At 67.0% G+C, this 96573-nt stretch carries 82 protein-coding genes, 3 tRNA genes and 1 pseudogene; 57 read left to right on the top strand and 29 right to left on the bottom strand.

All coding sequences use genetic code 11. The features are described 5' to 3' along the window. Nucleotides 1–209: 209 nt before the first annotated feature. From G5A07_RS06225 to G5A07_RS06215, 3 genes are all read right to left on the bottom strand, one after another. Complete coding sequence (locus G5A07_RS06225) at nucleotides 210–1112, bottom strand: sulfurtransferase (RefSeq protein WP_191863031.1); 903 nt, start codon at nucleotides 1110–1112, stop codon at nucleotides 210–212. Continuing rightward, entirely contained in the window at nucleotides 1109–1912 is an 804-nt protein-coding gene (locus G5A07_RS06220; protein WP_043402636.1) for a CoA pyrophosphatase, read from the bottom strand. The genes G5A07_RS06225 and G5A07_RS06220 overlap by 4 nt, the downstream gene beginning before the upstream one ends. A 136-nt stretch (nucleotides 1913–2048) precedes the next feature. Continuing rightward, nucleotides 2049–2750 carry an FKBP-type peptidyl-prolyl cis-trans isomerase N-terminal domain-containing protein gene (locus G5A07_RS06215; RefSeq protein ID WP_010486198.1) on the bottom strand — a complete coding sequence of 234 codons (702 nt, stop codon included), beginning with the start codon at nucleotides 2748–2750 and terminating at the stop codon, nucleotides 2049–2051. Nucleotides 2751–2917: 167 nt separating this feature from the next. Here G5A07_RS06215 and G5A07_RS06210 point away from each other — a divergent pair, with 167 nt between their 5' ends. The 15 genes from G5A07_RS06210 (at nucleotide 2918) to rnt (ending at nucleotide 16024) form a co-directional block, all read left to right on the top strand. Beyond that, nucleotides 2918–3700: an enoyl-CoA hydratase-related protein gene (locus tag G5A07_RS06210; RefSeq protein ID WP_010486201.1), complete on the top strand. Its 783-nt coding sequence runs from the start codon at nucleotides 2918–2920 to the stop codon at nucleotides 3698–3700. Nucleotides 3701–3704: 4 nt separating this feature from the next. Further along, nucleotides 3705–4058, top strand: a complete 354-nt coding sequence (locus G5A07_RS06205; RefSeq protein ID WP_049411489.1) for a hypothetical protein — start codon at nucleotides 3705–3707, stop codon at nucleotides 4056–4058. Then, entirely contained in the window at nucleotides 4058–4747 is a 690-nt protein-coding gene (gene nth, locus G5A07_RS06200; RefSeq protein WP_049482884.1) for an endonuclease III, read from the top strand. The genes G5A07_RS06205 and nth overlap by 1 nt, the downstream gene beginning before the upstream one ends. A gap of 196 nt (nucleotides 4748–4943) precedes the next feature. Beyond that, the gene (locus G5A07_RS06195) at nucleotides 4944–6155 is read left to right on the top strand and encodes an OprO/OprP family phosphate-selective porin (RefSeq protein WP_010486208.1); all 1212 of its coding nucleotides are present in this window, start codon (nucleotides 4944–4946) and stop codon (nucleotides 6153–6155) included. Between the two features lie 222 nt (nucleotides 6156–6377). Then, complete coding sequence (gene pstS, locus G5A07_RS06190) at nucleotides 6378–7394, top strand: phosphate ABC transporter substrate-binding protein PstS (protein WP_010486211.1); 1017 nt, start codon at nucleotides 6378–6380, stop codon at nucleotides 7392–7394. Nucleotides 7395–7805: 411 nt separating this feature from the next. Beyond that, on the top strand, nucleotides 7806–8894 hold the full coding sequence (pstS, locus tag G5A07_RS06185) for a phosphate ABC transporter substrate-binding protein PstS (protein WP_142807619.1): 1089 nt from the start codon (nucleotides 7806–7808) through the stop codon (nucleotides 8892–8894). A gap of 82 nt (nucleotides 8895–8976) precedes the next feature. Further along, the gene (gene pstC / locus G5A07_RS06180; RefSeq protein ID WP_008267250.1) at nucleotides 8977–9945 is read left to right on the top strand and encodes a phosphate ABC transporter permease subunit PstC; all 969 of its coding nucleotides are present in this window, start codon (nucleotides 8977–8979) and stop codon (nucleotides 9943–9945) included. Further along, nucleotides 9945–10808: a phosphate ABC transporter permease PstA gene (gene pstA, locus G5A07_RS06175; protein WP_191863030.1), complete on the top strand. Its 864-nt coding sequence runs from the start codon at nucleotides 9945–9947 to the stop codon at nucleotides 10806–10808. Before pstC ends, pstA begins: the two co-directional genes overlap by 1 nt. 19 nt (nucleotides 10809–10827) lie before the next feature. Beyond that, nucleotides 10828–11658 carry a phosphate ABC transporter ATP-binding protein PstB gene (gene pstB, locus G5A07_RS06170; protein WP_005408788.1) on the top strand — a complete coding sequence of 277 codons (831 nt, stop codon included), beginning with the start codon at nucleotides 10828–10830 and terminating at the stop codon, nucleotides 11656–11658. Nucleotides 11659–11723: 65 nt separating this feature from the next. Further along, nucleotides 11724–12431 (top strand): phosphate signaling complex protein PhoU, encoded by a 708-nt coding sequence (gene phoU / locus G5A07_RS06165; RefSeq protein ID WP_008265615.1) that lies wholly within the window; start codon nucleotides 11724–11726, stop codon nucleotides 12429–12431. Nucleotides 12432–12690: 259 nt separating this feature from the next. Continuing rightward, a complete protein-coding gene (locus tag G5A07_RS06160) occupies nucleotides 12691–13047 on the top strand; it encodes a hypothetical protein (protein ID WP_010486221.1) in 357 nt (118 codons plus the stop codon). Further along, nucleotides 13034–13909, top strand: a complete 876-nt coding sequence (locus G5A07_RS06155; protein ID WP_191863029.1) for a DUF692 domain-containing protein — start codon at nucleotides 13034–13036, stop codon at nucleotides 13907–13909. Before G5A07_RS06160 ends, G5A07_RS06155 begins: the two co-directional genes overlap by 14 nt. After that, complete coding sequence (locus tag G5A07_RS06150; protein WP_010486224.1) at nucleotides 13902–14657, top strand: putative DNA-binding domain-containing protein; 756 nt, start codon at nucleotides 13902–13904, stop codon at nucleotides 14655–14657. Before G5A07_RS06155 ends, G5A07_RS06150 begins: the two co-directional genes overlap by 8 nt. A 26-nt stretch (nucleotides 14658–14683) precedes the next feature. Further along, on the top strand, nucleotides 14684–15205 hold the full coding sequence (locus tag G5A07_RS06145; RefSeq protein ID WP_010486227.1) for a DoxX family protein: 522 nt from the start codon (nucleotides 14684–14686) through the stop codon (nucleotides 15203–15205). 234 nt (nucleotides 15206–15439) lie between these two features. Further along, a complete protein-coding gene (gene rnt, locus G5A07_RS06140; RefSeq protein WP_191863033.1) occupies nucleotides 15440–16024 on the top strand; it encodes a ribonuclease T in 585 nt (194 codons plus the stop codon). A 411-nt stretch (nucleotides 16025–16435) separates the two neighbouring features. Here rnt and G5A07_RS06135 read toward each other — a convergent pair whose 3' ends face one another. The 3 genes from G5A07_RS06135 to G5A07_RS06125 form a co-directional block, all read right to left on the bottom strand. Next, nucleotides 16436–19462, bottom strand: coding sequence for a ligand-binding sensor domain-containing diguanylate cyclase (locus tag G5A07_RS06135; RefSeq protein WP_010486230.1), 3027 nt, complete (start codon nucleotides 19460–19462; stop codon nucleotides 16436–16438). A 177-nt stretch (nucleotides 19463–19639) separates the two neighbouring features. Continuing rightward, nucleotides 19640–21049, bottom strand: a complete 1410-nt coding sequence (locus G5A07_RS06130) for an ATP-binding protein (RefSeq protein ID WP_010486233.1) — start codon at nucleotides 21047–21049, stop codon at nucleotides 19640–19642. 6 nt (nucleotides 21050–21055) lie between these two features. After that, complete coding sequence (locus tag G5A07_RS06125) at nucleotides 21056–21784, bottom strand: response regulator (protein WP_005408779.1); 729 nt, start codon at nucleotides 21782–21784, stop codon at nucleotides 21056–21058. 204 nt (nucleotides 21785–21988) lie between these two features. Here G5A07_RS06125 and G5A07_RS06120 point away from each other — a divergent pair, with 204 nt between their 5' ends. The 3 genes from G5A07_RS06120 to G5A07_RS06110 are packed head-to-tail and all read left to right on the top strand — an operon-like array spanning nucleotide 21989 to nucleotide 26621. Beyond that, a complete protein-coding gene (locus tag G5A07_RS06120; RefSeq protein ID WP_053442754.1) occupies nucleotides 21989–23230 on the top strand; it encodes an efflux RND transporter periplasmic adaptor subunit in 1242 nt (413 codons plus the stop codon). After that, a complete protein-coding gene (locus tag G5A07_RS06115; RefSeq protein WP_010486241.1) occupies nucleotides 23227–25185 on the top strand; it encodes a MacB family efflux pump subunit in 1959 nt (652 codons plus the stop codon). Before G5A07_RS06120 ends, G5A07_RS06115 begins: the two co-directional genes overlap by 4 nt. After that, nucleotides 25182–26621 carry a TolC family protein gene (locus G5A07_RS06110; protein ID WP_191863028.1) on the top strand — a complete coding sequence of 480 codons (1440 nt, stop codon included), beginning with the start codon at nucleotides 25182–25184 and terminating at the stop codon, nucleotides 26619–26621. Before G5A07_RS06115 ends, G5A07_RS06110 begins: the two co-directional genes overlap by 4 nt. Before the next feature lie 144 nt (nucleotides 26622–26765). Here the strand turns inward: G5A07_RS06110 and rlmB are convergent, their stop codons facing one another. The 3 genes from rlmB to rnr all read right to left on the bottom strand — a co-directional run bounded on the left by rlmB (nucleotide 26766) and on the right by rnr (nucleotide 30675). Continuing rightward, nucleotides 26766–27509: a 23S rRNA (guanosine(2251)-2'-O)-methyltransferase RlmB gene (gene rlmB, locus G5A07_RS06105; RefSeq protein ID WP_005408775.1), complete on the bottom strand. Its 744-nt coding sequence runs from the start codon at nucleotides 27507–27509 to the stop codon at nucleotides 26766–26768. Between the two features lie 92 nt (nucleotides 27510–27601). Then, nucleotides 27602–28096: a GFA family protein gene (locus G5A07_RS06100; protein WP_043402597.1), complete on the bottom strand. Its 495-nt coding sequence runs from the start codon at nucleotides 28094–28096 to the stop codon at nucleotides 27602–27604. A 119-nt stretch (nucleotides 28097–28215) separates the two neighbouring features. Next, the gene (gene rnr, locus G5A07_RS06095; protein ID WP_191863027.1) at nucleotides 28216–30675 is read right to left on the bottom strand and encodes a ribonuclease R; all 2460 of its coding nucleotides are present in this window, start codon (nucleotides 30673–30675) and stop codon (nucleotides 28216–28218) included. Nucleotides 30676–30803: 128 nt separating this feature from the next. Here rnr and G5A07_RS06090 point away from each other — a divergent pair. Then, nucleotides 30804–30888, top strand: a tRNA-Leu gene (locus G5A07_RS06090). 162 nt (nucleotides 30889–31050) lie between these two features. Beyond that, nucleotides 31051–31135 (top strand) — tRNA-Leu (locus G5A07_RS06085). Between the two features lie 71 nt (nucleotides 31136–31206). Here the strand turns inward: G5A07_RS06085 and G5A07_RS06080 are convergent. Then, the gene (locus tag G5A07_RS06080) at nucleotides 31207–31953 is read right to left on the bottom strand and encodes a sulfite exporter TauE/SafE family protein (protein WP_191863026.1); all 747 of its coding nucleotides are present in this window, start codon (nucleotides 31951–31953) and stop codon (nucleotides 31207–31209) included. Between the two features lie 99 nt (nucleotides 31954–32052). On the opposite strand from G5A07_RS06080, the gene G5A07_RS06075 reads away from it, so the two are divergent. From G5A07_RS06075 to G5A07_RS06065, 3 genes are all read left to right on the top strand, one after another. Then, complete coding sequence (locus G5A07_RS06075; protein ID WP_191863025.1) at nucleotides 32053–32952, top strand: LysR family transcriptional regulator; 900 nt, start codon at nucleotides 32053–32055, stop codon at nucleotides 32950–32952. Nucleotides 32953–33002: 50 nt separating this feature from the next. After that, nucleotides 33003–33087: transfer RNA gene (locus G5A07_RS06070), tRNA-Leu, on the top strand. A gap of 324 nt (nucleotides 33088–33411) precedes the next feature. After that, nucleotides 33412–33690 (top strand): hypothetical protein, encoded by a 279-nt coding sequence (locus tag G5A07_RS06065; protein WP_191863024.1) that lies wholly within the window; start codon nucleotides 33412–33414, stop codon nucleotides 33688–33690. Between the two features lie 111 nt (nucleotides 33691–33801). On the opposite strand, the gene emrB is transcribed toward G5A07_RS06065, so the two are convergent. The 4 genes from emrB to emrR are packed head-to-tail and all read right to left on the bottom strand — an operon-like array spanning nucleotide 33802 to nucleotide 38522. Then, nucleotides 33802–35388, bottom strand: coding sequence for a multidrug efflux MFS transporter permease subunit EmrB (gene emrB, locus G5A07_RS06060; protein ID WP_054171346.1), 1587 nt, complete (start codon nucleotides 35386–35388; stop codon nucleotides 33802–33804). Nucleotides 35389–35395: 7 nt separating this feature from the next. Next, nucleotides 35396–36577, bottom strand: coding sequence for a multidrug efflux MFS transporter periplasmic adaptor subunit EmrA (emrA, locus tag G5A07_RS06055; RefSeq protein ID WP_053449231.1), 1182 nt, complete (start codon nucleotides 36575–36577; stop codon nucleotides 35396–35398). Between the two features lie 11 nt (nucleotides 36578–36588). Beyond that, entirely contained in the window at nucleotides 36589–38082 is a 1494-nt protein-coding gene (gene emrC / locus G5A07_RS06050; protein ID WP_053442751.1) for a multidrug efflux transporter outer membrane subunit EmrC, read from the bottom strand. Then, nucleotides 38079–38522 (bottom strand): multidrug efflux system transcriptional regulator EmrR, encoded by a 444-nt coding sequence (gene emrR / locus G5A07_RS06045; RefSeq protein WP_005415875.1) that lies wholly within the window; start codon nucleotides 38520–38522, stop codon nucleotides 38079–38081. Before emrR ends, emrC begins: the two co-directional genes overlap by 4 nt. A gap of 172 nt (nucleotides 38523–38694) precedes the next feature. Between emrR and G5A07_RS06040 the strand changes: the two genes are divergently transcribed. Together G5A07_RS06040 and parC are read left to right on the top strand one after the other, a co-directional pair. After that, nucleotides 38695–39576 carry a helix-turn-helix transcriptional regulator gene (locus G5A07_RS06040; protein ID WP_191863023.1) on the top strand — a complete coding sequence of 294 codons (882 nt, stop codon included), beginning with the start codon at nucleotides 38695–38697 and terminating at the stop codon, nucleotides 39574–39576. Between the two features lie 59 nt (nucleotides 39577–39635). Next, entirely contained in the window at nucleotides 39636–41879 is a 2244-nt protein-coding gene (gene parC / locus G5A07_RS06035; protein ID WP_057502320.1) for a DNA topoisomerase IV subunit A, read from the top strand. 244 nt (nucleotides 41880–42123) lie between these two features. Here parC and bfr read toward each other — a convergent pair whose 3' ends face one another. Next, nucleotides 42124–42612, bottom strand: coding sequence for a bacterioferritin (gene bfr, locus G5A07_RS06030; protein WP_005408763.1), 489 nt, complete (start codon nucleotides 42610–42612; stop codon nucleotides 42124–42126). Between the two features lie 123 nt (nucleotides 42613–42735). Here bfr and G5A07_RS06025 point away from each other — a divergent pair, with 123 nt between their 5' ends. Further along, nucleotides 42736–45063 carry a penicillin acylase family protein gene (locus G5A07_RS06025; protein ID WP_191863022.1) on the top strand — a complete coding sequence of 776 codons (2328 nt, stop codon included), beginning with the start codon at nucleotides 42736–42738 and terminating at the stop codon, nucleotides 45061–45063. Between the two features lie 135 nt (nucleotides 45064–45198). Here the strand turns inward: G5A07_RS06025 and G5A07_RS06020 are convergent, their stop codons facing one another. Further along, nucleotides 45199–46578 carry a cation:proton antiporter gene (locus tag G5A07_RS06020; protein ID WP_191863021.1) on the bottom strand — a complete coding sequence of 460 codons (1380 nt, stop codon included), beginning with the start codon at nucleotides 46576–46578 and terminating at the stop codon, nucleotides 45199–45201. Between the two features lie 105 nt (nucleotides 46579–46683). Beyond that, nucleotides 46684–48375, bottom strand: a complete 1692-nt coding sequence (asnB, locus tag G5A07_RS06015; RefSeq protein ID WP_191863020.1) for an asparagine synthase B — start codon at nucleotides 48373–48375, stop codon at nucleotides 46684–46686. Between the two features lie 338 nt (nucleotides 48376–48713). On the opposite strand from asnB, the gene G5A07_RS06010 reads away from it, so the two are divergent. Further along, entirely contained in the window at nucleotides 48714–49592 is an 879-nt protein-coding gene (locus tag G5A07_RS06010) for an SEL1-like repeat protein (protein WP_191863019.1), read from the top strand. 125 nt (nucleotides 49593–49717) lie between these two features. Here the strand turns inward: G5A07_RS06010 and dapE are convergent, their stop codons facing one another. Genes dapE through map form a run of 6 tightly spaced genes read right to left on the bottom strand, consistent with a single transcriptional unit; the run spans nucleotide 49718 to nucleotide 56650 of the window. Beyond that, nucleotides 49718–50845 (bottom strand): succinyl-diaminopimelate desuccinylase, encoded by a 1128-nt coding sequence (gene dapE / locus G5A07_RS06005; protein ID WP_049411538.1) that lies wholly within the window; start codon nucleotides 50843–50845, stop codon nucleotides 49718–49720. Further along, on the bottom strand, nucleotides 50842–51213 hold the full coding sequence (locus tag G5A07_RS06000; RefSeq protein WP_012510522.1) for an arsenate reductase: 372 nt from the start codon (nucleotides 51211–51213) through the stop codon (nucleotides 50842–50844). The genes dapE and G5A07_RS06000 overlap by 4 nt, the downstream gene beginning before the upstream one ends. A 31-nt stretch (nucleotides 51214–51244) precedes the next feature. After that, nucleotides 51245–52111 (bottom strand): hypothetical protein, encoded by an 867-nt coding sequence (locus tag G5A07_RS05995; RefSeq protein WP_191863018.1) that lies wholly within the window; start codon nucleotides 52109–52111, stop codon nucleotides 51245–51247. 2 nt (nucleotides 52112–52113) lie between these two features. Next, entirely contained in the window at nucleotides 52114–53178 is a 1065-nt protein-coding gene (gene dapD, locus G5A07_RS05990; RefSeq protein ID WP_019336948.1) for a 2,3,4,5-tetrahydropyridine-2,6-dicarboxylate N-succinyltransferase, read from the bottom strand. Then, the gene (locus G5A07_RS05985; RefSeq protein ID WP_010486304.1) at nucleotides 53178–55805 is read right to left on the bottom strand and encodes a [protein-PII] uridylyltransferase; all 2628 of its coding nucleotides are present in this window, start codon (nucleotides 55803–55805) and stop codon (nucleotides 53178–53180) included. Before G5A07_RS05985 ends, dapD begins: the two co-directional genes overlap by 1 nt. 2 nt (nucleotides 55806–55807) lie before the next feature. Next, complete coding sequence (gene map, locus G5A07_RS05980; RefSeq protein WP_019336946.1) at nucleotides 55808–56650, bottom strand: type I methionyl aminopeptidase; 843 nt, start codon at nucleotides 56648–56650, stop codon at nucleotides 55808–55810. 173 nt (nucleotides 56651–56823) lie between these two features. Here map and G5A07_RS05975 point away from each other — a divergent pair, with 173 nt between their 5' ends. The 24 genes and pseudogenes from G5A07_RS05975 (at nucleotide 56824) to G5A07_RS05860 (ending at nucleotide 85020) form a co-directional block, all read left to right on the top strand. After that, nucleotides 56824–57354, top strand: a complete 531-nt coding sequence (locus G5A07_RS05975) for a spore coat U domain-containing protein (RefSeq protein ID WP_010486309.1) — start codon at nucleotides 56824–56826, stop codon at nucleotides 57352–57354. Further along, a complete protein-coding gene (locus G5A07_RS05970; RefSeq protein WP_191863017.1) occupies nucleotides 57354–58103 on the top strand; it encodes a molecular chaperone in 750 nt (249 codons plus the stop codon). Before G5A07_RS05975 ends, G5A07_RS05970 begins: the two co-directional genes overlap by 1 nt. Before the next feature lie 7 nt (nucleotides 58104–58110). Then, nucleotides 58111–60489, top strand: coding sequence for a fimbria/pilus outer membrane usher protein (locus G5A07_RS05965; protein ID WP_049455676.1), 2379 nt, complete (start codon nucleotides 58111–58113; stop codon nucleotides 60487–60489). After that, nucleotides 60486–61523, top strand: a complete 1038-nt coding sequence (locus tag G5A07_RS05960) for a spore coat U domain-containing protein (protein WP_010486313.1) — start codon at nucleotides 60486–60488, stop codon at nucleotides 61521–61523. Before G5A07_RS05965 ends, G5A07_RS05960 begins: the two co-directional genes overlap by 4 nt. Nucleotides 61524–61683: 160 nt before the next feature. Then, nucleotides 61684–61902 (top strand): hypothetical protein, encoded by a 219-nt coding sequence (locus tag G5A07_RS05955; RefSeq protein ID WP_010486315.1) that lies wholly within the window; start codon nucleotides 61684–61686, stop codon nucleotides 61900–61902. Then, nucleotides 61902–62600: a molecular chaperone gene (locus G5A07_RS05950; protein WP_191863016.1), complete on the top strand. Its 699-nt coding sequence runs from the start codon at nucleotides 61902–61904 to the stop codon at nucleotides 62598–62600. Before G5A07_RS05955 ends, G5A07_RS05950 begins: the two co-directional genes overlap by 1 nt. A gap of 220 nt (nucleotides 62601–62820) precedes the next feature. Beyond that, nucleotides 62821–63627, top strand: a complete 807-nt coding sequence (gene rpsB, locus G5A07_RS05945) for a 30S ribosomal protein S2 (protein ID WP_005408748.1) — start codon at nucleotides 62821–62823, stop codon at nucleotides 63625–63627. A gap of 124 nt (nucleotides 63628–63751) precedes the next feature. Then, nucleotides 63752–64627 carry a translation elongation factor Ts gene (tsf, locus tag G5A07_RS05940; protein ID WP_010486320.1) on the top strand — a complete coding sequence of 292 codons (876 nt, stop codon included), beginning with the start codon at nucleotides 63752–63754 and terminating at the stop codon, nucleotides 64625–64627. 258 nt (nucleotides 64628–64885) lie between these two features. Then, nucleotides 64886–66424, top strand: a complete 1539-nt coding sequence (locus tag G5A07_RS05935; protein ID WP_191863015.1) for a GGDEF domain-containing protein — start codon at nucleotides 64886–64888, stop codon at nucleotides 66422–66424. 121 nt (nucleotides 66425–66545) lie between these two features. Then, nucleotides 66546–67274 carry a UMP kinase gene (pyrH, locus tag G5A07_RS05930; protein ID WP_010486325.1) on the top strand — a complete coding sequence of 243 codons (729 nt, stop codon included), beginning with the start codon at nucleotides 66546–66548 and terminating at the stop codon, nucleotides 67272–67274. A 96-nt stretch (nucleotides 67275–67370) separates the two neighbouring features. Then, nucleotides 67371–67925, top strand: coding sequence for a ribosome recycling factor (frr, locus tag G5A07_RS05925; RefSeq protein ID WP_010486327.1), 555 nt, complete (start codon nucleotides 67371–67373; stop codon nucleotides 67923–67925). A 5-nt stretch (nucleotides 67926–67930) separates the two neighbouring features. Continuing rightward, nucleotides 67931–68698, top strand: coding sequence for a polyprenyl diphosphate synthase (gene uppS, locus G5A07_RS05920; protein WP_191863014.1), 768 nt, complete (start codon nucleotides 67931–67933; stop codon nucleotides 68696–68698). Next, nucleotides 68695–69531, top strand: coding sequence for a phosphatidate cytidylyltransferase (locus G5A07_RS05915; RefSeq protein ID WP_010486331.1), 837 nt, complete (start codon nucleotides 68695–68697; stop codon nucleotides 69529–69531). Before uppS ends, G5A07_RS05915 begins: the two co-directional genes overlap by 4 nt. Nucleotides 69532–69533: 2 nt before the next feature. Next, entirely contained in the window at nucleotides 69534–70724 is a 1191-nt protein-coding gene (locus G5A07_RS05910; RefSeq protein ID WP_010486332.1) for a 1-deoxy-D-xylulose-5-phosphate reductoisomerase, read from the top strand. Nucleotides 70725–70780: 56 nt separating this feature from the next. Beyond that, nucleotides 70781–72139, top strand: coding sequence for an RIP metalloprotease RseP (gene rseP, locus G5A07_RS05905; RefSeq protein ID WP_010486334.1), 1359 nt, complete (start codon nucleotides 70781–70783; stop codon nucleotides 72137–72139). 74 nt (nucleotides 72140–72213) lie between these two features. Next, the gene (gene bamA / locus G5A07_RS05900; protein ID WP_010486337.1) at nucleotides 72214–74577 is read left to right on the top strand and encodes an outer membrane protein assembly factor BamA; all 2364 of its coding nucleotides are present in this window, start codon (nucleotides 72214–72216) and stop codon (nucleotides 74575–74577) included. A 434-nt stretch (nucleotides 74578–75011) separates the two neighbouring features. Then, a complete protein-coding gene (gene lpxD / locus G5A07_RS05895; RefSeq protein ID WP_010486339.1) occupies nucleotides 75012–76034 on the top strand; it encodes a UDP-3-O-(3-hydroxymyristoyl)glucosamine N-acyltransferase in 1023 nt (340 codons plus the stop codon). Further along, nucleotides 76031–76489: a 3-hydroxyacyl-ACP dehydratase FabZ gene (gene fabZ, locus G5A07_RS05890; protein ID WP_100471751.1), complete on the top strand. Its 459-nt coding sequence runs from the start codon at nucleotides 76031–76033 to the stop codon at nucleotides 76487–76489. The genes lpxD and fabZ overlap by 4 nt, the downstream gene beginning before the upstream one ends. A 16-nt stretch (nucleotides 76490–76505) precedes the next feature. Beyond that, on the top strand, nucleotides 76506–77297 hold the full coding sequence (gene lpxA / locus G5A07_RS05885; protein ID WP_010486342.1) for an acyl-ACP--UDP-N-acetylglucosamine O-acyltransferase: 792 nt from the start codon (nucleotides 76506–76508) through the stop codon (nucleotides 77295–77297). A 92-nt stretch (nucleotides 77298–77389) separates the two neighbouring features. Beyond that, nucleotides 77390–78553, top strand: a pseudogene (gene lpxB / locus G5A07_RS05880) (lipid-A-disaccharide synthase); the annotation flags it as partial. Further along, nucleotides 78550–79218 (top strand): ribonuclease HII, encoded by a 669-nt coding sequence (locus G5A07_RS05875; RefSeq protein WP_010486345.1) that lies wholly within the window; start codon nucleotides 78550–78552, stop codon nucleotides 79216–79218. The pseudogene lpxB and the gene G5A07_RS05875, both read left to right, overlap by 4 nt. 216 nt (nucleotides 79219–79434) lie before the next feature. Further along, nucleotides 79435–83022, top strand: a complete 3588-nt coding sequence (gene dnaE / locus G5A07_RS05870) for a DNA polymerase III subunit alpha (protein WP_191863012.1) — start codon at nucleotides 79435–79437, stop codon at nucleotides 83020–83022. A gap of 55 nt (nucleotides 83023–83077) precedes the next feature. Continuing rightward, nucleotides 83078–83947: a hypothetical protein gene (locus G5A07_RS05865; RefSeq protein WP_191863011.1), complete on the top strand. Its 870-nt coding sequence runs from the start codon at nucleotides 83078–83080 to the stop codon at nucleotides 83945–83947. A gap of 113 nt (nucleotides 83948–84060) precedes the next feature. Next, on the top strand, nucleotides 84061–85020 hold the full coding sequence (locus tag G5A07_RS05860) for an acetyl-CoA carboxylase carboxyltransferase subunit alpha (protein ID WP_043396479.1): 960 nt from the start codon (nucleotides 84061–84063) through the stop codon (nucleotides 85018–85020). A gap of 313 nt (nucleotides 85021–85333) precedes the next feature. Here G5A07_RS05860 and G5A07_RS05855 read toward each other — a convergent pair whose 3' ends face one another. Further along, complete coding sequence (locus G5A07_RS05855; RefSeq protein ID WP_191863032.1) at nucleotides 85334–85789, bottom strand: CopD family protein; 456 nt, start codon at nucleotides 85787–85789, stop codon at nucleotides 85334–85336. A gap of 149 nt (nucleotides 85790–85938) precedes the next feature. On the opposite strand from G5A07_RS05855, the gene G5A07_RS05850 reads away from it, so the two are divergent. Next, nucleotides 85939–86529: a class I SAM-dependent methyltransferase gene (locus G5A07_RS05850; RefSeq protein WP_071305495.1), complete on the top strand. Its 591-nt coding sequence runs from the start codon at nucleotides 85939–85941 to the stop codon at nucleotides 86527–86529. Between the two features lie 93 nt (nucleotides 86530–86622). Further along, the gene (phaZ, locus tag G5A07_RS05845) at nucleotides 86623–87930 is read left to right on the top strand and encodes a polyhydroxyalkanoate depolymerase (protein ID WP_191863010.1); all 1308 of its coding nucleotides are present in this window, start codon (nucleotides 86623–86625) and stop codon (nucleotides 87928–87930) included. 129 nt (nucleotides 87931–88059) lie between these two features. Here the strand turns inward: phaZ and G5A07_RS05840 are convergent, their stop codons facing one another. Both G5A07_RS05840 and G5A07_RS05835 read right to left on the bottom strand, forming a co-directional pair. After that, nucleotides 88060–89049 (bottom strand): sensor domain-containing protein, encoded by a 990-nt coding sequence (locus G5A07_RS05840; protein WP_191863009.1) that lies wholly within the window; start codon nucleotides 89047–89049, stop codon nucleotides 88060–88062. Beyond that, nucleotides 89046–89411 (bottom strand): PadR family transcriptional regulator, encoded by a 366-nt coding sequence (locus tag G5A07_RS05835; protein ID WP_043396488.1) that lies wholly within the window; start codon nucleotides 89409–89411, stop codon nucleotides 89046–89048. Before G5A07_RS05835 ends, G5A07_RS05840 begins: the two co-directional genes overlap by 4 nt. A 136-nt stretch (nucleotides 89412–89547) precedes the next feature. Between G5A07_RS05835 and G5A07_RS05830 the strand changes: the two genes are divergently transcribed. After that, the gene (locus G5A07_RS05830; RefSeq protein ID WP_049455665.1) at nucleotides 89548–90450 is read left to right on the top strand and encodes a peptidylprolyl isomerase; all 903 of its coding nucleotides are present in this window, start codon (nucleotides 89548–89550) and stop codon (nucleotides 90448–90450) included. Between the two features lie 583 nt (nucleotides 90451–91033). Here G5A07_RS05830 and G5A07_RS05825 read toward each other — a convergent pair. After that, on the bottom strand, nucleotides 91034–91906 hold the full coding sequence (locus tag G5A07_RS05825) for a DMT family transporter (protein ID WP_049455664.1): 873 nt from the start codon (nucleotides 91904–91906) through the stop codon (nucleotides 91034–91036). Nucleotides 91907–92021: 115 nt separating this feature from the next. Here G5A07_RS05825 and G5A07_RS05820 point away from each other — a divergent pair, with 115 nt between their 5' ends. Together G5A07_RS05820 and G5A07_RS05815 are read left to right on the top strand one after the other, a co-directional pair. Beyond that, nucleotides 92022–92966: a LysR substrate-binding domain-containing protein gene (locus G5A07_RS05820; RefSeq protein WP_049482813.1), complete on the top strand. Its 945-nt coding sequence runs from the start codon at nucleotides 92022–92024 to the stop codon at nucleotides 92964–92966. A gap of 68 nt (nucleotides 92967–93034) precedes the next feature. Next, complete coding sequence (locus tag G5A07_RS05815) at nucleotides 93035–93328, top strand: hypothetical protein (protein ID WP_005415831.1); 294 nt, start codon at nucleotides 93035–93037, stop codon at nucleotides 93326–93328. 31 nt (nucleotides 93329–93359) lie between these two features. On the opposite strand, the gene G5A07_RS05810 is transcribed toward G5A07_RS05815, so the two are convergent. Together G5A07_RS05810 and G5A07_RS05805 are read right to left on the bottom strand one after the other, a co-directional pair. Further along, complete coding sequence (locus tag G5A07_RS05810; protein ID WP_049482811.1) at nucleotides 93360–94166, bottom strand: DUF4349 domain-containing protein; 807 nt, start codon at nucleotides 94164–94166, stop codon at nucleotides 93360–93362. Nucleotides 94167–94171: 5 nt separating this feature from the next. Next, complete coding sequence (locus G5A07_RS05805) at nucleotides 94172–94528, bottom strand: GFA family protein (protein ID WP_191863008.1); 357 nt, start codon at nucleotides 94526–94528, stop codon at nucleotides 94172–94174. A 112-nt stretch (nucleotides 94529–94640) separates the two neighbouring features. Between G5A07_RS05805 and G5A07_RS05800 the strand changes: the two genes are divergently transcribed. Further along, on the top strand, nucleotides 94641–96449 hold the full coding sequence (locus tag G5A07_RS05800) for a DUF885 domain-containing protein (RefSeq protein ID WP_191863007.1): 1809 nt from the start codon (nucleotides 94641–94643) through the stop codon (nucleotides 96447–96449). Nucleotides 96450–96573: the final 124 nt, after the last annotated feature.

Raw genomic sequence — 96573 nt, 5'->3', positions numbered from 1 at the left:
CACCCCGCCTTCGACAGATTTCTGCTGCTGTTGGTGGGTGCCGACCGTTGGTCGGCACGGAGTCGGATCGATCGGAGGGTGCCTTTGTAGAGTCGAGCCGCGCTCCATGACCTGCGGGCGCCGATGATTTGAACGCATCGCCATGCGCGTGGAGCCGGCCGCTCGGCTCTGGAGAGGCTCCGCGCTCGACTGCTTTTTGCTCGGATCGCTCAGGCGCCGGTCGCCACCGGGCGGCTGCTGTCGCTCACCCAGCCGCTCCAGGAATCGGCATAGATGCGTGCGCCGCTCAGGCCGGCCGTTTCCATCGCCAGCAGCAGGTGGCAGGCGGTCACGCCGGAACCGCACATCAGCACCACCTGCTGCGGATCGCGGTTGCCGATCACGCCCTGCAGTTCGGCGCGCAGTTCCTGTGCGTCGCGCAGGCGGCCGTCGGCAACGTTCAACGCAAACGGGCGGTTGACCGCGCCGGGTACATGGCCGGCAACCGGGTCCAGCGGCTCGACTTCGCCACGAAAGCGTTCGCCCGCGCGTGCGTCGACCAGCCAGCCCGGCGCGTGCTTCAGGCGTGCGCTGATTTCGTCGGCATTGGCAATCTGGGTGGTGTCGAAACGGCCCGGGTAAGCCGGCAGCGCGGTCACCTCATCCTGCCCCGTCGCCAAGGGGTGCCCTGCGGCCTGCCAGGCGGTGATACCACCATCGAGCACGGCCACCTTGCGGTGCCCGATCAGGCGCAGCAGCCACCACAGGCGCGAGGCGGCCATGCTGCCGTCGCTGCCGTCGTAGACCACCACCTGGGTGTCGGGACCAATACCCCACTGGCCGAGCTTCGCGGCGAAGGCATCGCTGTCCGGCAGTGGATGACGGCCGTGGCCGCTGCGGGTCAGATCCGACAGGTCCCGATTGAGGTCGGCATACACCGCGCCCGGAACATGCCCCGCCAGATACTGGCCGCTACCCGCCTGCGGGTCGGCCAGCGAGGACCGCGCATCGACCACGCGTACGGCGGTGCTGGCAGTGGCACGTGCATCGACGACACGTACGTCCTCACCCAATGCTGCCGCCAGGCTGGCGACATCGACAAGCGTGGTCCACGGCGGATCGATCGGCTTCATTGCACTTGCTCCAGGCGGCGACGCAGGTTGTAGAGAATGGCGGCGGTCGCGCCCCAGATACGCTGGCCGGGCCAGCCGTACTCAAGGACGTGGCGGATGCGGCCGCGGTGATTGATTTCGACCTGGCGCAGATTGTCTGCGGCCATCAGGTAGGCCAGCGGCACTTCGAACACTTCGGCCACTTCGCTGGGCTGCGGCACCGGCACGAAGTCCGGATCGACCACCGCCACAACCGGCGTGACCCGGTAGCCAGTGATCGTCACGAAGGGATCGAGATAGCCCAGCGCCTGCACTTGCCCCGGAGCCAGGGCGATTTCTTCCTGGCTCTCGCGCAGCGCGGCCGCCAGTGCGTCGCGGTCATCGGGTTCGGTGCGCCCGCCGGGGAAGCCGACCTGGCCACCATGCTGGCGCAGGGTTTCGGTGCGACGGGTAAGGATGACCTGTGCGCCATTGGCGCGCGGCACGATGCCGGCCAGTACGGCGGCTTCCACAGGTGGCCCCGGCGGCAGCAGGTCACTCAGTTCGCTGCGGTTCCAGCCGTCGCCGGCCGGCGGCTCGGCCAGTGGATGCAGCGCGCGCATCAAGCGTTCGTGATCGGCCAGCGAGCCGCGCAGTGATTGCTGCAGCTGTTCACGCAGGGGTTGCACGCGATGCAGGATGCGGCTGCGCTCCTCGTTGCTCATCGACGACCACCGTGCGATTTCATCGATGTGCCGCCCGCAGCCGGTGCATTGCCGGTCCGGATCCAGCGTGCACACTCCGATGCAGGGACTTGCGACAACACGCGCCGTTTCTTCCATTGTTTGCACCCGACAACAGTAGCGCGATCGGGCTGAATTTGCGCGGGGTGCAGATGCGGTGCGTGGCACCGTCGCGCTCCGCGCAAACAAAAACGCGCCGGTGGAATCACCGGCGCGTTTCGTTTACGGCTTCGATTTACTTGACGCTGACCAGCTTGATCTCGAACTGCACAGCCACGTTCGGCGGGAACGGGGTGCGCGGGTCGGCACCGTAGGCCTGATCCGGCGGCAGGGTGACTTCCCACTTCGAGCCTGCCGGCATCTGCAGCAGGGTCTCGCGCATGGCCTTCATTTCGACGTCGCTGACCTTGATCGACGGAATCTGCTGGGCCGGACGAGCTTCGGTCGGGCGCTGGCCGTACGGGAACGGACCGGCCACTTCCAGCTGCACGGTGCTGGCCTGGGTCGGCTTGGCGCCCTTGCCTGCTTCGATCACGCGGTACTGGACGCCGCTCGGCAGGGACTGCACGCCGGCCTTGGCCTTGTTCGCCGCGATGAACTGATCACTCTTGGTCTTGTTTTCGGCAGCAGCCTTTTCGTACTCGGCCTTGGCAGCCTGGGCACGGCCCTGCTCGCGCTTCTGGAACGCTTCAACGGCCGGCTTCAGCTGGTCGGCGGTGATCGCCGGCTGCTTCTTGGCGTAGGCGTCCTGCAGACCCTTCACCACCGAGTTGATGTCCAGCTGCTCACCACGACCGGTCAGCTCCGCCAGGTTGTTGCCGTAGTCGTAACCGAAGTAGTAGCTCAGCTTGCCCTTTTCGGACGAGACGTCCTGGGCGAAGGCATTGCCCGTCAGGGCCAGGGCCGCGACGGCGACCGCGATAGAACGCAACTTCATCAAACAGTTCTCCAGGGGTGGTAACTCAGGGACGTTCTGCGCCGCCCTGAGGCGACGGGTTAGGATAACGGGCACAACGTGTAACCGCTACTCACGATGCAGGCTAAGACCCGTCTGCGTTGGCGGAGTTCAATCTCACTTTTTTTTAACGTTTCAGGAGTTTTCCCGTGGCCGATGCCCTGATCGCTGTCGCCGACGACGGCGCCATCCGCACCGTGACCGTCCAGCGCCCGGACAAGCTCAACGCCTTGAATGCCGCGACCCTGCAGGCGCTGGCCGAAGCGTTCAGCGCCGCCGCTGCCGACCCGGACGTGCGCGTGGTGGTGCTGACCGGTGCCGGTCCGAAGGCGTTCGTGGCCGGGGCCGACATCGCCGAGATGAACACACTCAGTGCGGTTCAGGGACGTGATTTCTCCCTGCTCGGCCAGGCCCTGATGCGCCAGATCGAGCGCATGCCCAAGCCGGTGATCGCGCGCGTGAACGGCTTCGCCCTGGGCGGCGGGCTGGAGCTGGCCATGGCCTGCCACCTGCGCATCGCTGCCGATACGGCCAAGGTCGGGCAGCCGGAGATCAATCTGGGCCTGATTCCCGGCTTCGGCGGCAGCCAGCGCCTGCTGCGCCTGTGCGGCCGCGCCGCCACCCTGGAGCTGTGCCTGCTGGGTGCACCGATCAACGCCGCGCGTGCGCTGGAACTGGGCATCGTCAACGAGGTGGTACCCGCCGACGCGCTGGACAACCGTGTGCAGGATGTCGCCCGCCAGTTGGCGCGCTCGGCGCCGCTGGCCCTGCGTGGCCTGCTGGATGCCGTGCACGTGGGTGGCGAATGCAGCCTGGAGGCAGGGCTGGAGTACGAAAGCGCGCAGTTCGGCCTGCTGTTCGCCACCGAGGACATGCGCGAAGGCACCGGCGCGTTCCTGCAGCGCCGACCGCCGGCGTTCCAGAACCGCTGACGCCATGGCATCCCGACCCAACCCCGCGCAGCTGTTCGCCCGGGTCCAGGCAGACGATCTCGATGGCGCCCTGCAGGCGGGCCTGATGGACTACATCGCCCGCGCCGGCGACGCGCAGCTGCTGCCCGGCCACCCGGATCTTCCGCAACGCCTGCACCAGGCCCAGCAGCAGCTGCACGCGGCATGGGCCGCACGCGAACGCTATCGCGCGCGCGCGGTGCGCCTGGCGCGCCGTGAGGCCGAGCGCGATGCACGCCGTACGCCGGCCCCGGCGCCGGACATGAAACCCGCCCTGCCCGCCGCAGCCGCCGCCATCCTCGCCCGGGCCAAGGCCCGCGCCAGCGGCAAGGAGCAGTAATGGCCACCCTGAAGAAGACCGCACGCGCCCCGGCGCGGCGTGGCGGCACGATGCCGCGCGCCGACGTGGTGGAAATGTTCACCCGCCTGCGCGAACTCAATCCACACCCGAAGACCGAACTGGAGTACAGCTCGCCGTTCGAGCTGCTGGTGGCGGTCGCGCTGTCGGCGCAGGCCACCGACGTCGGCGTCAACAAGGCCACGCGCCGTCTGTTCCCGGTCGCCAACACGCCGGCGAAGATCCTCGCACTCGGCGAGGACGGGCTGAAGCAGTACATCGCCACCATCGGCCTGTTCAACGCCAAGGCGAAGAACGTGATCGCCACCTGTGCGATCCTGCTGGAGAAGCACGGCGGTGAAGTGCCGCGCGATCGCGATGAACTGGAAGCGCTGCCAGGCGTTGGACGCAAGACCGCCAACGTGGTGCTCAACACTGCATTCGGCGAGCCGGTGATGGCGGTGGACACGCATATCTTCCGCGTATCCAACCGCACCGGCCTGGCGCCAGGCAAGAACGTGCGTGAAGTGGAAGACAAACTGGTGAAGGTGATTCCGGCCGAGTTCCTGCTCGACGCGCATCACTGGCTGATCCTGCACGGGCGTTATGTGTGCAAGGCGCGCAAGCCGGATTGCCCGGGCTGCGTGATCGCCGACCTCTGCCGGTTCAAGGACAAGACCCTCGCAGAGTGACGACAGCATCCACGCATGGCGTGGATCTACTGCAACCGGGGCGCAATCCGGGCGTCATACGCAAGCGGTTTCAATGGCAGGCCATGCCGTGACGGGGCCTGCGGTGGATGTCTGCCGCGCGCGAACTGTCACATTTACGCAATCTTTACCTTCTAGCCTGCGCGCATCTTCCAACCTGCCTGCAAGGCTCCTCTCCATGAAACTGCATCACCAACTCCTGACGGTGGCCGTGGCTGCTGCGCTGTATGTGCCGGCTGCACACGCCGAAGTCGCCATCGACGTGATCGGCGGTTCGGAAATCACCTTCGAAGGCCTGGTCCAGGCCGACGGCAACTGGTTCGACAACGACCTGACCGACCTCAACGGTGGCGACGCCGGCAACGGCAAGAACAGCGAATTCGAACTGCGTCGCGCCGAGCTGGTGCTGAAGGGCAAGGGCCCGGGCAACGTGGAATGGGTGGTCGGCTATGATGCCAAGGCCGATAAGTTCCTCGACACCAACGTGAAGTACAAGCTGCTGGGCAACGCCAACCACTTCCTGCAGCTGGGCCAGTTCAAGCAGCCCAACAGCCTGGAAGAACTGTCCAGCACCAAGAACAACGATTTCATTTCCAAGGCAGCAGTCACCAATACCTATGCCATCGCCCGCCGCCTGGGTGGCGCGTACAGCTACGGCCAGGACAACTGGTCGGTGACCGCCAGCGCCTTCGGACGCGAGCTGACCCGCAACCTGGCCCACGGCAGCGGCTACGGCGCGCGTGGCACCTGGGCCCCGATCAATGAAAAGGGCCAGGTCCTGCACTTCGGTCTGAGCTACGTCAACTACGACGCCGACGCCGACACCCTGCGCGTGCGTGCGCGTCCGAATGCCGACCTCGCCACTGCCCGCCTGATCGACAGCGGAAACCTGACCGACACCGACCGGGTCAGCACCATCGGTGCCGAAGCGATGTACTTCCAGGGCCCATTCAAGGCCCAGGCCGAGTACTACACCAGCAAGGCCAAGCGCTACGACCACGACAACTACACCAGCGACGGCTACTACATCAGCGGCGTGTGGAACGTCACCGGCGAGACCTGGAGCTACAAGGGCGGCACTCCGGGCACCGGCCTGCCGAACAACCCGGCCGGCGGCCAGTGGCAGCTGGGCGTGCGCTACGACCACATGGACCTCAATGACGGCAACCTCGCCGCCAACCCGGTCGCTGGTCGCCCGCCGATCGTCGATGGCGTGCTGGGCGGCAAGATGGACATCTGGACCGTGGGCGCCAACTGGTACCTGCGTTCCAACTTCAAGCTGATGCTCAACTACGTGATGGTCGACAGCAAGAAGTACAGCTCCACGGCGCGCGGTTTCGTCAACGACGATCCCAACATCCTGGAAGCCCGCGCGCAGTTCTTCTGGTAAGTCCAGCCGCCTGCGTTGAACCGCGAAGGCACGGCCCCGTCCGTGCCTTCGTCGTTGCAGCGGTGCCCGTGCCGCCCTGCCGGCGCAGCGGACGTGACACCCCTCATGACGCGTGTCACGTCCGCGTCATATGACAGACGCGGACATGTCACGCAACCGTTATGGAATGTGCACCGAAACGTCGGGCAACCGCCCTTCGACCACCACCCCAGGAGTCTCCCCGTGATCCACGCCTTCAAATCGCGCGCCGCTGTCGCCATCCTGGCTGCATCGTCCGTGTTCGCCGCCAACGCCGCCGACATCACCGGCGCGGGCGCATCGTTCATCTACCCGGTCATGTCCAAGTGGTCGGCCGACTACAGCGCTGCGACCCGCAACAAGGTCAACTACCAGTCGATCGGCTCCGGTGGTGGCATCGCCCAGATCAAGGCCAAGACGGTTGATTTCGGCTCCTCCGATGCTCCGCTGAAGCCGGAAGAACTGGCCGCCTCGGGCCTGGCGCAGTTCCCGTCGGTGATCGGTGGCGTGGTGCCGGTGGTGAACGTGGCCGGCATCGCCCCGGGCGCGCTGAAGCTGGACGGCGCCGTGCTGGCCAACATCTTCCTGGGCAAGATCAAGACCTGGAATGACCCGGCCATCGCCGCGCTGAATCCGGGCGTGACCCTGCCGAGCGCCAAGATCACCGTCGTGCATCGTTCGGACGGTTCGGGCACCACCTTCAACTTCGTCAACTACCTGTCCAAGGTCAGCCCGGAGTGGAAGAGCTCGGTCGGTGAAGGCACCTCGGTGCAGTGGCCGGCCGGCATCGGTGGCAAGGGCAACGAAGGCGTTGCAGCGTACGTGAAGCAGATCAAGGGCGGCATCGGCTATGTCGAACTGTCCTACGCGCTGCAGAACAAGCTGTCGTACACCGCGATGAAGAATGCCGCCGGCAAGTTCGTGCAGCCGAGCGATGCGTCGTTCGCCGCTGCCGCCGCCAGCGCCGACTGGGCCAACGCCAAGGATTTCTACCTGGTCATGACCAATGCGCCGGGCGCTGAATCCTGGCCGATCACCGCCACCAACTTCATCCTGGTGCAGAAGACGCCGAAGAATGCTGCCAATGGCAAGGCCACCCAGGAGTTCTTCCGCTGGGTCTACAAGAACGGCGATGCCCAGGCCCGCCAACTGGACTACGTGCCGCTGCCGGACAGCCTGGTCCGCCAGATCGAAACCTACTGGACCCAGAACCTGAAGTAAGCGCGTTCCCCCGCAGGAACGGGATCGGCGGGTCCTCTCTCCCCCGCCGATCCCAACCCGGGCGCGAGATCCTCGAGATCTCGCGCTCTTCTTGTTTTTGGGGTGCACCAGGCTCTGTAGAGCCGAGCCCATGCTCGGTTGGGTGCTGGAGCGTGCAGACCAACGGTCCGCAGCTACCGAGGACAGGGAGCAGTCGAGTATGGCTCGACTCTACCCAGCGCCCAGGCCGTCATATCGATGCGCAGATCCGGGGTCTCAGGGCTCCTGCCAAGGGCCGGCCAACCCCGTGAAACCCTTGTTAGAACGTGATCCAGGACACCTCTGTCATGGTCGTAATACGGCTGTAACAAAAACATCATTTCATAGCCGCATCCGCCGACGTCGTCGGCTCTACCCCGCTATGGAGTGACCATGAAACTGCACTCGGCCGGCCTTGCCGCCCTTTCCCTGGCCATCGCCCTGGGCCTGTCGGCCTGCGGTGGCGACAAGCAGGCCGCGCAGCAGCCGGCTGCCGACGGTGCCGCGGCCCCGGCCGCTGCCGGTGCCAAGGTGACCGCCGAAGTGTCCGGTGCCGGCGCTTCCTTCATCTTCCCGCTGGTCTCCAAGTGGTCGGCTGACTACAACGCCAGCACCGGTGCCAAGATCAACTACCAGTCGATCGGCTCGGGCGGCGGTATCGCCCAGATCAAGGCCGGCACCGTCGACTTCGGTTCCTCCGACAAGCCGCTGAGCAGCGAAGAGCTGGCCCAGGCCGGCCTTGCGCAGTTCCCGTCCGCCATCGGCGGCGTGGTGCCGGTGGTCAACATCGAAGGCCTGGAAGCCGGCAAGCTGCGCCTGAGCGGCGCCCTGCTTGCCGACATCTTCCTGGGCAAGGTCAAGACCTGGAACGACCCGGCCATCGTCGCCGCCAACCCGGGCGTGAAGCTGCCGGACGGCAAGATCACCCTGGTCCACCGTTCGGACGGTTCGGGTACCACCTTCAACTTCTCCAACTACCTGTCCAAGGTCAGCCCGGAGTGGAAGAGCAAGGTTGGCGAGGGCACCTCGGTGCAGTGGCCGGACGGCGTCGGTGGCAAGGGCAACGAAGGCGTTGCTTCCTACGTGAAGCAGATCAAGGGCTCGATCGGCTACGTCGAACTGGCCTACGCGCTGCAGAACGGCATGCCGTACACCGCCATGCAGAACGCGGCCGGAAACTGGGTCGAGCCCAGCGCGGAAACCTTCGCCGCTGCGGCCGCCAGCGCCGACTGGGCCAGCGCCAAGGACTTCAACCTGGTCATCACCAACGCCCCGGGCGAGCAGGCGTGGCCGATCACCGCCACCAACTTCATGCTGATGCAGAAGCAGCCGAAGGACGCCAAGCGCAACCAGGACACCCTGGCCTTCTTCAAGTGGGCCTTCGAGAACGGCCAGGCCCAGGCCAACGAGCTGCACTACGTGCCGCTGCCGGCCGAACTGGTCAAGCAGATCGAGGCCTACTGGGCGTCCGACCTGAAGTGATGGACACGACGGTGCCCGCCCCGCGCGGGCACCGCCGCTTCCACGCCGTGCCGCCCCGCCCCTTCCTGGCCCTGCCGTCCCCATGAATGCCATCGCCCAGCCTGTAGCCGCCCCGTCCACGCGTGATGCGCGTGATGCCCGCAACGACAAACTGTTCCGATGGGTGCTGGTCGGCACCGTCATCTTCGTCCTGATCGCCCTGGCCTGCGCCGCGCTGTCGATGCTGTGGGGCGGCCGCCATGCCCTGCAGATGCAGGGCCTGAGCTTCTTCTTCTCCGCCGACTGGAATCCGGTCGAAAACAAGTTCGGCGCCCTCGCTCCGATCTACGGCACCCTGGTCACCGCGCTGATCGCGATGGTCATCGCCGTGCCGGTCAGCTTCGGCATCGCCTTCTTCCTCACCGAAGTCGCGCCGCGCTGGCTGCGTGGCCCGGTCGGTACCGCCATCGAACTGCTGGCCGGCATTCCCTCGATCATCTACGGCATGTGGGGCCTGTTCGTGCTGGTGCCGGTGATGACCGAGTACGTCACCCCGTTCCTCAACGAAACCCTGGGCGAATGGCCGATCATCGGCCCGATGTTCCAGGGCCCGCCGCTGGGCATCGGCATGCTTACCGCCGGTTTCGTGCTGGCCATCATGGTCATTCCGTTCATCTCCTCGGTGATGCGCGAAGTGTTCCTGACCGTGCCGACCCGCCTGAAGGAATCGGCCTACGCGCTGGGTTCCACCAAGTGGGAAGTGAGCTGGGACATCGTCCTGCCCTACACCCGCTCGGCGGTGATCGGCGGCATCTTCCTCGGCCTTGGCCGCGCCCTGGGCGAGACGATGGCGGTGGCCTTCGTGATCGGCAACAGCGTGCGCCTGTCGCCGTCGCTGCTGGAACCGGGCACCACCATCGCCGCGCTGATCGCCAACGATTTCGGCGAAGCCACTGAAACCTACCGCTCGGCCCTGCTGCTGCTCGGCTTCGTCCTCTTCATCGTCACCTTCGTGGTGCTGGCCATTGCCCGACTGATGCTGATGCGCCTGTCCCGCAAGGAGGGCAACTGATGTCCACCACCGCTGATTCGCTGTACCTGCGCCGTCGCATCGGCAACGTCGTTGCGATCACTGCCTCCTGCGCCACCGCCCTGTTCGGCCTGTTCTTCCTGGGCTGGATCCTGTTCACCCTGGCCGCCAAGGGCATGGCTGGCATCAACTGGGATCTGTTCACCAGGATGACGCCGCCGCCGATGCAGGAAGGCGGCCTCGCCAACGCCTTCTTCGGCAGCGCGGTGATGTGCGCGCTGGCGATCGGCATCGGCACCCCGCTGGGCGTGCTGGCCGGCACCTGGCTGGCCGAGTACGGCAACGCCCGCAAAGCCGGCACCGTGGTCCGCTTCGTCAACGACATCCTGCTGTCGGCGCCATCGATCGTGCTCGGCCTGTTCGTCTACACCCTGTACGTGATGCAGACCGGCGGCAACTTCTCGGCGTTCGCCGGTGCCCTGTCACTGGCCTTCATCGTGCTGCCGGTGGTGGTGCGTACCACCGACGAGATGCTGCGCCTGGTGCCCTCGCAGATGCGTGAGGCGGCCCTGTCGCTGGGTATCCCGCAGTGGAAGGTGATCGTGCAGGTGCTGTACCGCAGTGCATCGGCCGGCATCATCACCGGCATCCTGCTGGCGCTGGCCCGCATTTCCGGCGAGACCGCTCCGCTGCTGTTCACCGCCTTCGGCAACCAGTACTGGAACAACAACATCTTCCAGCCGATGGCCTCGGTGCCGGTGGTGATGAACCAGTTCGCCGGCAGCCCGTATGAATCCTGGCAGGTGCTGGCCTGGGCCGGTGCCCTGGTGCTGACTGTCTTCGTGTTGCTGGTCAGCCTTGCCGCCCGCGGCATCCTGCTGCGCAACCGTATCTCCCATGACTGACCTTTCCGTGGATAACGCCATGAACGACCTTTCCAACGCCGTGCCGATGCAGCGCATCGCCGTGCCGTCCTCGCACGAGAGCCTGCACACGCCGTCGCCGGTGAAGCTGGCTGCGCGTGGACTGGACTTCTACTACGACAAGTTCCACGCCCTGAAGGGCATCAACCTGGAGATTCCGGAAAAGCGCGTAACCGCGCTGATCGGTCCCTCCGGTTGCGGCAAGTCGACCCTGCTGCGCATCTTCAACCGCATCTACGCGCTGTACCCGAAGCTGGAAGCGCGCGGTGAAGTGCTGCTGGACGGCGAGAACATCCTGTCGCCGAAGTACCCGATGAACCGCCTGCGCAGCAAGGTCGGCATGGTGTTCCAGAAGCCGGTGCCGTTCCCGATGACCATCTTCGAGAACGTGGCCTACGGCATCCGCCACCACGAGAAGCTGAGCAAGGCCGACATGGCCGACCGTGTCGAGCAGGCGCTGCGCCAGGGCGCGCTGTGGGACGAAGTGAAGGACAAGCTGGGGCAGAGCGCGCTGGGCCTGTCCGGTGGCCAGCAGCAGCGTCTGTGCATCGCCCGTGCCGTGGCCCTGCGCCCGTCGGTGCTGCTGCTGGACGAGCCGACCTCGGCGCTGGATCCGATCTCGACCAGCCGCATCGAGCAGCTGGTGGAAGAGCTCAAGCACGAGTACACGATCGTGATCGTCACCCACAACATGCAGCAGGCCGCGCGCGTATCCGACTACACCGCCTTCATGTACCTGGGCGACCTGATCGAGCACGACCGCACCGAAGTGATCTTCTCGCAGCCGTCGCAGCGGCAGACCGAGGACTACATCACCGGTCGCTTCGGCTGATCAACGCTGTTCCTTCGCCACATGTTCCAGCCAGGCATGGCCTGGCTCTACCCGGATTGCAGACCATGAATCTTCCCAACGACCACATCGTCAAGAGCTACGACGAAGAGCAGCAGCGCCTGGTGGCCGAAATCGTGCGCATGGGCGAGATGGCCGTCGCCCAGCTCGAAGCGGCGATGGACGTGATCGAGAAGCGCGACGAGAACGCCGCCCATCGCATCATCGCCAACGACGAAGCGATCGATGCGCTTGAGCAGCAGATCAGCCACGACGTGATGCGCCTGGCGCTGCGTGGCCCGATGGCGCGCGACCTGCGCGAGATCCTCGCCGGCCTGCGCATCCCCGCCGACATCGAACGCATCGGCGACTATGCGGCCAACGTCGCCAAGCGCTCGATCGCACTGGGCAAGGTGCCGCCGCTGCCGCAGATCCAGGGCCTGCGCGCACTGGGCCGCCTGGCCGCGCAGCAGGTGCGCCGCGCCATTGCCGCCTACCGCGACAACGACGCCGACGCCGCACTGGCACTGCGCGAGGACGATGCCCGCCTGGACGCGCAGTACACCGCGCTGTTCCGCGAGCTGCTGACCTACATGATGGAAGACCCGCGCAACATCACCCCGTGCACGCACCTGTTGTTCATGGCCAAGAACCTGGAGCGCGTGGGTGACCACGCCACCAACATCGCCGAGAACGTGTGGTTCCTGGTGCACGGCGAGCAGCCGCTGCCGCCGCGCGAGAAGCGCGACGAGACCTCCAGCACCGGCCAGCCCTGACGCTGCACTGCAACACCGGAGTCGACTCCAAGGTGGCCGCTGTCCTGGTGACAGCGGCCTTCCTGTTTCTGGGCGTTCCACCCGCGTTGTGGGCGCCGGGCCTGCCCGGTGCGAACCTTCCGGATGCTTCTGTAACAAACCTCACGAAAATTTGAGGTCTTGGCGAGGATTCGTTGAGTAGGATCGCTGCACCATCGTTTCCACCGGCATCCCTGCCGGCCACTCGGGCACCCGCCCACACCACCCAGGAGCACGACCGATGAGCAGTTCCAACAAGACCCTGTCCCTGCTGACTGCTACCGCCCTGGCCGCCGGCCTGGGCATGACCGCCAGTGCCTCGGCGCTGAGCATGAGCGACCTGGCCCAGGGCTATCTGGTGGCCGGCCAGGCAGCCAAGGCCAGCACCGATGCCAAGGCAGCAGATACCAGGATGGCCGCCGACGCGACCAAGCACGCCGAAGGCAAATGTGGTGCCGACGGCAAGAGTGCCGAAGGCAAGTGCGGCGCCGACAAGGGCAAGGCCGCCGGTGCTGCGGCAGGCGCCAAGGCCAAGACCGGCGACAAGAAATCGGCCGAGGGCAAGTGCGGCGAAGGCAAGTGCGGTGCCAAGCACTGACGTCCGCGCCAGCGCCGTCCACCTGCGGCCGCCGCTTCATGCGGCGGCCGCAGGGTTGGGGCTGCGCAGGGCGCTGCTGCAGGATCTGCGCGATGCACCGGCGGGTGACTTCGATTTCCTCGAATGCGCGCCGGAGAACTGGATCCATGTCGGTGGTCCCGCTGGGGATGCGCTGGCCGAGCTCGCGCAGCGCCATCCGTTGAGCTGCCACGGTCTGTCGTTGTCACTGGGCGGCAGTGCGCCGTTGGATACGCAGCTGCTGGAACAGGTCGGCCAATTCCTGGAAATGCACCGCGTGCCGCTGTACAGCGAACATCTGAGCTACTGCAGCGACGACGGCCACCTGTACGACCTGCTGCCGATTCCGTTCACCGACGAAGCGGTGTGCCATACCGCCGCACGCATCGCCCGCGTGCAGGACCTGCTGGGTCGCCGCATCGCGGTGGAAAACGTGTCCTACTACCTGGCACCGGAGCCGGCAATGGACGAACTGGCCTTCACCAAGGCCGTGCTCGCCGAGGCCGACTGCGACCTGCTGCTGGACGTCAACAACGTCTATGTCAACGCCTGCAACCATGGTTACGACGCCGACGTCTTCATTGCCGGGCTGCCTGCAGAGCGCATCGTCTGCCTGCATGTGGCCGGGCACCTGGACGAGGCACCGGACCTGAAGATCGATACCCATGGCAGCGCGGTGATCGACCCGGTCTGGGAGCTGCTGGCGCGTACCTACGCGCGCATCGGCCCACGCCCCACCCTGCTCGAACGCGATTTCAATTTCCCGCCCTACGCCGAACTGCAGGGCGAACTGCAGACCATCCGCCGCCTGCAGGCCGCGCACGCCGGGGCTGTACATGGCTGACACCACCGACACCCTGCGCGCGCAGCAGCACGCGTTCACCGCTCACCTGCGCGATCCGCAGGGCGTACCACCACCGGCCGGTCTGGAGCCACGCCGGGTGGCGGTGTACCAACGGCTGCTGTTCGACAATCTGCTCGGCCTGTTGAGCAACGGCTTCCCGGTCTGCGTGCGCCTGCTCGGCGAACCGGCCTGGAGCGGACTGCTGCGCCAGTACTTCGCGACCCATCGCTGCCAGACGCCGCTGTTCACCGAACTGGCCGCCGAATTCGTGCAGTGGCTGCAGGCGCAGCCACAGCTGCCGCATCCGGCGTTGGCCGAACTTGCTCATTACGAGTGGGTGGAAACCGCGCTGTACCAGCTTCCTGCCGAGCCGCTGCCGGTGCCGGGTGACATCGACCCACTACGGGTTCCGCTGCGGCGCTCGCCGCTGGCATGGCCACTGCTGTATCAGTGGCCCGTGCACCGGCTCGGTGCCGAGGACGCACCGTCACAACCGCCAGCCGAACCGACCGGCCTGCTGGTCCGTCGCGAGGCCGATGGCGAGGTGCGCTTTGCCGTACTCAGCCCGCTGGCGGTGTACCTGCTGTCCAGCATCGGCGAACACCCCGGCCTGGATGGCCATGGCTACCTGCGGCACCTGGCCGCCGCGCACGGCCTGGCCGAGGACGCGCTGGCCGGACCCGGTGCTGCGCTGCTGCAGCAGTTCCTGCAGGCCGGCGTGATCGGCCCGCTCGCAGTCCCCGGCTGACGCCCCCTTTCCCCGGAGAACCGCCGATGAACCTCCCGACCCTGGCCACCGTGCGCGGCCAGCTGGACCGTCTCGCCCCCTGGCTGGCCCCGCTCGGCCTGCGCCTGCTGCTGGCCTGGGAATTCTTCGAATCCGGCCGCGAGAAGCTGCACGGCCAGAACTGGTTCGCCGACCTGCAGGATACCTTCCCGTTCCCGTTCGACCAGCTGCCGGCCACCCTGAACTGGCAGCTCGCCACGTGGTTCGAACTGATCGGCGCGGCCTGCCTGCTGGTTGGCTTCGGCACCCGGTTTGCCGCGGCCAGCCTGCTGGTGCTGACCGTTGTAGCGACCTATGCGGTGCATTGGCCGATGGAGTGGAACTCGCTGGCCGACCTCGCCATGGGCTATGCGATCACTGACCAGGGCTTCGGCAACTTCAAGCTGCCGGTGCTGTTCATGGCGATGCTGCTGCCGCTGATCTTCACCGGCGCCGGCAGGCTGAGCGTGGATGCGTGGTTGACGCGGTGGCGGCCATCGGGCACGACGGCACGGCCCGCAGTCCGGTAGATGCCGGCCCTGGTCGGCGCGCACCGTGCCAACCAAGGTTGGCACTTACCGGAAGCCTGAGCGTGCGGTGCCCGGTAGGTGTCGACCTTGGTCGACACACGACCACGCAGGGAACCCAAGCACAGAAGGCTGACCGGTCGCTCAGAGTCGCTCTGCTAGAATTCACGCATGACTGCCCCCACCCCCGCACCTGCCGCCGCTCCCGATTCTGCAGTACCCCAGGCGCAGCGCGCGATGTCACAACGCTTCCGCGGCTTCCTGCCGGTGGTGGTGGACGTGGAAACCGGCGGCTTCGACAGCCAGCGCAATGCGCTGCTGGAGATCGCTGCGGTGCCGATCGAGATGGACGAGACCGGCCTGCTCTACCCCGGCCAGACCGCCAGCGCCCACGTGGTGCCGGCCGAAGGCCTGGAGATCGACCCGAAGTCGCTGGAAGTGACCGGCATCATCCTCGACCACCCGTTCCGGCTGGCCAAGGAAGAGAAAGCCGCGCTGGACCACATCTTCACCCCGGTGCGTGCGGCGATGAAGAAATACGGCTGCCAGCGCGCGATCCTGGTCGGCCACAACGCACATTTCGACCTCGGTTTCGTCAACGCGGCGGTTGCACGTACCGGTCACAAGCGCAATCCGTTCCATCCGTTCAGCGTGTTCGACACGGTGACCCTGGCCGGCATCGCCTACGGGCAGACCGTGCTGGCGCGTGCAGCCACGGCCGCCGGGCTGGGCTGGGACGCCAACGAGGCGCACAGCGCGGTGTATGACACCGAGCAGACCGCGCGGTTGTTCTGCACCATCGCCAACGCCTGGCCGCGGTGAAGCGGCCAACGGCGGAGCCCCTCGTGGCGTGAAGCGAATCATCCGTTGGGCCGGACGGGTGGACTGCGCAGGGGACGCTGCAAGTACGTCCATGTAATCTCGGTCGCCGGCTGCTCGTGTGCGCTGTCCTGCGCACACGGCAAGACCGGGGTTGGGCATCCGGCCCAACCCGCCCGAGGCATGCCTCAGGCCCATGCGGCTCACGCCCCTGCGCAGCCCACCCGTCCGGCCACGGACACGTTGCTGGGTGCCACGGAAAGATCAGAAAAGCAGGAGCAACAGCGGATCGCTGCGCTCGTTGGGGCTGCCGACGACCTCTGTGGTGGGTACTCCTTTGGTGGGTGCCGACCATTGGTCGGCACCGCCGGTTGGTGCGGCACTCCAGTAGATCCACGCCATGCGTGGATGCGATCAACCAATGCTCGTGCGATCGCGGCCGTCGCTCTTGGCGCGGTACAGCGCGCGGTCTGCGCGCTGGTACAGCAGCGCCGGGGTGCGGTCGTCGGCGTCCAGCTCCACCAGCCCCGCGCTGAAGGTCACGCGCAGGCCGTCCACACCGGCCCAGTCGGGGTGGTCATGGAACAGGCCGCGCAGGCGTGCGCACAGCTGTGCGGCTTCCTCCAGGCGGGTGTCGTTGAGCAGCAGCGCGAACTCTTCGCCACCAGTCCGCGCGGGCAGGTCCGAGTCGCGGCTGGCGGCGGCGATCAGCCGCGCCACCTGCACCAGCACGGCATCGCCGATGCTGTGGCTGTGGCGGTCGTTGACGTCCTTGAAGTGGTCGATATCCAGCACCACCAGGCACAGCGGATGACCACTGCGCTGCGAACGCGCAAAGTCGCGGGCCAGCGTTTCATCGAAGGCACGGCGGTTGGCCAGGCCGGTCAGCGCATCTTCGCGGGCCTGCCGTTCGAAGGCCTCGGCCTGGCGTGCCAGGCGCTCGGCCAGTTCGGTCTTTTCCTGGTTCAGCGCCTGCAGGTGCACGGTCTTCGCCTGCAGGTCGAAGGTGGCCTCGTCCACCCGCCGCGCCAGGCGCAGGTTGCTGGCCTTCAGCTGCTGCAGCAGCAGGCGGTACAGCGCCACCAGCCCGGCCAGCAGCAACAGTCCACCCAACCCCTGCACGCTGCGTCGCTGCCACCAGAACGGCTCCACGGTGAAGCTCCATACCGCTTCCTGCTGGCCCCAGCTGCCACTCGGATGGGCAGCGGCCACGTGCAGGGTGTAATCGCCCGGCGGCAGGCCGACGAACTCCACGCTGCGCTGCGGGCCGCGTTCGACCCACCCCGCATCCAGGCCATCCAGCCGCGTGCGGTAGCGGATCCGGTCCGACATCAGGTAGCTCAGGCCGACATAGCTCACCGTCAAGCGACGGCCGCCGGGAATGTAGTTGCGGTCCGGGCCTTCCCAATGCACCGGTGCGCCATCCACCTGCACGCTTTCAATCGCTGCCGGCGGTGAAAGGCGCTCGCGGAAGCGCTGCAGGCGTTGCGGGTCAACGGTGCTCAGGCCTCCGGCGGTGACCACCCAGAACGTGCCGTCCTGGCGCAGGATCGCCGATGGCCCGGAGCTGCCGTTGGCCTGCGCATTGGCCATGCCGTCGATCTCGTTGTAGCGCTCCACCATCACCCGGGGTGCGCGGCCATCGGCCACGGCGTTGAGGGTGGCCATGTCGGTGCGCAGTACACCGCGGTTGCTGCTGATCCACACATTGCCAAGGCGATCCGGCACCAGCTGGAACACCGCATCTACCGGCATGCCCTGCTCCAGCCCCACCCGCGCCAGCGTGCCGTTCCGCCAGCGGTACAGGCCGCGGTCGCTGCTGATCCACATCGCGTCGCCCAACTGATGGAAGCCGAACACGCTGCGGCCACCGCCCAGCGGCGCCAGGTCGATCGACTGCACGTGGTCGCCGCGCAGCACGCGGATTCCCTCGATGGTGCCGATCCACAGGTTGCCCTGATGATCGTGCTCAAGTGCGGTGATCAGGCCGCCGGGCATGCCCGGGACGTTCGATACCTGCACACGGTCACCGTCGATGCGGACCACGCCCTTCTGCGTGCCGGCCCAGACCACACCCTGCGGGTCCACGCTGATCGCGCGGATGTTGCCACCCGGCATGCCATCGGCGGCGGCATAGTTGTGCCGCAGCCGGCCGTCACGACCAAGACGGTAGACGCCATCGCCGAACGTTCCGACCCACAGGTCACCGTCCGGGCCCTGCGCCAGGCTGAGCACCGAAGGTGCCTTGCCGCCGCGGTTATGCAGCGGCATCGCACGGAAGCGGCCATCGGCGGTCTGCAGATCGAGGCCGCTGGCACTGCCGACCCACAGCTGGCGGTCGCGGTCCTCGAACACGGTGCGCACATAATCACCACTGAGGCCATCGCGCTCGGTGTAGCTGCTGAACAGCGTTTCGCGCAGGCGGTACAGGCCGCCGTTGGCACCGACCCAGATGCTGCCCTCGGCATCCTCGCGCAGGCTGACCACGCGTCCACCCGGCAGGTTCAGGCCCGCCGGCAGCCGCTCCAGTCCATGCGAGGAGATCCGTAGCAGGCCCTGGTTCTCGGTGCCCAGCCACAGGTCTCCATGGCGATCCTGCAGCATCGAGGTCAGGTGCAGCTGGCCCGGCAGGCGGTGCATCAGCACCAGCTGATCATCTTCCACGCGGTACAGGCGCTCGCCGGCGACGATCCACAGCGCGCCGTCCGGAGCGCGGTACGGCCACGACAGGCCACTGCCGGCGCCCAGCCCCCACGCCGCGGGCGCCCGCTTGAGCACGCCGTCGTTGTCGCGCAGCACCAGCCCGTCCAACGTACCGGCCCAGACCCGGTCCTGCGCATCGACCACCAGCTTGGTGAAGCTCATCGCCATCGGCAGGTCGGCGGCCGGCGCTTGGTAGACGATGCCGGTGTCCGGCGTCAGATAGCCGATGCCCTTGCCTTCATAGAGCAGCCACAGGCGGCCCTGGCTGTCCATCTGCATGGACTGGATCAGTACCTGCGGGGTATCGGCCTGGTGCTCCCAGACCCGCCACTGGCCATCGTTACCGCGGTGGCTGACGTTGCCGCGCGAATCACTGATCCACAGCCCGCCCTGACGGTCGACGAACAGCGCACCGATGCCGTTGTCGCGCAGGCCCGGGCGGGTGCTGCGGTCGAACACGGTGAAATCGAGGCCGTTGTATCGCACCAGGCCTTCCCAGGTGGCGAACCACAGGTGGCCTTCGGGGGTCTGCGCGATGTCGCGCAGCGAGTTGTGTGGCAGGCCGTTGCGCGACGTCCATACATCGATGGCGTAATCGCGCAGCGGCGGTGCCCCCTCCTGCGCAGCCACCGGCAGTGACAGGGCCAGCAGCAGCCACAGCAGGCCCTGTCGCAGCCATCGACCGATACCTGATCCGCAGCGCTCCGCCCAGCGCCCGATGTCCCCCTGTCCGGCCATCAGTGCAGCGGCGGCGGCCAGGCAGGGCTGCCGGGCCTGGCAGCATGCGGGAGCTGCCAGGCAGCGCTGAACGGCATGCCGGCGGGAACGGGCTGGCTCATCGGGGGGAAACTGGGAAGATGCGCAGATGATAGGCCAAACCCGGCCCACGGCGTCACCATCGCCAGCCGCGAAGACTCAGCCCGCGCGCCCCGGCGGCGTTACCTGTGCACTGGCCGGCCACTGCACTACCGCCTCCAGCCCGCCTTCGGCGCGGTTGCGCAGCCACAGCCTCGCGCCATCCTTCTCGGCCAGAGCGCGGGCGATGGTCAAGCCCAGACCGGCGCCGCCGGTTTCGCGCGAACGCGAGGTCTCCACCCGCACGAACGGGTCGAACACGGCTTCCAGTTGATCTTCGGCCAGGCCGGGGCCGTCGTCGGCCACCACCACGGTGATCGCGCCGCCACTGCGCTCGACCCGTACCCTCACCCGGTAGGCGTACATCACCGCGTTGTCCACCAGGTTGGAAAACAGCCGGTGCATGGCCAGCGGACGCAACATCAACACCGCACCGCTGCCCCCTTCGAAGACGACATCACCGCCACCCTCGGCGGTGTCTTCAACGATGCTCTCCAGCAGCGAATCCAGGTCCAGTGCGGCACGCTGCTCGGCGCTCTCAGCGCTGCGCGCCAGCTCCAGGCCTTCGCGCACCAACGCCTGCATCGCGGCCAGATCGCCGATCAGGCGCTCGCGCAGTACCTCGTCGCTGACGTTCTCCAGGCGCAGGCGCAGGCGGGTCAGCGGGGTCTGCAGGTCATGGGTGATCGCCGCCAGCATCTGCGTGCGCTCGGCCAGGTGCCGCTGCAGGCGATGCTGCATGGCATTGAAGGCTTCGGCAGCACGCTGCACCTCGCGCGGCCCGCGCAGCGGCAGGGGATCGCGCTGCAGGTCGTCGCCCAGGTCTTCGGCGGCGGCCGCCAGCTCCTGCAACGGCGCGCTGGCGATGCGCGCGACGATGTAGGCCAGCACCGCGATCGCCAGCACCAGCAGCGTCAGGAACCACGGATCAACGGCGAGGATGCCGTTGTGCGCCACCGCCGGCGAATCCAGCGCCAGCTTCAGCAACGTGCCGTCGTTGAGGGTCACGTCGACCGCACGGCACTTGGGCGGGATGAATGCCGGATCACGCTCGCGCGGGTGCTTGCGATGCCCGGGCGGCGGCGGCGGCAACAGGTCCTGCAGCTTGGGAATGCAGGAGCGGAACGAAGCGAAGTGCACATGCGCGCGAGCGACCGGCCCCGGCCGGTCATCCAGGACTTCCATCAACGCCGTGTCGGCCCGCCCCAGGCGCGCGCCGGGTTGCAGCGCGCGGACGCTCGGCCCACCGATTTCGAGCAGGCGCTCACGCAGCTCGGGATTGCCGTCGAGCAGGTTGACGTAGCCCTGCAGGCGGTCGGCGATGCGGTTCAGGTTCTGCCGCTCGAACTCCTGCTGGCGCTTGGAGGTGGCCAGCATGGTCGCGCCGATCGCGGCCACGCTCATGCCCAGCAGCAGGATCACGAACAACCGCCCGACCATCGAGGACAGGAAATGGCGCAGGCGCTTCATCGCGGCTTATTCCAGGTTCACCGAGGAGGCCAGTACATAGCCTTCGTTGCGTACGGTCTTGATCAGCCCGTCCGGGCCACCATCGTCGCCCAGCTTGTTGCGCAGGCGGCTGACCTGCAGGTCGATCGCGCGATCCTGTGCCTCGTAGTTGCGGCCACTGCTGAGCGCGACCAGCTGCTCGCGCGACAGCACCTTGTTGGCATGGGCGATGAACACCCGCAGCAGGCGGAACTCGGCGCCGGACAGCACCACCACGCGATCGTCCGGGTCCACCAGGTGGCGATGCTCCAGATCGAACACCCACCGCGAGAAGCGCGCACGGCGCACCGCCAGCGGCTCCAGGTTGGCTGGCAGCGCCTCGGTCCGGCGCAGCACGTTGCGGATGCGCGCCAGCAGCTCGCGCGGTTCGAACGGCTTGGCAAGATAGTCGTCGGCGCCCATTTCCAGGCCCAGCACGCGATCGATCGGCTCGGCGCGTGCGGTCAGCATGATCACCGGCGTGTTCGAGCGTGCGCGCAGGTCGCGGCACAGGGTCAGGCCATCCTCACGCGGCAGGTTGAGGTCGAGCACGATCAGGTCCACGTGCTCGCGGTCCAGCAACTGGCGCATGGCGGTGCCGTCGGCAGCCGTGCTCACCTGGTAGCCGGCACGGCCGAGCTGTTCGGCCAGCAGGGTGCGGATGTCGTTGTCGTCGTCGACGATCAGCAGTCGATGCATCGTGTTTTCAGTCTCCATGTCGCGATCATCCCGTGTCGGCAGCTGAACCGCATCCGGGGCAATGCGTACCAGTGTATCCACCCGTGGGCGGGATACCTGTGGTTACGCGTATTCACCGACAGTGTTACATAGAGACATACCCCGAGGATTGAGCCGCCCATCGCCCGGTCTTCACAATGCCCACCAACGCCGCCGCCGCGGCCCCGAGAGTGAAGCCACGACGTGACGTTCCGCCTGCTGCCCGCGACCCGCCGGGGTCGCCTGATACTGATCGCCCTGCTTGCCCTTGCCGTCGCCGCAGCCGCCTGGTGGCTGCTGCGCAAGCCCGCCGCCCCGGCGGTGGCGACCACGCCCGTCAGCCGTGGTGACATCGAGCAGACGGTGGAGGCCACCGGTGTGATCGACGCCTACAAGCTGGTCAGCGTGGGTGCCCAGGCCTCGGGCCAGATCAAGTCGCTGAAGGTGCAGCTGGGCGACACCGTGAAGGAAGGCGATCTGATCGCCGAGATCGACGCCACCACCCAGCAGAACCAGGTGCTCAACGCGCAGGCCTCGCTGGACCAGGTCACCGCCCAGCGTGCCGTGCAGCAGGCCACCCTGCGCCAGGCCGAACTGGAGTTCGCGCGCCAGCAGCAGATGCTCGCCGCCGAAGCCACCTCGCGCCAGGAATACGATGCCGCCGAGGCACAGCTGAAGACCGCCCGCGCCCAGCTGCAGTCCTACGAGGCGCAGATCAAGGGCCGCGAAACCGAACTGGGCACCGCCCGTGCCAACCTGGCCTACACCCGCATCACCGCGCCGATGGACGGCACCGTGGTGGCGGTGGTGGCCGAGGAAGGCCGCACCGTGAACGCCAACCAGACCGCGCCGACCATCGTCATGCTGGCGCGGCTGGACGTGGTCACCGTCAACGCCGAGATCTCCGAGGCCGACGTGGTCAAGATCAAGGCCGGCATGCCGGTCTACTTCACCACGCTGGGCGACCCGGACCGCAAGTACCACGCCACCCTGCGCCAGATCAATCCGGCGCCGGCCTCGATCGCCAACGAGAATTCGTCCAGCTCCAGCAGTTCGTCCAGCTCCAGTTCCAGCAGCGCGGTCTACTACAACGCGCTGTTCGATGTGGAGAACCCGGACGGCACGCTGCGCATCGACATGACCGCCCAGGTCTCCGTGCTGCTCAAGCAGGCCAAGAATGTGCTGATGGTGCCGGCGGTGGCACTGGGGCCGAAGCGCCGTGGCGACGAGCGCATGGTGCGGGTGCTGGACGACAAGGGCCAGCCGCAGCCGCGCAAGGTCAGCGTGGGCATCAACAACGGCGCCTCGGCCGAGATCCTGTCCGGGCTGAAGGAAGGTGAGCGCGTGGTGGTCGGCGAAGCCGGTACGGCCGGTGCCAGCGCCGGCGGCGGCAACCGCGGCGGCATGCAGATGCGGGTCGGCGGCCCGGGCATGGGGCGCCGATGAGCACGACGGCGCCGCTGCTGCGCCTGCGCGACCTGCGACGCGAATTCCCGGCCGGCGATGATGTGATCGCCGTGCTGCGCGACGTCAATCTCGACATCCACGCCGGTGAGATGGTGGCCATCGTCGGCCAGTCCGGCTCGGGCAAGTCGACGCTGATGAACATCCTCGGCTGCCTCGACCGCCCTACCCGTGGCAGCTACCAGGTGGCCGGCCGCGAAACCGGGAAGATGGAACCGGACGAACTGGCCGAACTGCGCCGCGAACATTTCGGCTTCATCTTCCAGCGCTATCACCTGCTGGGCGACCTGGACGCGCGCGGCAACGTGGAAGTGCCGGCGGTGTATGCCGGCAGCCCCGGCGCAGTGCGCAACGCACGGGCCGAGCAGCTGCTGCAGCGGCTGGGCCTGAGCGACCGCATGCACCACAAGCCGGGGCAGCTGTCCGGTGGCCAACAGCAGCGCGTGTCGATCGCACGTGCCCTGATGAACGGCGGCGAGGTGATCCTGGCCGACGAACCCACCGGCGCGCTCGACACGAAATCCGGCGAGGAAGTCATGGCGATCCTCGGCGAGCTGCACGCCGAAGGCCACACCATCATCATCGTCACCCACGACATGAGCGTGGCCGAACACGCACAGCGCATCATCGAGATCCGCGACGGCGAGATCATCGCCGACCGCGCCAACCCGAACGCACCGACCTACCGTGCGCAGCGCGAGGCCAGCACCGGCGTCGCCCGCGGCAACAGCTGGCGGGCGGCCCGCGACCGCTTCACCGAAGCGTTCCGCATGGCACTGCTGGCGATGAACGCGCATCGGCTGCGCACCTTCCTGACCATGCTCGGCATCATCATCGGCATCGCCTCGGTGGTCTCGGTGGTGGCGCTGGGCAATGGCTCGCAGCAGCAGATCCTGCAGAACATCAGCGCGCTCGGCACCAACACCATCGACGTCTATCCCGGCCGTGGTTTCGGCGACATGCGCTCGGCGCGGGTACAGACGCTCAAGGCCAGCGATGCCGATGCACTGGCAAAGCAGAGCTACGTGGACAGCGCCACGCCCAGCGTGTCGACCTCGGTCACCGCGCGTTACCGCAACCAGTCGTCCACCGCCCAGGTCAGCGGCGTCGGCGAACAGTTCTTCCGGGTCAAGGGCGTGACCCTGCTCAGTGGCAGCTTCTTCGACAGTGATGCAGTGAAGGGCCTCGGCCAGGTGGCGGTGATCGACGAGAACACCCAGACCCAGTTCTTCCCCGATGTCGACCCGGTCGGCCAGGTGATCCTGCTCGGCAACGTGCCAGCACGCGTGGTCGGCGTGGCCAAGCGCCAGAGTTTCGGTTTCGGCGGCAGCACCAGCCTCAGCGTGTGGGTGCCGTACACCACGGTGATGTCGCGCATGCTCGGCCAGAGCCACGTCTCCAGCATCACCGTGCGCGTGGACGACGACACGCCGATGGATGCGGCACAGGAAGCGATCACCCGCTTGCTGACGATGCGCCATGGCACCGAGGATTTCTTCCTCAGCAACAGCGCCGAGATCCGCCAGACCATCGAACAGACCACGCGCACGATGACGCTGCTGATCGGCGCGATCGCCGCCATCGCGCTGCTGGTCGGTGGCATCGGCGTGATGAACATCATGCTGGTGTCGGTCACCGAGCGTACGCGTGAGATCGGCGTGCGCATGGCCGTGGGTGCGCGGCAGAGTGATATCCGCCAACAGTTCCTGATCGAAGCGGTGCTGGTGTGCCTGCTCGGCGGCGTGCTCGGCATCGGCCTGGCCCTGCTGCTGGGCTCGATGATCGGCCGCTTCGCCAGCGACTTCCAGGTGCTGTTCTCCACCGCCTCGATTGTCGCCGCCTTCGCCTGCTCGACCCTGATCGGCGTGGCGTTCGGCTTCCTGCCCGCGCGCAATGCCGCGCAGCTCGACCCGGTGGAGGCCCTGGCCCGCGAATGAAGATGATGACCCGACTGCCCTTCCCTGCTCCCTCGCGCCTGCTGCTGGTGGGCGCTGTTCTGCTCGCCTTCTCAGGCTGTGCATCGGTGGGCCGCTACCCGGTGCAGGCCCCCGACGTGGCGGCCAGCTACGGGCGTGGCGACGCCACCCTCAATGCACCCGCCGACGACCCGCGCAGCAGCCTGGATACACCCGGCCGCGACATCCGCCAGGACACCTGGTGGACCGGCTTCGGCGATGAACGACTGGATCGCCTGGTGGCGCAGGCGCTGGCCGCCAACAGCGATCTGGCCGCCGCCGGCCTGGCCGTGCAGCGTTCGCGCCTGCAGGCTGGCCTGGCCAGCAACGCGCTGTGGCCGCAGCCTTCGTCCTCCGGGGTCAGTGGCAGCGCCAGCCGCACCACCGACCAGGCTGATGACTGGCGCCGCAGCTATTCCACCGGCGTTTCGCTGGGCTGGGAGGTCGATCTGTGGGGCCGCCTGCGCACCCAGCGCGACATCGCCCGCTGGGAAGCCGAGGCCAGCGAGGAAGACCGGCAGAACACCGCGCTGCTGGTGATCGGCGACACCATCACCCAGTACTGGAACCTGGCCTATCTCAACCAGTCGATCACCACCGGCCAGGCCAACCTGGAGCGGCTGGAACGTACCCGCGAACTGGTCCAGGCTCGCTTCGACGCAGGTGCGGTATCGCGCCTGGAAGTACGCCAGGCACTGCAGAACCTGCAGTCGCAGCGCTCCTCGCAGAGCGCGCTGGAACAGCAGCGGGTGGAAGTGCGCAATGCGCTGACCGTGCTGCTGGACGGCACGCCGTGGCCACAGCAGGACGAGCCGCAGGACCTGCTGGCCGCACGCAGCCCCGGGATCAACGAAGGCCTGCCGACCGACCTGCTCGGCCGCCGTCCCGACCTGCGCGCAGCCGAACTGCGCCTGCGCAACAGCCTGAAGACCATCAAGGTGACCGCCACCCAGTACTACCCGGCGCTGAGCCTGACCGGCAGCCTCGGCTCCAGTGCGACCTCGCTGGGTGATGTGCTGCGCAACCCGGTGGCCACCCTGGGTGCGGGCCTGTCATTGCCGTTCCTCAATCTGCAGCGCGCGCAGCTGGATACCGACATCGCCGGCACCGGCTACCAGATCGCCGCGACCAATTTCCGCAAGACGCTGTACACCGCGCTCTCGGAAGTGGACAACGCACTGTCGGCACGCGAGCAGCTGGCGCGCCAGGTGGCGGCCTCGCAGGCTTCGTATGACGAAGCGGTGGAAGTGGAGCGCGCGCAGGAAGTGCGCTACCGCGTGGGTGCCACCGACCTGCGCACCTGGCTGGAAGCGCAGCAGACCCGGCGTGATGCCGAGCTGTCGTTGGCGCGCGTGCGCCAGGGCCAGCTGAACAACGACGTGACCCTGTTCAAGGCGCTGGGCGGCAGCGCGGGCTGAGGCGGCAAGAGCCGCCAACCAAGGTTGGCGACTACCGGCAGGTGTCGACCTTGGTCGACACGCTACTTCTGTAGAGCCGAGCCCATGCTCGGCTGCCTTCTTGATCGGGTATGCGATAGCCGAGCGTGGGCTCGGCTCTACAGATCAACCGCGCTGGCGCACGGCCTCGAACAGGCTGACGCCGGCGGCGACGGAGACGTTCAGGCTCTCGATCTCGCCCGGCATCGGAATCTTGACCAGGCCATCGCAGTTCTCGCGGGTCAGGCGGCGCAGGCCATCGGCCTCGCCACCCAGCACCAGGGCGATGTTGCCCTTCAGGTCCAGCTGGTACAGCGAAGCGGTGGCTTCGCCGGCCAGACCATAGATCCACACGCCCTGCTTCTGCAGGTCCTTCAGGCAGCGCGACAGGTTGGTCACCGCCACTACCGGGATCAGATCGGCGGCACCGGCCGAGGTCTTGCGCACGGTCGCGTTCACCGTGGCCGACTTGTCCTTGGGGATGATTACTGCAGTCGCGCCGGCCGCAGCGGCCGAGCGCAGGCAGGCGCCGAGGTTGTGCGGGTCCTGCACCTCGTCCAGCACCAGCAGCAGGGCCTTGCCTTCGGCTGCAGTGACCAGGCCTTCCAGCTCGTTCTCGCTGTAGGTACGAGCGGCGGCATAGCGCGCGGCCACGCCCTGGTGGCGCACCGAACCACCCACGCCATCCAGCGCCTGGCTGTTCACCTTGCGCACGTCGATGCCCTTGCGGCGGGCGTTTTCCTCGATCTCGGTCAGGCGCGGGTTCTTCGCACCGGCCTCGACCAGCACTTCGCGGACGTTCTCGGCGTCGTTCTCGATGGAGGAGGCGACGGCGTTGACGCCGACAATCCACTGGCTGTTCTTGCTCATGCGGGCGGGGACCGGAAAGGGGGGGCTATGGTAGAGCATCGGCGACGGCCGCGCTTCGCGCTCGCCGGGCATGGCCCGGCGCTACCCGCCGTTCACCCTTCGGCTGAACGGCTGCGCGGCGGCCAGTGTGGGGTGTCGTGGTCGGGATGCTGGTGGGACACGATCGTGGCCAGGAAATCCAGCGCGGCGATGTCTTCCTCGGTACGACGGGCCGGCAGGCTGGCCAACGTATCGACGAACGGCAGCTTGCGCTCGACCCCGTACTGGATCGTCGGCGGCAGGCGCTCGGGTTCGTCAAAGGCACCGGCCGCCACCGCCACGCCGTCCGGCGCCTCGTAGGTCAGCGGCGTACCGCAGTCGGCGCAGAAGCCCCGCCGCACCACGTTGGACGACTGGAAATAGCGCGGCTGGCCGCGGGTCCAGCTGAACTGCACGCCGCGCACCGACACCAGCGGCGCGTAGTAGGCACCGAAGGCCTTCTGGCACATCCGGCAATGGCAGATCGAGCTGTCGGTGAGCGCGCCACGCGCCTGGAAGCGGATCGCGCCGCACTGGCAGCCGCCGCTGTACTCGGGTTGGCCCTGCATCTGCGGTCCTCCGTAACGTCGTGCCAACCAAGGTTGGCACCTACCGGGTGAGGGATGTGCCAACCAACGGCTGGCACCTACCGGGTGAGGCAGGTGCCGACCGTTGGTCGGCACACCTTTCAATACTGCTTCTTCGTCCGCTTGGCCGGCTTGCCGCGCTCCGGCAGTGGCGGCAGGCCCTCGCCTTCGTCCTCGCCCTTGTGCTCGACCAGGCGGAAGTCGATCTTGCGTTCTTCCATGCTGGCCTTCAGCACCAGGATCCGCACGCGATCGCCCAGACGGTAGCTGCTGCCGCGGCGCTCGCCGGTCAGCGTCTTGCGGGTCGCGTCGAACTTGTAATAGTCCTGCGGCAGCTGGGTCACGTGCACCAGGCCCTGCACTTTCGACTCATCCAGCTCGACGAACAGGCCGAAGCTGGTCACGCCGCTGATCACGCCATCGAACTGGCCACCCACGTGCTTTTCCATCCACGCCGCGCGGTAGCGCTCGTCGACCTCGCGCTCGGCTTCATCGGCACGGCGCTCACGCTCGGAGCACTGCAGCGCCAGCGCAGCCATTTCGCGCGCGTTGTAGGTGAACTTGTCCAACGGCTTGCCGGACAGCGCATGCTTGATCGCGCGGTGCACCAGCAGGTCGGGATAGCGACGGATCGGCGAGGTGAAGTGCGCGTACGCCTCCAGCGCCAGGCCGAAGTGGCCGTGGTTCTCCGGGCTGTAGATCGCCAGGCTCTGGCTGCGCAGCAGCACCGATTCCAGCAGCGTGGCATCGGGGCGGTCGCGGATCTTCTTCAGCAGCTTGGTGTAGTCACCCGGGCGCACCTTGGACCACGGCGGCAGGCTCAGCTTGAACTCCTTGAGGAATTCCAGCAGGTCGGCGTACTTGGTCTCCGGCGGCTTCTCGTGGATGCGGTACGGGGCCGGCACGTGGCGCGACAGCAGGTACTTCGCTGCCTCGACGTTGGCCGCGATCATGCATTCCTCGATCAGCTTGTGCGCGTCGTTGCGCACCAGCATGCCGGCCTGGGTCACTTCACCGCGGTTGTCCAGCACGAAGCGTACTTCACTGCTTTCGAACTCGATGGCACCGCGCTTGGCGCGTGCCTTGGACAGCACCTTGTACAGCTGGTGCAGGCGCTGCACCTGCGGCAGCAGGTCAGCCATCCAGGCCTTGGTATCGGCATCGTCCTCGCCCACCGCCTTCCACACCTGGGTATAGGTCAGGCGCGCGTGCGAGTTCATCACCGCCTCGTAGAAGCGCGAATGCGTCACCAGGCCGTCGCGGTCGATCTGCATGTCGCAGACGAAGCACATGCGGTCGACCTTCGGCATCAACGAACAGATGCCGTTGGAGAGCGTCTCCGGCAGCATCGGCACCACGAAGCCGGGGAAGTAGACCGAAGTCGCACGCTTCTGCGCTTCCTCGTCCAGCGGCGTGCCGGGACGGACGTAGTTCGAAACATCGGCAATCGCCACCACCAGGCGGAAACCGTCGGCATTCGGCTCGCAGTACACCGCGTCGTCGAAGTCCTTGGCATCTTCACCGTCGATGGTGACCAGCGGCGTGCTGCGCAGATCGACACGGTCGCCGATCATCGCCGGTTCAACCACCATCGGCACCGAGGCGGCTTCGTCCAGCACCTCCTGCGGGAACTCGAACGGCAGCTCGTGGCCGTGGATGGCGGTCTCCACCACCAGCGATGCGGTCAGCTTGTCGCCGAGCACGGCGATGATGCGGCCGATCGGCGGGCGGCGGCTGTCCGGCGCCTGGGTAAGTTCGCAGACCACCAGCTGGCCATCGCGCGCGCCACCGGTCTGGTCCGGCGGTACCTGCACGTTGCGCTGGATGCGCTTGTCATCGGGCACCACGTAATTGATGCCCATTTCAATGCTGAAGCGACCGATCAGGCGGGTCATGCCGCGTTCGAGCACGCGCGCAATGCTGCCTTCGCGACGGCCACGGTGGTCGATGCCGGTCACGCGGGCCAGCACCTTGTCACCGTGCATGACCTTGCGCATTTCATACGGGGGCAGGAACAGGTCGTCGCCCCCCTCGACCGGGCGCAGGAAGCCGAACCCTTCCGGGTTGGCGATCACCACGCCGGTGACCAGGTTCAGGGTCTGGATCGGGGCGAAGCCGCCACGGCGGTTCTGCACCAGCTGGCCATCACGGACCATGGCACCGAGCCGGCGCGACAGCGCTTCGGCACGATCGGGTGCGGTCAGGCCCAGGCGTGCGCCCAGTTCCTCGGCGGTCTGCGGCCCTTCGCAGCGCTCCAGCAGGGCCAGGATGGCCTCGCGGCTGGCGATGGGCTGTTCGTATTTCTCCGCTTCACGCGCGGCATAGGGATCGTCGATCACCTTGCCGGTCGGCGGCAGCTTGCGGCCCGGGGTCGGGCCTGGCGCGTCGGTATTGCGGACCTTGCGGCCACGCGGTGGTGCGCCGCCTTCATTCAATTCGGGGAACCAGCCCGGCAACGGCTTGCCCGGCTTGGTGGTGCGGGCTGCGCCCGCCTTGGCGCCCTTCTTCGGGCCCTGGCTGCGGGAGGTGCTCCCGCCCTTGCTTGGTTTTTTGGTAGTCATCGCCCTACATGGTAGCCGTTGACGGCGTGCAGAACGGGTCAGTGGCCGTCTTGAAGGCCTTGCGTGAAAAATATTCAGGAAGTCGTTGACAGCCTGCGGATTCATCTTCACAATTGCGCCTCTGGAACGCCCAGGTGGCGGAATTGGTAGACGCACTAGTTTCAGGTACTAGCGGGTAAAACCGTGGAGGTTCGAGTCCTCTCCTGGGCACCAACGAAAAAACTCCTCGCTTCGGCGGGGATTTTTTTTGCCTGTAATCCGGCCCTGAGGCTCGGCCCTGATTCCTCCAGGAAGGAACTCCGACCGGTAATCGCAATGATCTTCACAAGGGTGTTGACACCCCCGTCACAACACCCCATAATCTCGCTCCTCGACGCCCAGGTGGCGGAATTGGTAGACGCACTAGTTTCAGGTACTAGCGGGTAAAACCGTGGAGGTTCGAGTCCTCTCCTGGGCACCACGTCGAGAATGAGAAAAACCCGCGAAAGCGGGTTTTTTCATGCCCGGAATCCGGCACTGCGGCCACCGGCATCAGAACAGCGGCCGCAACACCAGCTCCAGCCCAAGCAGCAGCAGGAACCCGAGGAAACAGGCGCGGAACACCCGTGCGCTGATGCGCTGCCGGATCACCTGCCCCAGCCACATGCCCAGCAATGCCGGCAGCACCGCCAACGCACTCAGCCCCAGCTGCTGGATGCCGAATGCGCCATGCAGCACCAGGCCGGTGGTCAGCGAAATCGTCGACACAGTGAAGGCCAGCCCCAACGCCTGCACCAGCTCCTCGCGCTGCAATCCCAGCGACTGCAGATACGGTACCGCCGGCATCACGAACACGCCGGTGGCGCCGGTCACCACGCCCGACAATGCCCCCACCAGCGGCCCCAGCCAACGCTCGCGCCGCTGCGGCACGCGAAACACCGGTGCAAGCAGGGCATAGACGGCATAGACCACCAGCGCCACTCCCAGCGCAACGCGCGACCAGGTGCGATCGACCCGCACCAGCAGCGCCGCCGAACCCAGTGTCACCGCCACCACCGCCAGCATCATCGGCCACAGGCGCCGCACGATGGGGCCCAGCGACGGCCCGGACAACAGCTGCCACGCGTTGGTGACAAAAGTGGGGATGAACAGCATCGATGCCGCCGCCACCGGCGACAACGCGCCACCGAGCAGCCCCATCGCCACCGTCGGCAACCCCATGCCGGTCACGCCCTTGACCACGCCAGCCAGCACGAACACCACCACCAGCAGCGCGTAGAAGTACATCGATTCATTCATGCCTTCATTGGATCGGGCCGTCGCCCGGCGCACAATGCGGTCTTCCCGGCCCACCCTTCGGCTGATCCGAAGGCTCGGGCGTTGCGATGAGGGCATGACATGCGGATGGATATCGCCGACCTGCGCCTGTTCCTGGCGATTGCCGAGGCGGGCAGCATCACGGCCGGCGCGGCGCAGGCGAACCTGGCCCTGGCCTCGGCCAGCGAACGCCTGCGCACGATCGAAGCCGATGCCGGCACCGTGCTGCTGAACCGCCATCCGCGTGGCGTCAGCCTGACTGAAGCCGGCGCCGCCCTCGCCCACCATGCACGCCTGATCCTGCAGCAGCAGGCGCAGCTGCGCGGCGAACTGCAGGCATTCGCGCATGGCGCGCGCGGTACCCTGCATCTGTATGCCAATACCGCTGCGCTGACCAACTACCTGCCCTCGCGGCTGGCACCGTGGCTGGCCGAACGCCCACGCCTGCACGTGGAACTGCTGGAGCGCACCAGCCCCGAAGTCGTGCGTGCGATCAGCGCTGGCCAGGCCGAGGCCGGCATCATCAGTGATGCGGTCGACGCTGCCGGCCTGCAGCAGCATGTGGTGGCCGAAGATCCACTGGTGATGCTGCTGCCCGCAGACCATCGCCTCGCATCGCGGCGCAGCCTGGCCTTCGCCGATGTTGCCGGCGAGACTTTCGTCGCCCTGGCCGATGGCAATGCACTGCAGACCTACATCGAGGACCAGGCACGCGACATCGGGCGGCGCCTGGACGTGCGCATCCGCATGAAGACCTTCGAAGGGGTGTGCATCATGGTCGGCCACGACATTGGTATCGGCATCGTGCCGCGGACCATCGCCCGCCAGCATCGGCGCAGCACGCATACCGTCGCCGTACCGCTCGCCGATGCGTGGGCACAGCGCCGCCTGTGCGCCTGTTTTGCCGAGTGGGCGCAGTTGTCATCGGCAATGCGCAGCCTGCTGCTTCACCTGGACGTGCAGCCGCAGAAAGAGCTGTGAAATGTTGTTGACACATCCTCTGCCGTACCGCACAATTCATCTCCTGAGTCGCCCAGGTGGCGGAATTGGTAGACGCACTAGTTTCAGGTACTAGCGGGTAAAACCGTGGAGGTTCGAGTCCTCTCCTGGGCACCACGACTCAAGATGATCAAACCCGCGAAAGCGGGTTTTTTCGTTTCCGGGGTTTGGCGAGCGTGGCATCGCATCTACCGCTCGAACTGTCGTATCTCGCACCACCCAGGCGTCACCCGCTGGTGCATACCCCCTCCGGGCGCGTCGTCACCAAACCCTGAACGGCCTCCTTTTGGGTCGCATTTCACGTTACGCGTTCAATTCGTAATTTTCCTAGTCGGAGATCTACCCGATTCCTTTTCGGTGGAAGGCAGCTTTACGGGAGCCGGTTGCAGGTCTATCGCCACGACCTGACCAGCGCCCTCCCTTTCCCCAAAGGACGCCCCTATGCAGCGCAACATCATCTGCCCTCACTGCCACACCGGCTCGAACCACGGCGTACGCGTATGCGTGGGATGCCAGGCCGAGGTCCACTACGGCGCATCGAAGGAGGCCGTAATGTTCGTCTTTGTCGCCGCCATCATCTGCGGCGCACTGGTCGGCAGCCGATTGCAGGCCACTACCGGCTGGATCACGTGCGGCGCCGTACTTGTGGCGGGAATGTGGGCCGTTTCCCGATTGTTCCGTGATCGGGTGGTGTTCAAGCGCATCTATCGCACGCGCTGAACCTGCGCCGCTGCACTCCCCCAACGGCAGGGCCCGTGCGCCCCGCGTTGCACAAACAAGAACCCCGCCTTGCGGCGGGGTCAAAATACAGCACGTGTTTCCAGGGAGTTTTCAGTGCCCGCCGCCGGCGGCCGCACCTGCGCCTGCGCCGAACGGCGGTTTGGCCAGCCACAGGAACGCGATGATCGCCAGGAAGATCCAGCCCAGCAGGAAGAAGATGTCGTTGAAGCCCATCTGCGATGCCTGGTGGTTGATCATGTTGTTCAGTACCGCGGCACCATGTTGCAGGTCGCCCTGCCCCATCGCCGTCACCTGGTCCTGCATGCCCGGCTGATAGACCGAGATGTGCTCGGTCAGGTCAGCATGGTGCACCTGGGTGCGCCGCGCCCACAGCCACGTCGTCAGCGACGCCGCGAAACTGCCGCCCAGCGTACGCAGGAAGGTGGCCAGGCCGGAGCCCGCCGCGATCTCGCGCCCATCCAGGTCCGACAGCAGGATCTGCAGCACCGGCATGAAGAACAGCGCGACGCCGATGCCCATGATCAACTGCACGCCGGCCACGTGGGTGTAGTCCACCTGCAGGTTGAAGTTCGAACGCAGGAAACTGGTCATCGACAACACGATGAACGCGACCGTGGCCAGCATGCGCATGTCGAAGCGCGATGCGTACTTGCCCACGAACGGGGTCATGATCACCGGCAGGATGCCGATCGGCGCCGTCGCCAGGCCCGCCCAGATCGCGGTGTAACCCATGTCACGCTGCAGCCACTGCGGAATCAGCAGGGCCACGCTGAAGAACGCCGCGTACGCCACCACCATCGCCAGCGTACCGGCGCGGAAGTTGCGATGCCGGAACAGCTTCAGGTCGACGATCGGATCCTTGTCGGTCAGTTCCCAGATCAGGAACACCGTCAGCGTGACCACAGCCACACACGCCAGCACCACGATCTTCATCGACGAGAACCAGTCCTCGTCATTGCCCAGGTCGAGCACCAGCTGCAGCGCACCGACACCGATCACCAGGGTGACCAGGCCGACATAGTCCATCTTCGGCTTCTCGATGTGCTCCGGGCGCCCCTTCAACTGGTTGCCCACCACCAGCGCGGCAAAGATGCCCAGCGGCACATTGATCAGGAAGATCCATTCCCAGCTGTAGTTGTCGGTGATCCAGCCACCGAGGATGGGGCCGCAGATCGGCGCAACCACCGTGATCATCGCCAGCAGCGCCAATGCCTGCCCACGTTTCTCACGCGGGTAGATCGAGACCAGCAGCGACTGCGTGATCGGGTACATCGGGCCGGCCACGAAGCCTTGCAGCGCACGCGACAGCACCAGCATGCCCATGCTCTGGGCCAGGCCGCACAGCAGCGAGGTGATGACGAAGGCCAGCGTGGCCCAGACGAACAGCTTGCGTTCGCCGAAGCGGCGGCTGAGCCAGCCGGTCAGCGGCAGCGCGATGGCCGTGCTGACCGCGAACGAGGTGATGACCCAGGTGGCCTGCTGCGAACTGGCGCCAAGATTACCGGCGATGGTCGGCAGCGAGACGTTGGCGATGGTGGTATCGAGCACCTGCATGAACGACGCCATCGCCAGGCCCACGGTGCACAGGGCGACACTGGGCGGCAGGAACCCGGAGGCCGCACCCGGCGCCGCCGGTGCGCCCGGAGCGCCGGGCGCGGCTGGAGCTTGTGCGGACATGGCGACCTCAGCCCACCTTCGCCTGCTGCTGCGGCAGGTTGCCCTGGATGATCGTATGGATCACCTCGTCGGCATCATGCAGCTGCTTGGCATACACGTCGGTGTCGAACACCGTGCCCTTGGCCGGAGTGCTTGGCAGCACTTCGCCCTTCTGGTCACGCAGGCTCACTTCGGCCTTCATCGACAGGCCGATGCGCAGCGGGTGTTCGGCCAGCTGCTTGGCATCGATGGCGATGCGGACCGGCACGCGCTGCACGATCTTGATCCAGTTGCCGCTGGCGTTCTGCGCCGGCAGCAGCGAGAACGCCGAGCCGGTGCCCAGGCCCAGGCTCTGGATGCGACCCTTGTACTTCACGTCACCGGCGTACAGGTCCGACTTCAGCTCCACTTCCTGGCCCAGGCGCATGTGGCGCAGCTGGGTTTCCTTGAAGTTGGCCTCGACCCACATCTGCTCGGTCGGCACTACCGCCATCAGCGCGTTGCCCGGCTGCACGCGCTGGCCGACCTGCACCGAACGACGGGCAACGTAGCCGGTGACCGGCGCGACGATGCCGGCGCGGGCGTTGTTGAGGAAGGCCTGGCGCAGCTGCGCGGCGGCCGCCTGCACGTCCGGCTGGGTGGCGATCACGGTGTCGTCGACCAGCGCGCGGTTGCGCTCGACGGTCTCGCGCGAACCGGCCACGGCGGCTTCGGCAGCGGCCAGCTCGTCACGGGCGTGGGCCAGTTCTTCATTGGAAATGGCGCCGGTGGCGGCCAGGTCCTTGCGGCGGGCGAAGTCGTCGCGCACGCGCTTCAGGGTCACCTGGCGGGCGTTCAAGTCCGCCTGCGCACCTTCCACGCTGCGGTACAGGCCACGGGTCTGGCGCACGGTCTTGGCCAGGTTGGCTTCGGCCTGCTGCAGCGCCACCGATGTATCGGACGGGTCCAGCTGCACCAGCAGCTGGCCGCGCTCCACGCGCATGCCGTCATCGGCGTTGATGGCGACCACGGTACCGGCCACCAGCGGGGTGATCTGTACCTGGTTGCCCTGCACGTAGGCGTCGTCGGTCTCTTCGAACCAACGGCCGAACATGAAGTACCACAGCGCCAGTGCGGCAAGCAGCAGCACGACGATCACGAACAGGCCGCGCAGCAGGTTGCCGCGGCGGTTGGAGGCGGCCGGGGCCGCGGTGTCTTGGGTCTGGCTCATGGCGGAAGTCTTCAGGAATGCGAGGAATCGGAATGGGAGGCGATCGGTGCGCGGTCGGCGTCAGCGGGCTGGAAACCACCGCCCAGCGCCTTGCTCAGGCGCACCGAGGTCTGCACCTGCTGCGACTGCAGGCCGGCCAGCTGCTGCTGCGACTGCAACAGCGTGGACTGCGCGGTCAGCACGTCCAGGTAGCTGCCGATGCCGGCGCGGTAGCGCTGCTGGGCCAGGTCGAAGGCCGAGCGTGCGGTGTCCACGGCCTGCTGCTGCGAATGCGCCTGCTGCGCCAGCGAGCGCACCGCGTTGACCTGGTCGGCCACGTCGCGCAGCGCATCGAGCACGGTCTGGTTGTAGTTGGCCACCGCCAGGTCGTACTGCGCATCGGTGTTGGCCAGGTTGGCGCGCAGCTTGCCGCCTTCGAAGATCGGCAGGCTCAGCGCCGGGCCGATGTAGGCGAAGGTGGAACTGCTCTTCAGCAGGTCACCCACGTTCGGGGCGACCACGCCGGCCAGCGCGGTCAGGTTGAAGCTCGGGTAGAACTTGGTCTTTGCCACCTTGATCTGCTTGTCGGCCGCTTCCACGCGCCAGCGTGCGGCAACGATGTCGGGGCGACGGCCCAGCAGTTCGCTGGGCAGCACGCCCGGCAGCTGCAGCGCCACCGGGTTCAGCGGCTGCGGGCGCTGGATCGACAGGCCGCGGTCCGGGCCCTTGCCGACCAGCGCGGCCAGTGCGGTGCGGGCGGCATCGATGCGCTGCTGCGCGGCCTGCACCTGCTGCTGTGCGGCCGGTACCCGGGCCTCAGCCTGGCGCACCTGCAGGTCGCTGTCGATGCCGGCGCTGCGGCGCTGGCGGGTCAGCTCCAGCGATTTCTGCGAGCGGGCCAGTTCTTCTTCGGCCACATCATTGAGCTGCCACGCATAGGCGAGGTCGGCATAAGCCTGGGTGATGCCGGTGGACAGGCTCAGGCGTGCGGCCTGCGCCTCGACGGTGGCGGCATGCGCACCGTCCACGGCGGCTTCCCAAGCAGCGCGCTTGCCGCCCCACAGGTCCACGCCGTAGCTGAAGTCGAAGGCGACCTGGCTGCTGCCGCCGTAGCGGCCGCCCATCTCGCTGCCGACCATCGACTCGGGCAGGCGCAGGCCGGTGTAGCCACCGGACACCGACAGGCTGGGCAGTTCATCGGCACGTGCGGTGCCGACCTGGGCCTGGGCCTGGCGCAGACGCGCGTCGGCGGCGTCCAGGCTCGGGTGGCCGGCCAGGCCCTCGGCAACCAGCGCGTCCAGCTGCGCATCGCCCAGCGCCTTCCACCAGTCCTGCGCCGGGAAGCCGGTGGCGCTCAGGTCGGTGTCGGCCAAGGTGCGTTCGCTGTGCAGGCTGTCCACGTCAAGCACGTGGCCCTGCGGGTTGAGGCCACGACTGCTGGCGCAGGCGGCCAGGGCCAGGGCCAGCGCTGACACCAGCAGCGCGCGCCCGGACCGGCGGAGAGTGGAATGCGGGATCGGGTTCATGGGGTCGTCAGGGAATCGCGGATTCGGGTAAGGAGGGACAGCAGCAGCGTGCGCTCGTCGGCGGAAAGATCACGCAGGGCGTAATCCATCACTGCGTCGCCACGCAGCTTCAGCCGCGCCCACAGCGCGCGGCCTTCATCGGTCAGTACGATCTGCAGCGCCCGCCGATCCTGTGCATGCGGCTCGCGGCGGACGCAGCCCAGCGCCTCCAGCTTGTCCAACAGGCGGGTCACCGCACTGGGCACCTGGTCGATGGCCTGGGCCAGCTCGTTGGCCGTGCACGGGGCCATGTTGGAAAGCACCTTCAACCCGATGTAGTGGGTGAAACCGATACCCAGGTCTTCTTCAGCCATGGATGCGTCGAGTTGACGGACCAGGCCGTCGCGCACCTGGCGCAGCAGCAGGCCGAAGCTGGGGGGAGTGGTTGCAGGACAGATCATGGGGGAGCATTCTCTTCCAAAAAAAATATTTCTCAATGGAAATATTCGATCTGGCATCGAATGCTGTGTTGCAGCAGTGGGCTGGATCAATGAAGGCGCCTACCTTAATGATCTGGTCAGGTGGCCCGGTAGTACAATTCAGCCAATGGATGACACATTTCAGCCAGCGGATATGATGAACAAGGCAGAAATTCCCCCTCCCAAGCGCCTGCTCAGGGACGACGCACTGGACTGGTTCGAGCGCAATGACGGGCCACCGGCTGTCGCCTTCCGCTTCGACAGCCCGCAGGGATTGGTCCGAGAAGTGGATTGGCATCATCACCAGCGCGCGCAGCTGATCTGCGTGGAGCGCGGCCTGTTGACCACCCGGACCTCGCACGGGACATGGTCACTGGCGCCTGGCTCGGCCGGCTGGATGCCGCCGCTGGAGCCACATACGGTCACCCTCGACGGCCCGCTGCGCGGCTGGGGCATGGCACTGGCCGCGCCGGCCTGCGCCACCCTGCCTGCCGATCCCTGCGTGCTGGGCCTGTCCAAGCTGGCGCAGGCGCTGGCCGACCGCATCTGCGAATGGCCGCTGGGCTATGACACCACACCCGAGCGCCAGCACATCATCGAGGTACTGCTGGACGAGATCCGCACCGCGCCGCGCCAGCGCATGCATCTACCGATGCCGCACGACCGGCGCCTGCTGAAGATCGCCTCGCAGCTGCTGGCCGACCCCTCCGACGAGCGCAGCCTGGCCGAATGGGCGCATTGGGCCGGCCTGTCGCCGCGCAGCCTGACCCGTCACTTCCGCGACGAGACCACGCTCAGCTTCGCCCAGTGGCGGCAGCAGGCCCGCTTGTCCGAGGCCCTGCGCCAGCTGACCGACGGCCGCAGCGTGGCCGACATCGCCCACGCGCTGGGCTTCAGCAGCGCCAGCGCCTTCGTCACCGTGTTCCGCCGCCACTTCGGGCTGCCGCCGGGGCGCTACCTGGCACGGGCCGGCCACGGCCTGGAAACCGGGCTGGACCCTGCACGCGGCTTGGCATCCCCCGCCGCATCCGGATAATCACAGGATTGCGAGCGGCGACGCCGTCGCCGCCTCCTGACAACAGGTAACAACGCCGCATGACCGAACTTGCCCGCCCCGTGTTCCACGGATTCGAACAACTGCCGCTGCGCGAGTACGCCGAACGCGCCTACCTCGACTACTCGATGTACGTGGTCCTGGACCGCGCCCTCCCGTTCATCGGCGACGGCCTGAAGCCGGTGCAGCGCCGCATCATCTATTCGATGAGCGAGCTGGGCCTGAACGCCGCGTCCAAGCCGAAGAAGTCCGCGCGCACCGTCGGTGACGTCATCGGTAAGTACCACCCGCACGGCGACAGCGCGTGCTACGAGGCGCTGGTGCTGATGGCCCAGCCGTTCTCGTACCGCTACCCACTGATCGAGGGCCAGGGCAACTTCGGCTCCAGCGACGACCCGAAGTCGTTCGCGGCGATGCGTTACACCGAATCCAAGCTGACCCCGATCGCCGAAGTGCTGCTGGGCGAACTGGGCCAGGGCACCACCGACTGGGCACCGAACTTCGACGGCACCCTGCAGGAACCGACCTGGATGCCGGCGCGGCTGCCGCACCTGCTGCTGAACGGCACCACCGGCATCGCCGTGGGCATGGCCACCGACGTGCCGCCGCACAATCTCAACGAGATCGTCAGCGCGCTGCTGCACCTGCTGGACAACCCCGATGCCAGCGTGCGCGACCTGTGCGAGCACGTGCAGGGCCCGGACTATCCGTCCAGCGCCGAGATCATCACCGCGGCCAATGACCTGCGCAACATCTACGAGACCGGCAACGGCAGCGTGCGCGCACGTGCGACCTTCACCAAGGAAGCGCACAACATCGTGGTCACCGCGCTGCCGTTCCAGGTGTCGCCGTCGAAGGTGATCGAGCAGATCGCCGCACAGATGCGCGCCAAGAAGCTGCCGTGGCTGGAAGACATCCGCGATGAGTCCGACCATGCCAACCCGGTGCGCGTGGTGCTGGTGCCGCGTTCCAACCGTGTCGACGCCGAGCAGCTGATGGGCCACCTGTTCGCCACCACGGACCTGGAGCGCAGCTACCGCGTCAACCTCAATGTGATCGGGCTGGACGGCCGTCCGCAGGTGAAGAACCTGAAGATGCTGCTCAGCGAATGGCTGACCTTCCGCAGCAACACCGTCACCCGCCGCCTGCAGCACCGCCTGCAGAAGGTCGAGCGCCGCCTGCACCTGTTGGAAGGCCTGCTGGTCGCCTTCCTCAACCTGGACGAGGTGATCCACATCATCCGTACCGAAGACGAGCCGAAGGCCGCGCTGATCGCGCGCTTCGGCCTGTCCGAGGAACAGGCCGAGTACATCCTGGAAACCAAGCTGAAGCAGCTGGCCCGCCTGGAGGAAATGAAAATCCGCGGCGAGCAGGATGAACTGGCCAAGGAGCGCGAGAAGATCCTCGGCATCCTCGACAGCAAGGCCAAGCTGAAGAAGCTGATCCGCGATGAACTGACCGCCGACGCCAAGAAGTTCGGCGACGCACGCCGTTCGCCGCTGGTGCAGCGCCAGGCCGCACAGGCCATCGACGAGACCGAGCTGGTGCCGAGCGAGCCGATGACCGTGGTGCTGTCGGAGAAGGGCTGGATCCGTGCCGCCAAGGGCCACGACGTCGATGCGTCCGCCCTCTCCTACCGCGACGGCGACGGGCTGCAGGGCGCGGTGCGTGCGCGCAGCACGCAGCAGGTCGCGTTCCTCGACAGCGAAGGCCGCGCCTACTCGACGCCGGTGCACACCCTGCCCTCCGCACGTGGCAATGGCGAACCGCTGACTGGCCGCTTCTCGCCGGCAGCGGGTACCAGCTTCGTGACCCTGGCCAGTGCCGAGCCGGACACCCGCTTCGTGCTGGCCTCCAGTCATGGCTATGGCTTCGTCACCCGCTTCGAGAACCTGATCGGTCGCAACAAGGCCGGCAAGGCGATGCTGAACCTGTCCGCAGGTTCGTCGGTGCTGACCCCGTCGGTGGTCGCCAATGTCGCCACCGATCGCATCGTGGCAGTGACCAGCTCCGGCAACCTGCTGGCGATCGCCGCCAACGACCTTCCGGAACTGGACAAGGGCAAGGGCAACAAGATCATCGAGATCCCGAAGGCCAAGCTCGCCACCGAACGCGTGGTCGCCATCGTGGCGATCAGCCCGGGGCAGACCCTGCAGGTGCGCAGCGGCCAGCGCACCATGGGCCTGAAGTTCAACGAGCTGGATGCCTACCTCGGCGCCCGCGCCACCCGCGGCCACCTGCTGCCGCGCGGCTGGCAGAAGGTGGAAGGGTTGTCGGTGGAGTAAGGCGCCCGCCTGGTGGGTGTCAACCTCGGTTGACACGCCTTGCCTGACGTCAGACACGAAAAAGCCGGGGCATTCCCCGGCTTTTTCGTTGTCGGCTGGCGGGCGGTGGAGCAGCTGGCTGGCGAAGGCTGGCTGGCGGTGCTCCGGTGCTGGCGGGCGACAGAACTTTGTAGGGTCGAGCCATGCTCGACTCGGATCCAACAGCAGCCGAGCATGGCTCGGCTCTACAGAGAGCGACGTCGGCTCAGTGCGCCGGGGCGCCGTTGCCGTCGATCTTGCTCAGCTGGTACAGCTCCAGGCCGATGCGCTTGATCAGGCCCAGCTGCTGCTCCAGCCACCAGGCGTGGTCTTCCTCGGTGTCCTTCAGCTGCGCCAGCAGGATGTCGCGGCTCACGTAGTCGCCCTTCTCTTCGCACAGCTTCATGCCGGCGGCGAGATTGTTCCGAACCGCGTATTCAGTGTCGAGATCCTTCTGCAGCATCTCTTCCACGGTCTTGCCCGGCTCGGTGGCATGCGGGCGCATGTCCGGGTCGCCGCCCAGGAACAGGATCCGGCGCAGCAGCGCATCGGCGTGCTGGGTTTCCTCTTCCATCTCGTGGTTCAGGCGTTCGTACAGCGCGAACAGGCCCTGGTCCTCGTAGCGGCGGGAATGGATGAAGTACTGGTCGCGGGCTGCAAGCTCGCCGCGCAGCAGTTCCTTCAGGCAGGCGATGACGTCCGGGTTGCCTTTCATGGGGGGCTCCTGTGAATCGATGTGACATAGGGTGCCGCATTTCAAAATACGGTGATCTAATCGGAATCAGTCGCAGTTGCGCCTGCGGCTACAATCGGCCCACGAGTTCGGAAAGGACGTGCGATGCGACGTACATGGCGTTGGGTGCTGGGCGTGTTGATCGCCATCGTGCTGGTCACCGCACTGGTCCTGTGGCTGCTGCTGCGCGGCAGCCTGGCCGATCTGGACGGCGAGCATGCGCTGCCGGGGCTGGCCAAGCCGGTCACCATCGAGCGCGATGCGCTGGGCGTGGTCACCATCACTGCGGGCAGCCAGGCCGACGCGATGCGCGCATTGGGCCGCGTGCATGCGCAGGAACGTTACTTCGAGATGGACCTGATGCGCCGCAGCGCCGCCGGTGAGCTGTCGGCGCTGTTCGGACCGAAGGCCATCGACGCCGACAAACGCATGCGCGTGCATCGGCTGCGCGCGCGCACCGAGGCGAACCTGCAGGCCGCGCTGGGCGACAACGGCGCGGCCGTGCGTGCCTACGTCGACGGTGTCAACGAAGGGCTGGCCGGCCTTTCCGTGCGGCCGTGGGCGTACCTGCTGCTGCGGCAGTCACCGCAACCGTGGCAGGTCAGCGACAGCGTGCTGACCGGTCTGGCCATGTACGCCGACCTGCAGGATCCGAACAACCAGACCGAGCTTGCGCTCAGCCGCATCCGCGCAGTGGTGCCGCCCGCGCTGTACGCGCTGATCGCCCACGACGGCACCGAATGGGATGCACCGCTGTTCGGCGAACCGACCGGCAACGCCACGCTCCCCGATGCCAGCCAGCTGGATCTGCGCACGTTGAAGGGGACGCCAGGCACCGGGCAGGAAGAGGCCGATGTCATCGGCAGCAACAACTTCGCGGTGGCCGGTGCACTCACCGCCGACGGTCGCGCGATCGTCGCCGACGACATGCACCTGGGCCTGCGCGCGCCCGGCCTGTGGTTCCGTGTGCGCCTGCGCTATCCCGACCCGCAGGCCGCGGGCGGCCAGGTCGACGTCACCGGCTTCTCGCTGCCCGGCCTGCCGGCGGTGATCGTCGGCAGCAACGGGCACGTGGCCTGGGGCTTCACCAACAGTTACATCGATACCGCCGATTACCGCACTGAACCGGCCAACGCCGCCGTGACCGTGCATGAAGAACGCATCGCCGTGGCTGGCCAGGCCGACGTGCTGTTCCCGGTGCGCGAAACCGCCTGGGGCCCGATCCTGCATACCCATGCCGATGGCAGTGGCGATGCGCTGCGCTGGGTCGCCCACCTGCCCGGCGCGGTGCGCCTGGACTTCGGTGACCTGGCCCGTGCCGGTGACCTGGACGGTGCCCTGCAGTTCGCCGACCACGCCGGCATCCCCACGCAGAACCTGGTGGTCGGCGACCGCAGCGGACGCATCGCCTGGCGGCTGATCGGCGCCCGCCCGGATCGTGGTCCGGGCTGTGCACCGGCCGGCTTCACCGCCGCCAGCAACCAGGACTGCGCGCCATGGCCAATCCGCAGCGATGCCTCACCGGCATTGATCGATCCCCCCAACCATCGCCTGTGGACCGCCAACGGTCGCGTCCTCGACGGCGAGGCGCTGGCTACCGTCGGCAACGCTGGCTATGACCTTGGCGCGCGCGCGCGGCAGATCCGCGACCTGCTGGCGATCCAGGAGCGCTTCGACGAACACGACCTGCTGGCGATCCAGCTCGACGACCGCGCCGTGTTCCTGCAGCGCTGGTGGGCACTGCTGCATGACGTCATCGAAGGCAGTGACGATCCTGCGCTGAAGCGGTTGAAGTCCGTCAGCCACCAGTGGGGCGGCCGGGCCTCGGCCAGCTCGGTCAGCTACCGGGTGGTGCGCGCGTTCCGCACGCAGGTGATGGATACCTTGTCCGATGCACTGCTGGCCCCGGCCAACGCGCAGCTGGGCGATGACTATCTGGATCCGCGCCTGGCGCAGCTGGAAGGTGTTGCCTGGCCGATGCTGCAGCAGCGCCCCGCCAACCTGTTGCCACCGGCCTACGACAGCTGGGACACGCTGCTGCTTGATGCCGCACGCCGCACCGAGAGCGAGCTGGCCAAGCAGGGCCCGCTGGCCAAGCGCACCTGGGGCGAACGCAACACCGCGGCGCTCTGCCACCCGATCGCACGGGCGTTGCCCGAGGTTGCCAAGCGCTGGCTGTGCATGCCCGCCGACCAGCTGCCCGGCGACCGTGATATGCCGCGGGTGCAGACGCCGAACTTCGGCGCCTCCGAGCGCATGGTGGTCTCGCCCGGCCACGAGGCCGACGGCATCGTGCACATGCCCGGCGGCCAGAGCGGGCACCCGCTGTCGCCGTACTGGGGCGCCGGCCACGAAGACTGGGTGCATGGGCGGCCGACGCCGTTCCTGCCCGGCAAGGCGCAGCACACGATGACGCTGGTGCCAGCGCGCTGACGGCGGCACCCACATGCCCAAGGGTGCGCTGCACGCGGTAGAGCCGAGCCCATGCGCGGCTGCTTCTGGCGCGGAGCCGAGCATGGACTCGGCCCCACAGTCGGCTCCACAGAATGTCCGCGCGGCGCTACCGGGTCAGCCCCTGCGCCGCTCGATCAGGTTCAGCAGCGGCCCGGTCATCGCCGTGGTCACCAGCGCCATGATCACCAGCACTGCAAACAGGCGGTCGCCGAGCAGGCCCAGCTCGTAGCCCAGGTTGAGCACGATCAGCTCCATCAGGCCCCGGGTGTTCATCAGCGCGCCCAACCGCCACGCCTCGCGCGTGGGCATGCCCGCACTGCGTGCCGCACTGAAGGTGCCCAGCAGCTTGCCGGCCGTGGCTACCGCGATCACCACCGCGCACAGCACGATGTCGCTGGCCTGCAGCGCATCGGCGCGCATGCGCAGGCCGGTCATGGCGAAGAACAACGGCAGCAGCAGGGTCACCGCAAACGGTTCGACGCGGGCCATCAACAGGCCGCGCAGCTGCGCGTTGGACGACACCGCCACGCCCGCCGCGAACGCACCGAACAGTGCGTGGATGCCGAGCATCTCGGTGATCAGGGCACTGCCCAGCGACAGCAGCAGGATGCCGAGCAGCCAGCGCCCTTCACGCCCCGGCACGATCTGCTGGCGAGCGAACCACGGCTTCACCAGCCCCAGCATCAGCGCCACGAAGGCGACCACGCACAGCAGGTTGAGGCTGGCCGGCAGCCATCCGCTGGCCTGTGCAGCCGCCACGATCAGCGCCAGCAGGCACCATGCGGTGGCATCGCCCAATGCCGCGCAGGCGATGGCGGTGTGCCCCAGCGGCGTCTGCGTGATACCGCGGTCGGCAAGGATGCGCAGCAGCACGGGGAAGGCCGTGATGCTCATCGAAATACCAACGAAAAGTGCGAATGCAGTGAAGCCCACGCCCTGCGGGCCGTGCTGCGGATACAGCCATATTGCGAGGGCGACGCCGAGCACGAACGGCACCGCGATGCCGGCATGACTGACCGTGAAGGCGAAACACCGGCGCCCGCGCAGCGCCGCCAGATCCAGCTCGGCACCGGCCACCAGCAGGAACATCAGCACGCCCAGCTGGCTGAGCATGCCAAGCGGTCCCAACGAGCTGGCCGGGAACAACGCACCCTGCAACTGCGGCAGCAGGCTGCCGAGCACCAGCGGGCCCATCATCAGGCCGGCCGCCATCTCGCCGATCACCGCCGGCTGGCCAAAGCGCTTGAGCAGCGCACCTGCGCCCTTGGCCACCAGCAGCAGCACCAGCAGCTGCAGCAGGAACAGGCCCAGCGGTGACGCCAGATGCTGCGCCCAGCTGCCTTCGGCAGCAACCGTGGCACGCGCGACCTCGGGCGCCGCCGGCCCGGCATAGCGCGCCAGCAGCACGCCGGCCAGCAGCGGGACACCGGCCCAGGCCAGATAACGCCATCCCCATTTCGTGGGCCGCATGCCGCCGCTCGCCTGTACGTCCATGAACATTCCCCAATGCGCAGGGGGCGATCATACAAAAAGGGGACGGAGGGGATTAAGTCGTTTGTGCCACTAACAACTTAATCCCCTCCGTCCCCTTTTCGAGGCTTACGCCAGTGCCTGCTCGTGCACGCCGGCGATCGCGCGGCCGGAAGGGTCGGCCGCCGCCGCAAAGCTGGCATCCCAGGCAATGGCCGCCGGCGACGAACAGGCAATCGACTTGCCGCCCGGCACGGTCTCGGCGGCCGCGCGGCTCGGGAAGAACTGCTCGAACAGGTGGCGGTAGTAGTACGCCTCCTTGGTCTGCGGCGGGTTGTGCGGGAAGCGCTTGTCGGCGGCCGCCAGCACACGGTCGCTCACCTGCGCTTCGGCATGCGCCTTCAGCCCGTCGATCCAGCCGTAGCCGACGCCATCGCTGAACTGCTCCTTCTGGCGCCACAGGATGCTGTCCGGCAGGTAGCCATCGAACGCCTCGCGCAGCACCGCCTTCTCGATGCGACGGCCACCGAACCCGGCACCGACCATCTTGTGCGCGGCATCGAAGCGCATCGCCACGTCGAGGAACTCACGGTCGAGGAACGGCACGCGCGGCTCCACGCCCCAGGCCATCATCGACTTGTTGGCACGCAGGCAGTCGTAGTTGTGCAGGGCGTCGAGCTTGCGTACCAGCTCGTCGTGGAATTCACGCGCATCCGGCGCCTTGTGGAAATACAGGTAGCCACCAAAGATCTCGTCGCTGCCCTCGCCGGACAGCACCATCTTCACCCCCATCGCCTTGATCCGTCGTGCCAGCAGGAACATCGGCGTCGATGCACGGATGGTGGTGACGTCGTAGGTTTCGATGTGGCGGATCACTTCTGGCAGTGCATCCAGGCCTTCCTCGAAGGTGTATTCGAAGCCGTGATGCACGGTGCCAAGTGCCTCGGCGGCGATCGCGGCGGCGGCCAGATCAGGCGAGCCCTTCAAACCGATCGCGAACGAATGCAGCCGCGGCCACCAGGCTTCGGTCTGCCCACCATCCTCGATGCGGCGACGCGCGTAGCGTGCGGCAACTGCCGCCACCAGCGACGAATCCAGGCCACCGGACAGCAACACGCCGTACGGCACATCGCTCATCAGCTGGCGTTCCACCGCATGCTCGAACGCCTGGCGCAGTTCGGCCAGATCGGCCTGGCGGCCCTGCACGTCGGTATAGTCGCGCCACGGCTGCTGGTAGTAGCGCACCAGCTCACCGCGGGCACTGTCGAAATAGTGGCCCGGCGGGAACTGCGCGACGTCGGCACAGGTATCGACCAGCGCCTTCATTTCCGAGGCCACGCGCAGGCGCCCCTGGGCATCGTGGCCCCAGTACAACGGCACCACGCCAACCGGATCCCGCGCCACCAGCACGCGTCCGGCAGCACGATCCCACAGGGCGAAGGCGAAGATGCCGTTGAGCTGCTCCAGCCACTGCGCCGGCGATCCGCCCTGGCGGTACAGCGCGTTGATCACTTCACAGTCCGAACCGGTCTGGAAGTCGTAGGCGGTAGTCAGTGCGGCCTTCAGTTGCTGGTGGTTGTAGATTTCGCCGTTGACCGCCAGCGCCAGCTGGCCATCGGCCGACAGCAGCGGCTGCGAACCACCGGCCGGGTCGACGATGGCCAACCGCTCGTGGACCAGCAGCGCGCCTTCGTCGAGGTACACGCCGCTCCAGTCCGGGCCACGGTGGCGCTGGCGCTGCGACAGTTCCAGCGCATGGCGGCGCAGGGCCGGAAGATCGTCACCGGCCTGCAGGCCGAAGATTCCGAAGATCGAACACATGGGGGAGCTCCTGTTGGGGAATTTCACGGGTGGGAAGGTGTTCGACCGGCCATCCAGGCCCGGGTGGGCGGCGCCCGGGCACAAAAAAACCCGCATCGGCTGATGCGGGTTTTCTGGTGTCCGGGCGTGTGTTGCTGTCTATCTACCCAGGGCGCAGTCCCGCATCGGCCGCGCACGATTATTCGCGCGCAGATTATTGCGGTTGTTGTTATTGACGGCGGTGGCCAGACGGATCGACATGGCATCGACCCTACCCCGGTTTCCGGCGCGGCGCAACCGTTGCGTTGGCAACCACTCCCCGGGGCGCATAATGGCCTACCGTGAAACGTGTAATGGAAATGCAACACCGCACTGGACGCAACGCGGCGCTGGCCGCCCTGCTCTGCCTGGGCCTGGCGGCCTGCCAGACCCTGCCCCCGCCTTCTACGCTGCCGCAATCCCAGCGGCAGGCATTGGAACAACGCGGCACCGACGGCAGCTTCGAGGGTGCCTTCGATACCGCGCAAACCTTCGAGCGCTTCAACGATCCGCGCGCCATCGCCTACTACGAGCGTGCCGCAGCGGTCGCCCCCTGGACCTTCCACAACACCAGGGCGGAAGAAGCACTGGGCCGGATCTGGATCTCCGGCACGCTGCGCCATGCCGACAGCCCCCACATCAACCCGGCACCGGTGCTGCGCGCATCCTGGCGACGTGGCGAACGCGCCTATCTGGCGGCGGCCTACCACGGCAATCCCTATGCGTTCTACGAACTCGCCAAGGCCTATCGTCAGCGTGGCGACGCGCAACAGGCGCTGCGCTGGGACCTGCGCGAAATGATCTACAAGCGATACCCGAGTTCGTCGTCGCGACTGCCGGATGCGGTGGCCGCACAGGATGACACCGTGCATCCGCGGGTTGTGCAGATCCAGCGCCGTGCCGAGCGTGGCGATGCCGAAGCGCAGGTAGACCTGGGCGCGCTGCTGGAGGGGGGCATGGGACTGCCGCGCGATCCGGCGCGTGCGCTGCAGCTGTACCAGCGCGCTGGCGAGAAGGGCAATGTGTTCGGCCAGTACTTCGCCGGGCTGCTGCTGGGCCGCAGCGCGCCGGGGGTGGAGAAGGACAACGAGGCGGCGGCGCGCTGGTTTGCCAAGGCCGAGGCGCAGCGCTTCTACATGGCGGCGCCGAGTTACTGGAAGAAAGCGGTCGAGCCGCCGTTCTTCCTCTTTTCGGAATAGTGGAGCCGAGCCATGCTCGGCTGCTTCTGCCGGTAGACATCAGCCGAGCATGGCTCGGCTCTACAGAGATGTAGCTCCGGCGGGGGGGGCGTGCCGACCAACGGTCGGCACCCACCGTCGCAGGCTCACACCAGGAGCCGTTCCACCAGCCGCTGGTACAGCCCCGGCAACGCTTCCAGATCGTCCACGCGCACGTTCTCGTCCACCTGATGGATGCTGGCGTTCACCGGCCCCACTTCGATGCACTGCGCACCCAGCGGCGCGATGAAGCGAGCATCGGACGTGCCGCCGCCGGTGCTTTCTTCCGGGGCACGGCTGATGTGCTCGGCCAGCACTGCACGGGCGGTGGCGCGCAGCGTGCCTTCCGGGGTGTAGAACGGCTCACCGCTGCGGTGCCACTTCAGCGTGTACTGCAGGCCATGCCGGTCCAGCAGTGCGGTGATCTCCGCCTCCAGCTTCGGCGCATCCCAGTGCGGGTTGTAGCGGATGTTGAAATCCACTTCGAGCTCGCCGGGAATCACGTTGTTGGCACCGGTGCCGGCGTGGATGTTGGAGATCTGCAGGCTGGTCGGCGGAAAGCTCTCGTAGCCTTCGTCCCAGCGCCGTGCACTCAGTTCGGCCAGGGCCGGAGCCGCCTGGTGAATCGGGTTGCGTGCCTTTTCCGGATACGCCACGTGGCCCTGCACGCCCTGCACGCGCAGCTTGGCCGACAGGCTGCCACGACGCCCCACGCGCAGCAGGTCGCCCAGGATCGCGGTCGATGACGGCTCACCGGTGATGCACCAGTCGATGCGCTGGCCGCGTTCGGCGAACAACCGTGCGACGTGGCGCACGCCATCGATGGCGTCGCCCTCCTCGTCGCTGGTCAGCAGCACCGCCAGCGTACCGGGGTGATCGGGATGCGCGGCGACGAACTGCTCGGCGGCGACCACGAACGCGGCCACGCTGCCCTTCATGTCGGCGGCGCCACGGCCATACAGCACGCCATCGCGGATCTGCGGCGTGAACGGGTCGCTGGTCCAGGCCTCGCGCGGACCCGTCGGCACCACGTCGGTATGGCCCAGCAGTACCAGTACCGGCGCGCCCTGGCCGTGGGTCGCCCACAGGTTGTCGACCTCGCCCAGGCGCAGGTGATCGCACTGGAACCCGGCCTGCTTCAGGCGTGCCGCCAGCAGTGCCTGGCAGCCAGCATCATCCGGCGTCACCGAGGGTCGTGCGATCAGTTCGCAGGTCAGGTCGAGGACCGCGCTCATGCGTCACCCACGCCGAAGCGGGCCTTGAAGCCGTTGTCACTGAAACCCTGGCTGACCGTGCCGTCGGCGGTGACCACCAGCGGGCGCTTGATCAGCTGCGGGTACTCGCGCAGCAGCAGCTTCCATTCGGCCTCGGAATCGGCGGCCTTGCGGTTGTCCGGCAACTGCCGCCAGGTGGTGGACGACTTGTTCACCATCGCCGCCAGGCCACCCAGCTGCGCTGCCCACGCCAGCAGGGTTTCCGGACTGGGTTTGTTGTCGCGGTAGTCGACGAAGGTGTACGGCACGCCGAAGCGGTCCAGCCACTTGGTCGCCTTCTTGCAGGTATCGCAGTTCTTCAAACCGTAGACAGTGGTGCTCATGGCCATCTGTGATGCTGGAAAACAGAGGGCCAGAATCTCACAACAGGCGCTCGGACACGACCCGGAACGGCACCCGTGGCAGCAGGAAGGCCAGCCCCTCGGTCAGGTTCACACCCAGCGCCTGCAGGCGCGGGCACTGCAGATCGCCTTCAAGCTGCAGCGGCTGCAGGCGGTCGATCTCGACCGGCAGCGCGATACGGGTGCTGGCCCAGCGACAGTCGCAGGTACGGGCGATGGCCTCGTCCTGGCAGGTGAGGAAACGCAGGAGGGCCTGATGGCCACCGAAAGCCGCCGTCCATGCCGCGTCCTCCCAGCCCGCAGCAGCCTGCCACTGCAGGTACAGCTCCGGCGCACTGCCCTGCCCGCCTTCGATCCGGGTATTCCCACGGCCATCGGTGCGCACCGCATGTTCGAAGCGGGTGGAAAGATGCGGCTGCATGGCATCGCTGAAGGCACGCGCGCCGGCGACGAAGGGCAGCTGGTCCATCACGTTGCGGTCGAACAGCACCACCGGTGTCCCGTCCGGAGCGTCGTCACGACGCAGGTACCAGCGCCAGTTGCTCTGCCTTGGAGACGGCATCAGGGAGCGCAGCGGTCCGGCCAACGCCGGCCCGAAGTGGCCGTGACGGTAGCTGAGGATGGTGTAAGGCGTACGTCCGGCATGGACCACGTAATGATGGCCCGGCGGTGGCGATGGTGCGTGGCGCACATCGACCCACCAGCTCACGTAGACCACATCGCGCACATCGCTGACCATCGCCGGCATCGGCCAGCGCCGCGACAGTGCGCGGCGCAGCCGGGTCCAGCGCGGGGCGTGCAGCAGGCGCGGCAGCATCCGCCCGAACAGGGTGTCGGACGGATGCCGGTAGATCGCGGACTGCGCCAGATCCTCCGGCGCAGCCACCTTCAGTCGGCCAGGCCGCGCAGCAGGTCGTTGACGCTCGTCTTGCTGCGGGTCTTGGCATCAACCTGCTTGACGATCACCGCGCAGTACAGCGAATGGGTACCGTCCTTGCTCGGCAGCGAGCCGGACACCACCACGCTGTACGGCGGGATGTAGCCGTAGGTGATTTCGCCGGTGGCACGGTTGTAGATGCGGGTGCTCTGGCTGAGGAACACGCCCATGCCGATCACGCTGTGGTGACCGACCACCACGCCTTCCACCACCTCCGAACGGGCACCGATGAAGCAGTGGTCCTCGATGATGGTCGGGCTGGCCTGCAGCGGCTCCAGCACGCCGCCGATGCCGGCGCCACCGGACAGGTGGCAGTGCTGGCCGATCTGCGCGCACGAACCGACGGTGGCCCAGGTGTCGACCATGGTGCCTTCGCCGACGTAGGCGCCGATGTTGGTGAAGCTCGGCATCAGCACCACGTCCTTGCCGAAGTAGGTACCGCGGCGGGCGATCGCGCCCGGCACCACGCGCACGCCGCCGCGGCGGAACTTCGCTTCGTCATAACCGGCGAAGCGCGATTCGACCTTGTCCCAGAACGGCGCCGGGCGCGCATCGACCACCGCCATGTCGTTGACGCGGAAATACAGCAGCACGGCCTTCTTCAGCCACTCGTTGACCTTCCAGCCACCCTGGCCATCCGGCTCGGCGACGCGGAACTCACCGCTCTCCAGGCCGTCGATCACGCGGTTGACCAGCGGCTTGGTCGAGCCTTCCAGCTCGTGCAGGGTCAAGGTGGCACGGCGCTCGAAGGCACTCTCGATACCAAACTTCAGCTCTTCCACACCCGGTGCCGACGGCTTGCGCAGCGACTTGCGGGCGATGGTTTCGGCGCGGACGGCTTCGGCGCTCCTGGCCGGAGCCTTCTTCGCTGCAGCCGCTTTCTTCGCCGGGGCCTTCACCGCAGCGGCCTTCTTCGGCGCAGTGGTCTTCTTCGCGGCCGGTGCGGCAGCAGCAGGTTTCCGGGCCGCTGCGCTCTTGGGGGTCGCGGCGGTCTTCTTGGCGGGCTTGGTGGCCATCAGGCGGGGTCTCCGGCGTTTCGATCAGGGTCCAGGCAGGCCAGCATCGCGTCATGCAACTGCTGCCGGGCAGGTTCAGTCAGGGGGAGGTCGTGTTCGTCACTGATCACGAAGGTGTCTTCGGCGCGTTCGCCGAACGTGGCAATGCGCGCATCATGCACGCGCAGGCCCTGGTTGCGCAGCACGAACGCCACATCGGCCAGCAGGCCGGGGCGGTCGGGAGCGACCAGGGCGAAACGGGTTGCACCCGGCTCATCGCGGAATTCGATGCGCGGGGCAAAGCGGAAGTGCCGCAGCTGCCGTGGCACCACCCGGCGTGACGGCCGCAGGCGCGACAGGTCACCACTGAGTGCGTCGCGCAGCGCCGCTTCCAGATTGGCACTGCTGCCATCGGCGAAGGTATCGGCCGGGTTCACTTCGAAGGTATCGAAGATGGTATCGGCCGGGCCGTCCAGCACGCGTGCGCGGTGGATGCCGTAGCCCTTGCGGTCCAGCGTCATCACGATGGCGGCAAACAGGCCGTCGCGGTCCGGCGAATGCACGAATACTTCCAGCGCGGGGTCGTCGACGCTGATCCGGCGTACCTTCACCAGCGCCTGGCCCTGCTTCACCGGCACCAGCGCGGCGGCCTGCCAGGCCAGCTGCTCCGGGCGCAGGCGGATGAAGCCCTCATCCGGCATCACCGCGAACTGGCGGTCGATGGTGGCATCGTCGTAACCCCGCTCGCGCACCAGCGCGCGCACGCTGTCACGCGCCTCGGCCACGCGCTCGGCTGCCGGCACCGGGTGTTCCAGCCCCTCGCGCAGCGCGCGCCGGGTGGCGAAGTACAGGTCGGCCAGCAGGCGGTCCTTCCAGGCATTCCACAGCTTCGGGCTGGTGCCGGCGATGTCGGCGCAGGTCAGCAGGTACAGGTAGTCCAGGCGGTCGCGGCTGCCGACCAGGGTGGCGAAGCGATGGATCACCTCCGGGTCGGCGATGTCCTGCTTCTGCGCGGTCACCGACATGCGCAGGTGCTGCTCGACCAGCCACGCCACCAGTTCGGTGTCGGACGTGCTCAGCGCATGCGCCTGGCAGAACGCGCGCGCATCGACCGCGCCCAGCTCCGAATGGTCGCCGCCACGGCCCTTGGCGATGTCATGGAACAGGCCGGCCAGCAGCAGCAGCTCCGGCTTGCGCAGGCGTGGCCACACTTCATGCGCGATCGAGAAGCGCTCGTCGGCACGGCTGCTGGCGAACAGGCCGATGTTGCGCAGGACCATCAGCGTGTGCTGGTCGACGGTGTAGACATGGAACAGGTCGAACTGCATGCGCCCACTGACCTGGGCGAAGGCGGGAATCCACTGGCCAAGCACGCCCAGCCGTGCCATGCGCGAGAGCGTATCGACCGGGCGCTGGCCGCGCAGCAACGCCAGGAACTGCTCGCGCGCATCGGCGTCGGCCTGGTCGTAGGCCGGCAACAGCGGCAGCGCTTCAGCCAGCGCCCGCGCGGTCAGCGAATGCAGGCCGCGCACCTGCGGATTGTTGGCCCAGCTGGCAAACAGTGCGAACACCTGGCCGATATCGCCGCGCGGCCAGTCGGCTTCGTTGGCCGCCAGGTAGCCACGGCGCAGGGAAAAGCCCACGGTCAACGGCTCCGGCTGCGCCTCGCCGTCGAACTGCTCCTCGAAGCGCTGCAGCAGGCGGTCGCTGATCCGGCGCACCACCAGCGCGGCGCGGTAGAAGCCCTGCATCATCTTCTCGACACCGAGATTCTCGGCATCGTCTTCAAAGCCCAGGCGTGCAGCCAGGGTCTTCTGGTAATCGAAGCGCAACCGCTCTTCGGGGCGTCGCGCCACCAGGTGCAGGCCGAAACGCAGCCGCGCCAGCACCGCACGTTCGCGCTTCAGTGCTGCCGCTTCGTCGGCGCCCAGATGGCCGAGCCCGACCAGCGCCTCCAGGTCACGCACGCCGAAGGCACGCAGTGCCATCCAGCCCAGCGTGTTGAGATCGCGCAGGCCACCGGGGCCATCCTTCAGGTCCGGCTCCAGGTTGTCGGCGGTGTCGCCAAAACGCTGGTGGCGGTTGCGCAGCTCTTCCAGCTTGGCCAGGAAAAACGCGCGTGCCGGCCACAGTTCCCGATCGTCGATGGCCTCGCGCAGCGCGCGGCGTGCCGCATCATCGGCCAGGATCGGGCGCGCCTCGATCAGTGCAGTCAGCACGGTCTGGTCCGCCGCCGCCTCACGGCACTGCGGCGCCGAACGCACCGCATGGCTGACTGCGAGCCCGCAGTCCCACAGCAGTGCGAACAGGCGTGCCAGTGCGGATTCATGCGCCAACTGTGCCGGCGGATCACCGAACACCAGCAGGTCGATGTCCGATCGCGGGAACAGTTCACCGCGGCCATAGCCCCCCACCGCGAACAACGACAGCCCGCTATCGGCCGCCAGGCAACGCTGCCACGCCAGGCGGATCAGATGGTCGGCGGCACGCGCGCGCAGCGCCAGCAGGCGCTCGATGTTGTCGCCCTGGTCGAAGCGGCGGTACAGGCGCGCGTCGGCCTGCTGCAGCGCCTGGCGCGCGGCAGCAGCCCAGTCCGGGTCGTTGAGCGACGCGGCCGGCGTGTCCAGCAGCGAACTCGCCGGCAGCATCCTCAGGAGACCTGCGACTCGCCCGGCGACAGGGTCAGCACGTCCACGCCGGTCTCGGTGACCGCGATCATGTGCTCCCACTGTGCCGACAGCTTGCGGTCCTTGGTCACCACGGTCCAGCCATCCGGCAGCACCTTGTTGTAGCGGGTGCCCTCGTTGATCATCGGCTCGATGGTGAAGGTCATGCCCGGCTGCAGCACCAGGCCCTGGCCCGGGCGGCCGTAATGCACCACCTGCGGCTCATCGTGGTAGACCTTGCCGATGCCGTGGCCGCAGTACTCGCGCACCACGCTGAAACGCTCGCCTTCGGCATAGCTCTGGATGGCATGGCCGATGTCGCCCAGCGTGGCACCCGGACGTACCGCGCGGATGCCGCGCCACATGGCTTCGTAGGTGGTTTCCACCAGGCGGCGGGCCATCACCGACGGCGTGCCGACGAAGTACATGCGGCTGGTGTCGCCGTGCCAGCCATCCTTGATGACGGTGACGTCGATGTTGATGATGTCGCCATCCTTTAGCACCTTCCCTTCGCTGGGGATGCCATGGCAGATGACGTTGTTGACCGAGGTGCATACGGTCTTCGGGAAGCCGCGGTAGCCGACGTTGGCCGGAATGGCGCCCTGCACGTTCACGATGTGGTCGTGGCAGATGCGGTCCAGTTCCTCGGTGGTGACACCGGGCTTGACGTGGGGGGTGACGATGTCGAGCACTTCGCTGGCCAGGCGGCCAGCGATTCGCATCATCTCGATTTCCTGCGGGGTTTTCAGATTCACGCTCATGGCCGCCATTATCGCCGATCCGGCCACAATCTGAACGAACGCCACCCAACTGGCGATCCGGGCCATGCACGGTTCCGGCAAGGAAAGTGAAAGCGTGACCCCCGCCACCCTTTCGCCTCCTCATTTATCACGGAATACAGACACTTACGCCACCTAAGCTGGGGTCACCGTCGCCGAAGCGGTGCCGAACGTGCCGCCTTCGCCTTGTTCAACGGACCTTCGGGTCAGGGAGGTTGTCCATGCGATCCGCGCTTCGTTCCCCGCTTGCCTGGGCTTTGACCGGGGTTCTGCTGTCCAGCCCGGCCCTGGCCGCAGACACCACCACCTTCAATGTCACCCTGGTGGTCACCAAGGCCTGCACCATCACCGCCGCGGCGGCCACCAACGTCGACTTCGGCACCGCCGCCTCGACCACGGCGACCCCCACCCTGGGCCAGGGCACGGTCACCGCCCAGTGCTCGGCACTGACCCCGTACACGATTTCACTGAATGCAGGTGCCAACGCCAGCACCGCCAATGACGTCACCACCCGCCGGATGAAGAACACCAACGCCGCGGTGACCGCCAACAACTACGTCGGCTACCAGCTCTACCAGGACGCCGCACACACCCTGGTCTGGGGTGCCACCTCCGGCACCAACACCCAGGCTGGCATCGGCACCGGGCTCGCCGTGCCCTACATCGTCTACGGCCAGATCCTGAACCTCAGTACGAACAACCCGGCGACCGGCAACTACCTGGATACGGTTACCGCCACGATCACCTATTGATGGAGCACGCCCGCATGGCCCGACCCCGCCCGTGGCGCGCCACCGGCGTGGTGCTGCTCGTCCTGAGCCTGGTACTCGCCGCCCCGGTCGAAGCCACCAGCCTGCAGGTCGCCCCGACCAGCCTGCAGCTGGAAGCGCGCCAGCGCGCCGGCGAGCTTTGGCTGACCAACAGCGGCACCTCGCCGGTGAAGCTGCAGGTGCGGGTGTTCCGCTGGGTGCAGCAGGACGGGCAGGAACAACTGTTGCCCACCGATGGGCTGGTGGTCACCCCGCCGATGCAGGAACTGGCTGCCGGACAGCAGCAGCTGGTCCGGGTGATGCGTCCGGACAGGACGCCACCGCCTGCACAGCAGCATTACCGATTGATCGTCGACGAGGTGCCCGATCTGGCCACCCGTGCCGAAGGGATGCAGTTCGTGCTGCGCTATTCGATACCGGTGTTCGTGCAGCCCGCCGCCGGCAAGCTTGCGCCGCAACTGCAGGCCCGCCTGGTGCAGTTGCCCGATGGCCGCAACGGCGTCGAGGTGGCCAACGCGGGCAACAGCTATGCGCAGATCGCCGATCTCGCGCTGGGTAGTGCCACGCGCCCGCGCATCGTGCATCCCGGACTGCTGGGATACGTGCTGCCCGGGCAGGTGATGCGCTGGCCGATCGAGCGCACGGCGATCGACCGCGACAACGACCAGATCACGGCCAAGCTCAATGGCGAGTCGGAACAGACGCCGCTGTCGCCTCCATCGGCTCGCTGAGGCGTTGATGGGTGCGCTGCTTGCTGCCCTGGCTCCTGCGGCGATCCAAGCCGCCGATGTGTCCGGTGCAGCGGCCACCACCGCCGCCGATGTATCAGGCATCTCCGCCGATGCGATCCTGCCACCGCCCACACCATTGACCGCCAACCAGACGCTGTACCTGGACGTGGCGCTCAACAGCACCCCACGCGGCCTGATGCCTTTCATCGAGAACCGTGGCCGCCTGCAGGCCAGCCCCGACGTGCTGCGCCAGCTCGGCTTCAACGCCAACGGCGATGCACCGGTGTACCTGGACCAGATCAGCGGCGCGGTGGTGCGCTATGACGCACGCCTGCAGACCCTGGCGCTGGACGTGCCGCTGGACCAGCTGACCCTGCCGACTACCGTGCTCAGCCGCCCGCAGACGCGCGCCCCTGCAGGCAGTGCCTCACCCGGACTGCTGCTCAACTATGACGTGTATGGCAGCCGGGTGGATACGCTCGGCAACCTCAGCCTGAGCTCGGAACTGCGCCTGTTCGGCGTCGGCAACGGCACCTTCGAAAACACCGCGGTCAGCCGACGCTACCAGCAGCCCGGCGATCGTCGCTGGCGCGGTGAGAGCGTGCGCCTGGATACGCGCTGGAGCCTGGATTTCCCCGACAAGGCGATGACGCTGGAGGTCGGCGATTTCTACAGCGGCTTCGTCGACTGGACCCGCCCGGTGCGCCTGGGCGGCCTGCAGATCGGCCGCAACTACGGCCTGCAGCCGTATCGCGTGCTCACTCCCACGCCCAGCTTCCTCGGCCAGGCCGTGGTGCCCTCCACCGTCGAGCTGTATGTCGACGGCCTGCGCCAGTACAGCGGCCAGGTCCCGGTCGGCCCGTTCCAGCTGGCCGCGCAGCCAGGCATCAGCGGCACCGGCAACGCACAGGTCGTGGTCACCGACGCATTCGGCCGCATGCAGACACTGGATTTCAGTTTCTATGGCACCCAGCAACTGCTGGCCAAGGGACTGTCCGACTGGTCGGTCGGCGTCGGCCACCTGCGCCAAGACTTCGGCCAGCGCTCCTTCGCCTACGACGATCGCACCGTGGCCAGTGCCAGCTGGCGCGGCGGCATCAGCGATACCTTCACCGGTGAAGCGCATGCCGAAGGCGGAGGTGGCCTGGCCCAGGCCGGCATCGGCGGCTGGTGGCTGCTGGGCGGCGCCGGCGTGTTCAACGCGGCCTACGCGCACAGCAACCATCACGGCCTGCAGGGCGGGCAGTGGGCACTGGGTTACAGCTGGAACAACCGCCGTCTCAACGTCAACCTGCGCAGCGTGCGCAGCCACGGCGACTACCGTGACCTCGGCGCGCTGCAGGGCAACCTGCCGCCGAGCATCAGCGAACAGGCCACGGTCGGGCTCGATCTGCTGCGGCTGGGCACGCTCAGCGCCAGCTACCTGCGCCTGCGCTACCCCGATGGCGAAGACAACCGCTATGCCAGCCTGTTCTGGTCGCGCACCTGGAGCCAGCGCTGGTCGGCCTACCTGTCGGTGAACCAGAACCTGGACCAGAGTGATGACCGCAGCATCTATCTGTCGGTGACCGCCAGCCTGGGCAACAACCGCCAGGCCAGCCTGTCCAGCCAGCGCAACGGCGACAGCCAGACCTGGGTGGCCGACGTCACCCAGCCGGTGCCCGGCGATGGCAGTGCAGGCGGCATCGGCTGGCGCGCGCAGGTGCGCCACGGCGAGGACGGCAACGGCGGCCTGGCCGAAGTCGGCATCCTCAATGACATCGGCCGCTACTCGTTCGGCGCCTCGCGCCAGGGCGGGCTCAACTATGCCTACGGCAGCGCCAGTGGCAGCCTGGTCTGGATGAGCGGGCACGCGTTCGCCACCCGCGAGGTCTCGGACGCGTTCGCGGTGATCAGCACCAACGGCGTCGGCGGCGTGCCGGTGCGTCTGGAGAACCGCCTGATCGGCGTCACCGATGATCGTGGCCTGTTGCTGGTCAGCCCGCTGCTTTCCTGGCAGCGCAACCGGGTCTCGATCGACACCCTGGACCTGCCCGAGGAGATGCGTGCCGACCGCATCGAGGACTGGGTGACGCCGCGCCAGCGCGCCGGTACCCACGTGACATTCCAGTTGCGCTCACGTCCCTCTCTGAGCCTGACGCTTCAGAGCATGGACGGGCAGCCACTGGAAGTGGGCAGCGAAGTGCAGCTGCCCGATGGACGCCAGGCCACGGTGGGCTATGACGGCCTGCTGTACCTGGAAGACATCGCTGCCGGCAGCGTGCTGTACATCACCACCAGCCGCGGCCAGTGCCGGGTGAAGGTACCCGACCAGCCCAAGGTGGTGGCGTCTGGCGCCCGGCCGAAGCCGGCACCGCTGCAGTGCATTCCGGAGGTCGCGCCGTGAGGGTGCTGCTGCTCGGCGTGCTGCTGGTCGCCGGCCTGCTCGCGGCACTGCCGGCCCGGGCGACAGCGGTCTGCACGGCAATCGCGAACCCGACCCTGCCATTCGGCAACATCAACAGCAACGCTCCCGGCCCTACAGCGGCAACGCTGAACATCACGGTGACCTGCACCACCGCCGCACTGAGCCTGCTGGCCACCACCGGCGTCCGCGTCTGCGTGGGTATCGGCGCCGGCAGTGGCGGCGGCAGCAGCTCCACCTTCCGCACGATGTCCACCTCCACCAGCGACACCATGAACTTCCAGTTGTACAACACCGCCAGCTACAGCCAGGCCACCGGCCTGGTGCCGCGCGGCACGCCACCCGCGCAGGAACTGACCATGAGCTACAGCGTGCCGCTGCTGACCGGCGGCAGCGGTGCGCAGTCCGTGCAGCTGTTCGCGCAGATCCCTGCCAACCAGATCCTCGCTTCGGGTGCCTACAGCAGCACCTTCAGCGGCGCCAACGTGGTGCTTACCTGGGCCTGGAACGAAGTCCTGCTCGGCACCGCCACCGTGCCGGCCACCTGCAACGGCGGCGCGACCGGCACCAACAGCGCCAGTGGGGCATTCAGCTTCACCGCCACTGCCAACGTGCTGCCGCAATGCGGCAGCTACGTCACCACCAGCATGGACTTCGGCAACGTCACCGGCAGCATTCCCGCCAACATCGACCGGACCGCCACGCTCACGCTGACCTGCCTGAAGAACACTGCCTACCAGATCAGCCTCAACAACGGCCAGAACAACCCCGGCGCCTCCACCACCCGGCGCATGGCCACCACCATTGGCAGCGGCACCTACTACCTCCCCTATGAGCTGTACCGCGATGCCGCGCGCAGCCTGCGCTGGGGTAGTACCCTCAACGTCGATACCGTTGGCGGCACCGGAAGTGGCAGCGCGCAGCAGCTGACCATCTATGGCCGGGTGCCGCCGGTCACCGGCCAGCCCGCGGCCGGTACCTACAACGATCTGGTGCAGGTGACGATCACCTATTGAGTCCCCTGTAGAGCCGAGCCCATGCTCGGCTTCATTTTCTGGCATCCGGCAAGCCGAGCATGGGCTCGGCTCTACAGTTCCGGCGCAACCTGCCGATACCGCGCAACGGGTCCTACGGCACGGTGGATGGCAGGTGGTTCGCGCACTTCTGATCGGGGCGATGCTGGTCGCCAGTACGCCCGCGTGGGCCGATCCCGGCAGTACACCCCTGCAGATCCGGCTGACCGTGGTCGAGGGCTGCAGCGGTGATGCCGGCAACACCCGATGCGCGGCACCGCACAAGCGCAGCGACGCGCCCGAGCTTCCGCAACAGATCCGCGATCTCGCGCCGCCGGCCGACAGCGACGACGCGGCGCCCGCCGTGACCGTCATCTACTGATGCGTACCCTGCTCAGCCTGCTGGTACTGCTGCTGGCGCTGCCCGCGTCGGCGCTGGACCTGGTGCCGACCACCCTGCAGCTGCCAGCCGAAGGGGGACACAGCGAGCTGTGGCTGTACAACCCCGGTCCCGGCCGCTGGCAGGGCGAGGTTCGGATCCTGAGCTGGGAACAGCAGGCCGACGCGGAAAAGCTGCGGCCCAGCGACCAGATCCTGGCCAGCCCTGCCCGGCTCGACCTCCCGCCCGGCACCCGCCAACGCATCTGGCTGCTGCCCCGGGACAGGTCACCCATTGCCGTCGAGCAGGCCTACCGGGTGCTTCTGGCTCCCACTGAACCGGACCTGCCACGGTACTCGCTGCCCTTGTTCAGGGGACACGCCATGCCCTTGGCGTGGCCGGAGCTGCATGCCGGGATCGAACCCGGTACGTCACATCCCTTTCTGCGATTGAGCAACGCAGGTACCGTACACGCCCGCCTGCACGATCTTGCGTTCGTCGCCGACGATGGCCGCCGCACCCTGCTGCTGCCGGGACTGGCCGGCTACCTGCTGGCGGGCCGGGAGCGTCGCTGGGCCCTCCCCGCCCATGCCAACGGCTATGCCCGTGGCCATTTCCAGGCCCGGCTGCAGGACGGCCGCGTGATCGATCTGACCGTGCCGGACCCGGCAATTGCAGCGAGCGCACCGAGCGGGCTATAATCGACCGGATTCCTGCCGCCTGCGTGCGCGGGAGACCGTCCACACCGGACGTCACCGGTGAATCCACACCTGCTGCCCCCATCCGTGCCGGGGTGCTCCGCAAGGAGTTCGGCCACGGAGGCAACAGGGAAGCCCAACCCCGGAACCGATCGCGCTTCCACGCGTCCCGCATACCTATCCCCGCGGGCGGAATCGCTGGTTCCATATCAGGAGTATTGCAATGCCCCAGGTCACCATGCGTCAGATGCTGGAAGCCGGCGTCCACTTCGGCCACCAGACCCGCTACTGGAACCCGAAGATGGCTCCGTACATCTTCGGCGCCCGCGGCAAGATCCACATCATCAACCTGGAAAAGACCGTCCCGCTGTTCAACGACGCGATGAACTTCATCTCGTCGGTTGCCCAGAAGCGCGGCACCGTCCTGTTCCTGGGCACCAAGCGCAGCGCCCGCGAGACCATCAAGGAAGAAGCCGAGCGTTGCGGCATGCCGTTCATGAACCAGCGTTGGCTGGGCGGCACCCTGACCAACTTCCGTACCGTCAAGCAGTCGGTTGCCCGCCTGAAGGAACTGGAAGCCGGTGAAACCGACGGCACCTTCGAGAAGCTGGTCAAGCACGAAGTGCTGGGCCTGCGTCGCGAGCGCGACAAGCTGGAAGCCTCGCTGGGCGGCATCAAGGACATGAACCGTCTGCCGGACGCCATCTTCGTGATCGACATCGGCCACGAAGACATCGCGATCAAGGAAGCCAAGAAGCTGGGCATTCCGGTCATCGCCGTGGTCGACACCAACTACAACCCGGAACTGGTGGACTACGCCATCCCGGGCAACGACGACGCCATCCGCGCTGTGCAGCTGTACGCCCGCGCCGCTGCCGACGCCGTACTGGAAGGCAAGGCCGCTGCGCCGCACGCCGCTTCGGTGCGCGAGGAAGAGTTCGCGGAAGCCGCTGCTGAAGGCGAAGAGAAGCCGGCCCGCCGCGCTCCGGCCAAGAAGGCTGCCAAGAAGGGCGACGACGCCCAGGCCTGATCCAGGCCCGGGTGGACGCCCGGCGTCCACCCTCCCTGCACGCAGCCCCTGGCGCGTGACAGGACCGTGTCACACGGGCCGGCCACCATGCCGGCCCAACCCCTTTCTTTCGTGAGGTAATCCCGTGGAAATCACTGCTTCCCTGGTCAAGGAACTGCGCGAGCGCACCGGCGCCGGCATGATGGAATGCAAGAAGGCTCTCACCGAAGCCAACGGCGACATCGACGCTGCTGCTGAAGCCATGCGCAAGTCCGGCGCCGCCAAGGCCGACAAGAAGGCTGACCGCGTGGCCGCCGAAGGCCGCCTGGGCCTGGCCCAGGATGGCGGCAAGGCCGTGCTGGTCGAAGTCAACTCGGAAACCGACTTCGTCGCCAACGATGACAACTTCAAGTCCTTCGTCAATGCCGTCGCCGCTGCCGCCCTGGCATCGGGCGCCACCGACGTCGAAGCCGTGAAGGCTGCCAAGCTGGCCGATGGCCGCACCGTTGAAGAAGCCCGCGCCACCGCCGTGCAGACCCTGGGTGAGAACATCCAGATCCGCCGCATGGTCAAGGTCGACACCACCGGCAACATCGGTGCCTACGTCCACACCAACGGCAAGGTTGGCGTACTGGTCGACCTGATCGGCGGCGACGTCGAGCTGGCCCGTGGCCTGGCGATGCACGTGGCTGCCCTGAAGCCGCCGCACAACAAGGCGTCGGACGTTCCGGCCGACTTCGTCGAAAAGGAAAAGGAAATCGAGCTGGCCAAGATGTCCGAAAAGGACAAGGCCAAGCCGGCCGAGATCCTGGAAAAGATCATCAGCGGCAAGATCAACAAGATCGTCAGCGACGTGACCCTGTACGGCCAGACCTACGTGCTGGGCGACACCACCGTCGAGCAGGTGGTCAAGGCCGCTGGCGCCGACGTGGCTGGCTTCAAGCTGCTGATCGTCGGCGAAGGCATCGAGAAGGTGGTGGAAGACTACGCCGCTGAAGTTGCCAAGGCGATGCAGGTCTGATTCCAGCCTTCCGGCTGCGAAGCGACCAGAAGGAGCCGCGGGAATCCGCGGCTCTTTTTTTATGCCCGGGACAATGGGAGGCTCATGCTCCAACTGTTGTTGCGCACACCGACGCCGCGCACACCGGCACCTTTGCGTTGCGCGCGAATCAAGCCGATACTCGGCGCAGGGAATCCACAGTCACATAGCAGGAACGAAAATCGCGGACTGTGATGCATTCCTAGGTATTCTTGTCCCAATGGAATTGAACGACCCGACATGCCTCCCGAGCTGACAGCTGCCCTGGCGCTCTGCCGCAACCTGCCTTCGCCACCCGGTATTGCCCTGCGCATCATCGAACTGGCACAGGACCCGGAAGCGGACATCGCCACCGCCGCCGACATCATCGCCATCGACATGGCGCTGAGCGCTCGCATGCTGCGCATCGCCAATTCGCCGCTGTACGCCAGTCGTCGCCGCATCGAGAACCTCGGCCAGGCACTGACCATGCTCGGCCTGAATGCCACGATCAGCCTTGCCCTGGGCTTCACCGTCACCCAGGGCCTGACCGGCGGCGCCGGTGCCGACCACGACCTGCGCCAGCGCGCGTGGAAGCGCAGCATTCTCAGCGCACTGGCCGCCAGCCAGCTGGGCCAGGCCCGCGGCCTGCGCCGCCTGGAGGAACTGATGCTGGCCGGGCTGCTGCAGGACCTGGGCGTGCTGTGCCTGGCCCAGGCCGAATCGGAGCGCTACCTGCCGCTGCTGCGCGAAGCCCGTGACAACACGGACCTGGTTGCCCGCGAGCGCGACGCGCTCGGCTGCAGCCACGCCGATGTCGGCGCCTGGGTGGCCGAGCAATGGGGCCTGCCGCGCTATCTGGTGGAGAGCATCAGCCACAGCGAGGACGACGACGCTGCCGATTCGCCGTTCCAGGCCTGCGTGCAGCTGTCCGGCGCTGTCGCCGACATCTGGCTGGACGAAGATGCCGATGCCGCCCGCGAGCGCGCCCTGCACCAGGTACATGACCGGCTGGAACTCGACAGCGCCCGTTTCGACCAGGTGCTGACCCGCATCAGCGAGGCCCTGCCGGACATCGCCAGCCTGTTCGAGGCCGGGCTGAACTCGCCCTCGCGGGTCCGTGAGCTGATCGACCACGCGCAGGAGCTGGCCACCCTGCGCAACCTGCGCGAGCTGCAGGATGCCGACCAGGCGCGCCGCCGCGCCGACGAATTCGAGGCGCGGGCCAAGCGCCTGGCCGACCAGGCCCACCGCGACGCCCTGACCGGCGTGCTCAACCGCCGCCAGCTGGAGGCGGTGCTGGAGCAGGAGTTCCTGCGCGCCGGGCGCCAGGGCTGGCCGCTGTCGGTGGCCTTCATCGACCTGGACGACTTCAAGAAGATCAACGATGCCCACGGCCACCTGACCGGCGACGAGGTGCTGCGCGCCTTTGCCGCCAAGCTGCAGGGCCAGCTGCGCAACAGCGACACCGTGGCCCGCTTCGGCGGCGAGGAATTCGTCGCGCTACTGCCCAATACCAGCGAAAGCGTGGCCCTGGACGTGATCCGCCGGGTACTGGCCAACATCGTCGCCACGCCGATGGCCGAGCTGGAGGGAGGTCCGTTGTTCGTCACCTTCTCCGCCGGCGTGGCCACCCAGGGCGGCTACGAGCGCTTTGCCGACGTGCAGGACCTGCTGCGTGCCGCCGACGATGTGCTGTACCGATCGAAGAACCTGGGCCGCAACCGGGTGATCGCCCGCTCCCCAGGCGCCCTCGGCCACGAGAAGCTTTCAGCCACCGCCGGCGCCGAGCTGGGCTGAACGGGACGCCCCGCGTGACCGGGGCGGATGGCAGGATTTTGCGCCGCAGTGCACAAAACACTTTGGCCCGACGCCGCATGCGCGTAGAATCGCCCGCGATTTCCACGCACCCGAGGTCCCCATGTCCAAGCTCGCCTATCGCCGCATCCTTCTGAAACTGTCCGGGGAGGCGCTGATGGGAGATGAGGACTACGGCATCGACCCGAAGATCATCAACCGCCTGGCCCGTGAGGTCATCGAAGCCCAGCAGGCAGGCGCCGAAGTTGCACTGGTGATCGGCGGCGGCAACATCTTCCGCGGCGCCGGCCTGGCCGCTGGCGGCATGGACCGGGTCACCGGCGACCAGATGGGCATGCTGGCCACGGTCATCAACGCTCTGGCCATGCAGGACGCCTTGGAAAAGCTGGGCGCCAAGGCCCGGGTGATGAGCGCGATCAAGATCAACGACGTGTGCGAGGACTACATCCGGCGCCGCGCCATCCGCCATCTGGAAAAGGGCCGCCTGGTGATCTTCGCCGCCGGCGTCGGCAGCCCGTTCTTCACCACCGACTCCGGTGCCGCCCTGCGCGCGATCGAGATCGGCGCCGACCTGCTGCTGAAGGCGACCAAGGTTGACGGCGTGTACGACAAGGACCCGAACAAGCACAGCGACGCGGTCCGCTTCGACAGCCTGAGCTACGACGAAGTGATCCGCCGTGGCCTGGAAGTGATGGATACCGCCGCCTTCGCACTGGCCCGCGACAGCGACCTGCCGATGCGCGTGTTCGACATGGGACAGCCGGGCGAGCTGCTGAAGATCCTCAGCGGCGAGAACATCGGCACCCTGGTCCAGGGCCGCGACCCGGCCTGAGCCTGAGTGCCAGGCGAGCTCCGGGCCGATTCAGGCCCGGCAGCGTCCCGTATTCGCCTATAATCGCCCGATTCCAGTTACACCCAGGACCGGGCGATGCTCAACGACATCAAGAACAACGCGCAGACGCGCATGGCCAAGAGCATCGACGCTCTGAAGCACACCCTCACCTCGATCCGCACCGGCCGCGCCACCCCGGCCCTGCTGGACCGCGTCACGGTCAGCGCCTATGGCAACGCCAGCACCCCGCTGAACCAGGTCGCATCGATCTCCAACGCCGACGCCCACTCGCTGCTCGTCACGCCGTTCGACAAGAGCATGATCAAGGAGATCGAAAAGGGTCTCTACAACGCCGAGTTCACCCCGAACACGCTGGGCACCGCGATCCGCATCAACATGCCGCCGCCGACCGAAGAGCGCCGCAAGGAGCTGGTCAAGCAGGTGCAGAAGGAAGGGGAAGGCGCCAAGATCGCGATCCGCAACATCCGTCAGGACGCGAACAAGGAAATCGCCAAGCTGGTCAAGGACAAGGCGATCAGCGAAGACGAGAAGAAGCGCGGTGAAGACGACATCCAGAAGTTGACCGACACCCACATCAAGGACGTCGACAAGGTCGTTGCCGACAAGGAAAAAGAACTGCTGTCGGTCTGAAGTCGATGCCTTCAGTCCCGCCTCCGTTGCCGGCCGCCCTGCCCCGCCACATTGCCATCATCATGGATGGCAATGGGCGCTGGGCACAGCAGCGCCGTCGTCCGCGCGTGATCGGCCACCGGGCCGGCGCGCGTGCGGTCAACCGCACCATCGAGCGCTGCCTTGAGCTGGGTATTCCGGCGCTGACCCTGTTCGCGTTCTCCAGCGAAAACTGGGGCCGGCCGCAGGAAGAAGTCGATGCGTTGATGAAGCTGTTCCTCGGCGCGCTCGACCGCGAAGTGGACGAGTTGCATCGGCGTGGCGTGCGCGTGCGCTTCATCGGCGAGCGCGAACGCTTCGGCGCCGGGCTGGTCAGCCGCATGCAGCTGGCCGAGCAGCGCACCGCGGACAACACCACCCTGACCCTGTCGATCGCCGCCAGCTACGGTGGCCGCCAGGACATCACCCGCGCCGCGCGCACACTGGCCGCCGAGGTCGCCGCCGGCCGCCTGCTGCCCGAACAGATCGACGAATCGCTGCTGGGCAGCCAGGTCGCCCTGGCCGACCTGCCGCCACCGGACCTGTTCATCCGCACCGGTGGCGACACCCGCATCAGCAACTTCCTGCTGTGGCAGCTGGCGTACACCGAGCTGTGGTTCACCGAGGCGCTGTGGCCGGACTTCGATCCCGCTCTGCTGCAGCAGGCGCTGGACGCCTATGGCAGCCGTGAGCGTCGTTTCGGCCTGACCAGCGCCCAGATCGCCGCACTGGCCACCGAGACTTCCAGCCCATGACCAAGACCCGAGTCCTTGCCGCGCTGATCATGGCGCCGGTCGCCATTGCCGCGATCCTGCTGCTGCCGACCCAATGGTTGGCAGCGGCGGCGGCTGCGGTGCTGCTGATCGGCCTGTGGGAGTGGCTGAAGCTGGCCGGCATCGAAGACACCCTCGCGCGCACCGTGCTGCTGGTGCTGAACCTGCTGCTGATGGTGCTGCTGGTCTGGGCCGATGGCAGCACGCTGGTGCTGTTCCAGATAACCACCCTGGCCGGCGTCGCCTGGTGGTTGGCGGCGCTGGTCTGGCTTCGCTTCTTCAATTTCGGCGCGCAACCGTCGGCACCCTCGCGCATCGTGAAGATGCTGGCCGGAACGCTGGCCATCGTTCCGGCCTGGGCCGCGCTGGTGCTGATCCATGCTGGCGGCGATCCGCCGGGCAAGCAGGGCCACCTGTGGCTGCTGGCTGCCCTGGCACTGGTCTGGGCGGCCGATTCGGGCGCCTATTTCGCCGGCCGTCACTTCGGCAAGCACAAGCTGGCCCCGCGCATCAGCCCCAACAAGACATGGGAAGGCCTGTTCGGCGGCCTGCTGGCCGGTGTCGCCGTGGCCGTCGGCCTGGGCTGGCTGGCCGGCATCGATACCGCACATCTGCCGGGCCTGCTGATCACCTCGGTGGTGGCCGTGTTCGCCTCGGTACTGGGTGATCTGTTTGAAAGCCTGATCAAGCGTCACGCCGGCGCCAAGGACTCGGGCCACCTGATTCCGGGCCATGGCGGCGTGCTCGACCGTGTCGACGGCGTCTTGGCTGCAGTGCCGGTGTTCGCACTCGGCAAGGAAATCTTCGGGTTCTGACCATGAATGCTGTCGCAGACCTGCGCCGGGTCGCCGTGTTCGGCGCCACCGGCTCGATCGGTGCCTCCACGCTGGACGTGATCGCCCGCCACCCGCAGCGCTATCAGGCCACCGTGCTGGCCGCCGGCCGCCAGGTGCAGGCGCTGCTGGCGCTGTGCCGCCAGCACAAGCCCGCGCACGCGGTGATCGCCGACGCATCACTGTTCGCCGAGCTGCGCGACGGCCTGCGCGATGCCGGACTCGCCACCGAGGCGCATGCCGGCCATGCCGCGCTGGACCAGCTGGCCGCCAGCGATGCCTGCGACACCGTGGTCGCCGCCATCGTCGGTGCGGCCGGGCTGTCTTCCACCCTGGCCGCGGCCGCCGCGGGCAAGCGCATCCTGCTGGCCAACAAGGAATCGCTGGTGCTGGCCGGTGAGCTGCTGACCCGCACTGCCGAACGTGCCGGCGCCGAAATCATCCCGATCGACAGCGAACACAGCGCGATCTTCCAGTGCCTGCGCTCGCGCGACGCCAGCATTGACGGTGCCGGTGTGCGCCGCATCCTGCTGACCGCCTCCGGTGGCCCGTTCCGCGGCCGCAGCCGGGCCGCGCTGGCCCAGGTCACCCCGGCCCAGGCCGTGGCCCACCCGAAATGGTCGATGGGCCCGAAGATCTCGGTCGATTCGGCGACGTTGATGAACAAGGGCCTGGAAGTGATCGAAGCCCACCACCTGTTCGGCATCCCCGGTGAGCGCATCGACGTGCTGGTGCATCCGCAGAGCCTGGTCCACTCGCTGGTCGAGTTCGTGGACGGTTCGACCCTGGCGCAGATGGGCCTGCCGGACATGCGCACCACCCTGGCCGTTGGCCTGGGCTGGCCACAACGCATCGAATCGGGCGTGGCGGGGCTGGACCTGCTGGCCCAGGGCCGGCTGGATTTCGAGGCCCCCGACACCGACGCCTTCCCTTGCCTGGCCCTCGCCTGGCAGGCGATGCAGGCCGGTGGCACCGCGCCGGCGGTGCTGAACGCTGCCAATGAAGAGGCCGTTTCAGCGTTTCTTCAGGGCCGGATCGGTTTCCTGACCATCCCGGAACTGGTTGCTAACGCTCTTTCAACACTGCCGACCCAGCCAGCCGATACACTGGAGGTCCTGTTGTCCGCCGACCAGCGGGCACGCCAGCTCACCCTGAACGCCATCGACGCCGCCTGAACGACCGCCTCGCACACGCATGACGACGCCGCCCCTGCCCGCCACTGTGAGCCTGCATGACTGACTTCATCGGATCGGTCTGGTGGATGATCGTCAGCCTCGGGCTGCTGGTCACGTTCCACGAGTTCGGGCATTACTGGGTCGGGCGCCTGTGCGGGGTCAAGATCCTGCGCTTCTCGGTCGGCTTCGGCCGGCCGCTGTGGTCGCGCCGGGACAAGCACGGTACCGAGTTCGCCATCGCCGCCATCCCGCTGGGCGGTTATGTGAAATTCCTCGACGAACGCGAAGTCGAAGTCCACCCGCACGAGCGCGGCCAGGCCTTCAACCACAAGACCGTCTGGCAGCGCATCGCCATCGTCGCCGCCGGACCGATCGCCAACCTGCTGCTGTGCATCCTGCTGCTGTGGGCGATGTTCGTGATCGGCAAGCAGGATTATTCGCCGACCATCGGCCGTGTCAGCGGCATCGCCGCCAGCGCCGGCCTGACCAGCGGCGACCGCGTGCTGCGCGTGGACGAGCGCCCGGTGGTCACCCTCGGCGAGGCCAGCATGGCGCTGACCGCCGCAGCGATGGACCGCCGCGACGTGACGCTGGAAGTGCTGGACCCGGCCGATCAGGTGCGCGTGCGCACCCTGCCGCTGTCGCAGCTGCCCCCCGGTTTCGATGAACGACGCGTGCCGATCCTGGCTGGCCTTTACTGGCAGTCGTGGCTGCAACCGGCACGGGTCGATTCGCTCACCGCGGACTCCGTGGTGGCCGGGCAGCTGCAGCCGGGCGATCTGATCGTGGCGATCGACGGCCAGCGCATCGACGGTGCCGACCAGGTCATCGGCGAGATCCAGACGCTGGGCCGCGCTGGCGGCCCGGGCATGATCGAGGTCCTGCGGGGCGGCGAACGCCTGGCGCTGGAAGTCACCCCGCGCCAGGGCAAGGATTCCAAGGGCGAGCCGATCTGGCAGATCGGCGTGCAGTTCCCGACCTCGTTCAGCCCGCCCTATGACACCCTGCTGCGCTATGGCCCGCTCGACGCGGTCACCGTGGCCGTGCGCGAAACAGGCCGCCTGGCGGCCGATTCGCTGGGCATGATGGGCCGCATCGTCACCGGCAAAGCCTCGCTGCAGAACGTTTCCGGGCCAGTGACCATCGCCCGCGTGGCCAATGTTTCAGCCAAACGCGGCCTGGACTGGTTCCTGCAGTTCCTTGCCCTGCTGTCACTCAGCCTGTGCATCATCAACCTGTTGCCGATCCCGATCTTGGACGGCGGCCACCTGCTGTATTACCTTATCGAGTTGGTCAAGGGCAGCCCGCTGAGCGAGCGTGCCATCGCCGCCGGCCAGTACATCGGCCTGGCGTTGCTGGCCGGGTTGATGGGGTTGGCGTTCTACAACGACATCCTCGGCCTGGTCCCGCGATGAACTTTTCCATGTTGTTGCCGTCTACAGCGTCGGCATCCCGCACCAACGAAATCGACCTTCCTACCGGACGTGACATGACGCGACTCCCCAATCGCCGCCTGCTGGCCCTCGCCCTCGCCGCCGTCACCGGCGCTCCCGCCCTGGCCCAGGCAGCCGAGCCCTTCACTGTCAGCGACATCCGCGTGGATGGCCTGCAGCGCATCAGCTCGGGCACGGTATTCACCTACCTGCCGGTGGAGCGTGGCGAGACGGTCACCGACAACAAGGTCGGCGAGACCATCCGCGCCCTGTACAAGACCGGCTTCTTCGAAGACGTGCAGCTGGACCGCCAGGGCAGCATCCTGGTGGTGACCGTCAAGGAACGCCCGGCGATCAACAAGCTGACCGTGACCGGCAACAAGGACATCAAGTCCGAGCAGCTGCTCAAGGGCCTGTCCGACATCGGCCTGACCGAGGGCGGCACCTTCGATCGCCTGAGCCTGGACCGCGTGACCCAGGAACTGCGCCGCCAGTACAACGACCGCGGCAAGTACAACGTCGAGATCACCCCGACGGTGAGCCCGCTGGACCGCAACCGCGTGGACATCGCGATCGCGATTAAGGAAGGCAAGGCGGCCAAGATCCGTCACGTCAACCTGGTCGGCACCGAGAAGTTCGAGAGCAAGGACATCCTGGAGACCTGGGAGTCCAAGGAGCACAACTGGGCGTCGTGGTACCGCCGTGACGACCAGTACTCCAAGGAAAAGCTGTCCGGCGACCTGGAAAAGCTCAATTCCTGGTACCTCGACCGCGGCTATGTCGACTTCAGCATTGATTCGACCCAGGTGTCGATCAGCCCCGACAAGCGCGACATGTTCCTCACCGCCGGCGTGACCGAAGGTGCGCAGTACAAGATCTCCGAGATCAAGGTCAGCGGCGACACGATCCTCCCGCAGGAGGACGTCGAGCGCATGGTGATCCAGAAGTCCGGCGACACGTTCTCGCGTGCGCTGCTGGAATTCAGCTCGGACACCATCACCAACTCGCTGTCGAACATCGGCTATGCGTTCGCCAAGGTGAACCCGATCCCGACCACCAACCGCCCCGAGCAGACCGTGGCGATCAACATGCAGGTCGTGCCCGGCCCTCGCGTGTCGGTGCGTCGCATCCTGTTCCGTGGCAACACACGTACGTCCGACGAAGTGATGCGTCGCGAAATGCGCCAGTTCGAGAACAGCTGGTACTCGCAGGCCGCGATCGACCGCTCCAAGATCCGCCTGCAGCGCCTGGGCTACTTCGAGTCGGTGGACGTGGAAACCCCGGCCGTCAGCGGCAGCAACGACCAGGTTGACGTCGTCTACAACGTCAAGGAAACCACGTCCGGCAGCTTCGTGTTCGGCCTGGGCTACTCGCAGTCCTACGGCATGACCACGTCGGTGCAGCTGTCGCAGAACAACTTCCTCGGCGGCGGCAACCGCGTGTCGGTCGAAGCCTCGCGCAGCAGCTACCTGCAGCGCTACGGCTTCAGCTACACCAACCCGTACTTCACCGATGACGGCGTGTCGCTGGGCTACAACCTGTCCTGGCGCGAGCTGGACTACTCCGACTTCAACACCGCGCAGTACAACAGCACCAATGGTTCGGCGCAGGTGGTGTTCGGCGTGCCGATCACCGAGACCGATACCGTCTCGCTGATGTTCGGCATCGACAGCAACCAGATCACCACCTACCAGGGCTCCACCCCGCAGTCGATCATCGACTACATCAACGCCGTCGGTAAGCGCACGTTCCATGCCTGGCGCACCGAGCTGGGCTGGGCGCGTGACTCGCGCAACGACTACTTCATGCCGACCCGCGGCACCTACCAGCGCATTGGCCTGGAAACCACGCTGCCGGGTTCGACCATCGAGTACTACAAGCTGAACTACCAGATCAGCAAGTACTGGCCGATCATGCCGTCGCTGGTGATCAACACCCGTGCCGAAGTGGGCTACGGCGATGCCTATGGCAACGACTACACCCGCACGCTGACCAACCCGGACGGCACCACCCGTACGGTGACCGCCAGCGGCCTGCCGTTCTTCGAGAACTTCTACGCCGGCGGTACCAACTCGGTGCGTGGCTTCGAAGACAACACCCTCGGCCCGCGCGAAGTCACCAACGGCTATCCGGAAGGCCAGCCGCTGGGTGGTTCGCTGAAGACCGTTGGTTCGGTCGAAGCCTACTTCCCGCGCCTGTTCGACAGCCCGTCGGCACGTGTGTCAGCCTTCGTCGACTTCGGCAACGTTTACAACGGCGTGGACAACTTCAAGGCCAACGAACTGCGCGTGTCCACCGGTGTGGCCCTGCTGTGGCGCGCCCCGGTCGGCCCGATCTCGATCAGCTACGCCTTCCCGCTGAAGAAGAAAGACGATGACAAGATCGAACGGCTGCAATTCACGTTCGGTGGCCAGTTCTGAGGAACGTTGTTCCCCAGAACTGATCCACCTCCGGTGAATTGCCCGCGCATTTCACCTATCCCCCGCGCCGCTGGCGCGCCCCCCTTAACAGAAGGGGGGCTCTCCACCAGACGGGTCTCGAATCGCCGGGCATTGCCCGGCGTTTTCGTTTAGAAGGGCTGGCGGAAGCGAGCGCTCCGCTTTTGATCTTTCCTGTTTTTCCGTGGCTGGCACTCGCGCCACGCCGTCGGAGGACGGATGGGTGGGGCCTGCGAGGGTGTGAGCCGCATGGATGCGGCGACCAAGGCTACATGGACGTACTTGCGCCGTCCCTCGCGGGCCCCACCCGTCCGACCCAGCCCACGGGCCTGACTCTGCCAGCCACGAGGGGCCCCGCCGTTGGCCGCAGAACCGCCCCGCATGACCGCAATGGCGTCACACGTTAAACTCCCGCCGTGAATACTCCCACCTACACCGCCCAGCAACTCGCCGAGCAGTTCGGCCTGCAGGTCCATGGCGACCCCGCCACCGCCATCCATGGCGTGGCTACCCTCGCCCATGCCGGTCCTGGCCAGCTGACCTTCCTCGCCAATCCACGCTACCGCGCCCAGCTGGCCGACAGCCAGGCCTCGCTGGTGGTCCTGCGTGCCGACGACGCCGAGGCCGCCCCCGGCGCCGCGCTCGTGGCCAAGGACCCGTACACCACCTTCGCCAAGATCGCCGCGCTGTTCGATATCGCGCCAACGCGCCCGCCGGGCATCCACCCCAGCGCCGTCATCGATCCCAGCGCCCAGGTCGCCGCCAGCGCCCATATCGGTCCCTTCGTCTCCGTCGGCGCGCGCAGCGTGGTCGGTGAGAACTGCATCATCGGCACTGGCAGCGTGATCGGCGAAGACTGCAGCCTGGACAACGGCTGCGAGCTGATCGCGCGGGTCACCCTGGTCACCCGGGTCAAGCTCGGCAAGCGCGTTCGCGTGCATCCCGGCGCCGTACTCGGCGCCGATGGCTTCGGCCTGGCCATGGACGCCGGCAAGTGGATCAAGGTGCCGCAGCTCGGCGGCGTGCGCATCGGCGACGATTGCGAAATCGGCGCCAACACCTGCGTCGACCGTGGCGCGCTGGAAGACACCGTGCTGGACGAAGACGTGCGCCTGGACAACCTGGTGCAGATCGCGCACAACGTGCAGATCGGTGCGCATTCGGCCATCGCCGGTTGCACCGGCATCGCCGGCAGCGCCAAGATCGGCCGCTATTGCCTGCTCGGCGGCCACGTCGGCGTTGTCGGCCACCTGGAGATCTGCGACAAGGTCGTGATCACCGGCAAGTCGGTGGTCCGCAATTCCATCCATGAGCCGGGCGAGTACTCATCCGGCACCCCGTTGACCGACAACCGTACGTGGCGCAAGAACGCCGCGCGTTTCAAGCAGCTGGACGCATTGGCTCGCCGCGTCCTGGCTGCTGGCAAGGAGAAAGAATGAACGATTCGCTGCAGCTTCCGATCGACGTCTGCCAGATCCAGGAACTGCTTCCGCACCGCTACCCGTTCCTGCTGGTGGACCGGGTGCTTGAACTCGACGTCGAGGCCAAGCGGATCCTGGCGCAGAAGAACGTCAGCATCAACGAGCCGTTCTTCCAGGGTCACTTCCCGGGCCGCCCGATCATGCCTGGCGTGCTGATCATCGAAGCGCTGGCGCAGGCCGGTGGCGTGATGACCCAGCTCACGCTCGGCCGTGACTCGCAGTCCAAGCTGTTCTACATGGTCAAGGTGGAAAACGCCCGCTTCAACAAGCAGGTCGTGCCCGGCGACGTGCTGATGCTGGATGTGCAGATGAAGCGCCTGATCCGCAACATGGGCTGGTACTACGGCGAAGCCAAGGTCAACGGTGAAGTCGTTGCCTCGGCCGAAGTCATGTGTGCCGGCGCCAAGGGCTGATCCACTGGAGGCAGGAATGACTGACAACGCACCGCGGATCCACCCGACCGCCGTCATCGACCCGGCCGCGCGCCTGGCCGATGACGTCCAGGTGGGCGCGTTCACCCTGATCGGTGCCGATGTGGAAATCGGTGCCGGCACGGTGATCGGCCCCCATTGCAGCATCCACGGCCCGACGAAGATCGGCCGCGACAACCGCTTCATCGGCCACGCAGCGGTCGGTGGCGAACCGCAGGACAAGAAGTATGCAGGGGAGCGCACCGAGCTGGTGATCGGCGACCGCAACGTGTTCCGCGAGTTCGTCACGCTGAACCGTGGCACCGGCGGCGGCGGCGGCATCACCAGCATCGGCGACGACAACTGGATGCTGGCCTACACGCACGTGGCGCATGACTGCCATGTCGGCAACTTCTGCGTGTTCTCCAACAACACCACCCTGGCCGGCCATGTGACCGTGGGCGACTACGTGATCATCAGCGGCTTCGCCGGTGCCCACCAGTTCTGCCGGATCGGCGCGCATGCCTTCCTCGGCATGGGGGCGCTGACCAATGGCGACGTTCCGCCGTTCACCATGGTCGGCACCGATTCGCTGGGCCGCCCGCGCGGCATCAACAGCGAAGGCCTGAAGCGCCGCGGCTTCGACGCCGAGCGCATTTCCGCCATCAAGCGTGCCTACCGCACGCTGTACGTGGCGGGCCTGCCGCTGGCCGAAGCCAAGGTGCAGCTGACCGAACAGGCGCGTGACAGCGATGACGTGAAGGCCATGCTGGACTTCATCGAGCACGCCGAGAGGCCCTTGCTGCGATGAGCAGCACGACCGGCCAGGCGCCGGCCGGCGCCGCTGTGATTCCGCTGGCCTCGATGACCGGCAGCGTCCCCGCGCAACGGGTGCTCAGCGAGCGCCCGTTGCGGATCGCCCTGGTGGCCGGTGAGGCCTCCGGCGATCTGCTCGGTGCGGGCCTGGTTCGCGAACTGAAAGCGCGCTTCCCGAATGCCGAGTTCGCCGGCATCGGTGGCGACGCCATGCGCAGCGCCGGCTGCCAGACCTGGCACGATGCCAGCGAACTGGCGGTGATGGGCCTGACCGAAGTACTGCGCCATCTGCCGCGCCTGCTGAAGCTGCGCTCGGCGTTCCGCCAGCGTGCGCTGGACTGGCAGCCGGACGTCTTCATCGGCATCGACGCCCCCGACTTCAACCTGGGCATCGAGCGCTGGCTGAAGCAGCGTGGCGTGCGCACCGTGCATTACGTCAGCCCCTCGGTCTGGGCCTGGCGTGAGAAGCGTGCCGAGAAGATCGGCAGCAGCGCCGACCTGGTGCTGTGCCTGTTCCCGATGGAGCCGCCCATCTATGCCAAGCACGGCATCGACGCGCGCTTCGTCGGCCATCCGATGGCCGACGACATTCCGCTGCAGGGCAACCGCGAGGAAGCGCGCGCCGCGCTTGGCCTGCCGACTTCGGCCAAGGTGCTGGCGGTGCTGCCGGGCAGCCGCCTGGGCGAAATCTCGCGCCTCGGCGAGCCCTTCTTCGAGGCTGCCTGGCAGGTCTCCGAACGCATCCCGGGCCTGCACGTGGTGGTGCCTGCCGCCAACCCCGCCTGCAAGCGCCTGATCGAAGAGCAGCTGTCACGCTCGGCGCTGCCGGTCGCGTACTCGCATGTGCTCGACGGCCAGGCCCGCAACGCCATGATCGCCGCCGACGTGGTGGTGCTGGCGTCCGGTACCGCGACCCTGGAGGCGATGCTGGTGAAGCGGCCGATGGTGGTCGGCTACCGTGTCAACGAACTGACCTACCGTCTGGTCAAGGCATTCGGCCTGATCAAGGTCGACCGCTTCGCCCTGCCCAACATCCTGGCCGGGCAGGACCTGGCACCGGAACTGATGCAGCACGACTGCACGCCGGACAAGCTGGCCGCGGCCATCCAGCAGTGGTTCGACCACCCACAACGGGTAACCGACCTGCAGGACACCTATGCACGCCTGCATGAGCGCCTGCGCCGCAATGCTTCGGCACGTGCCGCCGACGCCGTCGGCGAGCTGCTGATTCGCGACCAGGCCCAGGCATGAGCCGCCGCCACGCCGCAGCGGCCAGCCTGGCCCTGTTCGATGGCAGCGCGGTAATCGAGCCGGAACGCCTGGTTGCCGGCGTCGATGAGGCCGGCCGTGGTCCGCTCGCCGGGCCGGTGGCGGTGGCGGCGGTGGTGTTCGACCCGGCACGGCCACGCATCAACGGCCTGGACGATTCCAAGCAGCTCACCGCGGCGCGCCGCGAGCAGCTGCATGACCGCATCATCGAGCGCGCCCTTGCCTGGCACGTGGTGCTGGTGGACGTGGACACCATCGACCGCCTGAACATCTACCAGGCCACCCTGCAGGGCATGCGCGATGTCGTCGCCGCGGTCGCCCACGTGGCCGGCTTCGCGCGCATCGACGGCAACGTGGTGCCCAAGGGCCTGGTACTGCCGGCGCAGGCGCTGATCGGCGGCGATGGCATCGACCGCGCGATCATGGCCGCATCGATCCTGGCCAAGGTCTCGCGCGATCGCTACATGCAGGACGTGCACGCCCGCCACCCGCAGTACGGCTTCGAGCAACACAAGGGCTATGGCACCCCGGCCCACCTGGCCGCCCTGCGCGAGCACGGCCCCTGCATGGAGCACCGGCGCAGCTTCGCCCCGGTACGTGAGTGCCTGCAGGCCGAGCAGGCCGAGCAGGCCGCCACGATCGCCTGAACAGCCGCCGGGCATGGCCCGGCGCTACCACGGCAATGTGAACGCACCCGGTAGCGCCGGGCCATGCCCGGCGGTATTCGCGCAATCGACGTACCGTCAAGTCCTTGTCGCCTCCCCCCGCCCTCGTTACCCTGACCGGGCACTCCAGCGCTTCCCGACCCCGGCGACGATTCCCCCGTCAGCACCCGGGGCCCGCGCGCTCCAACCTGGTCCGGCATGTCCAACTCCCGCTTCGTACATCTCCACGTCCACACCGAGTTCTCGCTGGCGGACTCCACCATCCGTGTGCCGGCCAAACCGGACCAGGCGGACCCGAAGAAGGCCAAGCAGGCCAACCTGCTGTCGCGCTCGGTCGAGCTCGGCCTGCCCGCGCTGGCAGTGACCGACCTCAACAACCTGTTCGCGCTGGTCAAGTTCTACAAGGCCGCCGAAGGCGTGGGCATCAAGCCGATCGCCGGTGCCGACGTGCTGATCGCCGAGGAAGGCCAGGACCCGTGGCGAATGACCCTGCTGTGCCGCGATCGCGAGGGCTACCTGAGCCTGTCGCGGCTGCTGACCCGCGCCTGGATGGAAGGCCATCGCCCGGAAGGCGGTGTGGCCATCCATCCGGACTGGCTGAAGGCCGGCAACGCCAACTTGTTCGCGCTGGCCGGCCGGCAGAGCCTGGCCGGGCGCCTGGCGCTGGACGGCAAGCATGAGCTGGCCGAGCAGCAGCTGGCCGACTGGCAGCGCGTGTTCGGCGACGGCCTGCACCTGGAACTTACCCGTACCGGCCGCGAGGGCGAGGAAACCTTCAACCAGTTCGCGCTGATGGCGGCCGGCCAGCGTGGCCTGCCGGTGGTGGCCAGCAATGATGTGCGCTTCCTGTCGCCCACCGATTTCAGCGCGCACGAAGCGCGCGTGTGCATTTCCACCGGCCGCGTGCTGGACGATCCCAAGCGCCCGCGCGAGTACAGCGACCAGCAGTACCTGAAGTCGGCCGAGGAGATGTGCGCGCTGTTCGCCGACATCCCCGATGCGATCGACAACACGCTGGCGCTGGCCGAGCGCTGCAACATCGAGATGCGGCTGGGCACCTACTTCCTGCCCAACTACCCGGTGCCCGACGACGAGACCCTGGACACCTGGATCCAGAAGATGTCGCGCAACGGCCTGGAAGAGCGCCTGGAGAAGAATCCGCTGGCGCCGGGCAAGACCCGCGAAGAGTATTTCGAGCGCCTGGAGTTCGAGCTCAACACCATCATCAAGATGGGCTTCCCGGGCTACTTCCTGATCGTGGCCGACTTCATCCAGTGGGGCAAGAACCAGGGCATCCCGATCGGCCCGGGCCGTGGTTCCGGTGCCGGTTCGCTGGTGGCGTGGGCGCTGAAGATCACCGATCTGGACCCGTTGCCGTACAACCTGCTGTTCGAGCGCTTCCTGAACCCGGAACGCGTGTCGATGCCCGACTTCGACATCGACTTCTGCATGGACCGCCGCGACGAGGTGATCGACTACGTCGCACGCAAGTACGGGCGCGAGCGCGTCAGCCAGATCATCACCTACGGCACCATGGCCGCCAAGGCGGTGGTGCGCGACTCCGGTCGCGTGCTCGGCTTCCCGTACGGCCTGGTCGACGGCGTTTCCAAGCTGATCCCGAACATCCTGGGCATCCACCTGAAGGATGCACTGGGCAAGGGCAAGGAAGGCCCCAGCTCGGAAATGGCCTCGCCGGAACTGATCCAGCGCTACGAGACCGAGGACGATGTCCGCGACCTGATCGACCTGGCGCTGCAGCTGGAAGACCTGACCCGCAACGCCGGCAAGCATGCCGGTGGCGTGGTGATCGGGCCCGAGCCGCTGAGCGAGTTCTGCCCGCTGTATGCCGAACACGACGAGAACGGGCTGGGCAAGAACCCGGTCACCCAGTTCGACAAGAACGACGTGGAAGAAGTGGGCCTGGTGAAGTTCGACTTCCTCGGCCTGCGCACGCTGACCATCATCGACTGGGCGGTGAAGGCGATCAACAAGCGCCACGAGCGCGCCGGCATTCCGCCGGTGGACATCGCCGCGATCCCGCTGGACGACACGCCCACCTACAAGGACATCTTCGCCAACGGCAACACCGGCGCGGTGTTCCAGTTCGAATCCTCGGGCATGCGCCGCCTGCTGAAGGACGCGCGCCCCGACCGTTTCGAAGACCTGATCGCGCTGGTGTCGCTGTATCGCCCCGGCCCGATGGACCTGATTCCCTCCTTCAACGCGCGCAAGCACGGCCAGGAAGAGATCATCTATCCCGATCCGCGCACCGAAGCGATCCTGAAGGACACCTACGGCATCATGGTGTACCAGGAGCAGGTGATGCAGATGGCGCAGATCGTCGGCGGCTACTCGCTGGGCGGCGCTGACCTGCTGCGACGCGCGATGGGCAAGAAGGTGCCGGCGGAAATGGCCAAGCACCGCGAGATCTTCCGCGAAGGTGCGGCCAAGGACGGCGTGGACGAAGCCAAGGCCGATGCGATCTTCGACCTGATGGAGAAGTTCGCCGGCTACGGCTTCAACAAGTCGCACGCCGCCGCCTATGCGCTGGTCAGCTACCAGACCGCGTGGCTGAAGCGCCACTACCCGGCCGAGTTCATGGCGGCCACGCTGTCTTCGGACCTGGACAACACCGACAAGGTGGTTGGCTTCCTCGACGAGGTGCGCAACCTCGGCCTGACCGTGCTGCCGCCGAAGGTGAACCAGTCGGCCTTCATGTTCGAAGCGGTCACGCCGGACACGATCCAGTACGGTCTGGGCGCGATCAAGGGCGTCGGCCAGGGCGCCTGCGAAGCGGTGGTCGAGGAACGACTGAAGGGCGGACCGTTCAAGGATCTGCTGGACTTCTGCACCCGCGTCGGCTCGGCCAAGCTCAACCGGCGCACGCTGGAAGCGATGATCAACTGTGGCGCGCTCGATGAACTCGGCCGCAACCGTGCCTCGCTGATGCTGCAGCTGCCGGAAGTGATCAAGGCCACCGACCAGATGGCACGCGAGCGTGCGTCCGGGCAGAATTCGCTGTTTGGCGGGCCCGATCCGAGCACCGTTTCGATCCAGCTGGACCTGCCGGAAGCCGAAGAATGGCCGCTGCTGCAGCGCCTCAACGGCGAGCGCGATACGCTGGGCTTCTACCTCAGCGGCCACCCGTTCGATCCCTGGCGCGACGATGTGCGCGATCTGGTAGGCAACGACCTGGGTTCGGTGGAGAAGATCTGGAGCGCCAACAGCGGCGGCGGTGGCGGCGAGAAGCGCTGGCGCCCGGAAGTGCAGACCGTGCTGGCCGGCCAGGTGGTCGGCGTGCGCCGCAAGGGCGAAAGCCAGATCTTCATCCAGCTGGAGGACGGTCGCGGCCGGGTGGAGTGCAGCGCGTTCTCCGATGCGATGGCCGAGTTCGGCCACCTGATGACCAAGGACCGCATCCTGGTGGTCAAGGGCGGCCTGCGTGAGGACGAATTCAACGGCGGCTTCGCGTTGCGCATCCGCCAGTGCTGGGACTTCGACGAAGTGTGCGCCAACTACGCCACGCGGCTGTCGCTGCGCCTGGACCTGCGCCAGCAGCGCCCGGTCTGGGAGCGCATCAATGCCCTGCTCGACCGCCATCGCCCGGGGCGCACGCCGCTGCGCCTGGACCTGCTGCTGAAGGGCCCGCACGGCGGTGTCGCCGGCATGCTGGATGTCTCCGGGCAGAGCGCAGTGCGCATCGATTCCAAGCTGATGGAGGCGCTGCGCGCCGACCCGGCCGTACGCACGCTGAAGGTGCGCTACAGCCCGCCGTGGGCCAGCTGAGGCTGGCTGCTTCGTGTTCCTGTTTTCCCGTTCCAGTCATCAAGGACGATTGCCGATGAAGACCCTGCTGTTCCCGTTCGTTGCCGCACTGGCGCTGGCCGCCTGCTCGCCGTCGAAGATCGAGTTCCAGATCGACAACCCGACCGACACGCCGCTGGCGCTGAGCATCGATGGCAAGGACCTGCCGGTGGCCGCACAGGGTTCGCGCCCGATCTCGCTCGCCGTCGGTGAGCACCGCCTGCACACCGACAAACTGGGCGACGTGCGCTTCATCGTCTACGTCGATGGCCGCGGCGGACTGATCAACCCGACCCTGAGCGAGTACGTGGTCGCCCGCGAGATCTACGTCACCGACGAGAGCAAGCTGAAGAACTTCGGCACCGGCAAGGCCGGCATCGAGCTGGGCGGCGTCGACTTTGAAGGCCCGTTCGAGAAGAGCCACGAACTGTTCATCGACAAGACCTGGACCTACGGCGTGCGCGAACCCTTCCCGAAGGAAAAGGTGGTCGCCCACGTCGATTCCAGTGGTGGCCAGATCGTCGCCAAGGTGTTCACGGCACCGGATTTCATCGCCTACGTCGAGGAAGGCATGGGCGAGCCAGGTGCGTTCAAGCGCGAACAGCCGGCCGGCTACGTGGCCCCGGCATTCAGCCTGGAACCGGCCCCGGCCAGCCTGCCGGCACTCGACCCCGCCTTCGAGGCGCATGCCGCGCCGCTGCGCGAGGTCTACGCGCAGTGGCTGAAGGCCACCACCGCCGATGAACAGAAGGCCCTGCGCAAGCAGGACTTCGACGCGCAGATGGCCTTCACCTCGGCCACCGCCCCCCTGGGCAGCGGGCTGGGCCGTGAGGCCAACGAGGCCTACAACGACTTCGTTTCCCAGCGCAGCCAGCTGATGGGCCGCAGCGCGCTGGTGGTGCCCTGAGCTGACTGGCGCGCCCTGCCCGGCTGCGCTACCGTCGCCTTCCAGACGAAGGCGTACGGGTGGTTTGCACGCATTCGGCTAGAATTCCCCTCTTCTTTACACGACGGCTTCCGATGAATCCGAACTACCTCGACTTCGAGCAACCCATCGCCGACCTGGAAGCCAAGATCCAGGAACTGCGCAACGCCAGTGCCGGGCCGGCGGTCAATGTCGAGGCGGAAGTGCACGCGCTGCAGGACAAGCTGCGCATGCGCACCGCGCAGATCTTCCGCAACCTGACCTCGTGGCAGGTGCTGCAGCTGGCCCGCCACCCGTCGCGCCCGTATACCGCCGACTACATCCGCGTCATGTTCGATGAGTTCCAGGAGCTGGCCGGTGACCGCGCCTTCGCCGACGACAAGGCCATCATGGGCGGCCTGGCCCGCATCAATGGCCGTTCCGTGATGGTGATCGGCCACCAGAAGGGCCGCGACACCAAGGAAAAGATCAAGCGCAACTTCGGCATGCCCAAGCCGGAGGGCTACCGCAAGGCCCTGCGCCTGATGAAGATGGCCGAGCGCTTCGGCCTGCCGGTGCTGACCCTGATCGACACCGCCGGCGCCTGGCCGGGCATTGACGCCGAATCGCGCGGCCAGTCCGAAGCGATCGCACGCAACCTGATCGAGATGGCCGAACTGAAGGTGCCGATCATCTGCACCGTGATCGGTGAAGGCGGCTCCGGCGGCGCGCTGGCGCTGGGCGTGGGCGACCGCACCGTGATGCTGGAATACGCGGTGTACTCGACCATCACGCCGGAAGGCTGCGCCTCGATCCTGTGGAAGGACGCCGGCAAGGCCAAGGAAGCCGCCGAGCAGCTGGGCCTGACCGCGCCGCGCCTGAAGAGCCTGGGCCTGGTCGACAAGGTCGTGCGCGAGCCCACCGGCGGCGCCCACCGCAACCCGACCCAGATGGCCAAGCGCCTGAAGGCCGTGCTGCTGAACGAACTGGACGCGCTGGACAAGCTGTCCACCGAACAGCTGCTGGAACAGCGCTACACCCGCCTGCGCAGCTACGGCACGTACGAAGCGGCCTGATTCATCGGCTTGTTACTTTCTTGCTCGTGCAAGAAAGTAACCAAAGAACACGCCGCCGAACGCGAGCCGGTGCTATGCACCGGTTCCCTGCGCTTCTCGGTGAATCAGGGGGCGGCGCCGAACTCGCTGCGCTCAGACATCGGCGCCTCTTCGCCCCTGTTTCACCTGCGATGCTCGGCTCGCTCATGGCGGACCTGAGCATCAAAAGCCACAGCTGCACCCAGTAGATCCACGCCATGCGTGGATGCCTCTGCTTTGGCGAAGAATCACGCGAGCCCGTAGAGCCAAGCATGGCTCTACGGGTAACCGACTGTCAGAACGGCTTGGCCAGCACCAGCCACACGATCGGAATGAAGGCCAGCAACGGGATCTCATTGATCCAGCGCAGCGCGCGCGACGACGGCAGCGCCCTGCCCTTGGCCGCGCCCTTGAGCAGGCGACCGGTCAAGCCGAAATAGACCAGCAGCAGCACCACCAGCCCCAGCTTGGCATGCAGCCAACCGGCACCACCGGGCGCGACCATGGTCGGGAAATCCGGGATGACCTTGTAACCCAGCCACAGCACCAGGCCGAGCAGGAATGCCAGGCCGAACATCGAGTGGCCGAAGCGGTACAGGCGCAGGCCCATCAGCTGCAGGCGCTCGGTCACGGCCCGCTGGCCTGCGGTCTCGGCCAGGTTCACCAGGATGCGCGGCAGGTAGAACACCGTGGCCATCCACGCCACCACGAACACGATGTGGAAGGTCTTCACCCAGTAGTAGCTCTGCATGCGCTCGCTCCAGCGGCTGGCGTAGATGGGCGGCCATTCTCGCACGCGGTGACCACCGCGCCCCACGCACCGCCGCCGCGACACATCGACGCATGGCGCGCCGCAACACCGTACGATAGGCGCCGTTTTCCCCGATCGCGCACCGCCCCATGGACAAGACCTACGACGCCGCCTACTTCCAACGCTGGTACCGCCGTGCCGACATCGGTGGCAGCGCCCGCCTGGCGCGCAAGGTCGCCCTGGCCGTGGCCAGCGCCGAGTACTACCTGGAACGACCGATCCGCAGCGTGCTGGACATCGGCTGCGGCGAAGGCGCCTGGCGCGCACCGCTGTTGAAGCTCCGTCCGAAGGTCGAATACCTGGGCTTCGACAGCAGCGAGTACGCTGTGCGCCGCTACGGCCGCACCCGCAACCTGAACCTGGCCGCCTTCGGCGACTTCGCCTGGCTGCGGCCCTGCGCCCCGGTCGACCTGCTGGTGTGTTCGGACGTGATGCACTATGTGCCCGACCGCGAGCTGCGCGCCGGCCTGGCCGGCGTGGCCGAGCTGACCGGCGGCGTGGCCTTCCTGGAGACCTTCGCCGCCGAGGACGCGTTCGAAGGCGACCACGAGGGCTTCCAGGCCCGCCCGGCGCGCTGGTACCGCCGCACGCTGGCCCGGCACGGCCTGCTGCCGGTTGGGTCGCACTGCTGGCTCGGCCCCGCTCTGGCAGGCGATGCGGCCGCGCTGGAACGGATGTGAATCCGGATTCATTATTTTCAGTCAACTTAACCTGCGGGACACCGGGATGGGATATGCTGCGCGGCAACATATGACCATACATATTCGGTCGTCATGCTCTATCAACTGCACGAACTGACCCGCAACCTGCTCGCCCCCTGGGTGCACCAGGCCCAGGCCAACGCCAAGTTCTTCGCCAACCAGGGCCACTGGTGGTCGCAGATGCCCGGCGCTGATCGCCTGGCGGCGGTCAATGAGCTGTTCCATCGCATCGGCAAGGATTACGAGAAGCCCGAATGGGGCATCAACGAAATCGACGTCGATGGCGAACGCGTGCCGATCGTGGTGCACGAGGAAGTGAGCAAGCCGTTCTGCAAGCTGCTGCGCTTCAAGCGCCACAGCAATGAAGCCGACCAGCTGCATACGATGCTCAACCAGCCGTTCGTGCTGGTGGTCGCGCCGTTGTCCGGCCACCACGCCACGCTGCTGCGCGATACCGTGCGCACGCTGCTGCGCGACCACCGCGTGTACGTGACCGACTGGGTCGACGCGCGCATGGTACCGGCCAGCGAGGGCGAATTCGGCCTGGACGACTACATTGCGTACATCCAGGAATTCATCCGCCACCTCGGTGTCGAGCGCCTGCACGTGGTCAGCGTGTGCCAGCCCACAGTGCCGGTGCTGGCCGCGGTTTCGCTGATGGCCAGCCGTGGCGAACCGACGCCGCGCACGCTGGTGATGATGGGTGGCCCGATCGATGCGCGCTGCAGCCCGACCGCAGTGAACAACCTGGCCACGCAGAACCCGCTGTCGTGGTTCGAGAACAACGTCATCCACACGGTGCCGGCCAGTTACCCCGGCGCCGGTCGCCGCGTGTACCCGGGCTTCCTGCAGCACGCCGGCTTCCTGTCGATGAACCCCAGCCGCCATTTCAGCTCGCACTGGGATTTCTACACCGACCTGGTCAAGGGCGACCTGGAAGATGCCGACGCGCACCGTCGTTTCTACGACGAGTACAACGCCGTGCTGGACATGCCGGCCAAGTACTACCTGGATACGATTTCCGTGGTGTTCCAGGACTTCCTGCTGCCGCGTGGCGAGTGGGTGGTCAACGGCGAGAAGGTCGATCCGTCAGCGATCCGTGATACCGCGCTGCTGAGCATCGAAGGCGAGCTGGACGATATCGCCGGCCTCGGCCAGACCGAAGCCGCGCAGGCGCTGTGCACCGGCATCACTGCGGACCGCCGTGAGCATTTCATCGTCGAAGGTGCCGGCCACTACGGCATCTTTAGCGGCCGTCGCTGGCGCGAAGTGGTGTACCCGAAGGTGCGCGACTTCTTCGCCGCCCATGCCGAAGCACCGGCGGCGAAGGTCACGAAGAAGAAGAGCAACGTCACCCCGCTGCGGCGAAAGGCGGGGTAGTTCGCCCTGGTAGATGCCCACCTTGGTTGGCGCCCTGCCATGAATCCCGATCTCTGATGGATGGTGCCAACCAAGGTTGGCACCTACCAAAGCGAAGCCCGCCAAACGTCCCCAAGCGTGGATTCCGGCTTACAACCGCACCAGCAGGTTCTTGGCAATCAGCCCGTGCAGCTTGCCGATGCCCCGTGCCAGGTGCATCGTCAACAGCAGCAGCAGCACGCCCACGGCTGCGATCACGATGCCCACCAGCGGCGAGGCGGCCATCGGCAACACGTTCACGCCATCGATGTAGACACCCGGAATGTCACCGCTAAACAGCGCGGCAACCGGCGCCCAGATGAACCCCAGTGACAGCGACAGCAGCGTCACCGCGATGGTGAAGTAGACCACGCCCAACGGCAGCATCAGCACGAAGTACAGCAGGGTCAGCCAGGTACGGCCATCGGTGAACATGTCGCCGATGCGCTGCAGCCACGTGCGGCTGCGGTCGGTGTAGCGCGGACGGCGCGGCATGCGTTCTCCCAGCAGCGCTTCCACCAGCCGTCCTTCCAGCAGCGCCAGCCCGCGCACCGAGCCGAAGAACAGCACGGTCAGCGGAATGCCCACGATCAGGATCAGCAGGCCCAGCGACAGCGACAGGCCAGTCACCACCCAGGTGAAGAAGAAGATGCCGGTGGCCAGCGACAGCAGCATGTAGAACAGCGCACCGTAGGTATGCGGATCGGCGACCACGCCGAAGAAGCGCGCCAGCAGCGAGCGCTGCACCGGTGCCGGCAGCGGCGCGGCGGGCTCGACGCCGCTGGCTTCCGCCGCCGCACGCAGCACCGGCCCGGTATCCGCACGCGGCGTGCGCAGCGCGCGGTTCACCGTCACTTCGGTCTCGCGGTAGATCTCGGCCACTTCGTCCGGGGCGCCATAGCTGCCGGCCACATCGGCGATGACCTCGGCTTCGCTGCGGCCGGGCTGCGCCGCCAGCTCCGAGCGCAGGTATTCTTCGGCGTCGTACAACGCGTCCTGCACCATCGCCGGATCGGCACCTTCCAGCGCCGCGCGCAGCTGCGCCAGATACTGCGGGATGGTGGTCGGCAGGGCGCGGCCTGCCAGGCTCGGGTCGTTCATTGCGGTACCCCCTCCAACACGGAATCGACGGAATCACGGGTGGCCTGCCAGGCCTGGCGCCACTGCGCCAGCACGCCGCGGCCACGTTCATTGATGCGGTAGTAGCGCCGGGGCGGACCACTGCTGGATGGCTCCACATGGCTTTCCAGCAGCCCGGCGCCCTCCAGGTTGCGCAGCACCGGGTACAGCGCGCTCTGCTTGCCGCTCAGCACGCCCTCGCCCACCCGCTCCAGCTCCTTGGCAATGAGGTAGCCGTACAGCGGCTCCCCGGCCCGGGCCAGCACCGCCAGCAGGGCCAGCGACACCGTTCCGGCGCTGAGCTCCTTCTGGAACTTCTTCAGGTGGACATCGTCTTCGACCATGACCTGCCCTCCACTACGTTGAAGTCCACAGTAGTGCGAAGTTCGGTATAGCGAATGTGTCGTTAGTCATCGTGCCGGTTGGCGCGGCTGCGCGGCTCACGCAGAATCGAACCCTCGTTCATGTTCCGGGGTTCCCATGCCGCACCGCCGTCGCCTTGCACTGACCGCCCTCGCCCTGGCCTGCCTGCTGCCCTCGCTGGCCAGCGCTGCCGCCCCGTACCGTAGCCCGCAGCAGATCCTCGATGCCTCGGCGGCCAGCGACTGGCGCACGCCGGACCCGGCCAACCTGCTGTACATGGACCTGCCCGCCGGGCGCGTGATCATCGAGCTGGCACCGCAGTTCGCCCCGCGGCATGTGGCCAACATCCAGACCTTCGCCCACGAGCACTTCTGGGACGGCACCAGCATCTACCGTTCGCAGGACAACTTCGTGGTGCAGTTCGGCGATGCCGACGCCGATGACGCAGCCAAGGCCAAGCCGTTCGGCAGTGCCGCGCGCAAGCTGCCGGCCGAGTTCGAGCGCGCCAGCGCCGGCCTGAAGGTCAGCGTGCTGCCGGACCGCGATGGCTGGGCCGCGCAGACCGGTTTCGTCGACGGCTTCCCGGTCGGCCAGGACCCGCAGGCCGGCAAGGCCTGGCTGGCGCACTGCTACGGGATGCTCGGTGCCGGCCGCAGCAACGAGGAAGACAGCAGCATCGGCGCGGAACTCTATGTGGTGACCGGCCAGTCACCGCGTCAGCTGGACCGCAACATCACCCTGGTCGGCCGCGTGCTGAAGGGCATGGAACTGCTCAGCGCGACGCCGCGCGGACCGGCGCCGATGGGCTTCTACACCGACCCGAAACTGCGCACGCCGATCATGTCGATCCGCCGTGCCAGCGACGTGCCGGCGGCAGAGCGCACGCCGATCCAGGTGCTGCGCACCGATTCGAAGACCTTCGCCGATACGGTGGAGGCGCGACGCAATCGCGTGGATGATTTCTATAAGCGCCCGGCGGGGCATATCGATCTCTGCAATATTCCGGTGCCGGTGCGGTAGGAGCCTGGCTTGCTGCGCGTTGCGCGTGCTGAAGGTACGTCACTGTTCATGGGCGTTACTTTTCTTTGTACGCAAAGAAAAGTAACCAAAAGAAACGTTCCGCCGGTCGCGAGCCGGTGCTGCGCACCGGTGCCCTGCGCTCCTCGGCCCGTCGAGGGACGGCGCGGAGAGCAGCCGAGCATGGCTCGGCTCTACAAAAGTGCGTGGCGCCTCTTCGCCCTCGCCGGACCTGCGGTGCTCGGCTCGCTCAAGGCGGACTGGAAGGTCAAGATCAACAGCAAGAGCATCCACGCATGGCGTGGATCTACTGGGTGCAGCTGTGGCCTTTGATCTGGGTCCGCCTTGAGCGAACCGAGCATCGCAGGGGAATCAGGGGCGAAGAGGTGCCGATGTCTGAGCGCAGCGAGTTCGGCACCGTCCCCTGATTCACCGAGAAGCGCAGGGGACCGACGTGCGAAGCGCGGCGGCTCGCGACCTGGCGGCGCGTTTCTTTTGGTTACTTTTCTTTTCGCGCGAAAAGAAAAGTGACGCCCATGAACAATGAAGCACCTTCAGCACGCGCCACGCGCAAAACGCCAACGCCTCAGCCCTTCTGACTCGCCGCCACACTACCCAGAATCAACGCACCGGCAATCAGCATCTGCACCGTCACCGCCTCGCCCAGGAACAACCACGCAAACGCCGCGCCGAACAGCGGAATCAGGTACGTCACCGTCGACGCGCGTGACGGGCCGATGCGGCCAATCAGGCGATAGAACATCAGGAATGCCAGGCCGGTGCAGGCCACGCCCAAGGCGATCGCTGCACCCCAGGCCTTCAGCGGAATGGCGGCCTGTGGCCAGTGCGTCACCGCCATCGGCAGCATCCACAGCGAGGCACACGACAGCGTGGCTGCCGCCGCCGCGGCCGATGGCAGGCCGGTCATGTGCCGCTTCACCAGGTTCACGCCCAGCCCGTACAGCAACGACGCCGCAGCGCCGGCGATCACTGCGGTACCAATACTCAGGCCGGACACCTTGGCGGTGGCCAGCACCACCACGCCGGCGAAACCAACCAGCAAGGCGCCGGCGCGGCGCATGCCAATCTTCTCGCCGAAGAACAGGAAGGCGATCAGCGCGGCGAACAGCACGGTCATCGCATTGCAGATCGCGCCGATCGCCGCCGGCGCCTGCTCGGCAGCATAGGCGAACAGCACGAACGGCAGCGCCGAATTGATCAGGCCGATCGGTGCCAGCCACAGCCAACGACGCGGCGGGAACTGCGCGCGGGCGCGCCACAGGAACGGCAGCAGCACCAGCGCGCCCAGCACCAGCCGCACCTCGACCAGCGCGAACGGGCCGAACGACGGCACCGCCACCCGCATGAACAGGAACGAGCAGCCCCAGATGGCGCCCAGCAGGGTCAATTCCAGCGGTGTGCGCCAGTCGCGCTCGACCGCCTGTGGGACCGCATTCATACCCTGCCTCCGTCCATCGTCTGTTTCTCGCCAAGGCAGACAGGATCGGGTGCAGACGCCCGCCGCACAAGCGCGTAGTATCGCTGCCAGCCACAAATATGGTTTGAGGCTCGACATGCAGCTACGCCCTTCCCTGCTCCCCGCATTGGCCGTCTTCGCGGTCGCGGCGCGCCATCAGAACTTCGCCCAGGCCGCGCAGGAACTGCACCTGACCGCCAGCGCGGTCAGCCACCATGTGCGGCGCCTGGAAGAGGTACTGGAGACCCGGCTGTTCCTGCGCCATGCCCGCGGCGTGCGCCTGACCGCGGAGGGCCGGCAGTTGGCCGACGCCGCCAGCGCCGCCTTCACGGATGTCGCGGCGGTCGCCCATCATCTGCAGCCGGATGCCGACAGCGTGCCGCTGCGGATCACCACGCTGCGCTCGCTTTCCTACTGCTGGCTGCTGCCTCGACTGCCACGCTTCACCCAGGCCTATCCGCACATCCGCATCGAGCTGCACACCGGCAGCGGCCTGGATCGCTACGACGACAATGGGCCCGAGGTCGGCATCCGCTACGGCCTGGGCCAATGGCCAGGCCTGCGTGCGCAGCACCTGATGGACGACTACCTGTTCCCGGTGGCCTCACCCGCGCTGGCCGGGGTCGAAACGCTGGACGATCCGGCCCGCATCGCCGAGCTGCCACTGCTGACCGACCTGTCACCGCAGGGTTGGCGCGACTGGTTCCGTCACGCCGGCGTGCGCCCACCGTCGCCGCTGCCGCCGATGCACACCTTCGCCGACAGCACCGATGCGATGCGTGCAGCGGTATACGGCATGGGTGCGGTGCTGGCGCGCACCCACATCGCTCAACCCTACCTGCAGCGCTACGAGGTGGTGCGCCTGCCCGGCCCGGCGCTCAAGGCGCGCTATGCGTATCACGTGGTGCATGCCGAAGGACAAGCACCCAGCCCCACCGCGCGCCTGTTCATCGACTGGTTGCTGGAGCAGGCGCAGGACGAACGCACGCCGATTCCGGCATTGCCGGACAGCCTGCTCGGGCGCCCGGCCACACGCGCCTGACTGCGCCCTCACCCGCTCTTTGCTTCACGCTGGCTAGGCTGCTGGCGAACCCACAACGTACCTATGCCATGGCCATGCTGCGACTGCGCATCACCGGAACCGAAGACGACGCCCGCGCCATCAGCGACCTGCTGCTCGGCCTGGACGGCATCGAACATGTCGAGGAAACCGACGACCTGATGCCGCACATGGACGACGACGATTCCAGTTCGGCCGGGCTGTCCGATGACATCGGCCCGGGCATCCACGAGCTGGAAGTGGAAGTCGGCAATGAAAGCACCGCGCAGAAGGTGCGCGATGCGGTGCAGGAGCTGGCCCTGGAACTGGATGTGTTCGTCGAGTACGAGACCGACGAGGGCTGATGCCGGCAGGCTACCGGCATCAGCCTTCACCTCAGAGGTTGGGGGGTAGCTTGCGACGACGGCGACGCCACCACGCCCGCACACCCCAGGCCGCGATCAAGGCCAGCACCGCCACCGGCAGCAGCGCGGCAACCGCGCGGATCAGGAACGCCACGCTGGTGCTGAGGATGCTGCCCGACTCGCTCAGCGCCTCACCGATTTCGCTGCGGCTGCGTTGGCCCGAGGTGGTGTCGAAATGGATCGTCACCAGCTGGGTATCGATGCGTCGACGTTGCTGCGCTGAATCCTTGTTGGCCTGTTCGACGCCGGCTTCGATCTCGGACAGGCGCGTGGTGATCGCCATCAGGTCCTCGATCTTCAGGTCCTTGCGGTCCTGGTAGGACAGCAGCCGCGCGTGTTCCTTCTCCAGCCGTGCCTTGGTCAGTGCCGTATCGGCCACCGCCTGAGCGAGGTCCTCGGCGCGCGTGTTGCGCGACTGCAGCGTGCCTCCCTCACCGGCCAACGCGATCAAGGGCTCAGTGCCCTTCGGAGCGATGCGTACCTTGACCTCGCCGCTGGGCTGCTCGGCACTGCGCTGGTCGACCTGCAGCACCGCACAGTCACCGAACTTCGCGCTCTGGCAGGCCTGCGCCACCTGCTGGATGCGGGGTCCGATCTGCGCCGCTTCCAGCTGCACCTGCACGTCGTGTTCGTAGGCGAGGAATGCGCCTTCCGGTGAAGCAACAGCGGCGTCGGCTGCGGTGGCGCCCGCCTCTGCCGCGCGCTCACCGTTCTTGGCACAGGCTGCCAGTGCCAACAGCAGCACCGGCACTGCGATCGTGCGCGTCCACGCGCGCATCGGCCTCACAGTGCAGCTCCGTCATAGGAAGTCACCGCCAGCGTGCCCAGATCCACCTGCGGTACGCAGCGCACGTTCACCGCCACCATCGGCGTGCCGGTGCGCGGGTCCACCGCTTCGCTGTAGGGCGCGACACCGCACTCACGGCAATGGTGATGATCGATATGGGCCTTGTTGAAATGATAGGTGGCCACGTCCGCCGGATCGGTGGCCAACTGGAACGCCTCGCGCGGGGCAAACCACAGCAGGCTGCCGCGGCGGCGGCACATCGAGCAGTTGCAGTCGATGACGTCGCTGATCGGCGCCCCGGCCTGTACGGTGAATGCGATCCTGCCGCAATGGCAGCTTCCTTGGTATTCCATGTCCTGCGCTCCGTTGGAGGGTCCGTGTCTGCGCCCATGGTAATCCTATGGCACGGGGACAAAGCAGCCCCGGGGCCCTATGCTCGGGGTTTGACCCTGTACAGGAACGCCGATGCGCCCGCATCTTCTTGCCCTCGCCCTGGTCGCCGCCCTCGCCGGTTGCCAGCCGGCCGACGCCCCGACCAACGGTTCCACCCCGGCCGCCAGCCAGCAGGCCGGTAACGCAGCGGTCGATGCCGCCTTCGCCGATCTGTCCAAGCGCGCCCTGGACACCTGGATGCAGCTGTCGCCGGTCAGCGCCACCCAGATCGGCGACCACCGCTACGACAGCGAACTGGACGACCTGAGTGCCGCCGGCCAGCAGAAGACCGTGGCCGCCTACAAGGCGCTGCTGGGCGAACTGGACAAGATCGAGGTGGCCAAGCTGGGCCGCGAGAACCAGGTGGACGCGGCGATCCTGCGCAACCAGCTGCAGTCGGAAATCTGGAACGCCGAAGTGCTGCAGTCCGGCAAGTGGGACCCGCAGCTGTACAACGGCATCGCCGGCAGCGCGATCTACGGCCTGATGGCCCGCGAGTTCGCGCCGCTGCCGGAGCGCCTGAAGTCGGCGACCGCGCGCATGGAAAAGCTGCCGGCGATCTTCGCCCAGGCACGTGAGAACCTGGATCCAGCCCGCGTGCCGAAGATCCATGCAGAGACGGTGGCCAAGCAGAACAAGGGCATCCTCAGCATCGTCGATACCTTCATCACCCCACACATCGGTGAACTGCCACAGGCCGACCAGCAGCGCCTGCAGGCCGCCATCGACGGCCTGAAGAAGGCGGTGGACGAGCAGCAGACCTGGCTGGACAAGACCCTGGTGCCGAACGCAAAGGGCGATTTCCGCATCGGTGCGGAAAAGTACGACCAGAAGCTGAAGTTCGCGCTGAGCTCGTCGCTGTCGCGCCAGGAGATCGGTGAGCGTGCACGTGCCGAACTCAAGCGCGTGCGCGAAGACATGTACGGCATCGCGCAGACCGTGCTGAAGGACAAGCCGGGTGCGCCGGAAATGCCGGCGCAGCCGACCGACGAGCAGCAGCAGAAGGCGATCGAGGCCGCGCTGGAACTGGCCTACGCCGACAAGCCGGCGCGCGACAAGGTGGTCGACGATGCCAAGGCCGCACTGGAGCAGTCCACCGCGTTCGTGCGCGAGCACGACCTGATGACGCTGCCCGATGCGCCGGTGGACATCATCCTGATGCCGGAATTCCAGCGCGGCGTGGCCGTGGCCTACTGCGATTCACCGGGCCCGCTGGACAAGAACCTGAAGACCTTCTACGCCGTGTCGCCGATTCCGGACGACTGGAACGACAAGCAGGTCGACTCGTTCCTGCGTGAGTACAACTCGCGCATGATCCACCTGCTGAGCATTCATGAAGGTACTCCGGGTCATTACCTGGAAGGCTGGCATTCGGCCAAGTTCCCCTCCACCCTGCGTGCGGTACTGCGTTCGGGCCTGTTCGCCGAGGGCTGGGCGGTCTACACCGAGCGCATGATGCAGGAGCAGGGTTACCTCAACAACGACCCGCTGTTCCACCTGGTGCAGCTCAAGTTCTACCTGCGCACGATCTCCAACGCAATCCTCGACCAGGGCGTGCACGTGGACAACTGGGATCGCGAGAAGGCGATGCACCTGATGACCCACGATGCGTTCCAGCAGGAAAGCGAAGCCTCGGGCAAGTGGGTGCGCGCACAGCTGACCTCGGCGCAGCTGCCGACCTACTTCGTTGGTGCGCAGGAACACTTCGACACCCGCAAGGCGGTGCAGGAGAAGCTGGGCGACAAGTTCAACCTGAAGGCCTACCACGACCAGGTGCTGTCCTACGGCGCACCGCCGGTGCGCTTCGCACGCCAGTTGATGCTGGACCAGCCGATCGAGTGATCGGGACGGTGTGAGATGAATGATAACGGCCCGGGGAAAAACCCGGGCCGTTTTCTGTTCTGGCGGTTGCGAACTGCCATCCTGGCGGTGCGAACTGCCATCCTGGCGGTGCGAACTGCCATCC

The sequence above is a fragment of the Stenotrophomonas sp. AS012628 genome (assembly GCF_010608305.1).
Classification (GTDB): domain Bacteria; phylum Pseudomonadota; class Gammaproteobacteria; order Xanthomonadales; family Xanthomonadaceae; genus Stenotrophomonas; species Stenotrophomonas geniculata.
The sequence above is the reverse complement of the archived record's forward strand: the minus strand, read 5'-3'. Positions and strand labels throughout refer to the sequence as shown.

Bases quoted from the DNA above. Each gene is read 5' to 3' on its own strand.
- G5A07_RS06100 (WP_043402597.1), bottom strand. From the start codon at position 28,096: ATGCAGGGCCAACCCGAGTACAGCGGCGGCTGCCAGTGCGGCGCGATC.
- G5A07_RS06080 (WP_191863026.1), bottom strand. From the start codon at position 31,953: ATGAATGAATCGATGTACTTCTACGCGCTGCTGGTGGTGGTGTTCGTG.
- G5A07_RS06160 (WP_010486221.1), top strand. From the start codon at position 12,691: ATGAGCAGTTCCAACAAGACCCTGTCCCTGCTGACTGCTACCGCCCTG.
- pstC (WP_008267250.1), top strand. From the start codon at position 8,977: ATGAATGCCATCGCCCAGCCTGTAGCCGCCCCGTCCACGCGTGATGCG.
- G5A07_RS05815 (WP_005415831.1), top strand. From the start codon at position 93,035: ATGGCCATGCTGCGACTGCGCATCACCGGAACCGAAGACGACGCCCGC.
- dnaE (WP_191863012.1), top strand. From the start codon at position 79,435: ATGTCCAACTCCCGCTTCGTACATCTCCACGTCCACACCGAGTTCTCG.
- G5A07_RS05810 (WP_049482811.1), bottom strand. From the start codon at position 94,166: ATGCGCGCGTGGACGCGCACGATCGCAGTGCCGGTGCTGCTGTTGGCA.
- dapD (WP_019336948.1), bottom strand. From the start codon at position 53,178: ATGGCCACCAAGCCCGCCAAGAAGACCGCCGCGACCCCCAAGAGCGCA.
- G5A07_RS06195 (WP_010486208.1), top strand. From the start codon at position 4,944: ATGAAACTGCATCACCAACTCCTGACGGTGGCCGTGGCTGCTGCGCTG.
- G5A07_RS06150 (WP_010486224.1), top strand. From the start codon at position 13,902: ATGGCTGACACCACCGACACCCTGCGCGCGCAGCAGCACGCGTTCACC.
- lpxA (WP_010486342.1), top strand. From the start codon at position 76,506: ATGACTGACAACGCACCGCGGATCCACCCGACCGCCGTCATCGACCCG.
- rnt (WP_191863033.1), top strand. From the start codon at position 15,440: ATGTCACAACGCTTCCGCGGCTTCCTGCCGGTGGTGGTGGACGTGGAA.
- G5A07_RS05830 (WP_049455665.1), top strand. From the start codon at position 89,548: ATGCCGCACCGCCGTCGCCTTGCACTGACCGCCCTCGCCCTGGCCTGC.
- G5A07_RS06000 (WP_012510522.1), bottom strand. From the start codon at position 51,213: ATGGCCATGAGCACCACTGTCTACGGTTTGAAGAACTGCGATACCTGC.
- G5A07_RS05835 (WP_043396488.1), bottom strand. From the start codon at position 89,411: ATGGTCGAAGACGATGTCCACCTGAAGAAGTTCCAGAAGGAGCTCAGC.
- G5A07_RS05985 (WP_010486304.1), bottom strand. From the start codon at position 55,805: ATGCTGCCGGCGAGTTCGCTGCTGGACACGCCGGCCGCGTCGCTCAAC.
- G5A07_RS05910 (WP_010486332.1), top strand. From the start codon at position 69,534: ATGAATGCTGTCGCAGACCTGCGCCGGGTCGCCGTGTTCGGCGCCACC.
- G5A07_RS06125 (WP_005408779.1), bottom strand. From the start codon at position 21,784: ATGGAGACTGAAAACACGATGCATCGACTGCTGATCGTCGACGACGAC.
- map (WP_019336946.1), bottom strand. From the start codon at position 56,650: ATGGCCCGGATCGCCAGTTGGGTGGCGTTCGTTCAGATTGTGGCCGGA.
- phaZ (WP_191863010.1), top strand. From the start codon at position 86,623: ATGCTCTATCAACTGCACGAACTGACCCGCAACCTGCTCGCCCCCTGG.
- G5A07_RS05950 (WP_191863016.1), top strand. From the start codon at position 61,902: ATGCGTACCCTGCTCAGCCTGCTGGTACTGCTGCTGGCGCTGCCCGCG.
- G5A07_RS05915 (WP_010486331.1), top strand. From the start codon at position 68,695: ATGACCAAGACCCGAGTCCTTGCCGCGCTGATCATGGCGCCGGTCGCC.
- G5A07_RS06220 (WP_043402636.1), bottom strand. From the start codon at position 1,912: ATGGAAGAAACGGCGCGTGTTGTCGCAAGTCCCTGCATCGGAGTGTGC.
- uppS (WP_191863014.1), top strand. From the start codon at position 67,931: ATGCCTTCAGTCCCGCCTCCGTTGCCGGCCGCCCTGCCCCGCCACATT.
- pstB (WP_005408788.1), top strand. From the start codon at position 10,828: ATGAACGACCTTTCCAACGCCGTGCCGATGCAGCGCATCGCCGTGCCG.
- pstS (WP_142807619.1), top strand. From the start codon at position 7,806: ATGAAACTGCACTCGGCCGGCCTTGCCGCCCTTTCCCTGGCCATCGCC.
- G5A07_RS06065 (WP_191863024.1), top strand. From the start codon at position 33,412: ATGCAGCGCAACATCATCTGCCCTCACTGCCACACCGGCTCGAACCAC.
- frr (WP_010486327.1), top strand. From the start codon at position 67,371: ATGCTCAACGACATCAAGAACAACGCGCAGACGCGCATGGCCAAGAGC.
- G5A07_RS05935 (WP_191863015.1), top strand. From the start codon at position 64,886: ATGCCTCCCGAGCTGACAGCTGCCCTGGCGCTCTGCCGCAACCTGCCT.
- G5A07_RS06225 (WP_191863031.1), bottom strand. From the start codon at position 1,112: ATGAAGCCGATCGATCCGCCGTGGACCACGCTTGTCGATGTCGCCAGC.
- rnr (WP_191863027.1), bottom strand. From the start codon at position 30,675: ATGACTACCAAAAAACCAAGCAAGGGCGGGAGCACCTCCCGCAGCCAG.
- G5A07_RS06010 (WP_191863019.1), top strand. From the start codon at position 48,714: ATGCAACACCGCACTGGACGCAACGCGGCGCTGGCCGCCCTGCTCTGC.
- emrR (WP_005415875.1), bottom strand. From the start codon at position 38,522: ATGATCTGTCCTGCAACCACTCCCCCCAGCTTCGGCCTGCTGCTGCGC.
- G5A07_RS05975 (WP_010486309.1), top strand. From the start codon at position 56,824: ATGCGATCCGCGCTTCGTTCCCCGCTTGCCTGGGCTTTGACCGGGGTT.
- G5A07_RS05965 (WP_049455676.1), top strand. From the start codon at position 58,111: ATGGGTGCGCTGCTTGCTGCCCTGGCTCCTGCGGCGATCCAAGCCGCC.
- G5A07_RS06075 (WP_191863025.1), top strand. From the start codon at position 32,053: ATGCGGATGGATATCGCCGACCTGCGCCTGTTCCTGGCGATTGCCGAG.
- emrB (WP_054171346.1), bottom strand. From the start codon at position 35,388: ATGTCCGCACAAGCTCCAGCCGCGCCCGGCGCTCCGGGCGCACCGGCG.
- G5A07_RS05955 (WP_010486315.1), top strand. From the start codon at position 61,684: ATGCTGGTCGCCAGTACGCCCGCGTGGGCCGATCCCGGCAGTACACCC.
- G5A07_RS05825 (WP_049455664.1), bottom strand. From the start codon at position 91,906: ATGAATGCGGTCCCACAGGCGGTCGAGCGCGACTGGCGCACACCGCTG.
- G5A07_RS05850 (WP_071305495.1), top strand. From the start codon at position 85,939: ATGGACAAGACCTACGACGCCGCCTACTTCCAACGCTGGTACCGCCGT.
- G5A07_RS06110 (WP_191863028.1), top strand. From the start codon at position 25,182: ATGAAGATGATGACCCGACTGCCCTTCCCTGCTCCCTCGCGCCTGCTG.
- bamA (WP_010486337.1), top strand. From the start codon at position 72,214: ATGACGCGACTCCCCAATCGCCGCCTGCTGGCCCTCGCCCTCGCCGCC.
- dapE (WP_049411538.1), bottom strand. From the start codon at position 50,845: ATGAGCGCGGTCCTCGACCTGACCTGCGAACTGATCGCACGACCCTCG.
- G5A07_RS05805 (WP_191863008.1), bottom strand. From the start codon at position 94,528: ATGGAATACCAAGGAAGCTGCCATTGCGGCAGGATCGCATTCACCGTA.
- G5A07_RS05820 (WP_049482813.1), top strand. From the start codon at position 92,022: ATGCAGCTACGCCCTTCCCTGCTCCCCGCATTGGCCGTCTTCGCGGTC.
- rseP (WP_010486334.1), top strand. From the start codon at position 70,781: ATGACTGACTTCATCGGATCGGTCTGGTGGATGATCGTCAGCCTCGGG.
- rpsB (WP_005408748.1), top strand. From the start codon at position 62,821: ATGCCCCAGGTCACCATGCGTCAGATGCTGGAAGCCGGCGTCCACTTC.
- G5A07_RS06215 (WP_010486198.1), bottom strand. From the start codon at position 2,750: ATGAAGTTGCGTTCTATCGCGGTCGCCGTCGCGGCCCTGGCCCTGACG.
- G5A07_RS05970 (WP_191863017.1), top strand. From the start codon at position 57,354: ATGGAGCACGCCCGCATGGCCCGACCCCGCCCGTGGCGCGCCACCGGC.
- nth (WP_049482884.1), top strand. From the start codon at position 4,058: ATGGCCACCCTGAAGAAGACCGCACGCGCCCCGGCGCGGCGTGGCGGC.
- G5A07_RS06025 (WP_191863022.1), top strand. From the start codon at position 42,736: ATGCGACGTACATGGCGTTGGGTGCTGGGCGTGTTGATCGCCATCGTG.
- emrC (WP_053442751.1), bottom strand. From the start codon at position 38,082: ATGAACCCGATCCCGCATTCCACTCTCCGCCGGTCCGGGCGCGCGCTG.
- emrA (WP_053449231.1), bottom strand. From the start codon at position 36,577: ATGAGCCAGACCCAAGACACCGCGGCCCCGGCCGCCTCCAACCGCCGC.
- fabZ (WP_100471751.1), top strand. From the start codon at position 76,031: ATGAACGATTCGCTGCAGCTTCCGATCGACGTCTGCCAGATCCAGGAA.
- G5A07_RS06115 (WP_010486241.1), top strand. From the start codon at position 23,227: ATGAGCACGACGGCGCCGCTGCTGCGCCTGCGCGACCTGCGACGCGAA.
- rlmB (WP_005408775.1), bottom strand. From the start codon at position 27,509: ATGAGCAAGAACAGCCAGTGGATTGTCGGCGTCAACGCCGTCGCCTCC.
- G5A07_RS05875 (WP_010486345.1), top strand. From the start codon at position 78,550: ATGAGCCGCCGCCACGCCGCAGCGGCCAGCCTGGCCCTGTTCGATGGC.
- G5A07_RS05865 (WP_191863011.1), top strand. From the start codon at position 83,078: ATGAAGACCCTGCTGTTCCCGTTCGTTGCCGCACTGGCGCTGGCCGCC.
- G5A07_RS06135 (WP_010486230.1), bottom strand. From the start codon at position 19,462: ATGGCCGGACAGGGGGACATCGGGCGCTGGGCGGAGCGCTGCGGATCA.
- bfr (WP_005408763.1), bottom strand. From the start codon at position 42,612: ATGAAAGGCAACCCGGACGTCATCGCCTGCCTGAAGGAACTGCTGCGC.
- G5A07_RS05840 (WP_191863009.1), bottom strand. From the start codon at position 89,049: ATGAACGACCCGAGCCTGGCAGGCCGCGCCCTGCCGACCACCATCCCG.
- pyrH (WP_010486325.1), top strand. From the start codon at position 66,546: ATGTCCAAGCTCGCCTATCGCCGCATCCTTCTGAAACTGTCCGGGGAG.
- G5A07_RS06145 (WP_010486227.1), top strand. From the start codon at position 14,684: ATGAACCTCCCGACCCTGGCCACCGTGCGCGGCCAGCTGGACCGTCTC.
- G5A07_RS06130 (WP_010486233.1), bottom strand. From the start codon at position 21,049: ATGAAGCGCCTGCGCCATTTCCTGTCCTCGATGGTCGGGCGGTTGTTC.
- G5A07_RS06205 (WP_049411489.1), top strand. From the start codon at position 3,705: ATGGCATCCCGACCCAACCCCGCGCAGCTGTTCGCCCGGGTCCAGGCA.
- G5A07_RS06020 (WP_191863021.1), bottom strand. From the start codon at position 46,578: ATGGACGTACAGGCGAGCGGCGGCATGCGGCCCACGAAATGGGGATGG.
- G5A07_RS05800 (WP_191863007.1), top strand. From the start codon at position 94,641: ATGCGCCCGCATCTTCTTGCCCTCGCCCTGGTCGCCGCCCTCGCCGGT.
- pstA (WP_191863030.1), top strand. From the start codon at position 9,945: ATGTCCACCACCGCTGATTCGCTGTACCTGCGCCGTCGCATCGGCAAC.
- asnB (WP_191863020.1), bottom strand. From the start codon at position 48,375: ATGTGTTCGATCTTCGGAATCTTCGGCCTGCAGGCCGGTGACGATCTT.
- G5A07_RS05855 (WP_191863032.1), bottom strand. From the start codon at position 85,789: ATGCAGAGCTACTACTGGGTGAAGACCTTCCACATCGTGTTCGTGGTG.
- G5A07_RS06040 (WP_191863023.1), top strand. From the start codon at position 38,695: ATGATGAACAAGGCAGAAATTCCCCCTCCCAAGCGCCTGCTCAGGGAC.
- G5A07_RS05860 (WP_043396479.1), top strand. From the start codon at position 84,061: ATGAATCCGAACTACCTCGACTTCGAGCAACCCATCGCCGACCTGGAA.
- phoU (WP_008265615.1), top strand. From the start codon at position 11,724: ATGAATCTTCCCAACGACCACATCGTCAAGAGCTACGACGAAGAGCAG.
- parC (WP_057502320.1), top strand. From the start codon at position 39,636: ATGACCGAACTTGCCCGCCCCGTGTTCCACGGATTCGAACAACTGCCG.